The 112901-nt window shown below is 62.8% G+C and carries 108 protein-coding genes and 2 pseudogenes (2 of these 110 cut by a window edge); 71 read left to right on the forward strand and 39 right to left on the reverse strand.

Translation table 11 applies throughout. The features are described 5' to 3' along the window. The 6 genes from MTAI_RS05300 to MTAI_RS05325 all read left to right on the forward strand — a co-directional run. A protein-coding gene (locus MTAI_RS05300) for a c-type cytochrome (protein ID WP_027887351.1) crosses the window boundary here: on the forward strand, nt 1-160 show its 3' end. Its footprint begins 293 nt before the window's first position; 160 of the gene's 453 nt are visible here — the last part of the coding sequence; the start codon falls outside the window, past its left edge; its stop codon occupies nt 158-160. 33 nt (nt 161-193) lie between these two features. Beyond that, on the forward strand, nt 194-634 hold the full coding sequence (locus MTAI_RS05305) for a c-type cytochrome (protein WP_027887352.1): 441 nt from the start codon (nt 194-196) through the stop codon (nt 632-634). Nucleotides 635-716: 82 nt separating this feature from the next. Further along, nucleotides 717-1265: a PadR family transcriptional regulator gene (locus MTAI_RS05310; protein ID WP_027887353.1), complete on the forward strand. Its 549-nt coding sequence runs from the start codon at nt 717-719 to the stop codon at nt 1263-1265. 44 nt (nt 1266-1309) lie between these two features. After that, entirely contained in the window at nt 1310-2164 is an 855-nt protein-coding gene (modA, locus tag MTAI_RS05315; RefSeq protein WP_027887354.1) for a molybdate ABC transporter substrate-binding protein, read from the forward strand. Further along, the gene (modB, locus tag MTAI_RS05320) at nt 2161-2841 is read left to right on the forward strand and encodes a molybdate ABC transporter permease subunit (RefSeq protein ID WP_027887355.1); all 681 of its coding nucleotides are present in this window, start codon (nt 2161-2163) and stop codon (nt 2839-2841) included. Before modA ends, modB begins: the two co-directional genes overlap by 4 nt. Beyond that, nucleotides 2808-3824 carry an ABC transporter ATP-binding protein gene (locus tag MTAI_RS05325; RefSeq protein WP_027887356.1) on the forward strand — a complete coding sequence of 339 codons (1017 nt, stop codon included), beginning with the start codon at nt 2808-2810 and terminating at the stop codon, nt 3822-3824. Before modB ends, MTAI_RS05325 begins: the two co-directional genes overlap by 34 nt. On the opposite strand, the gene MTAI_RS05330 is transcribed toward MTAI_RS05325, so the two are convergent. From MTAI_RS05330 to MTAI_RS05340, 3 genes and pseudogenes are all read right to left on the reverse strand, one after another. Then, entirely contained in the window at nt 3821-4000 is a 180-nt protein-coding gene (locus MTAI_RS05330; RefSeq protein WP_027887357.1) for a twin-arginine translocase TatA/TatE family subunit, read from the reverse strand. The genes MTAI_RS05325 and MTAI_RS05330 overlap by 4 nt on opposite strands. An 83-nt stretch (nt 4001-4083) precedes the next feature. Next, on the reverse strand, nt 4084-5166 hold the full coding sequence (gene rodA, locus MTAI_RS05335) for a rod shape-determining protein RodA (RefSeq protein WP_027887358.1): 1083 nt from the start codon (nt 5164-5166) through the stop codon (nt 4084-4086). Nucleotides 5167-5175: 9 nt separating this feature from the next. Next, a pseudogene (locus tag MTAI_RS05340) lies at nt 5176-6269 on the reverse strand (integrase core domain-containing protein). Nucleotides 6270-6677: 408 nt separating this feature from the next. Between MTAI_RS05340 and MTAI_RS05345 the strand changes: the two are divergent. Beyond that, nucleotides 6678-7871, forward strand: coding sequence for a thiolase family protein (locus MTAI_RS05345; RefSeq protein WP_027888949.1), 1194 nt, complete (start codon nt 6678-6680; stop codon nt 7869-7871). A gap of 87 nt (nt 7872-7958) precedes the next feature. Here MTAI_RS05345 and MTAI_RS05350 read toward each other — a convergent pair whose 3' ends face one another. From MTAI_RS05350 to MTAI_RS05370, 5 genes are read right to left on the reverse strand one after another with little or no spacing between them, the layout of a single operon-like run. Next, nucleotides 7959-8282: a DUF503 domain-containing protein gene (locus MTAI_RS05350; RefSeq protein ID WP_027888948.1), complete on the reverse strand. Its 324-nt coding sequence runs from the start codon at nt 8280-8282 to the stop codon at nt 7959-7961. A gap of 23 nt (nt 8283-8305) precedes the next feature. Beyond that, nucleotides 8306-9178 (reverse strand): formate dehydrogenase accessory sulfurtransferase FdhD, encoded by an 873-nt coding sequence (gene fdhD, locus MTAI_RS05355; protein WP_027888947.1) that lies wholly within the window; start codon nt 9176-9178, stop codon nt 8306-8308. Next, the gene (locus MTAI_RS05360) at nt 9114-11363 is read right to left on the reverse strand and encodes an FdhF/YdeP family oxidoreductase (RefSeq protein ID WP_223299633.1); all 2250 of its coding nucleotides are present in this window, start codon (nt 11361-11363) and stop codon (nt 9114-9116) included. The genes fdhD and MTAI_RS05360 overlap by 65 nt, the downstream gene beginning before the upstream one ends. 37 nt (nt 11364-11400) lie before the next feature. Further along, entirely contained in the window at nt 11401-12084 is a 684-nt protein-coding gene (locus MTAI_RS05365) for a GNAT family N-acetyltransferase (RefSeq protein WP_187388608.1), read from the reverse strand. 40 nt (nt 12085-12124) lie between these two features. Then, nucleotides 12125-13189: an alpha/beta hydrolase gene (locus tag MTAI_RS05370; protein ID WP_027888965.1), complete on the reverse strand. Its 1065-nt coding sequence runs from the start codon at nt 13187-13189 to the stop codon at nt 12125-12127. A gap of 101 nt (nt 13190-13290) precedes the next feature. Between MTAI_RS05370 and MTAI_RS05375 the strand changes: the two genes are divergently transcribed. From MTAI_RS05375 to cimA, 10 genes and pseudogenes are all read left to right on the forward strand, one after another. After that, a complete protein-coding gene (locus MTAI_RS05375; protein ID WP_027888966.1) occupies nt 13291-14274 on the forward strand; it encodes a YpdA family putative bacillithiol disulfide reductase in 984 nt (327 codons plus the stop codon). Between the two features lie 81 nt (nt 14275-14355). Beyond that, a pseudogene (locus tag MTAI_RS05380) lies at nt 14356-15449 on the forward strand (integrase core domain-containing protein). A 156-nt stretch (nt 15450-15605) separates the two neighbouring features. After that, entirely contained in the window at nt 15606-17291 is a 1686-nt protein-coding gene (gene ilvB / locus MTAI_RS05385) for a biosynthetic-type acetolactate synthase large subunit (protein ID WP_027888809.1), read from the forward strand. Nucleotides 17292-17311: 20 nt separating this feature from the next. Then, a complete protein-coding gene (gene ilvN, locus MTAI_RS05390; RefSeq protein WP_027888808.1) occupies nt 17312-17821 on the forward strand; it encodes an acetolactate synthase small subunit in 510 nt (169 codons plus the stop codon). 78 nt (nt 17822-17899) lie between these two features. Beyond that, nucleotides 17900-18919 carry a ketol-acid reductoisomerase gene (gene ilvC, locus MTAI_RS05395; protein WP_027888807.1) on the forward strand — a complete coding sequence of 340 codons (1020 nt, stop codon included), beginning with the start codon at nt 17900-17902 and terminating at the stop codon, nt 18917-18919. Nucleotides 18920-18945: 26 nt separating this feature from the next. Beyond that, nucleotides 18946-20505: a 2-isopropylmalate synthase gene (locus MTAI_RS05400; RefSeq protein WP_027888806.1), complete on the forward strand. Its 1560-nt coding sequence runs from the start codon at nt 18946-18948 to the stop codon at nt 20503-20505. A gap of 11 nt (nt 20506-20516) precedes the next feature. Next, nucleotides 20517-20642: a hypothetical protein gene (locus MTAI_RS15575; protein ID WP_280938741.1), complete on the forward strand. Its 126-nt coding sequence runs from the start codon at nt 20517-20519 to the stop codon at nt 20640-20642. Nucleotides 20643-20658: 16 nt separating this feature from the next. Beyond that, a complete protein-coding gene (locus MTAI_RS05405) occupies nt 20659-21192 on the forward strand; it encodes a GNAT family N-acetyltransferase (protein ID WP_036197500.1) in 534 nt (177 codons plus the stop codon). A gap of 151 nt (nt 21193-21343) precedes the next feature. Then, nucleotides 21344-21787 carry a DUF6036 family nucleotidyltransferase gene (locus tag MTAI_RS05410; protein WP_198525956.1) on the forward strand — a complete coding sequence of 148 codons (444 nt, stop codon included), beginning with the start codon at nt 21344-21346 and terminating at the stop codon, nt 21785-21787. 2 nt (nt 21788-21789) lie between these two features. Continuing rightward, nucleotides 21790-23376: a citramalate synthase gene (gene cimA / locus MTAI_RS05415; RefSeq protein WP_027888803.1), complete on the forward strand. Its 1587-nt coding sequence runs from the start codon at nt 21790-21792 to the stop codon at nt 23374-23376. An 88-nt stretch (nt 23377-23464) separates the two neighbouring features. Here the strand turns inward: cimA and MTAI_RS05420 are convergent, their stop codons facing one another. From MTAI_RS05420 to MTAI_RS15230, 7 genes are all read right to left on the reverse strand, one after another. Continuing rightward, on the reverse strand, nt 23465-24016 hold the full coding sequence (locus tag MTAI_RS05420) for an isoprenylcysteine carboxyl methyltransferase family protein (protein ID WP_043982669.1): 552 nt from the start codon (nt 24014-24016) through the stop codon (nt 23465-23467). After that, nucleotides 24010-25062: a type III polyketide synthase gene (locus MTAI_RS05425; protein WP_027888802.1), complete on the reverse strand. Its 1053-nt coding sequence runs from the start codon at nt 25060-25062 to the stop codon at nt 24010-24012. Before MTAI_RS05425 ends, MTAI_RS05420 begins: the two co-directional genes overlap by 7 nt. Before the next feature lie 3 nt (nt 25063-25065). After that, nucleotides 25066-25851 (reverse strand): nitroreductase family protein, encoded by a 786-nt coding sequence (locus MTAI_RS05430; protein WP_027888801.1) that lies wholly within the window; start codon nt 25849-25851, stop codon nt 25066-25068. A 1-nt stretch (nt 25852) separates the two neighbouring features. After that, on the reverse strand, nt 25853-26134 hold the full coding sequence (locus MTAI_RS05435) for a hypothetical protein (protein ID WP_027888800.1): 282 nt from the start codon (nt 26132-26134) through the stop codon (nt 25853-25855). Between the two features lie 89 nt (nt 26135-26223). After that, a complete protein-coding gene (locus MTAI_RS05440) occupies nt 26224-26796 on the reverse strand; it encodes a hypothetical protein (RefSeq protein ID WP_043982668.1) in 573 nt (190 codons plus the stop codon). Nucleotides 26797-26860: 64 nt separating this feature from the next. After that, nucleotides 26861-28282: a phosphohexomutase domain-containing protein gene (locus tag MTAI_RS05445; RefSeq protein WP_036197497.1), complete on the reverse strand. Its 1422-nt coding sequence runs from the start codon at nt 28280-28282 to the stop codon at nt 26861-26863. 43 nt (nt 28283-28325) lie between these two features. Then, nucleotides 28326-28532, reverse strand: coding sequence for a hypothetical protein (locus tag MTAI_RS15230; RefSeq protein WP_223299631.1), 207 nt, complete (start codon nt 28530-28532; stop codon nt 28326-28328). 63 nt (nt 28533-28595) lie between these two features. Here MTAI_RS15230 and MTAI_RS05455 point away from each other — a divergent pair, with 63 nt between their 5' ends. Genes MTAI_RS05455 through MTAI_RS05470 form a run of 4 tightly spaced genes read left to right on the forward strand, consistent with a single transcriptional unit; the run spans nt 28596 to nt 31707 of the window. After that, the gene (locus tag MTAI_RS05455; protein ID WP_027888797.1) at nt 28596-29723 is read left to right on the forward strand and encodes a Re/Si-specific NAD(P)(+) transhydrogenase subunit alpha; all 1128 of its coding nucleotides are present in this window, start codon (nt 28596-28598) and stop codon (nt 29721-29723) included. Then, the gene (locus MTAI_RS05460) at nt 29723-30016 is read left to right on the forward strand and encodes an NAD(P) transhydrogenase subunit alpha part 2 (RefSeq protein ID WP_027888796.1); all 294 of its coding nucleotides are present in this window, start codon (nt 29723-29725) and stop codon (nt 30014-30016) included. The genes MTAI_RS05455 and MTAI_RS05460 overlap by 1 nt, the downstream gene beginning before the upstream one ends. Before the next feature lie 54 nt (nt 30017-30070). Continuing rightward, entirely contained in the window at nt 30071-31429 is a 1359-nt protein-coding gene (locus MTAI_RS05465) for an NAD(P)(+) transhydrogenase (Re/Si-specific) subunit beta (protein ID WP_027888795.1), read from the forward strand. Between the two features lie 11 nt (nt 31430-31440). Further along, a complete protein-coding gene (locus MTAI_RS05470) occupies nt 31441-31707 on the forward strand; it encodes a hypothetical protein (RefSeq protein ID WP_027888794.1) in 267 nt (88 codons plus the stop codon). 201 nt (nt 31708-31908) lie between these two features. Here MTAI_RS05470 and lon read toward each other — a convergent pair whose 3' ends face one another. From lon to MTAI_RS05485, 3 genes are all read right to left on the reverse strand, one after another. Continuing rightward, complete coding sequence (lon, locus tag MTAI_RS05475) at nt 31909-34290, reverse strand: endopeptidase La (RefSeq protein WP_027888822.1); 2382 nt, start codon at nt 34288-34290, stop codon at nt 31909-31911. A 186-nt stretch (nt 34291-34476) separates the two neighbouring features. Continuing rightward, nucleotides 34477-34692: a hypothetical protein gene (locus MTAI_RS05480; RefSeq protein ID WP_027888821.1), complete on the reverse strand. Its 216-nt coding sequence runs from the start codon at nt 34690-34692 to the stop codon at nt 34477-34479. A 177-nt stretch (nt 34693-34869) separates the two neighbouring features. Continuing rightward, nucleotides 34870-35109, reverse strand: a complete 240-nt coding sequence (locus MTAI_RS05485; RefSeq protein ID WP_131455725.1) for a hypothetical protein — start codon at nt 35107-35109, stop codon at nt 34870-34872. A gap of 169 nt (nt 35110-35278) precedes the next feature. On the opposite strand from MTAI_RS05485, the gene MTAI_RS05490 reads away from it, so the two are divergent. From MTAI_RS05490 to MTAI_RS05630, 30 genes are all read left to right on the forward strand, one after another. Beyond that, nucleotides 35279-36604, forward strand: a complete 1326-nt coding sequence (locus MTAI_RS05490) for an NAD(P)-dependent oxidoreductase (protein ID WP_223299630.1) — start codon at nt 35279-35281, stop codon at nt 36602-36604. Nucleotides 36605-36620: 16 nt separating this feature from the next. Then, nucleotides 36621-38006: an NAD-dependent dihydropyrimidine dehydrogenase subunit PreA gene (gene preA / locus MTAI_RS05495; protein WP_027888819.1), complete on the forward strand. Its 1386-nt coding sequence runs from the start codon at nt 36621-36623 to the stop codon at nt 38004-38006. 68 nt (nt 38007-38074) lie between these two features. Then, a complete protein-coding gene (locus MTAI_RS15700) occupies nt 38075-38491 on the forward strand; it encodes a CC0125/CC1285 family lipoprotein (protein ID WP_155915765.1) in 417 nt (138 codons plus the stop codon). 17 nt (nt 38492-38508) lie between these two features. Then, nucleotides 38509-39888 (forward strand): dihydropyrimidinase, encoded by a 1380-nt coding sequence (gene hydA, locus MTAI_RS05500; protein ID WP_027888818.1) that lies wholly within the window; start codon nt 38509-38511, stop codon nt 39886-39888. Continuing rightward, a complete protein-coding gene (locus MTAI_RS05505; RefSeq protein ID WP_169729927.1) occupies nt 39889-40041 on the forward strand; it encodes a hypothetical protein in 153 nt (50 codons plus the stop codon). Nucleotides 40042-40090: 49 nt separating this feature from the next. Beyond that, a complete protein-coding gene (locus MTAI_RS05510; protein ID WP_027888817.1) occupies nt 40091-40915 on the forward strand; it encodes an ABC transporter ATP-binding protein in 825 nt (274 codons plus the stop codon). Then, complete coding sequence (locus MTAI_RS05515; protein WP_027888816.1) at nt 40915-41832, forward strand: ABC transporter permease; 918 nt, start codon at nt 40915-40917, stop codon at nt 41830-41832. The genes MTAI_RS05510 and MTAI_RS05515 overlap by 1 nt, the downstream gene beginning before the upstream one ends. Nucleotides 41833-41834: 2 nt before the next feature. After that, nucleotides 41835-42803 carry an ABC transporter permease gene (locus MTAI_RS05520; RefSeq protein WP_036197512.1) on the forward strand — a complete coding sequence of 323 codons (969 nt, stop codon included), beginning with the start codon at nt 41835-41837 and terminating at the stop codon, nt 42801-42803. Nucleotides 42804-42964: 161 nt separating this feature from the next. Further along, nucleotides 42965-44050, forward strand: coding sequence for an ABC transporter substrate-binding protein (locus tag MTAI_RS05525; RefSeq protein ID WP_027888814.1), 1086 nt, complete (start codon nt 42965-42967; stop codon nt 44048-44050). Nucleotides 44051-44142: 92 nt separating this feature from the next. Further along, nucleotides 44143-45381, forward strand: coding sequence for a Zn-dependent hydrolase (locus MTAI_RS05530; RefSeq protein WP_027888813.1), 1239 nt, complete (start codon nt 44143-44145; stop codon nt 45379-45381). Nucleotides 45382-45384: 3 nt separating this feature from the next. Next, nucleotides 45385-46092, forward strand: a complete 708-nt coding sequence (locus tag MTAI_RS05535; protein WP_027888812.1) for a PucR family transcriptional regulator — start codon at nt 45385-45387, stop codon at nt 46090-46092. Nucleotides 46093-46251: 159 nt separating this feature from the next. Then, nucleotides 46252-46557 (forward strand): TFIIB-type zinc ribbon-containing protein, encoded by a 306-nt coding sequence (locus MTAI_RS05540; protein ID WP_027888811.1) that lies wholly within the window; start codon nt 46252-46254, stop codon nt 46555-46557. A gap of 65 nt (nt 46558-46622) precedes the next feature. After that, complete coding sequence (locus MTAI_RS05545) at nt 46623-47807, forward strand: imm11 family protein (protein WP_187388609.1); 1185 nt, start codon at nt 46623-46625, stop codon at nt 47805-47807. Nucleotides 47808-47834: 27 nt separating this feature from the next. Then, nucleotides 47835-48182 (forward strand): hypothetical protein, encoded by a 348-nt coding sequence (locus MTAI_RS05550; RefSeq protein ID WP_043983444.1) that lies wholly within the window; start codon nt 47835-47837, stop codon nt 48180-48182. A 109-nt stretch (nt 48183-48291) separates the two neighbouring features. Then, a complete protein-coding gene (locus MTAI_RS05555) occupies nt 48292-48780 on the forward strand; it encodes a hypothetical protein (RefSeq protein ID WP_187388610.1) in 489 nt (162 codons plus the stop codon). 193 nt (nt 48781-48973) lie between these two features. Continuing rightward, nucleotides 48974-50113, forward strand: coding sequence for a phenylacetate--CoA ligase family protein (locus MTAI_RS05560; RefSeq protein WP_187388611.1), 1140 nt, complete (start codon nt 48974-48976; stop codon nt 50111-50113). A gap of 255 nt (nt 50114-50368) precedes the next feature. Continuing rightward, nucleotides 50369-50728: an NADH-quinone oxidoreductase subunit A gene (locus MTAI_RS05565; protein ID WP_013014133.1), complete on the forward strand. Its 360-nt coding sequence runs from the start codon at nt 50369-50371 to the stop codon at nt 50726-50728. Between the two features lie 32 nt (nt 50729-50760). Continuing rightward, entirely contained in the window at nt 50761-51300 is a 540-nt protein-coding gene (locus MTAI_RS05570; protein WP_027887658.1) for a NuoB/complex I 20 kDa subunit family protein, read from the forward strand. Between the two features lie 15 nt (nt 51301-51315). Continuing rightward, nucleotides 51316-51939 (forward strand): NADH-quinone oxidoreductase subunit C, encoded by a 624-nt coding sequence (locus MTAI_RS05575; RefSeq protein ID WP_027887657.1) that lies wholly within the window; start codon nt 51316-51318, stop codon nt 51937-51939. Beyond that, nucleotides 51939-53186, forward strand: a complete 1248-nt coding sequence (gene nuoD, locus MTAI_RS05580; protein ID WP_043983442.1) for an NADH dehydrogenase (quinone) subunit D — start codon at nt 51939-51941, stop codon at nt 53184-53186. Before MTAI_RS05575 ends, nuoD begins: the two co-directional genes overlap by 1 nt. A 50-nt stretch (nt 53187-53236) precedes the next feature. Then, on the forward strand, nt 53237-53788 hold the full coding sequence (locus MTAI_RS05585; RefSeq protein ID WP_027887655.1) for an NADH-quinone oxidoreductase subunit NuoE family protein: 552 nt from the start codon (nt 53237-53239) through the stop codon (nt 53786-53788). Then, nucleotides 53785-55101 (forward strand): NADH-quinone oxidoreductase subunit NuoF, encoded by a 1317-nt coding sequence (gene nuoF, locus MTAI_RS05590; RefSeq protein ID WP_027887654.1) that lies wholly within the window; start codon nt 53785-53787, stop codon nt 55099-55101. The genes MTAI_RS05585 and nuoF overlap by 4 nt, the downstream gene beginning before the upstream one ends. A gap of 8 nt (nt 55102-55109) precedes the next feature. Next, complete coding sequence (locus MTAI_RS05595; RefSeq protein WP_027887653.1) at nt 55110-57476, forward strand: molybdopterin-dependent oxidoreductase; 2367 nt, start codon at nt 55110-55112, stop codon at nt 57474-57476. A gap of 122 nt (nt 57477-57598) precedes the next feature. Then, a complete protein-coding gene (gene nuoH, locus MTAI_RS05600; RefSeq protein WP_027887652.1) occupies nt 57599-58711 on the forward strand; it encodes an NADH-quinone oxidoreductase subunit NuoH in 1113 nt (370 codons plus the stop codon). Between the two features lie 14 nt (nt 58712-58725). Next, entirely contained in the window at nt 58726-59259 is a 534-nt protein-coding gene (nuoI, locus tag MTAI_RS05605) for an NADH-quinone oxidoreductase subunit NuoI (protein WP_027887651.1), read from the forward strand. A 123-nt stretch (nt 59260-59382) separates the two neighbouring features. Continuing rightward, on the forward strand, nt 59383-59982 hold the full coding sequence (locus tag MTAI_RS05610) for an NADH-quinone oxidoreductase subunit J family protein (protein ID WP_027887650.1): 600 nt from the start codon (nt 59383-59385) through the stop codon (nt 59980-59982). Then, nucleotides 59979-60269 carry an NADH-quinone oxidoreductase subunit NuoK gene (gene nuoK, locus MTAI_RS05615; RefSeq protein ID WP_027887649.1) on the forward strand — a complete coding sequence of 97 codons (291 nt, stop codon included), beginning with the start codon at nt 59979-59981 and terminating at the stop codon, nt 60267-60269. The genes MTAI_RS05610 and nuoK overlap by 4 nt, the downstream gene beginning before the upstream one ends. A gap of 3 nt (nt 60270-60272) precedes the next feature. After that, nucleotides 60273-62105 (forward strand): NADH-quinone oxidoreductase subunit L, encoded by a 1833-nt coding sequence (gene nuoL / locus MTAI_RS05620; RefSeq protein ID WP_027887648.1) that lies wholly within the window; start codon nt 60273-60275, stop codon nt 62103-62105. Next, nucleotides 62102-63523 carry a complex I subunit 4 family protein gene (locus MTAI_RS05625; RefSeq protein WP_027887647.1) on the forward strand — a complete coding sequence of 474 codons (1422 nt, stop codon included), beginning with the start codon at nt 62102-62104 and terminating at the stop codon, nt 63521-63523. The genes nuoL and MTAI_RS05625 overlap by 4 nt, the downstream gene beginning before the upstream one ends. Nucleotides 63524-63575: 52 nt before the next feature. Next, a complete protein-coding gene (locus tag MTAI_RS05630) occupies nt 63576-65162 on the forward strand; it encodes an NADH-quinone oxidoreductase subunit N (protein ID WP_223299682.1) in 1587 nt (528 codons plus the stop codon). A 411-nt stretch (nt 65163-65573) separates the two neighbouring features. Here MTAI_RS05630 and MTAI_RS05635 read toward each other — a convergent pair whose 3' ends face one another. After that, nucleotides 65574-67358 (reverse strand): RCC1 domain-containing protein, encoded by a 1785-nt coding sequence (locus MTAI_RS05635; RefSeq protein ID WP_027887646.1) that lies wholly within the window; start codon nt 67356-67358, stop codon nt 65574-65576. A gap of 393 nt (nt 67359-67751) precedes the next feature. Beyond that, the gene (locus tag MTAI_RS05640; RefSeq protein ID WP_027887645.1) at nt 67752-69278 is read right to left on the reverse strand and encodes a glycine--tRNA ligase; all 1527 of its coding nucleotides are present in this window, start codon (nt 69276-69278) and stop codon (nt 67752-67754) included. A gap of 355 nt (nt 69279-69633) precedes the next feature. On the opposite strand from MTAI_RS05640, the gene MTAI_RS05645 reads away from it, so the two are divergent. From MTAI_RS05645 to MTAI_RS05655, 3 genes are all read left to right on the forward strand, one after another. Then, nucleotides 69634-70233 carry a Uma2 family endonuclease gene (locus tag MTAI_RS05645; RefSeq protein ID WP_043982785.1) on the forward strand — a complete coding sequence of 200 codons (600 nt, stop codon included), beginning with the start codon at nt 69634-69636 and terminating at the stop codon, nt 70231-70233. Between the two features lie 215 nt (nt 70234-70448). Then, nucleotides 70449-72659, forward strand: a complete 2211-nt coding sequence (locus MTAI_RS05650; protein WP_027887644.1) for an ATP-dependent Clp protease ATP-binding subunit — start codon at nt 70449-70451, stop codon at nt 72657-72659. A 70-nt stretch (nt 72660-72729) separates the two neighbouring features. Then, entirely contained in the window at nt 72730-73491 is a 762-nt protein-coding gene (locus tag MTAI_RS05655) for a GPP34 family phosphoprotein (protein WP_027887643.1), read from the forward strand. A gap of 33 nt (nt 73492-73524) precedes the next feature. Here MTAI_RS05655 and MTAI_RS05660 read toward each other — a convergent pair whose 3' ends face one another. From MTAI_RS05660 to MTAI_RS05680, 5 genes are all read right to left on the reverse strand, one after another. Further along, nucleotides 73525-74013, reverse strand: a complete 489-nt coding sequence (locus MTAI_RS05660; protein ID WP_027887642.1) for a dihydrofolate reductase — start codon at nt 74011-74013, stop codon at nt 73525-73527. Between the two features lies 1 nt (nt 74014). Beyond that, on the reverse strand, nt 74015-74809 hold the full coding sequence (locus MTAI_RS05665) for a thymidylate synthase (protein WP_027887641.1): 795 nt from the start codon (nt 74807-74809) through the stop codon (nt 74015-74017). 13 nt (nt 74810-74822) lie between these two features. Next, nucleotides 74823-75713 carry an FAD-dependent oxidoreductase gene (locus MTAI_RS05670; protein ID WP_027887640.1) on the reverse strand — a complete coding sequence of 297 codons (891 nt, stop codon included), beginning with the start codon at nt 75711-75713 and terminating at the stop codon, nt 74823-74825. Then, nucleotides 75710-77032: a tRNA (N6-isopentenyl adenosine(37)-C2)-methylthiotransferase MiaB gene (gene miaB / locus MTAI_RS05675; RefSeq protein ID WP_027887639.1), complete on the reverse strand. Its 1323-nt coding sequence runs from the start codon at nt 77030-77032 to the stop codon at nt 75710-75712. Before miaB ends, MTAI_RS05670 begins: the two co-directional genes overlap by 4 nt. A gap of 105 nt (nt 77033-77137) precedes the next feature. Beyond that, the gene (locus MTAI_RS05680) at nt 77138-77941 is read right to left on the reverse strand and encodes a phosphotransferase family protein (RefSeq protein ID WP_027887638.1); all 804 of its coding nucleotides are present in this window, start codon (nt 77939-77941) and stop codon (nt 77138-77140) included. A 260-nt stretch (nt 77942-78201) separates the two neighbouring features. Here MTAI_RS05680 and leuC point away from each other — a divergent pair, with 260 nt between their 5' ends. From leuC to MTAI_RS05725, 9 genes are all read left to right on the forward strand, one after another. After that, on the forward strand, nt 78202-79626 hold the full coding sequence (leuC, locus tag MTAI_RS05685; protein WP_027887637.1) for a 3-isopropylmalate dehydratase large subunit: 1425 nt from the start codon (nt 78202-78204) through the stop codon (nt 79624-79626). A gap of 50 nt (nt 79627-79676) precedes the next feature. Continuing rightward, nucleotides 79677-80243, forward strand: a complete 567-nt coding sequence (locus MTAI_RS05690; RefSeq protein ID WP_027887636.1) for a Uma2 family endonuclease — start codon at nt 79677-79679, stop codon at nt 80241-80243. Nucleotides 80244-80258: 15 nt separating this feature from the next. Next, complete coding sequence (locus MTAI_RS05695; RefSeq protein WP_013014104.1) at nt 80259-80471, forward strand: hypothetical protein; 213 nt, start codon at nt 80259-80261, stop codon at nt 80469-80471. Continuing rightward, the gene (leuD, locus tag MTAI_RS05700) at nt 80472-81077 is read left to right on the forward strand and encodes a 3-isopropylmalate dehydratase small subunit (RefSeq protein ID WP_013014103.1); all 606 of its coding nucleotides are present in this window, start codon (nt 80472-80474) and stop codon (nt 81075-81077) included. Between the two features lie 13 nt (nt 81078-81090). After that, on the forward strand, nt 81091-82143 hold the full coding sequence (gene leuB, locus MTAI_RS05705; RefSeq protein WP_013014102.1) for a 3-isopropylmalate dehydrogenase: 1053 nt from the start codon (nt 81091-81093) through the stop codon (nt 82141-82143). A gap of 90 nt (nt 82144-82233) precedes the next feature. Next, nucleotides 82234-82983 carry an SDR family NAD(P)-dependent oxidoreductase gene (locus MTAI_RS05710; RefSeq protein WP_013014101.1) on the forward strand — a complete coding sequence of 250 codons (750 nt, stop codon included), beginning with the start codon at nt 82234-82236 and terminating at the stop codon, nt 82981-82983. 42 nt (nt 82984-83025) lie between these two features. Then, complete coding sequence (gene ilvD, locus MTAI_RS05715; RefSeq protein WP_187388612.1) at nt 83026-84690, forward strand: dihydroxy-acid dehydratase; 1665 nt, start codon at nt 83026-83028, stop codon at nt 84688-84690. A gap of 65 nt (nt 84691-84755) precedes the next feature. Continuing rightward, nucleotides 84756-85529 (forward strand): RNA methyltransferase, encoded by a 774-nt coding sequence (locus MTAI_RS05720; RefSeq protein ID WP_027887635.1) that lies wholly within the window; start codon nt 84756-84758, stop codon nt 85527-85529. Between the two features lie 48 nt (nt 85530-85577). Next, a complete protein-coding gene (locus MTAI_RS05725) occupies nt 85578-87167 on the forward strand; it encodes a sensor histidine kinase (RefSeq protein ID WP_187388613.1) in 1590 nt (529 codons plus the stop codon). A 2-nt stretch (nt 87168-87169) separates the two neighbouring features. Here MTAI_RS05725 and MTAI_RS05730 read toward each other — a convergent pair whose 3' ends face one another. Then, complete coding sequence (locus MTAI_RS05730) at nt 87170-89155, reverse strand: COG1470 family protein (RefSeq protein ID WP_245453135.1); 1986 nt, start codon at nt 89153-89155, stop codon at nt 87170-87172. Nucleotides 89156-90068: 913 nt separating this feature from the next. Here MTAI_RS05730 and MTAI_RS05735 point away from each other — a divergent pair. The 3 genes from MTAI_RS05735 (at nt 90069) to pelF (ending at nt 95023) form a co-directional block, all read left to right on the forward strand. Further along, entirely contained in the window at nt 90069-90890 is an 822-nt protein-coding gene (locus MTAI_RS05735) for an endo alpha-1,4 polygalactosaminidase (RefSeq protein ID WP_223299694.1), read from the forward strand. 578 nt (nt 90891-91468) lie between these two features. Beyond that, nucleotides 91469-93511 carry an Agd3-related carbohydrate-binding protein gene (locus tag MTAI_RS05740; protein ID WP_223299693.1) on the forward strand — a complete coding sequence of 681 codons (2043 nt, stop codon included), beginning with the start codon at nt 91469-91471 and terminating at the stop codon, nt 93509-93511. Between the two features lie 21 nt (nt 93512-93532). Continuing rightward, complete coding sequence (gene pelF, locus MTAI_RS05745; protein ID WP_043982716.1) at nt 93533-95023, forward strand: GT4 family glycosyltransferase PelF; 1491 nt, start codon at nt 93533-93535, stop codon at nt 95021-95023. A gap of 116 nt (nt 95024-95139) precedes the next feature. Here pelF and MTAI_RS05750 read toward each other — a convergent pair whose 3' ends face one another. Beyond that, entirely contained in the window at nt 95140-96210 is a 1071-nt protein-coding gene (locus MTAI_RS05750; protein ID WP_043982714.1) for an RNA-guided endonuclease InsQ/TnpB family protein, read from the reverse strand. Nucleotides 96211-96482: 272 nt separating this feature from the next. Between MTAI_RS05750 and MTAI_RS15235 the strand changes: the two genes are divergently transcribed. The 3 genes from MTAI_RS15235 to MTAI_RS05760 are packed head-to-tail and all read left to right on the forward strand — an operon-like array spanning nt 96483 to nt 98623. Continuing rightward, complete coding sequence (locus MTAI_RS15235; protein ID WP_245453136.1) at nt 96483-97232, forward strand: hypothetical protein; 750 nt, start codon at nt 96483-96485, stop codon at nt 97230-97232. Then, complete coding sequence (locus tag MTAI_RS15240; protein WP_245453137.1) at nt 97229-97912, forward strand: hypothetical protein; 684 nt, start codon at nt 97229-97231, stop codon at nt 97910-97912. The genes MTAI_RS15235 and MTAI_RS15240 overlap by 4 nt, the downstream gene beginning before the upstream one ends. Before the next feature lie 24 nt (nt 97913-97936). Next, nucleotides 97937-98623, forward strand: coding sequence for an endo alpha-1,4 polygalactosaminidase (locus tag MTAI_RS05760; RefSeq protein ID WP_027887628.1), 687 nt, complete (start codon nt 97937-97939; stop codon nt 98621-98623). A 1-nt stretch (nt 98624) separates the two neighbouring features. Here the strand turns inward: MTAI_RS05760 and cdd are convergent, their stop codons facing one another. The 7 genes from cdd to MTAI_RS05795 all read right to left on the reverse strand — a co-directional run bounded on the left by cdd (nt 98625) and on the right by MTAI_RS05795 (nt 105286). Beyond that, the gene (gene cdd, locus MTAI_RS05765; RefSeq protein WP_027887627.1) at nt 98625-99038 is read right to left on the reverse strand and encodes a cytidine deaminase; all 414 of its coding nucleotides are present in this window, start codon (nt 99036-99038) and stop codon (nt 98625-98627) included. Nucleotides 99039-99056: 18 nt separating this feature from the next. Further along, a complete protein-coding gene (locus tag MTAI_RS05770; protein ID WP_027887626.1) occupies nt 99057-100433 on the reverse strand; it encodes a hemolysin family protein in 1377 nt (458 codons plus the stop codon). A gap of 106 nt (nt 100434-100539) precedes the next feature. Continuing rightward, a complete protein-coding gene (locus tag MTAI_RS05775) occupies nt 100540-100944 on the reverse strand; it encodes a diacylglycerol kinase (protein ID WP_027887625.1) in 405 nt (134 codons plus the stop codon). Nucleotides 100945-100947: 3 nt separating this feature from the next. Next, complete coding sequence (ybeY, locus tag MTAI_RS05780; RefSeq protein WP_027887624.1) at nt 100948-101373, reverse strand: rRNA maturation RNase YbeY; 426 nt, start codon at nt 101371-101373, stop codon at nt 100948-100950. 2 nt (nt 101374-101375) lie between these two features. Beyond that, nucleotides 101376-102347, reverse strand: coding sequence for a PhoH family protein (locus MTAI_RS05785; RefSeq protein WP_027887623.1), 972 nt, complete (start codon nt 102345-102347; stop codon nt 101376-101378). Between the two features lie 503 nt (nt 102348-102850). Further along, on the reverse strand, nt 102851-103840 hold the full coding sequence (gene floA, locus MTAI_RS05790) for a flotillin-like protein FloA (protein WP_027887621.1): 990 nt from the start codon (nt 103838-103840) through the stop codon (nt 102851-102853). A 171-nt stretch (nt 103841-104011) separates the two neighbouring features. After that, a complete protein-coding gene (locus MTAI_RS05795) occupies nt 104012-105286 on the reverse strand; it encodes an NfeD family protein (protein WP_027887620.1) in 1275 nt (424 codons plus the stop codon). 119 nt (nt 105287-105405) lie between these two features. Between MTAI_RS05795 and MTAI_RS05800 the strand changes: the two genes are divergently transcribed. Together MTAI_RS05800 and MTAI_RS05805 are read left to right on the forward strand one after the other, a co-directional pair. After that, complete coding sequence (locus tag MTAI_RS05800) at nt 105406-106221, forward strand: shikimate dehydrogenase (protein ID WP_027887619.1); 816 nt, start codon at nt 105406-105408, stop codon at nt 106219-106221. Continuing rightward, nucleotides 106218-106814, forward strand: coding sequence for an IMPACT family protein (locus tag MTAI_RS05805; RefSeq protein ID WP_027887618.1), 597 nt, complete (start codon nt 106218-106220; stop codon nt 106812-106814). The genes MTAI_RS05800 and MTAI_RS05805 overlap by 4 nt, the downstream gene beginning before the upstream one ends. Nucleotides 106815-106833: 19 nt before the next feature. On the opposite strand, the gene MTAI_RS05810 is transcribed toward MTAI_RS05805, so the two are convergent. From MTAI_RS05810 to MTAI_RS05830, 5 genes are all read right to left on the reverse strand, one after another. Further along, nucleotides 106834-108564 carry a ribonuclease J gene (locus MTAI_RS05810; RefSeq protein WP_027887617.1) on the reverse strand — a complete coding sequence of 577 codons (1731 nt, stop codon included), beginning with the start codon at nt 108562-108564 and terminating at the stop codon, nt 106834-106836. 78 nt (nt 108565-108642) lie between these two features. Next, the gene (gene pnp / locus MTAI_RS05815) at nt 108643-110787 is read right to left on the reverse strand and encodes a polyribonucleotide nucleotidyltransferase (protein ID WP_027887616.1); all 2145 of its coding nucleotides are present in this window, start codon (nt 110785-110787) and stop codon (nt 108643-108645) included. Nucleotides 110788-111172: 385 nt separating this feature from the next. Further along, nucleotides 111173-111442: a 30S ribosomal protein S15 gene (gene rpsO / locus MTAI_RS05820; RefSeq protein ID WP_027887615.1), complete on the reverse strand. Its 270-nt coding sequence runs from the start codon at nt 111440-111442 to the stop codon at nt 111173-111175. Between the two features lie 68 nt (nt 111443-111510). Next, nucleotides 111511-112668 carry an MFS transporter gene (locus MTAI_RS05825; protein WP_027887614.1) on the reverse strand — a complete coding sequence of 386 codons (1158 nt, stop codon included), beginning with the start codon at nt 112666-112668 and terminating at the stop codon, nt 111511-111513. A gap of 82 nt (nt 112669-112750) precedes the next feature. Beyond that, on the reverse strand, nt 112751-112901 hold the 3' end of the coding sequence (locus MTAI_RS05830; protein ID WP_027887613.1) for a cbb3-type cytochrome c oxidase subunit I. It continues 1532 nt past the right edge of the window; only the last 151 of its 1683 coding nucleotides appear in the window; the start codon falls outside the window, past its right edge — the gene reads right to left on this strand; the stop codon is at nt 112751-112753.

Below are 112901 nucleotides of genomic sequence, written 5' to 3' on the forward strand. Positions count from 1 at the left end.
CCTACTCAACTACATTCTGAACGCCTGGGGCAACGATAAGCTACTGCCGCGCGATCACCGCCCTATCACGGCAGCAGAGGTGCGCAGCGCCCGTAATGTGACCAACCGCCCAACCCCTCAACAAATAGGTGATCTGCGCTCGCGGATCAATGTGCCGTAAAAGGGCTCGAGGCCTGGGCTGAGGAGGTGCCGAATGCCACGATTGCTAGCTGTGTTGATGCTGATGCTGGTTCCGGTTTTTGCGCAAAATGGCGCTGCTTTGTACCAGCAGTGCCAGGGCTGCCACCAGCCCAACGGCGCGGGCATCCCCGGGGTGTTTCCCCCGCTGGCCGGGCATGTTCCGGAGATTTTAGCGGCCAAAGGGGGTCGAACCTGGCTTATTCAGCTCTTGCTCTGGGGTATGAGCGGTGAGATTAGCGTAAAAGGGCGCAACTACAACGGGGTTATGCCAGGGTATCGACAGCTAAGTGACGCCGAGCTAGCAGCCCTGCTCAACCATATATCCACCCAGTGGGGCAACAGACTGCCGCCGGGCCAGAAGCCGTTCACCGCCGACGAAGTGAAGGCCCAGCGGGCCAAAACCCTGACCTCGGCCCAGGTTAACCAAGCCCGCAAGGCCCTGGGCTTACGATGACCTGATGGGGCTGTCTCGCACTCATTCCTTGGCAGGTATCTGGGTTTGACAGCCCTGGTATGGCCTTGCGTAGGCTGTAGGGGTGAGTGCAGCAGCAATCCACAAGCTCTCAACCTCCGACTGGGCGGTTTTGGCCGCTTTACTGGAGCAGCCGGCACACGGGTTCCGCATTGCGGCGCTGTTTGCTCCCAACGGGGAACTGGGGGACATCTGGCGTATCCAGCGCACGCAGGTTTACAGGGCTTTGGCGCACCTCGAGGCCCGCGGGCTGATTGAAGCCATCCGACAGGAGGAGGGTGAGGCCGGCCCACCCCGAACGCTCTACAGGGCCACGCCTACCGGCCAGGAAGCGGCCTTTGGGTGGCTGCACACCCCTGTAACGCGCCTGCGCCATGGCCGCTCAGATCTGCGGCTAAAGATCGCTTTTTTACTGCGCTTGAAGCACGACCTCGAGCCGCTGTTGAAGGCCCAGGAAGGGGTTTTTGAAGCCATCCTCGAGGATTTGCAGCAGCGCTTCCAAACGGCAAAACGCATTCAACTGGTCGCCATCCTGTGGCGCATGGAGATGGCCAAGGCCAGCCTGGGGTTTATCCAGCAACTCCTAGCACGAAGGGAGGACTTGTCTAAATAGGTTGGGGCCCATATAGTTACACTGTAACTAATAAGGAGGCCCAGATGATTCGTTGGCTGTGCTTGGGGTTGTGGTTGCTGGGGCTTGGCCTGGCACAAAACACGGTACGGGTGGTGGCGGCCGCCGACCTACAGTATGCCTTGAGCGAGATCGCGCAGCGCTTTGAACTCAGGAACCCGGGTATGCGGGTCGAGCTTACCTTTGGTTCCTCGGGCAAGCTCTACACCCAATTGATGCAGGGGCTGCCGGCCGATATGTTTTTCTCGGCGGATGAAGCCTACCCGATGCAACTACAGCAGGCCGGGCGTGTCGAGCCGGGCACTTTGCGCCTGTACGCGGTGGGCCGTCTGGTTATCTGGGCCTCCAATGGTCTGGTTCAACAAGGGCTGGATCCTCGGCAGCTTGGGCCGCGTATACTGCTCGACCCGCGGATTACCCAGCTGGCTATAGCAAACCCCATGCACGCCCCTTATGGCCGCGCTGGGGTGACGTTTCTGGAGCACTTTGGTTTTTTGCGCCCGACCCGTTCGGTAAGGTGGGAAGAGATGACTGGAGGCATTGCGGCCTACTTTGACCTGAGCTTTTTGCGGCGGGGCAAGACCGGTTTTGAGTTTGTTTACGGTGAGAACATCTCCCAGACCGCCCAGTTGGCCCTGACCAGCACCAATATTGGTTTGCTGGCCCTTTCCCTTGCCAAGAGCGAGGTTATGCAGAAGGCCGGGGTGTACTGGCTGGCCCCCTTGAGCAGCCATCTACGCCTTAACCAGACTTACGTAATTCTGCGCGGCCAGAACCGCCCGGAGGTGCGGCGCTTTTATGAGTACATAGACACCGCTGAGGCCCATGAGGTATTGCGTAAATACGGGTTTTTGCTGCCGGGAGAGAAACCCGCCCCATGAGCGACCCTGTGTTCTGGCAGACCCTGCGCCTGACCCTCGAGGTCGGACTGGTCAGCACCTTGATTCTGCTTTTGCTAGGGCTGCCGCTGGGCTGGGTGCTGGCCCACAAGCGCTTCTGGGGCAAGCGGGTGCTGGAATCGGTGGTGCTGCTGCCCCTCACCCTACCGCCCACGGTGCTGGGGTTTTACCTGCTCTTGCTCCTGGGGCAGAACGGCCCTCTGGCGCAGTTTTTGGGTGTGACCTGGGCTTTTCGCTTCGAGGGGCTGGTGGTGGGGTCGGTGCTGTTTAGCCTGCCGTTTGCCCTGAACGGCTACCGCGAGGCCTTTCGCAGCCTGGATCTGGATCTGATTCAGACCGCGCGAACGCTGGGTGCGGGCTCTCGGCGGGTCTGGCTCGAGGTCATCCTGCCCATCACCTGGCCGGGGATTCTGTCGGGCTCCATTCTGGCCTTTGCCCACATTCTGGGCGAGTTTGGGGTGGTGCTGATGGTGGGGGGTAGCCTGCCCGGCAAAACCCAGATGGTCAGCATCTACATCTACGATCAGGTGCAGGCCTTGCAGTTTGGGCGGGCGGCCGAGGCCTCGGGGGTCTTGCTTGTGGTGAGCTTTGCCCTGGTCTACCTGGTGCGCACCCTGGAGGATGCGTGGAGATTGCGTATGCCCTCGAGCACCCGGTAAAGCTCGAGCTCAGCCTGCAGGTGCGGGGTTTTACGGTACTGCTGGGCGAGAGCGGGGTGGGAAAAACCAGCCTGCTCAAGGCCATCGCCGGCCTGATTCCGGCCAGGGGCCAGCCCTTTGCTGGGCTGCGGGCCGAGGCGCGGCCGGTGGGCTACCTGCCCCAGCACTTTGCCCTCTTCCCCCACCTGCGGGCCTGGCAGAACGTGGCCTTTCCGCTGGCCCACCTGCCCCTCCAGGCCCGTAGGCAAAAGGCCCTGGCCTACCTCGAGCTGATGGGGATGGCCGAACTGGCTGAACGCTACCCCCGCCAGATGTCCGGGGGGCAGCAGCAGCGGGTGGCCCTGGCCCGGGCCCTGGCCCGGGAACCCCAGATTTTACTGCTGGACGAGCCCACCAGCGCCCTGGATGTGGCTACCCGGGAGGAGGTTTTTGCGGGGGTGCTGGAGCGCCTTCGATCGCTGCAGATACCCACCCTGGCGGCCACGCACGACCAGTGGCTGGCCCAGCGGGCCGACTGGGTGGCCGTGTTGACCAAAGCGGGGCTGGCCCAACAGGGAAGCTCCGAGGAGGTATTTACCCGCCCCGCGAGCCTCGAGGTGGCCCGGCTGGTGGGCTTTCGCAACCTTCTGGAGGCCACGGTTCTGGCCGTGGATGGGGTGTGGGTGCAGGTGCAAACCCCCCTGGGCATCCTCAAAGCCCCCTACCGAAACGGCATTTCGGTTGGGCAGCGGGTGATGCTGGGCGTTCGCCCGGAGGAGGTTTTTACCCAGGAGGGCCCCGAGAACCGCATCCGGGGCCAGGTGCGGAACCTGCGCGTGCAGGGCCTGCGGCTACGGGGGGAGTTGGGGGTGGGCTCTGTCGGCCTGGCCTTCTTTCTACCGCGCTACAAACAGGCCCAGCTCGAGCTTGCCGAAGGCCAGTGGCTCGAGGTTGCCCTCGAGCCCCGCTTTTTGCACCTGATACCGGGGTCTGGCACAATCTAAGACTGTTTTTGCTCGGGTTTGCTTTCTTCGGGTTTTTTCTCGTCCTCGTTCAACCCTTTGCGGAACTCCCGGGCCGACTGGCCCAGACCTCGAGCCAGCTCGGGCAGCTTGCGAGCGCCAAACAACAAAACCACAATCAGCAGGATGATGATGAGTTCGGTGGGGCCTAAAGGCATGGTCTTCCTCCTTGGTTCCAGTATACGCCGAGCGTTATAAACCCAACTGTAAAGCCATAAGGTAACAGGAATGTGAAAACCGCTCATACCTCGCTGTAGCGGTCGCGGTGGATGAGCAGGGCCAGCCCCAGCCCCAGATACACCATAATCAGGCTGCTGCCGCCTTTGGAAACCAGGGGCAGGGTCAGGCCGGTTACCGGGGCCAGGCCCAGCGTGACGGCAATGTTGACCACGACCTGAAAGGCCAGCATCGAGAGCACCCCCACGATGATGAGGCGATCCTCGAGGCGCACGCATTCCAGCGCCATGCGGCCTAGCCGGAAAAAGAGCAAAGCGTACAGCACCATGAGGGTGGAGGCGCCCACAAAGCCCCACTCTTCGGCCAGCACCGCATAGATGAAGTCGGTCTGGCGCTCGGGCACGAACCCCAACTGGGTCTGGGTGCCGGCCCCGAAGCCCTTGCCCATCAGGCCGCCCGAGCCGATGGCGATGGTGGACTGGATCTGCTGGAAACCCTTGCCCTTGGGGTCTTTGGACAGGTCGAACAGAATTTCCACCCGATCCCGCTGGTACTGGCTCAGGTTGGGCCAGACCACCGTGGGCACCAGCACCAGCACCGCCAGGAGCCCTACCACGATATGAATGGTGGGCATGCCCCGCACAAACAGCATCCCCAGCAGCCCCGCGATAAGCACCAGGGTGCCCCCCAGGTCGGGCTGGATAAGCACCAGGCCCAGGACAGGGGCTGCCAGCAAAACCGGCAGCGCATAATCCAGCCAGCGCTCCAGCGGACGGGCCGCCAGCACTTTGGCCAGCACCAGGATGAGGCCGATTTTAGCCAGCTCGAGCGGTTGAAAGCTCAAGGGGCCCAGGTTGAACCAGGCCTTGGCCCCGTTAATCTCGCGCCCAACCAGCAAAACCAGCACCAACAAAACCAGCGAGACCGCATACAGTGGAAAGGCCCAGGAAAGCACCTGACGGCGGGAGAACAACTGCACCAGCAGGCCCACCGACAAAGCGATGGGGAAGGCCAGCATCTGCTGTAGCCAGACCCCCTGGCTGGGCGCTGCGCTGTAGAGGGTGACCAGGCCGATCAGATTAATCAGCAACACCAGGCCAACCAGCACCCAGTCGTAGGCAAAAACCGGCACCCTGCGCAGCGTCACCCCAACAGTCTATAAAGCCAGGGTGAGATTTGTCAGTCTCATGTAATCGGTCAATACATTTGAGACTCCAGGGGAACCGACACCTCCTGTAGCTTAGCCAGGTACTCCACCGGCGCCAACCCCCCCAGGGCCATGTGCGGCCGGTGCAGGTTGTAGTGCTCCAGATAACCCTCCAGCTCCCCTTGAATAGCCTCTATCCCCAGCGGTAAAGCCCGCGTGTAAAACTCATCCCGAAACGTCCGCTGCAGCCGCTCTACCATCCCGTTCAGCTTCGGACTCCTCGGCGGCAAAACAAAAAGCTCTATCCCCAATACCCGACAACCCTCCTCAAACTCCGCCATGAACTCGCTGCCCCCATCCACCTGGATCGCACGGATGACACAAGGACATCGCCGCACCAGCTGCTGCAGAAAATCCAGCGCCGTCTTAGCACTCGCCCGGCTGTACACCCCCGCCGTCCCCCAGCGGCTTACCGTGTCCACCGCCGTAAACTGCCGCAGACCCGTCCCGTCCCCCAGATCCACCCACAGCGTATCCACCTGTACCAGATCCCCAGGCCGCAGCGCCGTGTACTCCGCGGGCTTCCTCCGGGCATAGGGCCGCTGGCTCTTCCTGCGCAAACGGGCCTTACGGTTTCTGGCCAGGAAAGCGCTCACCGGCTCCACCCGGCCGCTTCGCTCCAGGTAGCTCAGGATGCGTCCTACCGTGCGTTCGCTTAGGGTGTAGCCCTCTCTGTGCAGTCTCTGCCCGATGCGCCAGCGGCCCCAGGTGGGGTTTTGTTTGCGCAGCCGCTCTATGCGTATGAGGACATCGGGTTTCCAGTGTACCTTCCGGCGCAGCTTCCTGGGTTTGCGGCTTTTGGGTTTGAGGCCGGCAAGGTCTTGTTCTTCGAGTCTTTTTTTCCAGCGGTGGTAGGTGGCCTTGCTGATGCCTACCAGCTTTTGGACTTCGTCCCAGGGAACTTTCTTTTTTCTGAGGGTCTCTACCAGTTTGAGCTTCCGCAGGCGCTCGGCCACGACGGGGTCGCCGGCGCCTGCTTGTTCGAGCTGGCTGGCTTGGTTGGCGGCTTTGAGCAGGGGTTTTCCAACTGTAGTAAGCTGCATCTGGGGGAACCTCCTTTCCAGAGTCGGTTCCCCCTATTCTCTTTCGCTCAGAGTCTCACATGTATCCGGCCGAGCACATCTCAGATGTCCACAAGCCGTGCTAAACTTCGTAACGGAGGATATTGAACCATGGACGAGATCATCACTGTGGGTGCGGCTGTGGTTATCGTGCTGCTGCTCTTGATGTTCATATTTTTGGTCAAAGACAAGGGGCTACCCAACAAAGACCACTAGGTCGAGGGTGCTTTGCAAGGCCACCCCGGTGGGGGTGGTTTATGTTTGTAGCGGGCTGGCGCCATACCGCCGGCCGGTCGCCGGAGGTGGTTTGGGCCCGGATCGCAGCGGCCAATACCTTACGGATTTACGTTAGCAGGTCAAAATGGCGTAATATATCGGCAGGAGGCAGTTATGCGTGAGGTATGGGTGGTTTCGGCGGTGCGCACCCCGATTGGGCGGTTTGGCGGCGCGCTCAAGGACTTTTCACCGGTAGACCTGGGGGCGCATGTGATGAAGGCGGCGCTCGAGCAGGCCGGGTTGAGCGGGGCCGAGCTCGACCTATTTGTCTTCGGGCAGGTGTTGCGGGCCGGACACGGCCAGCTACCGCCCCGGCAGGCGGCTTTTAAGGCGGGGATTCCCAACAGCGTGGACGGCTACGCGGTGGACATGGTGTGCGCTTCGGGGATGCAGGCCGTGGCCAACGCTGCGCTGGCCATTAAAAATGGCGATGCCGAGCTGGTGCTGGCCGGTGGGATGGAGTCCATGACCCAGACCGGTTTTTACCTTTCTCACCGGGCCCGCTGGGGCTACAAGTACCTGGCCGGTGCGCCCGAGCAACTGCAGGACATTTTGCAGCGCGACGGGCTCTCCGACCCCTTTACGGGCGAGGCCATGGGCGACCAGACCGAGCGCCTGGCGGCGGAGTTTGGGGTGACCCGGGCCGAGCTGGACGAGGTGGCCCTGGAGTCGCACCGGCGGGCCGCCAGGGCCCAGGAGGCCTGCTACTTTAGCCGGGAGATGGTGCCCCTCGAGGTCAAGACCCGCAAGGGGGTGGAAAAAGTCGAAAAAGACGAGGGGGTGCGGCCCGAGACCACCCTCGAGTCGCTGGCGGCCCTGCGCCCGGCCTTCAAAAAAGACGGGGTGCTGACCGCGGGCAACTCCTCGCAAATTTCCGACGGGGCCTCGGCGCTGCTTTTGGCCAGCCCCGAAGCTGTGCAGAAGTACGGCCTAAAGCCTATTGCCCGCATCCTGGGCAGCAGTTGGGCGGCGGGCGAGCCCTGGCGCTTCCCCGAAGCCCCGGTTCCGGCGGTCAAAAAACTGCTGGAGAAGCTTCATATGGGTATTGCCGACTTCCACCTGTTCGAAAACAACGAGGCCTTTGCCCTCAACAACCTGCTCTTCAGTCGCCTGCTGGGGGTGCCCATGGATCGCCTGAACGTGCACGGCGGGGCCATCGCCCTGGGCCACCCCATCGGGGCCTCGGGGGCGCGCATCCTGACCACCCTGGTTCACGCCCTGCACACCCACCGCCAGGAGCGCGGCCTGGCGGCCATCTGCCACGGCACCGGCGGTTCCACGGCCATGGCGGTGGAGGCCGTCGGGTAGGTCTGGGTTCGCAGCTCGACGGCTGTGGGATACCGCTGGGTTCAGGGCCAAGGATCGAGCCGGCCCAGAAGCGAGGGTAAAAGCCGTTCAGGCCCAGGCCGGGAGCAGATCTTCTAAGCTTACCTCTTCGATGCTCCAGCTAGCTTCGGTCACCCTATACTCGGCCTGGGCCTCGATGAACTCGGCGGCCTGGCGCAGCACGGTCTCGACCCAGACGCTGTCGTAGCCGATCAGGCTGAAGCCCACCACCTCCCAGCCGTGCTCGTCCTGCCCGGCCAGCCGGGCCGCCGAGACCGGAAAGCGCGCCCGCAGCCGCTCGATGGTGGGCTTGACCAGGGCCCGCTTTTCCTTGAGGCTTCTCACCCAGGGCATCTCCAGGCGGGCGGTGTAGAGGCCCAGGTAGGCTTTCATACCCCAGATTCTGCCACACCTCGCTAAGTCTGTGCCGGGGCCTCGAGCCGCAGGCGCTCTGCGCCGCTGTACACGTTGAAGCTGCCCCGCAAAAAACCGATCAGGGTGAGGTTAAAGGCCCGGGCCAGCTCCACCGCCAGGCTGCTGGGGGCGGAGATGGCACAGAGCACCGGGGCCCCTGCGGCCAGGGTTTTCTGCGCCAGTTCGTAGCTGGCCCGCCCGCTGACCAGCACGATCTGCTCGGAAAGGGGCAGGCGGTTTTCCAGCAGGGCCCAGCCCAGCAGCTTGTCTAGGGCGTTGTGGCGGCCCACGTCCTCGCGCAGGGCCAGGAGGCGGCCCTCTCGGTCGAACAAAGCGGCGGCGTGCAGCCCCCCGGTCTGGGCGAAAAGGGTTTGCTGGGCGTAAAGCCGGTGGGGAAGTTGGGCGATGACCCGGCTCGAGACCTTCCAGCTTGTGTCCAATGGCGCATAGCGGCGCCGCAGGTTTTCCAGGCCGGCCTTGCCGCACACCCCGCAGGCCGAGGTGGTGAAGAAGTGCCGCTCCAGCGGGGCCAGCTCGGGCAGGATGGCGGTGTTTAGCTCGACGTTCACGATGTTGTACTGCTGGGGCTCGTCGGGGTCGGTGCAGTAGGCGATGCGCCGGATCTCTTCCCGGCGGCTTACCAGACCCTCGGCGAGCAGGAACCCCGCGGCCAGCTCGAAGTCGTGTCCGGGGGTGCGCATGGTGACGGCCAGGGTTTTGCGCTCTGTTGGGCTGCCCGAGGCCAGCAGCCGAATTTCCAGCGGCTCCTCGGTGGCGAGCTGGTCAAGCCTGGCCGCGGCCTGGCCCTGCTCAATCCGCAGCAGCCGGGTCCGGGTGCGGGCTTTGGGGCGGTGGTTGGGTGTGGATGTAGACATACGCCTCTTTGTAGGCCGGTATCTTGGCCTGGCTCGAGCGCAGCTTAGGGTCGATCAGGGCGTTGCCCTCGGGCCAGTGCACCTGGAGGCTGCCGGGCCGCACCTCGGCGGCAAAGACCCGGCCCGCCAGGGTGCCGAAAGGGTTGTGCAGCCAGACCGGCTGGCCGGGCTTTAGGCCCAGCTTTTCTATGTCCTTTGGGTTCATCAAAACGGCGTCGCGGGGGGCGCCGTTGATGGGGTCGGTGGCCTCCTGCACCATGCTGTTGAACTGCTTGCCGCGCCGGGTGACCAGCCGGAAAGCGCCCTCGGGCACAGGTCTTTGCGGCAGCGCGACCGGCAGAAAACGGGCCCGCCCGCTGGGGGTGGGGCAGACCCCGCCGGGGCAGAGGTGGGGCCCCCCGTACTGGAAGGCCTCGCCTTTGGCCTTGAGGTGCTGGATGCCCTCGTAGAAGGGAACCACCCGGGCGATCTCGGCCCGCACCGCGGCGGTGTCGGCAAAGCGCACCTTTTCGGCCAGCTCGGGCGGGCCTATGCGGGCGATCACATCCTGGAAGACCTGGCCTTCCCAGCGGGCCTCGGGGATGCGGGGGCCGGGGATCTCGGGGCTGAAGACCACCCGGCGCTCGGTGGTGGTCTCGGTGCAGCCGCCCGGGATCTCGTAGCGGGTGGTGGCGGGAAGCAGGATCACCTCTTCGGCGGGCTCGACCAGCATCTGCGAGGAGAGCACGATGTCCTGGTGCACCCGCAGCGGCACCCGGGCCAGCTGGGCCTCGGCCTGGCTTGGGCTGGGCAGGGTCTCGAGGAAGTTGCCCCCTATGCTCCACAGCACCTCGAGGCCCCCCTCCAGCATCTCCGTTACGGTCAGGCCCGGCCGGCTGGGCACGGCAAAGCCCCACTGCTTTTCCAGCTCCCTAGCCGTCTGGGGGTTGATGGGAAGCCCCCCGGGGAACACCGTGGCGTAGGCCCCCATCTCGGCCCCGCCCTGCACGCCCGAATGCCCGCGGATGGGCATCAGGCCGCAGCCCTCGCGCCCCAGGTAGCCCCGCGCCAGGCCCAGGTTGATGATGCTCTGCACACTCTCCTCGCCCCAGGGGTGCTGGGTGATGCCCATGCTCCAGACCAGCACGGCCCTGTCGGCCTTGGAAAGCAGCAGGGCGAACTCGAGCATCTCGGCTTTGGAGAGGCCGCTCAGGCGCTCGAGGGTCTCCCAGGGGGTTTGTTGGATCTGCTCGGCCAGCGCCTCAAAGCCCTCGGTGTGCTCGGCGATAAAGGCCTGGTTGAGCCAGCCCTGCTCGATGAGGTGCTTGAGGGTTCCGGTGATAAAGGCGTTGTCGCCCCCCGGCTGAACCTGGAAGAAGCGGTCGGTGATCTTGGTGCCAAAGAGGGCGCTCTCGGGGTCGGAGGGCACCCAGTAGTGCCGCATGGCCGGCTCCAGGTAGGGGTTGACGCAGACCACCTGGGTGCCGGCTTTTTTGGCGTAGTAGAGGTACTTCATCATCACCGGCTGGTTGACCGCCGGGTTGGAACCGAAAAACACCACCAGGTCGGTGCCGATCAGGTCTCGGTAGCTGCAGGTGGTGGCGGCCACCCCCAGCGCGGCTTTGAGGGCTACGGTGCTGGGGCTGTGGCAGATGCGGGCGGCGTTGTCGATGTTGTTGCTGCCCAGGGCCCGCACCGCTTTTTGCACCATGTAGTAGGTCTCGTTGGGAATGCCCCGGCTGGTCAGGTAAAAGCCCATCTTTTCGGGAGGGGTTTTGCTGAGCCTCCAGGCGATGCGGTCGAGGGCCTCGTCCCAGCTGATGCGGGTGAACCCCGGTTCCCCCCGGCGGCGGCGCATGGGGTAGGGCAGGCGGCCCAGCGCCCGCAGCTCGGCGGAGCTTTTGGACTTAAGCTTTTCAACATCCCGCAAAACTTCCGCGTTCAGGGGCTCCATGGTGTTGAGCCGCAAGAGCCGCAGCCGGACGTTGCAAAGGTGGATGCCCTCAATCGTCCAGTCCCTAAGGCCATAGGTGCCCAGGGCGCAGCCGTCGCAGACCCCATCGCGCAGGATGCGCCAGGCGTACTCGAGGTTGTCGGCGTTCTCGAAGAAGGCCCGGAAGACCTCGAGGAAGTTGTTGGGCTTCTGCAGCCCCAGCCCAAAGGGCCGCAGGCTCACCCAGGTCTCGGGGCTCCACCCTTTTTTCACAGGCTTGAGTGCCACTTCCTGCCTCCGCTGAACACCCCTATTCTAAGGCCAGACCGGGGGAAGGGGGTGTGAGCGCGGGGTTGTCCTCAAACTTGAGCCAGTTGCCCTGCCAGTCGAAATACTTCAGCGCCCCCAGCCGCTTTTTGTAGTCGTACTCGGAGGGTTCCAGGTAGGCGTAGCCGGGGTAGTAGTAGGCCTTGCCCCAGGCCCGCGAGAGCAGGATCGAGTGAAGGATCATCAGAATGCCCAGGCTGCGCCTGGAGAGATCGGGGTCGAAGCACTGGTAGACGCTCGAGGTGGCCTGCGCTCCTTCGTCCAGATAGCTGATGCCCACCAGGCGGCCCTGGTGGTGCAGGGTCAGGCTGTGGCAGCGGCAGGGGATATGGGCCGGGTGCCGCGAGATGAAGGTGTAGATGCTTTTGGGAATGCTGTGGGAAAAGCGGGTTTTGTGCCGGGCAAAAAGCGCCTCCACCTGGGCGTTCACGAAGGCCGGCTGTAGCTTTACCTGGATGTCCTGGTTCTTCCTGAGCACCCGCTGCTGGCTCCGGCTCAAGGCAAACTGGGCCAGGTGCACCCGCAGGGGCAGCACGGTTTGGCTTCCAGCCTGACTGTACCTAAAAAAGTACGCGCCAAAGTGGCGCCAGCCCTCGGCCCAGAGCCGATCCATGTCCGCTGGTTCTACCCGAGCGGCCAGAAAATACTCATTCAGATAGGGCCTCATCGCTGGATGAGCCTACCATTCAGGTACCTGAGCGATGGCCTTACACCGACCTGAGGTGGGCATGAAACAGCGGGTCGAAGATCTGGGGCTTTTCCATGTGGGGCGAGTGGCCGCTGTCCGGGATCACCTCTTCGCGGAAAGAGCCGCCGTTGGCAGCGTACTGCTCGAGCACATAACGGGTCTGCCCCACCATCGGCTGCGGCGGGTGCACCTCGTCGCCCGGCCAGCCGGGCACCACCCCCAGCTTGCCCAGGGTGCCCATATCAAAGAGGCTCATATCCCCCACGATCTGGTCGTCGGAACCGCGCACCCAGAGGATGGGGGGCTTAATAGGTGCCGAAAGCATTTTCTCCACGCTATCCCCCACGTACTTGGGCGAGATGGCGTTGGCCGGCCCCCACTTTCCAGGGGCCACCCCCGGCCAGTGCGGCGAAGGCACGGCGTCGCCGGGATACTTGTCGGGCCCAATTTTCTCCGAGAGCACGCCCGAGAGCAGGGCCTCCTCGCGGGGGTGGCGGAAGGGCGGCTTCCAGTAGAAGCTGTTCATAACGTTGCGGGGGGCGGCCTGGAACTCACTGCCCCGGTAGCCTTCGGCAATGAGCCGGGCAAACTCGGGATTCACGAGGCCGGCCCCCGAGCCGGCAAAATCGGGGGCGCAGGGGGTGCCCCGGATATCCTTGGTGCCGCCAAAGCCAAAAGGGGAGCCCGGTGCGATGACGGTAGCGGTGTAGATGCGCTCGGGGGCCGCTGCCAGCAGGGCCCAGACCACGCTGCCGCCCAGCGAGTGCCCAGCCACGTGAAAGCGGGCATAGCCCATCGAGTCCATTAAGCCCAAGAGGTCGTCTACCCAGTCCATGCAGCCGCGGGTGGCATCAATCAGCTTATCCTCGGTGTCGCCGTAGCCGCGCAGGTCGGGTGCGATGGCGCAAAAGCCTTCCGGCAGGGCCAGCATGGTTTCTTCCCAAAAAGTGCTGCTGCTGGCGTTGCCGTGAATCAGGAGCACCGGTACACCGTCGGAAGGGCCCCGCAGCAGCACGTGCATCTTGAGACGAGGGGTCTCGATCATGGTGGAAACCAGGCCTGACAAGTTTGGGATGGAACCCATAGCACGCTCCTTCTTTAGATACGCTGCTATGTTACCCAGTAGTTGTTACAAACCTGTTACCGGAACAATCGAGTCCAGCCAGGCTGGGTATTCTTTGGCGTATGTGGGATCTGGTGATTGTGGGGGCTGGGCCAGTGGGGCTGGCCGCTGCCATTGAGGCCAAGCGGGCTGGCTTGCGGGCGGTGGTGCTGGAGAAGGGCACCATCGTGCATACCCTGTACCGCTGGCCTAAGGAGACGGTTTTCTTCAGCGAGGCCAGGAACATCGAGATCGGGGGGCACCCTTTCCCTTCACTCTCGGCCAAGCCCACCCGCCGCGAGGCCTTGCAGTACTACCGCCGGGTGGCCGAGAACGAAGGCCTGGAGATCCGCACCTACACCGAGGTGACCGGGATCCACCCCGAGGTGGGGCATTTCAGGGTTGTCTACCGGAACCGCGATGGGGAGGGGGAGTTCAAGAGCCGCTTTGTGCTGGTGGCGACGGGCTACTACGACAACCCCAACCGCCTGGGGGTGCCGGGGGAGGATCTACCCCACGTGCGCTACGGCCTGGACGAGACCCTGCCCTACTGGAACCAGCGGGTGGTGGTGGTAGGGGGATCCAACAGCGCGGTGGAGGCGGCCCTCGAGCTCTACCGCGGGGGGGCCAGGGTTACGGTGGTTCACCACGGGCCGGAGATTCGGCCCAGTGTCAAGTACTGGCTCAAACCCGACTTCGAGAACCGGGTGAAGGAGGGTTCTATTGAGCTTTTGCTGAATGCCAGGGTGCGGGAGATTACCCCGCGCGAGGTGGTGGTGGAGACCGAGCAGGGCTTCCAGAGCATCCCCTGTGATTTTGTGCTCATCCACATCGGTTACAGAGCCGTAGATGGGCTATTGCGCCGGGCCGGGGTGGCCTACCAAGGTGATGCACCGGTGCTCAGCGAGGCCTACGAGACCAGCCTCGAGGGCCTCTTTGTGGCCGGGAGTGCGGGGTACGGGGCCGATACCCGCACGGTGTTTATCGAGAACGGTCGGGAGCATGCCAGAAAAGCTGTGCAGGAAATGGTCGCGCGCATGCAGAGAGCGAGCGGCGTAATTGTGTGAGCCTGTGCTCGGCCGGATACATGTGAGACTCTGAGCGAAAGAGAATAGGGGGAACCGACTCTGGAAAGGAGGTTCCCCCAGATGCAGCTTACTACAGTTGGAAAACCCCTGCTCAAAGCCGCCAACCAAGCCAGCCAGCTCGAACAAGCAGGCGCCGGCGACCCCGTCGTGGCCGAGCGCCTGCGGAAGCTCAAACTGGTAGAGACCCTCAGAAAAAAGAAAGTTCCCTGGGACGAAGTCCAAAAGCTGGTAGGCATCAGCAAGGCCACCTACCACCGCTGGAAAAAAAGACTCGAAGAACAAGACCTTGCCGGCCTCAAACCCAAAAGCCGCAAACCCAGGAAGCTGCGCCGGAAGGTACACTGGAAACCCGATGTCCTCATACGCATAGAGCGGCTGCGCAAACAAAACCCCACCTGGGGCCGCTGGCGCATCGGGCAGAGACTGCACAGAGAGGGCTACACCCTAAGCGAACGCACGGTAGGACGCATCCTGAGCTACCTGGAGCGAAGCGGCCGGGTGGAGCCGGTGAGCGCTTTCCTGGCCAGAAACCGTAAGGCCCGTTTGCGCAGGAAGAGCCAGCGGCCCTATGCCCGGAGGAAGCCCGCGGAGTACACGGCGCTGCGGCCTGGGGATCTGGTACAGGTGGATACGCTGTGGGTGGATCTGGGGGACGGGACGGGTCTGCGGCAGTTTACGGCGGTGGACACGGTAAGCCGCTGGGGGACGGCGGGGGTGTACAGCCGGGCGAGTGCTAAGACGGCGCTGGATTTTCTGCAGCAGCTGGTGCGGCGATGTCCTTGTGTCATCCGTGCGATCCAGGTGGATGGGGGCAGCGAGTTCATGGCGGAGTTTGAGGAGGGTTGTCGGGTATTGGGGATAGAGCTTTTTGTTTTGCCGCCGAGGAGTCCGAAGCTGAACGGGATGGTAGAGCGGCTGCAGCGGACGTTTCGGGATGAGTTTTACACGCGGGCTTTACCGCTGGGGATAGAGGCTATTCAAGGGGAGCTGGAGGGTTATCTGGAGCACTACAACCTGCACCGGCCGCACATGGCCCTGGGGGGGTTGGCGCCGGTGGAGTACCTGGCTAAGCTACAGGAGGTGTCGGTTCCCCTGGAGTCTCAAATGTATTGACCGATTACAGAGCCTTGACACGGTATACCAAACACCCGTAAACTCTTTCACAAGATGCTTCTGCCGAGCAGCCTAATCCTAACCGTAGTAGGCCTAGTAATTACCGGGCCTGGGGGGGATTTGGTCTAGCGAAGAGCTTAGAAGCGCATCCTAAAGCCCCCCGAAGCATCGGGGGGCGGTTCTTTGAGGAGAGAGGTATGAACGGAGCCGCCGCCATCCTGAAAGCCCTGGAGATGCAGGGAGTGGATACCATTTTTGGGCACCCAGGGGGCACCATTATGCCCACCTACGACGCCCTCTACGACTCACCCATCCGGCACATCCTGGTGCGACACGAGCAGGCCGGTGTGCATGCGGCCACCGCCTATGCCCGGGCCTCGGGCCGGGTGGGGGTGTGCATGGCCACCTCGGGGCCGGGGGCTTTGAACCTGGTCACGGGGCTACAGGACGCCCTGATGGACTCCACACCGGTGGTGGCCCTGACCGGCAACGTGCCCCAGCACCTGATCGGCACCGACGCCTTCCAGGAGGCCGACGTGGTGGGCATTACCCAGCCGGTCACCAAGCACAACTTCCAGGTGCGCAACGTCAACGACATTCCGCGGATAATTGCCGAGGCTTTCTACATCGCTTCTACCGGGCGGCCCGGCCCTGTCTTGATCGATTTTCCCAAGGACGTGCAGCAGGCCGAGTTTACCGGTAGCTTCGATGTGGAGATTAACCTGCCGGGCTACAAGCCCACCTACAAGGGCCATCCCCGGCAGATTGAGCGGGCCCTGGAGGCCCTGCAAAAAGCCGAAAGGCCCGTGCTGATGGTGGGCGGTGGGGCGCTCAATGCGGCGCCGGAAATCGTGGCCCTGGCCGAGAAAACCGGCATGCCGGTGATCCCGACCCTGATGGGTCTGGGGGTGTTCCCCGGAACCCACCCGCAGTGCCTGGGGATGCCGGGGATGCACGGCTCGGTGGCAGCCAACCGGGCCATCCACCACGCCGATACCATTCTGGCCATTGGCCTGCGCTTCGACGACCGGGTAACCGGCAAGGTCTCGCGCTTTGCCCCCCACGCGCACACCGTTATTCATGTGGACATTGACCCTGCCGAGATCGGCAAGCTGGTCAAGACCACCATTCCGGTGGTGGGGGATGCCAAATGGGTGGCGGCGGAGCTGGTCAAGGGGGCCAAAAAGCTTCAACTGAGCAAGTGGTGGGCGCAGCTCGAGGACTGGAAGACCAAATACCCCTTTGCCTGGAAGCCCAAGCCCCACCTGCAAAGCCAGGAGGTGATCCAGGCCTTCTGGGAGGCCACCAGGGGCAAAGCCGTGGTGACCGCGGGGGTGGGCCAGCACCAGATGTTTACCGCGCAGTTTTTTAAGTTCGATTCGCCGCGCTCCTGGATCAACTCTGGGGGCCTGGGCACCATGGGGGTGGGCCTGCCCTTTGCCATCGGGGCGGCCCTGGCCCGGCCCGGCGAGCTGGTGATCGACTTCGACGGCGACGGCAGCTTCCAGATGACCCTGCAGGAGCTGGCCACCCTCAAGAAGCTCAACCTGAACGTTAAAATTGTGATTCTCAACAACGGCTTTCTGGGCATGGTGCGGCAGTGGCAGGATCTGTTCCACGCCAAGCGCTACAGCGAGGTCTATCTGGCCGACTCCAACCCCGACTTCGCCAAGCTGGCCGAGGCCTACGGCATTCCAGGAATTACCCTGACCGACAAGGCCAAGCTGCACGAGACCGTCAGGGAGGTGCTGGCGCACCCCGGCCCGGTGCTGCTGGAGGCCCGGGTCTACCACGAGGAAGGGGTCTTCCCCATGATTCCCTCGGGTGGTGCGGCCGAGGACATGATCATCGAGAACCCGCGGGAGACGGTGGCGGGCGACTAAACCCCGAATGGAGACTGTTCATGAGGCACTTGGTTTCGGTACTGGTACAGGACAATCCCGGCGTTCTGCAACGCGTCGCGGGCTTGATTGCCCGGCGGGGCTTTAACATCGAGTCGCTGGCGGTAGGGCGCACCCACCAGCCCGGCCTTTCGCGCATCTCGCTGGTGGTCTCGGGCGACGATGCGGTCTTGGAGCAGGTGGAGAAGCAGCTCAACCGGCTGATCGAGGTGATCAAGGTCACAGATCATTCCGAGCCCCATGTGGAGCGCGAGCTGGCGCTGGTCAAGGTCAGCATCGCCGGCATGGAGGAGCGCCTCGAGGTCAAGGACATCGCCGACGCCTTCCGGGCCCGCATCGTGGATGTGGCCAAAAAGTCCATCATCTTCGAGCTCACCGGCGACTCCACCAAGGTCAACAACTTTGTGGAAGCCATGCGGCCCTACGGGCTCTTGGAGGTCATGCGCACCGGTGCGGTGGGGATGTCCCGCGGCGAGCAGGTGCTCAAAGTACGCGAGAAGAAGGCGGTCTAGGATGGGCCAAGGCCCATCTTTTGTTTTGTGTGAAGACGTTGAAGGGGCGGCCCTTCGACCTTCGATGAGGAGAAAAGAATGAAGATTTACTACGACCAGGACGCAGACATCGGTTTTATCAAAGACAAGACGGTGGCCATTCTGGGCTTTGGCTCGCAGGGGCATGCCCACGCCCTGAACCTGCGGGACTCCGGCATTAAGGTGGTGGTGGGGCTGCGCCCCGGTAGCCAGAGCGAGGAGAAGGCCCGCAAGGCGGGGCTCGAGGTATTTCCGGTAGGGGAGGCGGTGCGCCGGGCCGATGTGGTGATGATCCTGCTCCCCGACGAGACCCAGGGGGCCGTCTACAAGGCCGAGGTGGAGCCCAACCTGAAGGAAGGGGCCGCCATTGCCTTCGCCCACGGCTTCAACATCCACTTTGGGCAGATCAAGCCGCGTCGCGACCTGGACGTCTGGATGGTGGCCCCCAAAGGCCCCGGCCACCTGGTGCGCTCGGAGTACGAGAAAGGCTCGGGCGTGCCCTCGCTGGTGGCGGTCTACCAGGATGCCTCCGGCTCGGCTTTCCCCACCGCCCTGGCCTACGCCAAGGCCAACGGCGGCACCCGCGCAGGGGTCATCGCCACCACCTTCAAGGACGAGACCGAGACCGACCTCTTCGGCGAGCAGACCGTGCTGTGTGGTGGCCTGACCCAGCTCATCGCCGCTGGCTTCGAGACCCTGGTGGAGGCCGGCTATCCCCCCGAGATGGCCTACTTCGAGTGCCTGCACGAGGTAAAGCTGATCGTGGATCTGATCTACGAGTCGGGCTTCGCCGGGATGCGCTACTCCATCTCCAACACCGCCGAGTACGGCGACTATACCCGCGGCCCCATGGTCATCAACCGCGAGGAGACCAAGGCCCGCATGCGCGAGGTGCTGCGCCAGATTCAGCAGGGCGAGTTTGCCCGTGAGTGGATGCTGGAAAACGTGGTGGGCCAGCCCACCCTGAACGCCAACCGCAACTACTGGAAAGACCACCCCATCGAGCAGGTGGGCCCCAAGCTGCGGGCCATGATGCCCTTCCTCAAATCCAGGTTCTCGAAGGAAGAGGTTGGTAGCTGACCCATGTCGGCAGAACGGGAGGTTGTATGCGGCACATCCGAATTTTCGATACCACCCTGCGGGACGGCGAGCAGAGCCCTGGTGTAGCCCTTTCACTCCAGCAGAAGCTGGAAATTGCCCACGGCCTGGCCCGGCTTAACGTGGACATCATCGAGGCGGGCTTCCCGGTGAATGGGGCCAGCGAGTTCGAGTGTGTCTCGCGCATCGCCGCCGAGGTCAAGGGGCCGGTGATCTGCGCCCTGGCCCGCACCCACAAGCTCGATATCGAGCGGGCCGCGGCGGCCCTGGAGAAGGCCGAGAAAAAGCGCATCCACGTCTTTACCAGCGCCTCCCGGGTGCACCTGGAGTACATGCTGCGCAAGACCCCGGAGGAGATCCTGGAGATCTCCGACGCCATGGTGCGCTACGCCCGGCAGTTCACCGACGACGTGGAGTTCAGCGCCCAGGACGTGATGCGGGCCGACTTCGACTTCGTCCTGAAGCTTTACGATACCGCCATCAACGCCGGGGCCACCACCATCAACATCCCCGATACCACCGGCTACGGCACCCCACAGGAGTACGGAGCCCTTATCAAGCGCATCTACGACGAGGTGGTGCGGGGCCGCCCGGTGCACATCTCGGCCCACTGCCACGACGACCTGGGCCTGGCTACCGCCAACAGCCTGGCGGCGGTGGAGAATGGGGCCACCCAGATCGAGTGCACCATCAACGGCATCGGCGAGCGGGCCGGCAACACCGCTCTGGAAGAGGTGGTGATGGCCTTGTACGTGCGCCGCGACCACTACCAGGCCCATACCCAGATCAACACCCGGGAGCTGTACCGCATGAGCCGGATGGTGGAGCGCTACACCGGCATGGTGGTGCAGCCCAACAAGGCCATCGTGGGGGACAACGCCTTCGCCCACGAGTCGGGCATCCACCAGGACGGGGTGATCAAGAACAAAGAGACCTACGAGATCATGAACGCCGAGCTGGTCGGCCGCCAGGCCGCGGTGCTGGTGCTGGGCAAGCACTCCGGGCGGGCCGCGGTCAAGAAGGCCCTGGCCGACCTGGGCTACAAGCTCGACGACACCCAGATTGGCGCTATTTTTGCCCGCTTCCGCGAGATTGTGGAGCGCAAAGGCCCCATCGAGACTGAGGAGCTGCGGGCCCTGGTGGAGAGCGAGTCCGTCTCGACCCCGCACCTGTTCCGCCTCGAGAAGCTCCAGTTCTTCTCCGGCTACGGCATGCTGCCCACCGCTACGATAAGCCTCGAGACCCCAAAAGGCGTGGTCACCACCACCGCGATTGGCGATGGGCCGGTGGACGCGGTGTATAAGGCCCTGTCGGAGGCCATCGGGTTCAAGCCCGAGCTCGAGCTCTACCGGGTGGAGTCGATCACCGGGAGCACCGAGGCCCTGGGCGAGGTGACGGTCAAGCTCAAGCTGGGCGAGGTGATGGCCACCGGGCACGGAATTTCGCCGGACATCATCGAGGCTTCGGCGCGGGCCTACCTGGATGCGGCCAACAAGCTGGCCGCGGGGCAGTCGGCGCGGCACCCCAGGTCGCTGGAAGAGGTACAGCGCTCGGGTCTGGGGAAGTAGGAGGTAGGGGCGTGGTTTCGCTGGAGGGGAGGCTGGCCGCCGTAGAGGAGCCACGGGTCAAAGAACTCATGGCCGCTTGCCGGGAATTGGTCTCCCTTTTCGAGCGCGACAACTCCTCTCGAGGGGCGGGGCGCTGATACTGGTGCAGTAGGTATGGAAGGGGAGAACGTGATCCGCCCCGCCACCCCCGCCGACGCCCCCGGGGTGGCCCGGGTTCACGTGGACTCCTGGCGCGAGACCTACCGTGGCATCGTTCCAGAAGACTTTCTCAACAGCCTCTCCTACGGGCGCCGCGAGCAGATGTGGCGCGGCGGCCTGGAAAACCCCAACTGGCAGGGCGTGCTGTTCGTGGCCGAAGACCTCTTGGAGGGCGTGGTTGGCTTCGTGGCCGGTGGCCCGCCGCAGGAGCCGCTGGGCGGGTTCACCAGCGAACTCTGGGCGATTTACCTGCTTCAGAAGCATCAGGGCAAAGGTCTTGGCCGTGGGTTGTTTCTCAAGTTCGCCGGGGAAATGGCGGCCAGGGGCCACGCCTCGATGTTCCTGTGGGTGCTGGCCGAGAACCCCGCCACGGGCTTTTACGAGCGCATGGGCGGGGTGAGGGTGCGCGAGCGGGAGATCGAGGTAGGCGGGAAGAAGCTCCTGGAGTATGCCTACGGCTGGCGCGACCTGGGGATGAGGGGGTGGTAGAATTGGGCCATGCCACGGCGAATTGCGGCGGTTGTGTTCAAGGGCAGGATGGGCGAAGAGCCCTCCGACGCGGCCTACTGGAGGACACGGCCCATGGAGGAGCGCCTCGAGGCCCTGGAGTCCATCCGTGCCGAATATCATGAGTGGAAATATGGCACTGCTCAGCCGCGACTTCAGCGAGTTCTTAGAGTGCTTAAACCAACACCAGTTTAGGTATCTGTTAACAGGCGGCTATGCTGTGGGTTTGCACGGCTATCCCTGCTACACCAAAGATCTCGACATCTGGATTGAAATCTCGCCGGAAAATGCCGAGAGAGTTGTCAAGGCTATTGAGAGCTTTGGTTTCGGCTCGTTGGGGCTGAAAGCTGAGGATTTTCTCGAAGCCGGAACAATTGCCCAGATCGGATACCCGCCCATACGGATAGATCTGTTGAACAAACCCTCCGGCGTGGAGTTCGCGGAGTGTTATGAAAACCGCCAGGAGTTCGAGGTGGATGGGGTTAGGGTTCCCCTCATCAGCCTCGAGGATCTGCGCAAGAACAAACGGGCTTCGGGCAGAAGTCAGGATTTGGCTGACCTGGAGAGGCTGGAGTAGATATGATTGAAATCCTCGACACCACCCTGCGCGACGGCACCCAAGGCGAAGCAGTCAACCTGTCCTCCGACGACAAGATCGCCATTGCCAGGCGCCTGGCGGCTTTCGGGGTTCCCCTCATCGAGGGGGGCTGGCCGGGCAGCAACCCCAAGGATGCCGAGTTCTTCGCCCGTATGAAGGGGGTAGACCTGGGGAATAGCCAGCTCTGCGCCTTTGGCTCCACCCGGCGCAAGGGGGTGCGGCCCGAGGACGACCCCTCGGTGCAGGCCATGCTGGCGGCGGCCACCCCGGTGGTGACGGTGGTAGCCAAAAGCTGGGACTTCCACGTGACCCACGCCCTCGAGGTCTCCCTGGAAGAAAACCTGCGCATGATCGAGGAAACCTACCGCTACCTGGTCTCCCAGGGCCGGCGGGTGATCCACGATGCCGAGCACTTCTTCGACGGCTTCAAGGCCAACCGGGGCTATGCCCTGGCCACCCTCGAGGCCGCCGTGCGGGGCGGGGCCGACACCCTGTGCCTGTGCGATACCAACGGGGGCAGCCTGCCCGAAGAGGTCTTCGAGATCACCCAGGCCGTGCGCCAGGCTTTTCCCGGCCTGACCATCGGGATCCACCCCCATAACGACGCGGAGCTGGCGGTGGCCAATGCCTTGGCCGCGGTGCGGGCCGGGGCCACCCACGTGCAGGGCACCATCAACGGCTACGGCGAGCGCTGCGGCAACCTGAACCTGACCAGCGCCATCCCCAACCTGATGTTGAAGTACGGCCTGCAGCTCCAGGGGCTCACCCCGGAAAAACTCGCCGAGCTGCGCGAGGTCTCGCACTTTGTGGACGAGCGGGCCAACCTGGCCCCCAACATCCGCGCGCCCTACGTAGGGGATGCAGCCTTTGCCCACAAGGGGGGCATCCACGTCTCGGCGGTGCTCAAAGACCCCCGCACCTACGAGCACGTGCCGCCCGAGATGGTGGGCAACAGCCGCCGGGTGCTGGTCTCCGACCTCTCGGGCCGAAGCAACCTGCTGGCCAAGCTGGCCGAGTCCGGGGTTAATGTGCCCAAGGAGATGGCCGGGGCCTTGCTGGAGGAGGTCAAGCAGCTCGAGCACGCCGGCTACTCGTTTGAAGGGGCCGAGGCCAGCTTCTACCTGCTGGCCCACCGGCTGCGGGGCGGACAGATGCCCTTTAGCGTGGAGGGCTTCACGGTGTTCGTGCACGCTGGCGGTGCCAACCCCGAGACCCCTACCTGGGCCGAGGCCACGGTGCGGGTCAGGGTGGGCGAGACCCTCCAGCACACCGCTGCCGAAAGCCAGCACGGGCCGGTCTCGGCGCTGGACAAGGCCTTCCGCAAGGCCATTGAGCCCTTCTACCCCGAGATCGCCGAGATTGAGCTGTGCGATTACAAGGTGCGCATCCTCTCGGGCCAGGAGGCCGGTACGGCCTCGGGGGTGCGGGTCATGATCGAGATGCACCGCGCCGGGGAGCGCTGGAGCACGGTAGGGGCCAGCAAGAACAACCTCGAGGCCAGCCTCAAGGCCCTCACCGACGGCTATGCCTACGTGCTGGTGAAGCATCAGCCCATACCTCAGGACTAGAGCGCTTCCTCCCGGAGGCCAAAAGATAATCATCCTGATCGAGAGGCTATCTTGTTGAGCCTGGCAAAGAAAGGGCATCCCTCCGGCACTAGCTGTTAATCTTGCCACCTGGGTCGGGGGCTTTGGCCTCGTTCAGATCATAGGCCGCGAGGGCTTTCTCCTCGGCGGGGATGCGCACGCACAGCAGCAGCAGGGCGTTGAGGATGGTGGCTGTCAGCGCGGTAATCCAGGCGTTGAAGATGAGGGGCAAGGACCATAGCTCCAGGGCCACCGCCAGATAGTTGGGGTGGCGCAGGTAGCGGTAGGGCCCCCTGGTGATTCTTTGGCCCCCAGGAACCACCAGAATCCGGGTATTCCAGTACCGGCCCAGGCTGCCGATGGCCCAGTAGCGCAGACCCTGGGCCAGCAAGAACACCAGCAGCCAGAATCCCCAGATGGGGGAGGGCTGGTTGCGCGCCAGCCCTTCCAGCAGCCAGCCCAGCATCCAGCCGATGTGCAGCAGAAAAAACAGCGGGTAGTGTTCTCGTCCGTACTCTTTGGCCCCCTGCGCCAAAGCCCAGCGCAGGTTGGCCTGGGCCAGGCCCAGCTCCAACAGCCGCTGGAGTACCACCCAGACCAGCGCTACCCAGAGCCCTACCACTGCAAGACCACCCCTTCGGCGGCAAAGCCAGGCCCCAGGGCCAGCAAAACCCCTGGACTGCCGGGTGCGGGCTGCTCGAGCTGGTACATCTGCCGCTCCAGCACAAAGAGTACGGTGGGGCTCGACATATTGCCATACTTTTTGAGCACGCAGAAGGCCGCCTCGAGGCTCTTCTCGTCCACCCCCAGGCCGCTGCGGTAGGCGGCCAGCACCTTGGCCCCACCGGGGTGGAGCGTCCAGGTCTCAATATCCCGGCTCGACAGCCCGTATTCGGCCAGGCCGTCCTGGATCAGAGGCCCCAGCGCCCCCTCGACCAGGGCCGGGATGCTCTGAGCAAAGCGCACCTGCAAGCCCTCGAGGCCCAGATCCCAGCCCATCACCTCGTAGCTGTCGGGCAACAACCGGCTGAAGCCGCCCCGCACGGCCGGGCTGCCAGAACCCTGCCCCAGCACCGCTGCGGCCACGCCATCGGCAAACAGGCTGGTAGCCACCAGGTTGCTCTTGCTTTTGTCGCCCTGTACAAAAGTAAGGCTGCAAAGCTCAACCGCTACCAGAAGAACGTAGCGCCCGGGGTGTTGCTGGGCCAGTTCGGCGGCCCGGGCCAGGCCGGCGGCCCCGCCGGCGCAACCCAGGCCCCATAGGGGCAGGCGGAGCACCGAGAGCGGAAGTCCCAGGCGCTGGGCCAGGTAGGCCTCGAGGCTGGGGGTTGCAAGGCCGGTGCTGGTCACCAGCACCACCGCTCCAATCTGCTGGGGCTCCAGGCCGGCCCGGCCCAGGGCTTTGCGGCTGGCCTGCTCACAAAGCTCCAGGGCTGTGTTGAACCAGCGCTGGTTTTTCTCGCTGAAACTATGCGGCGCTGCGAACCAATCGAGCGGCGCGGATAGATAACGCGACTCAATGCCGGTGTTCTTAAAGATGTTTAGCAGGCGTTCCAGGCCTGCCATACCCTCGAACAAAACCTCTGCCAGCGCACGGGCCTCTGGCTGGCTTACTTGATAGGGCGGGTGGGCGGTGGCGACGCTTAGAACCCTGGCTTGCACGTTCATACCTCAGGTATCGCTTTCGGGGGTGGCGCAGGTTTCGCGAAACACAAACTGCGAGATGCGTTTGCGCTGGTCGGACTTCCAGTCGATGCGCGGTCGGGGGTTATCGGGGGGCAGGTAGCCCAGCCGGTAGATGGCCATGAGCTCCAGGTGCTCCGGCACTTCCAGCAGCCTCTTGATCTCCTCCCAGGCCTCGGGAATTTCCATGGGTGTGGAGACAAACTGAATGCCCATGCCCAGCTCCACTGTGGTGAGCCAGATGTTCTCAATAGCCATGCCCAACCCGAGCACGCTGTAAAATCCCGAGAGTTCCCCCGGACGGTACTCCTGCTTATCCAGCAGCGCCGCCAGCAACAAGGGCGATCCGGCAACCAGCCTGCGGTTGTCCTCACCCAGAATTTGGGGCACCCGCAAGGCCCGCAAAAGCTTCAGGGCCGAGGGGCTCATGACCTGGCGGGTAAAGGGGCGCAAGGGTACCGGCAGCTGGTCGATTAGAATTCCGTCGCGCCGCTCGGCCATCTCCTTTTCGCTGAAGCGAAAGTAGGGGCGGTAGCGCTCAAAAAACCGGCCATCGGCGATGAGCTGTTGCATGGTTCGCCCCCCAATCTCGGCGATTTTCTCCCGCTTGTTCCTGTCTTCAATCAAGATAAAGCGCCAGGGCTGGGAATTGAAGTGGCTGGGGGCCCGGCTGGCCGCTTCCATCAGCAGGTGCTGGTGTTCTTTGGATACGGGCTTGTCCAGAAAAGGGCCGTTGGTGGTTTTGCGCTTTCGGATTACCTCTAGAAATTCCACATCAACCCCCGATCGACAACAAGTATCCCACCAGCCCCACCGCACCCAGTGTGGGATGAGGCCAGGTGTGGGGACGGGCCTTGGGGAAGAGGGCCAGACAGGCGATGGTTAGCAGCAACCACCCCTCGCGCGTGAACACCAAGGCCAGCACCGCACTAACCAGCACCACCAGATAAAGCGCGTGATGCCACAGGCCGAAGTGGGCCAGCCGCAGTTGTGCAGCCAGGCCTACCAGCAAATTAAGCACGTACAAACCTAGACCCACTGCCAGGAATGGAGACATCCAAACTTAACATACGGTCTGGGTCTATAAATGGTTTGTGGGCCTGGCACCCCAGGCCCTGTCCAACTAGGACAAGGGGCGGGCTTCTTTCATCTTTTTTCGCAGCTCGAGCCCGTCCAGCGCCCCCCCCGTGCCTGGCATTCGCGCCGCAGGTTTTCCTCAGGGGCCCGCAACACCACCAGCACCAGACCGGCTGGGTAACCCCCGGCGCCGGCCCCCAGGCCCATGTGGAGCCGGGTTATAACAAAGCGCTCGCGGGTGCTGGGCACCTGGGTGCTCACATAGCCCTGCCCGTCCCAGGTGTAAACCACGCTCTTGATGATGCGGCTGCTGGGGCGGTAAGGTGGGTTCACCTGTAACTCAACCTCAATGGGCCTGAGAAAGCTGGTTGTGCCCGAGGAAAACCGGTAGATGCCCACCACCTCGCGCTCGGGTAGGGTCTGAATAAAAAAAACCTCGTTTTGGGGTGGGGAAGTGGGGACGGCCTGGAGGCGCTCGAGGCGAAAGCGCACCGAGGTGACCAGGGCCCCTGGTGGAATCGACACCTGAATGCCTGGCAACGTCAAAGCTCCTCCGCGTGCATCCACACGGCGCTCGACCACCTGGGCGCCCTGCCCCCATCCCCCCGCAACCACCAGGCATAACAGCAGCAGCCGAAGCATAACCACCTTTACTCCCACCCCAGGCTAACCCATCTGCGTCTGAGAAAACCCAGTGCCCATCGGGCTACAAACCCAGTAGCTTTTGGGCCTCCGATAGAATCGCCCCAACGGTTTTTTCGTCCTGGGCCTCGCAGTAAACGCGCAGCACGGGTTCGGTGCCGGAGGCTCTAAACAACAGCCATCCGCTATCAGCAAAAATCCACTTGATGCCGTCCAGGGTCTCAACGCCGCTCACCTGCTGACCGGCAATGGGTTTTGGGGTTTGCACTTTTGCCATGGCTTCCTCGAGGTGCCCCATCGAGGGCAGGTGTAAATCGATGCGGTTGTAGGTGTGTTTGAAGCCCAGCTCGGCCTCAATTTCGGCAAACTGTTCTCCCAGACTTTTGCCGCTGTACACCACCGATTCCAGCAGCAACAAGGCGTTCAGGAGGCCGTCGCGTTCGGGAAGATGCCCGGCCACCCCAATGCCGCCCGACTCCTCGCCCCCAATCAGCACATCGCCCTTCAGCATCTCATCGGTGATGTATTTGAAGCCGATGGGTGTGACCAGCAGGGGCAGGCCCAGCCGCTGAGCGAGCTTATCTATCACCTTGGAGGTCGAGAAGGTTTTGACCACCCGACCGGTGCGCCCTTTGCGGTGCAGGTGTTTGAGCAAGACCGCAAAGATCTGATGGCTGTTGAAGTGGATGCCGCCCGCCAGCACCGCCCCGATCCGGTCGGCGTCCCCGTCGTTGACCACGGCAAAGACCGGGTCTTGCTCGGCCTTGAGCACGGTCATGACGGTGAACTGGTTCTGGGGGACGGGCTCGGGGTTTACACCGTAGAACATGGGGTCGGGCACGGCGTGCAGCTCACGCAGCTCGAGCTTTAACCCCGCGTGCTTGACGAAACCTGCCAGCCAGCCGGCCCCGGCCCCGCCCAGGCTATCGTGGTAGATCACCCCGGTGTAGCTACGCAGGGCCTCCAGGTCGAGCTGTTGGGCGATGAAGTCGTAGTAAGCTTTACGCACATCCAGGCTGTGCACGGTCGCACTCGCTGTCCTGGGTGGGGGGCCCAGGCGCTTTTCCACCTCGCTCACCAAGGCGGGGGTCGCCGACCCACCGTAGCTGCCCTTGATTTTGAATCCCAGGTATTCGGGCGGGTTGTGGCTTGCGGTAATCATGACCCCGCCATCGGCCTCTAGATGCTTGACCGCGAACGAGAGCACCGGGGTGGGGAGGTACGACTTGCAAAGGTAGACCTCGAGCCCGTTGGCAGCCAGCACCCCGGCCACCTTTTGCGCAAACCGAGGGGCCATAAAGCGGGTATCGTAGCCTACCACCACTTTCTTGCCCTGCTGCTCCAGTAGGTATTCGGCGTAGGCCTGGGCCACACGGGCCACGTTGTCGAAGGTGAACTGATCGCCAATAACCGCCCGCCAGCCGTCGGTGCCGAACTTGATGCTGGTTTTTGATGGGCTGCTGACGGCTTGCATCGCCTCTTCCATACCTCCACACTATACAGGAGGGCGCAAAGACCTGAGGGTGGCCTCAAATTTGCATCTTCATCCAGGGGGCTGTGTTGTGAAAGTTAGCCACGGCGCTGCCGGGCGGAACCAACCCATCGCAGGCAATTCGGATGTCCTCTGGGAGTGGCATGTCCAGTACCGGCAGCAGGTGCCGGGCGGGGTCGTGGCCGGCAAAGCGATGGCACTGGGTTGGATGGCCGGGGTCAATGTTTGGGCGAAGGCGCCCCACACTGGTATACTTCCCTGCGTAGATGGTATACCAAGCTGCAGCAGGTTGCTTACGGGAGGTTTAATGGTCTTAGTCGCAGTGCCCAAAGAGACTGCTTCGGGAGAGCGTCGGGTGGCGCTCACACCGGAGGTGGTTGGTCGTCTGGTTAAGGAGGGCTGGGGTGTGCGCCTCGAGGCTGGCGCTGGGGCCCAGGCCTACTTTAGCGATGAAGCGTACCGCAACGCGGGGGCCGAGGTGGTGCCGCGCGACCAGCTTTTCCAGGGGGCGCAGGTGGTGTTTACGGTACAGCCCCTGGAAGCGGTTGACTTAGAGAGGCTCGAGCCCGGCACGGTTGTGGCCGGCCTGATGTACCCCCACCGCAACCCGGCGCGGGTGCAGGCCATGGCCTCGCGGCAGCTTTCCGCCCTGGCCATGGAGCTGATACCCCGCATCACCCGGGCCCAGAGCATGGACGTGCTCTCGTCCCAGGCCACCGTGGCCGGGTATGTGGCGGCCCTGATCGCGGCCCGCGAGAGCAGCCGCTTCTTCCCCATGCTGACCACCGCCGCCGGCACCATCCGCCCGGCCAAGGTGATGGTGATGGGGGTGGGGGTGGCGGGCCTGCAGGCCATCGCCACGGCGCGCCGCCTGGGGGCCAATGTCTGGGCCTACGACGTGCGCAAGGCCGCGGCCGAGCAGGCCTTGTCGCTGGGGGCCAAGGTCATTGAGCTGCCCATCAGCGCTGAGGGGGAAGGGGGCTATGCCCGCGAGCTTACCGAAGAGGAGAAGAAAATCCAGCACGAGGCCCTGGCCAAAGAGGTCGGTGGCATGGACGCGGTCATCACCACCGCCCAGATTCCGGGCCGCAAGGCGCCCATCCTGATTACCCAGGACATGGTGGCGCGCATGAGCCCTGGGGCCGTGATCGTGGATCTGGCCGCCGAGTCGGGGGGCAACTGCGAGCTGACAAAGCCCGGCGAGACCCTCGAGCTGAACGGCGTGAAGATTGTGGGGCCCCTGAACCTGCCCAGCGCGCTCTCGCTGCACGCCAGCGAGATGTACGCCAAAAACCTCTACAACCTTTCCAAGCTCCTCATCAAAGACGGGCAGCTCGCGCCCGACTGGAGCGACGAAATTCTGGCTGGGGCCCTGCTGACCCATCAGGGCGAGATTACCCATGCGCCCACCCGGGCGCTCGTAGGAGGTGCGTGATGGACTCTACCTGGGCTGCGCTGTACATCTTCTTGTTGGCGGCTTTTACCGGATACGAAGTGATTAGCCGGGTGCCGGTGATTCTGCACACCCCCCTGATGTCCGGCTCCAACTTCATCCACGGGATTGTGGTGGTGGGGGCCATGGTGGTGCTGGGCCACGCCGAGACCCCTTTGGAACAGGCCATCGGCTTTTTCGGGGTGGTTCTGGGCGCGGCCAACGCCGCCGGCGGCTACGCCGTAACCGAGCGGATGCTGGAGATGTTTGAGCGGAAGCCGAAGGGAGGTCAGTAGCTTTTTAGCCGATAGCTCTGGGGTTGCCCGGCTATCAGCTTGCGCGACGCAGTTATGGAAAACTTCGTTCAGCTCATCTACTTCGTTACGGCCTTCCTTTTCATCCTGGGCCTGAAGCGCATGTCCTCGCCCAACACCGCCCGCAGCGGGGTGGTCTGGGCCGGGGTGGCCATGGTGGCGGCCACCTTGGTCACTTTTTTGGTGCCCGGCCTGCACAACCAGGGCCTGATGATTCTGGCGGTCATCATCGGTACGGTGGTGGCCTGGATTGCCGCCAAGCGGGTGCAGATGACCGATATGCCGCAGATGGTGGCCATCTACAACGGCATGGGGGGTGGGGCGGCCGGGGCCATCGCGGCGGTCGAGCTTTTGCGGGGGGAGTTCGGCGAGGCCCAGGGGCTCAAACTCCTGGCCATCCTGGGGGCTCTGATCGGCTCGGTTTCCTTTACCGGTAGCCTGATTGCCTTCGCCAAGCTCCAGGGCCTGATGTCGAGCCGACCCATCCAGTTCCCGGCGCAAAAGCTGGTCAATGCGGCAGTGGGGGTGGGGGCCTTGCTGCTGGCCCTGCTGGTGCTCTTCACCCAGTCGGGGCCGCTCATTCTGGTCTTCTTCCTGCTGGCCCTGGGCTTTGGGGTGCTGATGACCCTGCCCATCGGGGGTGGGGATATGCCGGTGGTGATCTCCCTCTACAACGCCTTCACCGGCCTGGCGGTGGGCTTCGAGGGCTTCGCCATTGGCAACGCTGCGCTGATTGTGGCCGGTACGGTGGTGGGGGCCGCCGGCACCCTGCTCACCCTTTTGATGGCCAAGGCCATGAACCGCAGCCTGTGGAGCGTGCTGATGGGCGGCTTTGGCGTGGAGCAGGACAGCGGCGAGGTCAAGGGCAGCCTCAAGCCGATTGACCTCGAGGATGCCGCGGTGATGCTGGCCTACGCTTCCAGGGTCATCTTCGTGCCCGGCTACGGGATGGCGGTGGCCCAGGCCCAGCACAAACTGCGCGAGCTGGCGGACGTGCTCGAGTCCAAGGGCATCGAGGTCAAGTTTGCCATCCACCCGGTGGCGGGCCGCATGCCCGGCCACATGAACGTGCTGCTGGCCGAGGCCGGGGTGGCCTACGAGAAGCTCTACGACCTGGAAGACATCAACCCCGAGTTCCCCCAGGCCGATGTGGCGGTGGTGATTGGGGCCAACGACGTGGTCAACCCGGCTGCTCGGCGCAAGGGCTCGCCCCTGTACGGCATGCCGATCCTGGAGGTAGATAAGGCCAAGAATGCCATTGTCATCAAGCGGGGCCAGGGCAAGGGTTTTGCTGGGGTTGAAAACGAGCTGTTCTACGCCGACAATACCCGGATGCTTTACGGTGATGCCCAGCAGGTGCTGGGGCATCTGGTGCAGTCCCTCAAGAAGCTGTAGGAGCCAGGGCTGTGGAGCCGCGGCTGGATCAGGTGCTGGCCTGGCTCGAGCAGGGCCGGGCGGTGGTGCAGGTGGAGTACTTCGACGCCCTGGGCAAACTACGGCGCCAGACGTTTCACCGCCCTACACGTGATGTAGGGCGGGCCCTGGAGGAGGTGGCCCAGCTGCTGGCTGGAGAGGGTATAAAGGGGCGGCCTCGAGTGCGTCTTAAGCAGGGCAGCGCGCTGCGTGTGGAACCCGGGTTGCAGCAGCGCTTCTGGAAGGCCCTGGGCTCTTGATACTGGATTCAAAAAGATAATCTCCAAACACAAAAACATTAAGAGGCTATCTTTTTGAATCCTAGAGCACTCCCTTCGGTCGGGTTAGTTCGCCACCATTCGGTGACGAACTAACCGAATCTGGTATGAGGCGATGCTGTGCTTTCTGGCTGGAGGAATCTAAAGAAGCCCCCGCTAGGGGGCTTCTTCGCTAAAGATGCTTTATGCCCCAGCGCCAGGCTGCTGGCGGTTGTCGCTGGGTTGTACCACGGGGGGCATGGTGGGTTCGGGTAGCAGCAGGTATTCCAGCACCTCTCCCACATCCTCGACCAGCTTGATCTCCAGCCCCTCCAACACCTCTTTGGGCAGCTCCTCGAGCTGGGCCTCGTTGTCCTTGGGCAGCACAATCTTGTGAATCCCGGCCTGGTGGGCGGCCAGTAGTTTTTCCTTGACCCCGCCAATGGGCATCACCTTGCCGCGCAGGCTGACCTCGCCGGTCATGGCGATGTCCATGCGGGCCGGGCGGCGGCTCAGGGCGCTGGCAATGGCCGTGGCCATGGTGATACCGGCGCTGGGGCCGTCCTTGGGGGTGGCCCCGTCGGGCACGTGGACGTGCAGGTCTACTTTGTTATAGAAATCCTCCGGAAGGCCATAATCCTGGGTATGGGCGCGCAGGTAGGTGAGGGCGGCCTGGGCCGACTCCTTCATCACCTCGCCAAGCTGGCCGGTGAGCGATAGCTTCCCACTACCGGGAACCGCGGCCACTTCGATGGTGAGCAGTGTTCCACCAACAGGTGTCCAGGCCAGCCCCTGGGCGGTGCCGACCTGGGGTTCGGTCTCGGCCTTGTCGGGGCGGTAGCGGGGGATACCCAGATAAGTGGGTATGTCTGAAGCATCGATGGTGCGCAGCCCCTCCCAGGCCCCCTCGAGCCAGAACTTGGCCCCCTTGCGGGCAATTTTGCCCAGCTCGCGCTCGAGGCCCCGCACCCCGGCCTCGCGGGTGTACTCGGAGATCACCCGCAAAATGGCGGCGTCGGTCACCTCGATCCGGCCTTCCATACCCGATTCCCTGACCTGCTTGGGCCAGAGGTACTGGCGGGCAATGGCCTGCTTTTCCATGTTGGTGTAGCCCGGTATCTCGATGACCTCCATGCGGTCGAGCAAGGGTCGGGGAATGGTTTGCAGGGTGTTGGCGGTGGTGATGAAGAAGACCTTTGAGAGGTCGTAGGGCACATCGAGGTAGTGGTCGGTGAAGGTGTTGTTTTGTTCGGGGTCGAGCACCTCGAGCATGGCGCTGGCCGGGTCGCCACGCCAGTCCGAGCTCATCTTGTCGATCTCGTCCAGCAGGATGACGGGGTTGATCACGCCCACCTGTTTCATGGCGTGGATCAGCTTGCCGGGCATGGCCCCAATGTAGGTACGGCGGTGGCCGCGAATCTCGGCCTCGTCGCGCACCCCACCCAGCGAGATGCGGTGGAACTTGCGGTTCATGCTGCGGGCGATGGAGCGGCCCAGCGAGGTCTTGCCCACCCCCGGCGGCCCCACCAGCACCAGAATGGGGGCTTTATTGCGTACATCCAGCCCCTGGGTAAGCTGCCGCACCGCCAGGTATTCCAGGATGCGTTCCTTGACGTCCTTGAGACCGTAGTGATCCTCGTCCAGAACCTGCCGGGTGTGGTTGATGTCCAGCACCTCGGGGTCGGCTTTGCTCCAGGGCACCTCGGTCAGCCAGTCCAGGTAGGTGCGGGCCACCGTGGCCTCGGGGCTGCCCTGCTGCATGCGCTCGAGCCGGTCGAGCTCCTTGAGGGCTTTGGTCTTGACCGCCTCGGGCATCCCCACTTCTTCGATCTTTTTGCGCAGGGCCTCGAGGTCGCTGAGCCCATCCTCGCCACCCAGCTCTTTCTGGATGGCCTTCATCTGTTCGCGCAGGTAGTACTCGCGCTGGTTGGTGTCCATCTGTTCTTTGACCCGCTGGGCGACCCTTTTATCAAGCTCGAAGCGCTCGAGGTCGCGGCTCAAGAGCCCCAGCACCTTTTTGAGGCGCGCCTCCAGGTCGGTGAGCTCGAGGATCTCCTGCTTCTCAGCCACCGTCCAGGTGGCGTGATAGGCAATGGTATCGGCCAGCATGGCCGGGTCGCTGGTACCTTTGACGGCCTCAAGCTGATAGCGGTCAAGCCGTAGCGACTTGTGGTTGGCTACGTATTTTTCGAAAGCCTCCTTGAGTTCTTCAACCAGTACCCGCACCACCGCTTCATCAATGGGGAAAATTTCGCTGAAAACCTCGCCGCGGGCTCGTAGATAGGGCCCGGGAATGTAGTCGGTGACCTGGGCCCGGGCCCGGGCTTCCACCATGACCTGCAGGGTGCCGTCGGGCAGGCGCATGGCCTGCTTGACCACCGCCTGTACACCCCAGGTATAAAGATCGTCGGGGGCGGGGTCGTCGACCTCCGGATCGCGCTGTGCCACCAGAAAGATCAACCGGTCGGCCCCCATGGCTTCTTCAACCGCACGCTTGCTCTTGGCGCGGCCCACGTCCACCGGGGTGGTGGTGTGGGGAAGGATAACCGTGTTGCGCAGTGGAATAACCGGCAGTTCTAAACGCATATCGTATCTATCTCCTATGTTCCGCCTATGATTCGTCGCTCTCGCGGCGGTATGGGAGCGATATATACCTCAGATTCTAAACGGTGATGGTTCACCGATAGGGTCAAATCTTACACTTAGCGAACTTGAGTAAATCTCACTCAAGTTTGGCCCGCCACCCCAGGTTATACCCGGCCTCCAGGGCTGTCATGGGTCTGCGATGCGCTGCACATTATGCACATTGCCTAAGATGAGCTCAATGCGCAGGTGTTCTCCAGTGGTTGGCCCCGGGTGTAAAAAGGTGTCCTGAAAGCGCAAACGACGTACGGCTTGGGGGGTTTGTAAAACCACTTCATAGAAAACAGCTCCATGGATGCTGATGGCCTGCACCTGTAACACCGAGCCCTCAAGCGTCTCATACATACTGAAATTCTAATGCTGACCAGCGCTTTCATACCGGATTCAGAAAATAGCAAAGACCTCCAGAGGCTATCTTTTGGCATCCTAGCGCACACCCCTTGCTACGTTCGGCGCAGAAAGCGCATTCCTTCGGTCGAGTTGGTTTGCTGTCTTCCGGTGGCGAACCAATCGGATCTGGTATCAAAAGGTCGGCACCAAGCAAATGAACAGCACCAGCAGCAGGGCCGCAGCAACCCCGGTTGCAATGTCCAGCAGCAGTTCCTTGGCCAGGCGATTTTTAGGCGAAGTTCGCTTTAGGGACATGCGATATGTATATAGCATATCGTTGTTTAAGTCAATACATAACGTAAAGGCTTGGTTTAACCATAAACACAATTGGGGCAACAAGGCTTTTTTCGGCCCAAATTCCAAGTCCACCACAGATATAACTATGCCTTGACAACACACCGCCCCAACCCGTATATTCGCACTTAACAAGCCAAGCTCCAGGTTAAATCGGCTCCCGCGAGGGCTCGAACCTTCTTAGTGAATATTTCACCGAGAAGGTTCTTGGCTTTTTAAGGCCAGAAGGGCAAAGGAGGCAGGGTAGATGATGATCAAACCGGAGGAAGTGTTGAGTGAGTACCATCCGCCCCTCACCGACCACGAAGCATTTGTAGAGGCCAACCGCTGCCTCTACTGCTACGACGCCCCCTGCACCCACGCGTGCCCAACCCACATCGACATCCCCAAGTTCATCAAAAAAATTGCAACCGGTAACCTGGTGGGCTCGGCCCGTACCATTCTCGAGTCCAACCTGATGGGGGCGACCTGTGCCCGGGTCTGCCCTGTGGAGGAGCTATGTGAAGGTGCCTGTGTGCTGGGGGCGGAGCACAAGCCCATCATGATTGGCCGGCTTCAACGCTACGCCACCGACTACGTTTATGAGCGGGGCATTGATGTGTTCAAGCCCGGTGCGCCCACCGGCAAAAAAGTAGCGGTCATCGGGGCCGGGCCGGCGGGCCTTACCTGTGCGGGCGAGCTGGCCAAGCTGGGCCACAGCGTGACCGTGTTCGAGAAGCGGGCGCTGCCCAACGGTTTATCCACCTACGGCATCATCGTGCTGCGCGAGCCGGTGGAGGTGGCCCTGGCCGAGGCCGAGATGATTAAGCGGCTGGGGGTCGAGATAAAAACCCAGATGGAGCTGGGGCGGAACCTGAGCTGGGAGGAGGTGCGCAACAACTTCGATGCGGTCTTCCTGAGCGTGGGGCTGGGCTCGGTGCCCCAACTGGGCATACCGGGCGAGGAGCTAATTGTTGACGGCCTCAGCTATATCGAGACCTCCAAGATGAACCCTTCGGCCCTTCAGGTGGGCCGGGAGGTGGTGGTGATCGGCGCGGGCAACACCGCGGTGGACTGTGCCACCATCGCCAAGCGGCTGGGGGCCGAGCGGGTGACCATGGTTTACCGTCGCACCGACAAGGAAATGACGGCCTACCCCCACGAGTACGAGTTTGCCAAAAAGGAGGGCATCGAGTTTCGCTTCCTCACCCAGCCGGTGGAAGTACTCCACGCAGGGGGGAGGATTACGGGGTTGAAGTGTGTGCGGATGCAGCTCGGAGCACCGGATGCCAGCGGACGGCCGGCACCGCAGCCGGTGCCGGGCTCGGAGTTCGTGCTGCCCTGCGACCAGGTGGTCAAGGCCATCGGGCAGGAGAAACCGGCTGTGGCGAAGCTACTGGGCCTCGAGACCGAGAAAGGCTTCATCAAGGTCAACGACGACCTCGAGACCAGCCTGCCGGGGGTGTATGCGGGCGGCGACTGCATCCGGGCGAAGGGCTCGGCCTCTACGGTGATGGCCGTGCAGGACGGCAAGCTGGCGGCTTTTGCCATTCATCGGCGGCTGGTTGCTGGCCTCGAGGCTGCCGCTGATTAGGTGAAAGGAGACGTAGATGGCAGACTTAAGCATCAACTTTGCCGGTATTAAATCGCCCAACCCCTTCTGGCTGGCCTCGGCACCCCCCACCAACTCGGGGGCCCAGATCCACCGGGCCTTTGAGTACGGCTGGGGTGGGGCGGTCTGGAAGACCATCGGCGCGCCGGTGCTGAACGTGTCCAACCGCTACGGGGCCTGGCACTACGGGGGCCAGAAGATGCTGGCCATCAACAACGTGGAGCTGATCTCCGACCGGCCCCTGGAGGTCAACCTGCGCGAGATCCGCGACGTAAAGCGCCACTGGCCCGACCGCGCGGTGATCGTCTCGGCCATGGTGGAGTCCACGCCCGAGGCCTGGCGGGACATCATCCTCAAAATCGAGGACACCGGGGCCGACGGCATCGAGCTCAACTACGGCTGCCCGCACGGTATGAGCGAGCGGGGGATGGGCAGTGCGGTGGGGCAGGTGCCCGAGTACTGCCAGCAGATCACCCAGTGGGTGATGGATGTGGCCAAAATTCCCGTCATCGTCAAGCTCACGCCCAACGTGGCCTCGGTGGTGCCCCCGGCGCGGGCGGCTTTGGCGGCCGGGGCCAACGCCCTGAGCCTCATCAACACCATCAACTCCATTATTGGGGTGGATCTGGATACTCTGGAAATTATCCCCAATATCGGCGGTAAAGGTGGGCACGGGGGCTACGCCGGGCCGGCGGTCAAGCCCATCGCCCTCAACCTGCTGTCTTCGCTGGGCGTGGATCCGGTGGTGAAGCAGTCTGGGGTGCCCATCAGCGGCATGGGCGGCATCTCGACCTGGCGGGATGCGGCGGAGTTTTTGCTGCTGGGTGCAAGCAGCTTGCAGGTTTGCACCGCGGTCATGCACTACGGTTACCGGATCATCGAAGACCTCGTTGATGGCCTCAACGCCTGGATGGATGCCAAGGGCTTCAAGACCATCGCCGAGGTGGTGGGCAAGAGCCTTCCCCGCATCTCCGACTTCAAGGACTTCGACCTCTCCTTCCGGGCGGTGGCCCGCATCAACCCCGACAAGTGCATCCGCTGCAACCTTTGTTACGTGGCCTGCAACGACACCGCCCATCAGTGCATTGACTTAGTGGATGCGGCGGGTAACCTTGTCCAGCCCTACAACTACGATGTGCGCTCCAACGGGAAGCACGAAGCCGTGAGCACCCGCCCGCAGCCCGTGGTGCGCGAGGAAGACTGCGTGGGTTGCCGTTTGTGCCACAACGTCTGCCCGGTGGAAGGCTGCATCGAGATGGTCGAACTGCCCTCGGGTCGGCCCTCCATCACCTGGGACGAGCTGACCAAGGTTCGCCCCGAGGTGGGCACCAGTTGGGAGGCCATGGAGCGGTACCGAGATGAAGTAGGCATCGAGATTCACTGATCTTCGGCTATAAAATTTGGCTACCTAAGAGTATAGGGTGGCTTCACGGGGACTGGAGGAATCTCACGATGAAACAGACACGGAATTTAGCCTATGCCTTGCTAGTTTTGTTGTTGGTTTCATGTGCCACTATGTACCAACCTGAGACCTTTACTGGAGGATACTCTGAAACAAGGATTGGAGAAAATATATGGCGCGTTTTCTTCAGGGGAAACGGCTTTACAAGTCCCGAGCGTGCAATCGACTTCGCTTTGTTGCGAAGCGCCGAAGTTTGCCTTGGGTCAGGCTATCGGTATTTTATACTTGCAGAGTCTGTTAATGAAAGAAACATTTCCATCGGTGCCACCAGCACAACCATTTACACAATAGCAAGACCCAGTTCGACAAATACGGTGGTTTGTTTTGTTGAACGACCAACAGGATACGCTGTTGTGTATGATGCCAGATTCGTTGCTGATTCCATAAGAAGAAAGTACGGCTTGTAAACATAAGGGAGAAACGTATGCCTTTACTGATCAAGAACGGCGAAATCATCACCGCGGACAGCCGGTACAAGGCCGACATCTACGCCGAGGGCGAGACCATCACCCGCATCGGGCAGAACCTCGAGGCCCCGCCCGGCACCGAGGTGATAGATGCCACCGGCAAGTACGTGTTTCCCGGCTTCATAGACCCCCACGTGCACATCTACCTGCCCTTCATGGCCACCTTCGCCAAGGACACCCACGAGACCGGCTCCAAGGCGGCCTTGATGGGGGGCACCACCACCTACATCGAGATGTGCTGCCCCAGCCGCAACGACGATGCCCTCGAGGGCTACCAGCTCTGGAAGAGCAAGGCCGAGGGCAACAGCTACTGCGATTACACCTTCCACATGGCCGTCTCCAAGTTCGACGAAAAAACCGAGGGGCAGCTCCGGGAGATTGTGGCCGACGGCATTAGCTCCTTCAAAATTTTTCTCTCCTACAAAAACTTCTTTGGCGTGGACGACGGGGAGATGTACCAGACCCTGCGCCTGGCCAAGGAGCTGGGGGTGATCGTGACCGCCCACTGTGAGAACGCCGAGCTGGTGGGGCGGTTGCAGCAGAAGCTACTGTCCGAGGGCAAGACCGGCCCCGAGTGGCACGAGCCCAGCCGCCCCGAGGCGGTGGAGGCCGAAGGCACCGCGCGGTTTGCCACCTTCCTCGAGACCACCGGGGCCACCGGCTACGTGGTGCACCTCTCCTGCAAACCGGCCCTGGATGCGGCCATGGCCGCTAAAGCGAGGGGCGTGCCCATCTATATCGAATCGGTCATCCCCCACTTCCTGCTCGATAAAACCTACGCCGAGCGGGGCGGGGTGGAGGCCATGAAGTACATCATGTCGCCGCCGTTGCGCGATAAGCGCAACCAGAAAGTCCTGTGGGATGCCCTGGCCCAGGGCTTCATCGACACCGTGGGCACCGACCACTGCCCCTTCGACACCGAGCAGAAGCTGCTGGGCAAGGAGGCCTTCACCGCTATTCCCAACGGCATCCCGGCCATCGAAGACCGGGTCAACCTGCTCTACACCTACGGGGTGAGCCGCGGCCGCCTCGATATTCACCGCTTTGTGGACGCGGCCAGCACCAAGGCCGCCAAGCTGTTTGGACTGTTCCCCCGCAAGGGCACCATCGCGGTGGGCAGCGACGCCGACCTGGTGGTCTACGACCCCCAGTACCGGGGCACCATCTCGGTCAAGACCCAGCACGTCAACAACGACTACAACGGCTTCGAGGGCTTTGAGATTGACGGCCGGCCCAGCGTGGTGACGGTGCGGGGTAAGGTGGCGGTGCGGGACGGGCAGTTTGTGGGCGAGAAGGGGTGGGGTAAGCTCCTGCGGCGCGAGCCCATGTACTTCTAAATGAAGCCGAGATGGGTTTTGAATTTGCTGGGTGGGATCTGCCTGTGGATAGCGGTGGTGCTGGTGCTGGGGGGTAGTTCGGCCTGGGCGCTTTTTGCGGTAGTCGGCGGACTCCTGTTGGTGCTGGCCCAAAGAGGCTTCAAGCGGAGATAGATGGTAGGTGAATAATCCTGACGGGCAGCCGCCATAAATAGGGAAGACCATGATGCAAGCCAATACCTCTCCAGAGCTATCCGCCAAAGGTTCGAACGCAGCCGCCATCGTTTCGGTTCAGGGTGTTTCGATGGTGTTTCCCAACGGAACCGTGGCCCTCAAAGACGCCAACCTCGAGATCGCCCAGGGGGAGTTCATCAGCCTGATTGGGCCCTCGGGTTGCGGCAAAACCACCCTGCTGCGCCTGCTGGCCGACCTGATCCAGCCCTCTTCGGGCACCATCCGCATCGGGGGTAAAAGCCCCGAGGAGGCCCGCAAGGCCCGTGCCTACGGCTACGTCTTCCAGGCCCCCACCCTGATGGAGTGGCGCAACGTGCTCTCCAACGTGATGCTGCCCTTGGAGGTGATGAACTTTCCCGTGCAGGAGCGCAGGGCCCGGGCCGAGCGGATGCTGGCCCTGGTGGGGCTGGAGAAGTTTGCCAGGCACTACCCCTGGCAGCTTTCGGGCGGGATGCAGCAGCGGGTGAGCATCGCCCGGGCCCTGGCCTTCGACCCGCAGCTTTTGTTCATGGACGAGCCCTTTGGCGCCCTGGACGAGATTACCCGCGAGAACCTGAACCTGGAGCTTCTGCGGCTGTGGCGCGAGACCGGTAAAACCATCATCTTTGTCACCCACTCCATCCCCGAGGCGGTCTTCCTGTCCACCCGGATCGTGGTGATGACCCCGCGCCCAGGTAAAATCGAGACCGTCATACCGGTAGACCTGCCCCAGCCCCGCACCTTCGAGACCCGCGAGACCACCCGCTTTTTCGAGCTGGCGACCGCGGTGCGCGAGGCCCTGCGCAAAGGCCACGGCTACGAGGTGACCGAGTGATGCGAATCTCGCCCAATCTGGTGCCCATGCTGGTGGTGGCCCTGGCGGTGCTGGCGCTGTACTGGCCGCTGATGTACCTGGTGAACATCCCGGTAGCGCAGCGGGCCTTGGATACGGGCGCGGCCCTACCCTGCCAGACTGCTTTTGAGTGTGCGACCCAGCTCAGGAGCCCGGTGCTGCCTTCGCCCCAGCAGCTTTGGAACGGCTTTGGCAACCTGATGTTGCCCCTCAACTCACCCAACGCCATTCCCATCAACGCCGCTGTTACGGCCTTCGAGACGGTGGTGGGTTTGCTGCTGGCAGGGGTGGTGGGCTTCTTTTTTGCGATTGGGATGGTGGCCTCGAGGGCCTTTGAACGGGCTTTGCTGCCCTGGATTGTGGCCTCCCAGACCGTCCCCATCATCGCCATTGCGCCCATGCTGGTGGTACTGCTGGGGCAGTACGGGGTGCAGGGCTGGTTTCCCAAGGCCATCATTGCGGCCTATATCGCCTTTTTCCCCATCACCATCGGGGTGGCCAAGGGCCTCAAAAGCCCCGACCCCATGGCCCTCGACCTGATGAAAACCTACAACGCCAGCCCCTGGCAAACCTACCTCAAGCTGCGCTTCCCGGCCTCGGTGCCCTATTTGTTCACGGCCTTCAAGGTCGCCATGACGGCGGCCCTGATTGGGGCTATTGTGGCCGAGATCTCTACCATCAGCTTTCAGGGCATCGGCAAGATGCTGGCGGAGAACTCGAGGGCCTCGGATGTGGTGGCGATGTGGGTGATCATGCTCTCCTCGGCGGTACTGGGAATCCTGCTGGTGGCCCTGGTGAACTGGCTCGAGCGCCTGCTCACACCCTGGCGGCGCGCCGCTGGAGGGGCAGCGGTACCTGCTAAACAGGCCCGGCTGTCCAGGCAGGAGGGGGTGGGTTGAAGATGACCCCTGTGTACCGGGCCGTCTTTGGTGGCTACTGGCTGGGGTGGCTTTTGCTGGGGCTGGGGTTTGGGCTATTGCTGTGGTTTATCGCGGCCTGGTGGGATCAGTCCGAGCCGGCTTCCAGTGCCCAGAAACTGCTGATTGGTCTGGGCTTTTTGGGGGTGGTGTGGGGCCTTGCCAGGGTGGCCCAGCAGTTTGTGGACACCCCCAATCCGCTAATCGGCTTCACGCCCGCGGCCCTCACCCTGCTGGCCTTGTTGGTGACCGCCGAGGCCCTGCTGCGGGCCTACCAGGTACCCCCCGGCCTGATTCCGACCCCCAGCCGGGTGCTTTCAACCTTGCTGGAAGTGCGGGATGTGCTATTGCGGGATGCCTTCCAAACCGTGGTGCTGGAGGCCCTGGTGGGCTATCTGGTCGGCTGTAGCCTGGGCCTGCTCACCGCTTTGCTGATAAGCCGGTATGTTTTCCTCGAGCGGGGGCTGCTGCCCTACGCCGCGCTTTTCAGCAGCATCCCGATTGTGGCTTTGGCCCCGGTGCTGGTCAAGATGATTGGCATCGACTGGCCCTCCAAGGCGGTTATTGTGGCGATTACGGTGTTTTTCCCTATGGTGGTGAACACTTTCCGGGGCCTGACCGAGATCAGTCCGCTCTCGCTCGACCTGATGCGTTCGTACGCAGCCAATGAGGCACAGCAGTACCGCTGGCTGCGCCTGCCCAACGCCCTGCCCTTTATCTTCAACGCCCTCAAGCTGGGTACGACCCTGGCCATGATCGGGGCCATTGTGGGTGAGTTCTTTGGGGCCAACGGGCAGGGCCTGGGTTTTCGTATCCAGATCGAGGCTGGACGTTTTGGCTTCGATATCGTCTGGTCGGCCATTATTGTGGCCTCGGTGATCGGCATTGCCTGGTACAACCTGGTGGGGTGGCTCGAGCGGAGGTTAACAGGGTGGCACGTATCGTATCGCTAACGGCCCTTACGCCAGGCTCGCACCTTCGGTCTCGAGCGGGGGTTGACGGACGGCACGTATCCTTTAGCCAGTGAGGAGGTGAGAAGAGCGCGCTTGACAATGGGGTTGTAGAGTGCAGTAGGCTACCATCTGAAGTCGTTCTGGCACAAAAGGAGGCAAGGATGAAGAAGTGGTCGGTCGTTTGGGTACTGGCAGTCTTCATGCTGGTGTCGCTGGCGAGCGCACAGCAGAACCTGGTCAAGGTCAACTTGCAGCTCAAGTGGTTTCCGCAGGCCCAGTTTGCCGGTTTCTTTGTGGCCAAGGAACGGGGCTTTTACCGGGCGCAGGGGCTGGATGTAACCCTGCTGCCCGCCGGTGACCAATCCCCCATTCAGGTGGTGCAGTCTGGGGCTGCCGACTTCGGCACCACCTGGATTGCCGACCTGCTCACCGCGCGGGAGCGCGGTATTCCGGTGGTGCACCTGGCCCAGATTTTCCAGCGCTCGGGCTTTACGCTGGTGGCGTTGAAGTCCACCGGCATCCGGGATCTGTGCAAAGACCTGAAGGGTAAGAGCGTGGGGGTCTGGCCCTCCGGCAACGAGTACCCGGCGGTGGCTTTGTTCCGCAAGTGCGGCCTGACCAGCTCGCTGGATCCCAGGGTGACCAACCCCGATGTCACCGCAGTAAGCTACCCCTTCGACCCGGCTTTGGTTTTCCCCGACAAGGTGCAGCTGGTCTCGGCCATGACCTACAACGAGGTCAACCAGATCGCCGGGCTGGGCTACGACGAGACCAAGGTGGATGTGTTCAAGCTGGCCGATCTGGGCATCAACCTGCTTGAAGACCTGATCTTTACCACCGAACGGGTCTTGAACGAGCGCAACTTTAAGGGTTCGGGCCTGACGGGCCGCCAGGTGGCCGCGCGCCTGATCCGGGCCTCCATCCAGGGCTGGAACTGGGCGGTGGCCAACCAGGCCGAGACCGTGGAAAAATACGTGCTGCCCTTCTGCGGCAACACCTGCAAAGGCTCCGGCACCCGCGCCGATGCCAAGGGCCACCAGACCTGGCAGATGGCCGAGATCGCCAAGCTCTACAACGCCGGGGCCACCACCAAAGGCTGGCCGGGCTTCCTGGTGCCTGCCGACTACCAGGCCTCGGTGCGTCTGCTGCGCGAGCAGGGCATCCTGACCAAAGACCCCCCGGCGGCCACCGTGGACTACGGCCCCTGGGAGGCCGCCACCGGTAAGCGGGCTCGAGACTGGAAATAACCTGGGCTTGGGCAGGAAGTGATTGTGCCAGGGGGGGCGGCCGGTGTGTCGCCCCCTATTTCACCCCAGGGCTGGGCTTTTTGGAGATAACCATGCTAAACCCCAAACGAACTGTTGCAGAACTCAAGGAACTGCGTGACCTGACCGCCGACGAAAACGGCGCGTGGCGGGTGGCTTGGACCGATACCTGGCTCAAAGCGCGCGAATGGTTCAACCGCAAGCTGGAGGGCCTACCGGTAGAGCAACACTACGATGCCGCCGGCAACAACTGGGTGACGCTCAAGGGCCAAAGCGAGAAAGCCCTGCTGATTGGGGGCCACCTGGACTCGGTGCCGGGCGGGGGCTGGCTGGATGGCTGCCTTAACGTGCTGGCGGGCCTCGAGGTTCTGCGCCGCATCGCCGAGGAGTACCAGGGAAACCCCCCGGTCACGGTGCGGCTGGTGGACTGGGCCGACGAGGAGGGGGCCCGCTTTGGCCGGAGCCTCCTGGGTTCCTCGGCCTTCTCGGGCACCCTCGAGCCCGAGCTGGAAAAAGACCGCACCGACAAGGACGGCATCCGCCTGGAGGAGGCCCTGCGGCGCTGCGGGGTGGAGTTGAGCAGGATGCTCGAGGCCCAGGCCGAGCAGAAAAACGCCGCGGCCTACCTCGAGCTCCACATCGAACAGGGCCCGGTGCTTCTGGATATGGGCCTGCCCCTGGGGGTGGTGCTGGGCACCTTTGGGGTCGAGCGCCACGCCATTACCTTTAGGGGCCAGGCCGCCCACTCCGGCTCCACGCCCATGCACAAGCGCAAGGATGCCTTTCTGGCTGCGGCCAAGATGGCCTCCGAGATCTACAACATCACCGACCGCAACGGGGGGGTCAGCACCATCGGAAGCTGCATCACCAAACCGGGGATTGTGACCAGCGTGGTGGCCGAGTGCACCATCACCCTCGACCAGCGCCACCTCGACGCCGAGGCCCTGGCCCGGCTCAGGTTCGAGGCCGAAAAAGCCAGCCAGCGCTTCGCCCGCGAGGGGGGGCTGCCGGAGCCGGAGTGGAGCACCATCTGGCGGATTCACCCCATCCTGTTCCACCCCGAGCTGATCGAGCTTTGCGACCAGGCCATCCGCGAGGTGGCCGGGGTCTCGCACCGCCTGCCCTCGGGGCCCCTGCACGACGCCGCCGAGGTGGCCCGCGCCGGCATTCCCACGGTGATGATGTTCGTGCAGAGCCTGCACGGTATCAGCCACAACAAGATCGAGGATACCAAGGAAGAACACCTCGAGCTTGCGGTGCAGGCCCTGGATCGGCTGGCCGAGAAGACCATGCACTGGATTGCCAGGCAGTAGGGTATGCACCTGCCCACCCTGCGCGAGATTCTCGAGCTTCCCGCCTTTGCCGGGGCGGAACTGCTCTCGGGGCAGGGTCGGCTCGAGGCCCCCATCACCTGGGTGCACGTGGCCGAGGTGCTGGACGTGGCCCGGCTGCTCTCGGGGGGCGAGCTGGTGCTTTCCACCGGCCTCGAGCTCGCCCGCAGCACGCCCGAGGCCCAGGTGGCCTATGTGCGTTCGCTGGCCGAGGCCGGGGTGGGGGGGCTGGGCCTTGAGCTGGTGCAGTGGTTGCGTGAAGTGCCACCCGAGATGCTGCAAACCGCTCGTATGCTGCAATTTCCCCTTCTGGTTTTTCGCACCGAGGTGCGCTTTACCGACCTGACCCGTGCGGCCCACGAGCGCATTCTGCGCCCGGCCGTGGATCGAGAAGAGCCGCTGCTGGACTCGCTGCTCGAGGCCCTAATCGAGACCGGCCGCGACCGCAGCTTTCTGCAGCGCCAGCTAGGGGCCATTCTGAACCTGCCCAGTCGGCCCCGCAGCACCCTGCTGGCCACCCTGGAAGCCCTGCTGGCCTCGCAGTTCAACATCGCCGAGACCGCCCGCCGGCTGGGGGTGCGCCGGCAGAGCATCTACTACCGCCTCGAGCAGCTCAGGGGCATGCTGGGCGACCTCGAGAGCCCCGAGCGGCGGCTGGGGCTGTGGGTGGCGCTGGAACTGCTCAAGCGCTGAGCCGCGCAAAAACCAAAAACAGGCCCGGCAGCATGAGTTTTGTGAGCGCAAAAACGAGCGTTTTTACTTCACCACTGTAGGGTAAAATCCGCCGCTTGAATAGCGGCCCCACCCCCATCGTTGGGCGCAATTTCTGGCAGGCTGGGGATGGAGGAACTTATGCCCCTGCTCATCTGTCCGAACTGCCAAACCGGAATGAACGAGGTTCAGCGCAACGGCGTGCTTATAGACATCTGCCCCAAGTGCCGGGGTGTTTGGCTCGATGGCGGTGAGATGGAAAAGCTGCTGGGCCAGGTGCGCCAGTACGAGCAGGAATACGAGGCCGAGCTCGAGCGCTACCGCAAGCAGTACGCCCCCCCGCCCACCCACCACCGCAACCCCTACGACACCGACGACGACGAGTACTACAAGCGCCACGGTAAGAAGAAAAGCAAGCTGGGCCGGCTTTTCGACCTGTTCGACTAAACCCGCCCGTTGCTTTCGGCTCGAGCCCACTCCCTTACTCAGGAAACACGCTCAGAGATGCCGCTATGCGGGTTTACGCGCTGAAACCCTTCCACGACGAGGACACGGGGTGTGCGCGCTGGCCCTGGCTCTCCATGCCCGACCGCGAGGCGCAAGAGGAGTTCTGTACTGCAATCCATCGGTCAATAATCGCAAGCCGCCCCCCCCAGCTGCACCCCTGGCGGCCGCTGCCGGTGGTGGTCGTCCGCCAGGGCAGCCTGCACCCCCACGAACCCCCCGCCGACCTCTCGACCCTTGGGCTTGAAAGGCTGTACACCCCCCTCACCCTGAGCCAGCGGGCGGTGGAGGCCCTGGGCGACCTGCTGGCCCCGGACGCCGAGCTGCTGCCGCTGGACTGCCAGGAGGGCCGCTACTACCTGCTCAACGTCACCCGGTTGCTGCGCCCCCTCGACCTGCCCAACTCCCTGGTGAAGTGGGAGGAGGGCCCCTTCGGCCCGAAGCTGTCGTCGGCCTACATCCTCAGCTTCCGGGAGGACCTGCTGCAGGGGGTAAACATCTTTGCCATGCCCGAGTACCCTATGGGCGGCTACTACATCACCGATGCCCTCAAGGAGCGGATCGAGGCGGCGGGTCTGCGCAGCAACCTGCAGCCCTTGCTGGTCTGGGACAGCCAGGACCCCGAGTACTTCGACGAGCGCTACCGGCACAACCCCGCCCAGTGGCAGCGCTTCCGGCAGATGCTGCTGGTGCAGCAGGGGCTGGCCGAACCACCCCCACCCCCGCCGCCCCCCCCGCCCAGGGAGGTGGTGGAGGAGCCCCTGAGCCAGGAGGATCGGCAGAGCATCCTGAACATCCTGCAGGCAGCGGTGAAGTTCATCAACCGGGCGGAGCGCCTGAAGCTGCAACTGAGCAGCGAGCCCAAGCTTCTGGTGCAGCAGGTCTTCTTCCAGTGCGAGAAGCTGCGCAGGCGGCGCGATCTTTCGCAGGATGAGCGGGAGAACCGGGCCATTGAGCTGGGGCTGCTGTGGGGCGAGCAGGTCTGCCGGGCCTATGGCTGGGAGTGGGTCAAGCTGGACGGCGATCATGTGGTGGTGGCCCCGGACCGCTCGGCCTACGTCTCGCCGGTGGTGTACATGTACGGGTTCTTCTACGACCCCGAGCGGGAGAACAACACCCTGCTTTTGTTCAACATGATCGGGGCCAAGGGCAAGATACCGGCGAAGCCGGGGGATTATTTGAACATTGGTTGAGGCTTCGTTCGCAGCTAGGCTTTGGACATGGCGACCATCTGTTTGTACGAAACCCCTGGTACTGGTAAAGACTGGTTCGGTGCTGGTGGCATATACGACGTGATCTGCGAGTATGCCCTGGCCCACCCCAGCGTGCAGGCCCTGCCCGAGTTCGCCAAGGCCATCGAAGACTCGCTGTGGTATAGAGGCCTTGAATTGTACGAACACGACCAGGCGGCCATCAAGGCCTTCACCGAGGCGGTGGGCGACCTGCTGCGCTACATTGCCTCCCCGGAGGGCAAGGCCCGTTGGGGTGAGTATCATCCGGTCATTCTGGAGGCGGTTCAAATTCTCTACGACCTGCTCCTCGACTACGATCCCGAGCGGTACAAGTGAGGCGGGCGGGGTGTCGCGGGGCACAAGGGCCGAAACCAGACCAGGTCGGGCGGGATCCCACCCTGCGCGCCGGTGACGTGAACACAGCGTTTCCTATACTGGACTAGAGATGAAATACCGCTTCTTCTGCGAAAAAAATCCAGTAACCGGCGATTTTTACTGCGACGTGGAACTGGCGGAGCCGATACCCCCAGACAGCCCGCCTTGGCATCTGTTGGTTTTCTTAAAAGCCGAGGTCCGCGCAGGCCTGGAGTACTACAACCGCCGTCGAAGTGACAAGGAGTTGGCAGAACGAATCGGCGAATGGGATGGTGACTGGACCGACTTCATCTACGAGGTGATCAAGAACCCCCAACGCAAGCTGGAAACGGATGTGGGCAACGCCTACATGCTGAGCAACGATGGTCTCACGATACTGGTAACGTGCTACTATGAGGACCCGGAGAACAACACCCAGCGCTTCAAGGCTTGGGAGCTGCTGCGAGCCATTTTCGCCTGGAAGGAGTACCGTTGGGCGGTGCGTTGCGGCCGCAGGGAGCCCTTCGAGATCGAGATCGAGGACGAAGGCTGGGAGAGCCGTCCGGATTTGGGCTATTGAGCAGCGGCTGGGTGGGGGATGAGTGTCACCATCAAGGGCTAACCGAGCGCTTTTGCACTGAACGGCCAGAGCCTGCAGGATCTGGGCGGCGCGGGTGGTGCGCTGGGAGCGGTTTGGGGGTTTTGGTTTGAAGAGGTGCAGCTCTTTGTGCAGAGAACCGTATAATCGGCGTGTAGAGAAAAGGAGCCCTGCTATGGATCGAGTCCAACGCCTTCGCACCGTGGTGGCCGCTGCGCAAAAGCACCCCGTTTACGCCCAAAAGCTCAGCAACGTAGATGTCCAGAGCCTGACCCCTGAGAACATCTCCAGCCTGCCCCTCACCACCCGGCAGGAGTGGCTGGCCTATATCCAGTCGAACCCCCAGCCCCCCAAAGGCGCGGCCCTGATGCACCTGACCCCGAGCCCGGCCATCGGCTGGATGCCCGAGTACCTCTCCGCCGAGGACGTGGAGTACCAGGCCCAGGCCCTTTCGGCCCAGATGCAGCGGCTGGGGGTGGCCGGAAAGAAAGCCCTGGTGGCTTTTGGCTACCACATTTTTGCTGGTGGTTGGCTGTTTCACGAGGCCCTGCAACGGGCTGGGGCCATGGTGTTGCCGCATGGCCCCGGCGAGGCCGAGCGCATTGTGCAGTTGCAGCAGCAGTACGGCTTCGAGATTCTGGTCTCTAACCCCAGCTTTGCCATGAAAATCGCCCAGGCCGGGGGCCGGTTTGAGCTCTTGATGGCCGGCGGCGAACCCTTTACCTCGGTGCCGGGTTACCGGGAGCGGCTCGAGCAGGCCCTCGGCGGGGTGGCGGTGGATGCTTATGGCACCTCGGAGCTGGGGGTGGTGGCCGGGGAGGGCTTGGAGAAAAACGGGCTGTGGGAAATCCCCGAGATGGCCATTATCGAGGTGCTCGACCCCGAGACCTTGGAGCCCACCCCGGAGGGCGAAAAAGGGGAGATGGTGGTGACCTCGCTCTCGCGCACCCTGATGCCCATGATCCGCTTCCGCACCGGCGATCTGGCGGTGGTATTGCGCCCTGAGGGGCGGCTCTGCCTGCCCAGGGGGGTGATTGGGCGCACCGACCTGATGGTCAAGGTGAAGGGGGTCAAGCTCTACCCCACCGAACTGGCCCCCCTGCTGATGGCCTTTGGCATCGATCCCCGCGGCGGTGCCCAGCTGGTGGTGGAAACCAAAGAAGGGGGTACCGACAAGCTCACCCTGCGCATCAAGGCCGAGGCAGTACCGCCCCAGCTCGGCCCGGCCTTGCAGCAGGCCACCGGCATCCGCCTCGACGATATCCAGGCCGACCCAGCCCTGGAAGGGCCCCCATTGGTGGATAAGCGCTACTAAAAACCTCATCCTGAAAACCCTTCCCGGCGCAATGGGTCTGGGAGGGCAGTACACCGGGCCGTTGGCTGGTAGGGTCACGGTAGGTTTTTCTACAATGTTGGCCCGTATTCCAAACTATTCTCATTAGTAACAATCTGGTTGCGTCGGGAAGGTGGAAGTGTAAGATGTTGGCGACAGTCGGTCGGGCGGTGTGGGCTTTAACACGCCTCGTGAAGATAGGCACAAGCTCGACCACCCTAGTAACAGAGGAGGCGCATGTCACCGATAAGTGAGTATCAGGCTTTACTGGTGTACCTGGCTGTTGCGGTCGGCATTGCCGTGCTGGCAACCGTGGTGGGGGCCTTGCTGGGCCCCAAAAAGGGTGGGCGTTTCAAGCTGATGCCCTATGAGTCGGGCAACGACCCCGCCGGGGAGGTCAAGCGCTTCCCGGTGCACTTCTACGCGGTGGCGATGCTGTTCATCATCTTCGACGTGGAGGTGGCCTTTTTGTGGCCTTATGCGGTGAGCGCTGGCACCGTGGGCGTGGTGGGCTTTTTTGGCCTGCTGGCCTTCACGCTGTTGTTGTTTGTGGGGTTTTTGTACGAGTGGTACAAGGGCGTGATGAAATGGCACTAGTGCGCCCAGCCCAAAGGCAAAGGGGGTTTTGAATGGCAACCATTGCAGACCTATTCACAAAAGATGTGCAGGAGCTGGAAAACGAGGGGGTTTTGTTCACTACCCTCGAGAAACTCATCGCCTGGGGGCGCTCGAACAGCCTGTGGCCGGCGACCTTTGGCCTGGCCTGCTGCGCCATCGAGATGATGGCCTCGACCAACGCCCGCAACGACCTATCTCGCTTTGGCTCCGAGGTCTTCCGGGCCTCGCCCCGCCAGGCCGATGTGATGATTGTGGCCGGGCGGCTCTCCAAAAAGATGGCCCCGGTGATGCGCCGGGTCTACGACCAGATGCCCGACCCCAAATGGGTCATCTCGATGGGGGCCTGCGCCTCCTCGGGGGGGATGTTCAACAACTACGCCATCGTGCAGAACGTGGATAGCGTGGTGCCGGTGGACGTGTTTGTGCCGGGCTGCCCGCCCCGGCCCGAGGCCCTCATCTACGCGGTGATGCAGCTTCAGAAAAAGATCCAGGGCAAGGCCCGTGACGACCAGGGGCGCAAGCTGCCCAAGGTGGAGGCCTGGAAGCGCTAGGGGCTCGAGGTGGACATGCAAAAGCTGACCGAGCTAAAAAAGCAAGCTCACGCCAGGGGTTGGGCCATCGAGGAGGCCCACGGCAATACCTGGGTGGTGGTGCCCCGCAGCGAGTTCAAGGCCCTGCTGGCCCAGCTCAAAAGCCAGGGCTGGAACTACCTGGCCGATGTGGTGGGCATCGACTACCTGAAATACCCCCAGCCCAAACCCGAGCGTTTTTGCGTGGTCTACGAGCTGGTCTCGCTGCCGGGCTACCAGGGGGGGGATGGCAGCCGGGTCTTCATCCGGGTGTATGTGCCCGAGGCCAACCCCAGCCTGCCCAGCCTGACCGACCTGTGGATGGGGGCCGACTACCTCGAGCGCGAGGTCTTCGACCTGCTGGGCATCCGCTTCGAGGGCCACCCCGACCTGCGCAAAATCCTGACCCCCGAAGACCTGGAAGGCCACCCCTTGCGCAAGGACTTCCCCCTGGGCGAGACCCCTACGCTGTTCAAGGAGGGCCGCTTTATCGACCCCGATGCTTTTAGGGCTGGCCTGTCCGGTGATAAAGCCGGCATGACCGGCTGGCGGGGTGGTACCCGCAAGGGCTACCAGGACGTGGCCGCTGAGGTGCAGAAGGTTGTGAAGGGAGGCAACTGATGGTGCGCGACCCGCAAAAGCTACACAGCCCCTCGGTGGAGGCCTACGAGATTGCCGATGCGCCGGAGCTGAAGTCCGAGGTCATGACCCTCAACGTGGGGCCCCAGCACCCCTCGACCCACGGGGTGCTGCGGGTGGTGGTGGATCTGTCGGGGGAGCAGATTCTGCGCCTGACCCCCCACATCGGCTACCTCCACACCGGCTTCGAGAAGAACATGGAGCACCGCACCTACACCCAGTGCCTCACCTACACCCCCCGCATGGACTACCTGCACAGCTTCAGCCACGACCTGGCCTACGCGCTAAGTGTGGAGAAGCTGGTGGGGGCGCAGGTGCCCCCCAGGGCCCAGGCCATCCGGGTGATGCTCAACGAGCTTTCCCGCATTGCCTCGCACCTGGTCTTCCTGGGGACAGGTCTGCTGGACTTTGGCGCGCTAACCCCGTTCTTCTACGCCTTCCGCGAGCGCGAGGCGGTGCTCGACCTTTTTGAGTGGGTCTCGGGGCAGCGCTTCCACCACAACTACATCCGGATTGGCGGCCTCAAGGAAGACCTGCCGCCGGAGTTTCTGGGCGAGGTGAAGAAGTTCATCGCCCAGATGCCGGCCCGCATCGACGAGTACGAGGCTTTGTTCCGGGAAAGCCCCATCTTCTACGAGCGCGCCCGGGGTGTGGCGGTGATACCCCCCGAGGTGGCCATCAACCTTTCCCTCACCGGGGGCAGCCTGCGGGCCTCGGGGGTGGGCTACGACGTGCGCAAGGCCTACCCCTACGCGGGCTACGAGACCTACGACTTCGATGTACCGGTGCTGACGGGCGGCGATGTCTTCGACCGGATGGTGATCCGCATCCTGGAGATGCGCGAGTCGGTCAAGATCATCCGGCAGGCCGTGGAGCGGCTCGAGGCCATTGGGCCGGGCCCCATCCGCGACCCCAACCCGCAGATCTCGCTGCCGCCGCGCCACCTGCTGGAAACCTCGATGGAGGCGGTCATCTACCACTTCAAACTGGTTACCGAGGGCTTCCACCCGGCCCTGGGTGAGGTGTACGTGCCCACCGAGAGCGCGCGGGGCGAGCTGGGTTACTACATCGTTTCCGACGGGGGTTCCATGCCCTACCGGGTCAAGGTACGCGCACCCAGCTTTGTGAACCTGCAAAGCCTGCCTTATGCTTGCAAGGGCGTGCAGATGGCCGATATGGTGGTGGTGATCGCATCTTTGGACCCGGTGATGGGGGATGTGGATCGGTGAGTTTTTCACGGGGGTCTGGCGCGTCCAGGCCCCCGATGATGCGGAGGCGTATGGGATTTTTCGACGATAAGCAAGACTGGTTAAACGAGGTATTTGCGCAGTACCCCGAGCGGCGGGCGGCCATAATGCCCATGCTGCGGCGGGTGCAACAGGACGAGGGCTGGATCTCCCCCGAACGCCAGGAGGAGATCGCCCAAATCCTAGGTACCACCGCGACCGAGGTGGCGGGGGTGATGAGCTTTTACAGCTACTACCAGGCCCTGCCCACCGGCAAGTACCACCTGCAGGTGTGCGCCACCCTGAGCTGTGCCATTGGCGGAGCCGACGAGCTGTGGGACGAGCTGGTCGAGACGCTGGGCATCCTGCGCGGCGAGGTGACCCCCGATGGGCTCTTCAGCATCCAGAAGGTGGAGTGCCTGGGCTCCTGCCACACCGCGCCGGTGATTCAGGTTAACGACGAGCCCTACGTGGAGTGCGTGACCAAGGCCCGGCTGCACGCGCTCTTGCAGGGCTTGCGGGAAGGGAAGAAGCTCGAGGAGATCGCCCTGCCCGGCAAGGTGGGGCACGAGGTGCACGTGCGCGGGGAGGAGGTGGGTGCATGACTGGCCCCATCGTGAGCGGGAAAGACCCCCGCTTCGAGAAAACCCTCTACAAGCATGTGGGCCAGCCCAACTCCTGGACGCTCAGCTATTACCTGGCCCACGGCGGCTATCAGGCCATCCGCAAGGCTATCGCCCAGGGCCAGGACTGGGTGATTGAGGAGGTCAAGAAATCCGGCCTGCGCGGGCGCGGCGGGGCGGGCTTCCCCACCGGGCTCAAGTGGAGCTTCATGCCCAGAAACACCGGCAAGCAGCACTACATCGTCTGCAATGCCGACGAGTCGGAGCCGGGCTCCTTCAAAGACCGCTACCTGATGGAAGACGACCCCCACCAGCTCATCGAGGGCATGATGATTGCGGGGGTGGCGATCCAGGCCAGCAAGGGCTACATCTACATCCGCGGCGAATACCGCCGGGCCTACGACCGGCTCATCGCGGCGATTCGCGAGGCCTATGCAGCGGGCTACCTGGGCCAGAACGTGCTGGGCACCGGCTTTAGCTTCGACCTGTATGTGCACCGGGGGGCCGGGGCCTACATCTGCGGCGAGGAGACCGCCCTGATGAACTCCCTCGAGGGTCTGCGGGCCAACCCCCGCATGAAGCCCCCCTTCCCGGCCCAGGCCGGCCTGTGGGGAATGCCCACCACCATCAACAACGTGGAGTCGCTCTGTTCGGTAGTACACATCATCCAGCGCGGGGCCGACTGGTTCGCCAGCATGGGCACCGAAAAATCCAAGGGCCACAAGCTCTTCCAGGTCTCGGGCCCCTTCAAGCGCCCCGGGGTCTACGAGCTGCCCCTGGGCACCACCTTCCGCGAGCTGCTCTTCGACTGGGCCGGGGGCCCCACCGAGCCCATCCAGGCCATTATCCCGGGGGGCTCTTCCTGCCCGCCCTTGCCCTGGAACGACGAGATCCTGGATACCCCCATGGACTACGAGTCCATCAGCGCCAAGGGCTCGCTCTTAGGCACCGGGGGGGTGATCGGCATCCCGGCCAGCATGAGCATGGTGGATGCCATGTGGAACGTGACCCGCTTCTACGGCCACGAGTCCTGCGGCAAATGCACCCCCTGCCGCGAGGGGGTCTCGGGCTGGATGGTGAGCCTGTTCGAAAAGATAGGAACCGGGCAGGGCCAGAAAGGCGATGTGGAGCTTTTGGAAAGCATGCTCAACCAGATCGAGGGCCGCAGCTTCTGTGCCCTGGCCGATGCGGCCTGCTGGCCGGTGCGCGGCAGCCTCAAGCACTTCCGCCATCAGTTCGTGGAGGCTGTGGAACAGGGCAAACCGGTCGAGCGCCTGGGGAGCCGCTGGGGGTGAGGTAGGGAATGGCTAAGGTAACCATTAACGACAGAACCATTGAGGTACCAAACGGCACCTCGGTGATGGATGCCATCTTCCACGCCGGCTACGACGTGCCGCTGTTCTGTGCCGAAAAGCACCTATCGCCCATCGGGGCCTGCCGGATGTGCCTGGTCAGAACCGGCAGCCCGCGCAAAGGGCCGGACGGCAACTTCATCATGGAGGATGGGCAGCCCAAGATTTTCTGGATGCCCAAGCTGGCGGCGGCCTGCATCACCGCGGTAGCCGACGGGATGGTGGTGGACACCCTTTCCGACGAGGTGAAGCACGCCCAGTCGGGGATGGTGGAGCTGACCCTGCTCAACCACCCGCTCGACTGCCCCACCTGCGACAAGGGCGGGGCCTGCGAGCTGCAGGATCGCAGCTACGAGTACGGCCTGGTGGAGAAGTTCTACCAGCCCGACCCCATGGAGCTGCCCATGTACACCCGCTTCGAGATGACCCGGCGGCACGTAGACAAGCACCATCCGCTCTCGCCCTTCATCGTGCTGGATCGCGAGCGCTGCATCCACTGCAAGCGCTGCGTGCGCTACTTCGAAGAGATTCCGGGCGACGAGGTGCTCGACTTTATCGAGCGAGGGGTGCACACCTTTATCAACAGCGAGGACGACGGCCTGCCTTCCAACTTCACCGGCAACATCGTGGACATCTGCCCGGTGGGGGCCCTGCTCGACCGAACCGCACGCTTCCGGGCCCGCAACTGGGAGTACGACGCCACCGAGACCACCTCGATGGACGATGCCTGTGGGGCGGCCATCACCGTGGACACCCGCAGCGGGCTGCTCGAGCGCATCCGGGCTGCCGAGCGCCGCGAGGTGAACGAGGTCTGGATCTCCGACGCGGCCCGCTTCGGCCACGAATGGGTGAACGAGAACCGGGTGCGCTCACCGCTGGTTCGCAAGGACGGGAAGCTGGTAGAGACCACCTGGGAGGAGGCCCTGAAGGCCATCCGCGAGGGCTTGAGCGGTGTGGCCCGATCGGAGATCGGCGTGTATCTGGCGGGCAACAGCACCCTCGAGGAAGGGCTGGCGGCCCTCGAGCTGACCCAGGCCCTGGGCACACCGCACCGCGACTTCCAGGGCCGCACCGCCTACCCGGTGACCGGCTTTACCCCGGCCAGCTTCGATGAGCTGCTGGACGCCGAGTTTGTGCTGATCCTGGGCGAGCCCACCGAGGAGGCCCCCACCCTGCACCTCCGGCTTTCGGAGTACAGCCGCGGCCTCAAACCGGCGGCCCGGCTCAACCACGGCACCCCCTTTGCCGACCTCAACATCAAGGAGCGGATGCCCCGCCTGACCCACAAGCTGGCCCTCTTCAGCGCCTACCCCAGCAACACCGCCAAGTGGGCCGGGGCCAGCGGGGTGCATGCCCCGGGGGCCGAGGCGGCCCTGCTGGCAGCCCTGCTGGGTGAGGGCGAGGCCCCGGCCGGTCTGGCCGAGGCGGTGGCCTGGGTCAAGGAGCGCCTGGCGGCAAGCCAGCGGGTGGTGCTGGTGCTGGGGGCCGGGGTGCTCAACCGGCCCGGGGCGGCCATCAAGGCCAGGCAGCTCGCCGAGCGCACCGGCGCCCGGGTGATGTGCATGACCCCGGCGGCCAACGCGCGGGGCCTGGAGGCCCTGGGCTTCTTCCCCGGCAAGGGGGGTGCGGGCTGGACCGAGGCCGGCCCCAAGGCGGTCTACTACGCCTACCTGCCCACCGAGGCCCAGCTCCGGGCGGCTTCTTTCCGCGTCCTGCACCTCACGCACCGGCACCCCTTGGCGGAAAAATACGCCGATGTGATCCTGCCCAACCAGACCCCATACGAAAAGCGCGGCCATACCCTGAACCTCGAGGGCCGGGTGCTGCCTTTGGAACCCGCGGCCATCAACAACGGCGAGGCCGACGGGGCGGTGGCGGCACTGGCGGTGCTGGCCGAGGCCCTGGGGATCCAGACCCCGGTGCGGCTGGTGCGCCAGGCCACCCGCCTGCTCACCGAAAAGCACAAGCTGCCGGCGGCGCTCGAGCGCTGGCTGCCCAAGGGTAGTGGCTGGGCGGCCTCGGAGTCCGATGCCACCCAGGGAACCCTCTACCTGCGCCCGACCATGTGGCGGCGGGAGCAGGTGGTGGGGGCGGTGGCCCAGGTGGTTGAACTCAAGCTGGAGATGAGCCCGGCCACGGCCCGTGCCCAGGGCCTGGCCGACGGGTATCAGGTAGAGCTCGAGCTGCCCGGTGGACGGGAGCGCCTCGAGGTCAAGACCGTGGCGGGGCTGCCCGACGGCGTGATGTACGCGCCGGCCCTGGGGGCCTGGGCGGGCCGCAGCGTGGAGGCCAAAATTCTGGTAGGAGGTGCTGCATGAACCAGACTCGACAGAAGCACCTGCGCGGGGGCCTGGCTTTGGGCGCGCCGCTGCTGGCTGGCCTGGCGCTGGCCGCCGAGGCCACCCCCGCGGCCAGCTCGAGCGCCACCGACCCTTTGTGGATGGTGGGGATCAAGGCCTTTCTGGTCATCTTTGGCCTGCTGACCGCCTTTGCCTACATGACCCTGATTGAGCGGCGCCTCCTGGCCCGCATCCAGGTGCGCCAGGGGCCCAACCGGGTGGGGCCGGGTGGCCTGTTGCAACCCCTGGCCGACGCCATCAAGTCCATCTTCAAGGAAGACCTGGTGGTGGCCAGGGCCGACAAGGTGGTCTTTGTGCTGGCCCCCATGATCTCCGTCACCTTTGCGGTGCTCACCTTCGGCCTGATACCCTTTGGCCCCAAGGATGCCTTCTTTGGCTACGACCCCTGGGTGATCGACCTGGATGTGGGCATTCTGTACGTGTTTGCAGTTTCGGAGATCGCCATCTACGGCATCTTTTTGGCGGGCTGGGCCTCCAACTCCAAGTACTCCCTGCTGGGTTCGCTGCGCTCCTCGGCCTCGCTCATCTCCTACGAGCTGGCCCTGGGCATCAGCCTCCTGGCCCCGGTCTTGCTGGTAGGCTCTTTGAACCTGCGGGAAATCGTTGAGTGGCAGCACCAGAACGGCTGGCTGATTCTCTACATGCTCCCGGCTTTTGCCATCTTCCTCCTGACCAGCATGGCCGAGGCGGCCCGCACCCCCTTCGACCTGCCTGAGGCCGAGCAGGAGCTGGTGGGGGGCTACAACACCGAGTACAGCTCCATCAAGTGGGCCCTGTTCCAGATGGCCGAGTACATCCACCTGATTACCGCCTCGGCCCTGATCCCCACGCTCTTTCTGGGCGGCTGGCGGATGCCCGGCTTCATGGAGCAGATTCCCCTCATTGGCGGCCTGTTCGCCCTGCCCTACCTCTGGATGTTCGTCAAAATCGCGCTGTTTTTGTTCTTCTTCATCTGGGTGCGGGGTACGCTCTTCCGCCTGCGCTACGACCAGCTCATGGTCTTTAGCTGGGGCCGCCTCTTCCCGCTGGCCCTGGCCTGGTTCCTGATCTCGGCCATGGTGGTGGCCTTCAAGTGGCCGGTGGCGGTGCTGGGCTGGCTCTCCTTGCTCAGCCTGGTGGTCTTCCTGGTCTATGCAATTCTCACGGCCAGGCCCAAGCCAAGGCCCCTGCCGCGCATGGGCGCGGGCGACTAGAAAGGAGTGAATCTGTGAGCATTGCTGCACTGGCGCAAAGCATGGGCATCACCCTGAAGGCGCTGTTTTCCAAACCTGTAACCATTCCTTACCCGGATGCCCCGGTGCCCCTGAAACCCCGTTTCCACGGGCGGCACGTGCTGACCCGGCATCCCAACGGCCTCGAGAAGTGCATCGGCTGTTCGCTCTGTGCGGCGGCCTGCCCGGCCTACGCCATCTACGTAGAAGCCGCCGAGAACGACCCCCAGAACCCCGTGAGCGCAGGGGAGCGGTACGCCCGGGTCTACGAGATCAACATGCTGCGCTGCATCTTCTGTGGGATGTGCGAGGAGGCCTGCCCTACCGGTGCGGTGGTGATGGGCTACGACTTTGAGATGGCCGACTACCGCTACTCCGACTTCGTCTACAGCAAGGAGGACATGCTGGTCGAGGTGGAGGGTACCAAGCCCCAGCGCCGCGAGGCGGCCTACACCGGCAAGCCGGTCAAGCGGGGTTACAGCCTGCCCTATGTGCGGCCCGAACTCGAGGGTTTCAAGCCGCCCAAGTAGGGCAGACCGGAGGCTCGAGGTTCCGGGCAGGTGTTCCCCAACGCACATTGTTGGGGGTAAAATCGCTCGGATTATGTGCGACCCTAAAAGCTCGAGCCCACCCCTGGCTCTCTGGAGGAATCAATGAGTATCGGATTCTGGGAAGTTCTTGCGCTGCTTGTGCTGGTTGGTACCGGCCTGGCCGTGGTGCGGCTGCAAAACGCCGTCCACGCCGCCCTGGCGCTCATCGCCAATTTCCTGGTGGTGGCGGGTGTGTATGTGGCGCTCGAGGCCCGCTTTGTGGCTATGATCCAGATCATCGTCTACGCCGGGGCCATCGTGGTGCTGTTTTTGTTCGTCATCATGCTGCTTTCGGCGGCCAACGCCAACGTGGGCCAGGATCTACTGCCCCGGCTCCCCTGGGTGGCTGCACTGGGTGCCCTTGGTCTGGCCGGCGTACTGATCTACGCCGTAACCCGCTTTCAGCCGCCTGCCAACGCACCGGCCCTGGGGGGTGGCTTACCCCAGGCCCTGGGGCCCTTGCTCTACGATCCCGAGAAATGGCTCTATGCTCTACTGGTGGTGGGTTTCTTGCTGCTGGTAGCTACGGTGGCGGCGGTGGTGCTGATCGAACCCGAGCGGATTATCGCGGCCACCAGCCACCCGGCCCACCCCCGGCAGGATCAAAAGCCCAGCCCTTCCACCGGGCAACAAAAAGATGAAAGGGCGGTGGTCAAGCCATGATCTGGCTGGTAGCCTCCGCGCTTCTATTTTCGATTGGGGCTTATGGGGCGCTGACCCGGCGCACCGCCATCCTGATGTTTTTGTCCATCGAACTGATGCTAAACGCCGCCGCGCTCTCGCTCGTAAGCTTCTCCAAGCTCACCGGGAGCCTCGAGGCCCAGGTGGTGGTGCTTTTCATCATCGCCATTGCCGCCGCCGAGGTGGCGGTGGGCCTCGGTCTGATCGTGGCCATCTTCCGCCGCCGCGAGACCACCGGCGTAGACGAGCTCAGGCAACTGAGGGGGTAAACTGTGCAAGAGACCTTTCTTCTACCCCTGATTATCGCACTGCCCCTCTTGGGGTTCGTGCTGCTGGGACTCTTTGGTAAGCGATTGGGCGAGCCGGCAGCGGGCTGGCTGGCCTCGCTTTTGGTACTGGGCAGCTTCCTTTTGGGCCTGGTCTTGCTGCTGCAGGGGGGGGCGCGCTGGGCGCTCCCGGACTGGCTGCCGGGCATCCCCTTCAGCCTCCACCTCGACAACCTCTCGGGCGTGATGCTGATGGTGGTGACCGGGGTGGGTTTCCTAATCCACGTCTGGGCCATCGGCTACATGCACGGCGACCCCGGCTACAGCCGCTTCTTCAGCTACTTCAACCTGTTCATCGCGGCCATGCTGGTGCTCATCCTGGGCGACAGCCTGCCGGTGGTCTTCATCGGCTGGGAGGGGGTGGGGCTGGCCTCCTACCTGCTGATTGGCTTCTGGTACCACGAACGGATCAACGTCGACTCGGCCCGCAAGGCCTTCATCGTCAACCGCATCGGCGACCTGGGCTTTTTGCTGGCCATGGGCCTGCTCTGGAGCATGTTCGGCACCCTCTCCATTAGCGAGCTGGTCGAGAAGGTGGAGGCCGGGGGGTATAGCTTTACCACCCTCACGCTGGCCGGTTTCTTCCTGCTGGTAGGGGCCATGGGCAAGAGCGCCCAGGTGCCTCTGATGGTCTGGCTGCCCGATGCCATGGCCGGCCCCACCCCGGTCTCGGCCCTGATCCACGCGGCCACCATGGTCACGGCAGGGGTTTACCTGCTGGTTCGGCACGCCTTCATGCTGCACGATGATGCTTACCTGTCGGGCCTGATCGTGCTCATCGGTCTCCTGACGGCCTTTTACGGGGCGCTGTGCTCGCTGGGTCAGTGGGACATTAAGCGCATCGTGGCCTACACAACCCTTTCCCAGCTCGGCTTCATGTTCGTGGCGGTGGGGGTGGGGGCCTACTGGGTGGCCATCTTCCACATCGTGACCCACGCCTTCTTCAAAGCCCTGATGTTCATGACCTCGGGCTCGGTGATACACGCCCTGGGGGGTGAGCAGGACGTACGCAAGATGGGCGGTATGCGCAAGTACCTGCCCGCCACCCACCTGCACGGCCTGATCGCCACCTTCGCCTCGGGCGGTTTGGTGCCGCTGGCGGGGTTCTGGTCGAAGGACGCCATCCTGGCTTACTCCTTCGAGTATGGCCCCTGGCTGTGGTTCCTGATGCTTTTGGCCTCGGTGCTGGCCGCCCTATACTCCATTCGCTGGTATGTGCTGGTCTTCTGGGGTGAGTACCGGGGCAAGGAACACCCCCACGAGAGCCCGGCGGTGATGCTCTGGCCCAACCACATCCTGATGGTCGGGGCCATTGGTGTGGGCTTTATGGGGTTGCCGTACGTGATCGATTACAAGAACTTTATCGAACCTTTCCTAACCAAAGCCATCGGGGAGTTTCCCCACGAAAAACTGCCGGTGTTCACCGAGTGGGTGCTCATCCTCACCTCGGCGCTGGTGGCCATCGCTGCTTTGTGGTGGGGCTTCCGCTTCTTCCAGCAGAAGATGCCGGCCTGGTACGAGCGCTTCCAGGCGGCGGCCTTGCAAGGGTTCTATGTGGATGCCCTATACAATGCCCTGCTGGTGAACCCGGCCAAAGGGCTGGCCGAACTTCTATTCGGGGGTGATAAGGGTATTCTGGCGGGTTTTGCTGGCCTGGGCAACCTGATGGGGGGGTTGGGTAGTCTGCTGGCAAGGCTCGAGACCGGAGCTTTGCGCTTTTACTTAGCAGGGTTCGTGCTCGCCCTGGTACTCCTGGTGGGCTGGGGGGTGTTGCGATGATTCATCTGGGACTGTGGTTACCCCTCCTGGCGGGTTTGTTGCTCTTTATCGTGCCAAGCCTGGGCCGCACCTTCGCCATCGTCTCGGCGGCGGTGAGCCTGGCGATTGCGGTGGTGCTGTTTGCCGGCTACGGGGGCCAGGGGGTGGCCTACGCCAGCCAGACCCCCTTCCTGCCCGAGGTGGGCGTCTACTATGCGGTGGGGCTGGATGGGGTCGGTTTGCTTTTGTGGATGGCGGTGAGCCTGGTGGTGCTCCTGGGCGTCTGGGTTGCCGAGGTGCCGGTGCGCTTCCTGGCCCTGGCCCTGATGATGCAGACCGGTCTATTGGGCATTTTTGCGGCCCAGGATCTGGTGTTCTTCTACGCTTTCTTCGAGGCCACCCTGATCCCCGCGCTCTTGATGCTGTGGTTTTACGGAGGCCCCGAGCGCTTGCGGGCCATCTACATCTTTGCCCTGTTTACGCTGGTGGGCTCGCTGCCCATGCTGGCCTCCATCTTCGCGGTGCGCTACCTGGGCGGGGCTGAAAGCTTCCTCTACACCGACCTGGTGGCCCATCCCCTGAGCGGGCAGGCGGCGGCCCTGGCCTTCCTGGGCTTTTTGGTGGCCCTGGCCGTCAAAACCCCGCTCTTCCCGCTGCACGCCTGGCTGCCTAGCTTCCACCAACAAAACCACCCCTCGGGCCTGGCCGATGCCATGGGCACCCTGTACAAGGTGGGCGTCTTTGCCCTGTTCAAGTGGGCCATTCCCCTGATGCCCGAGGGTTTCAAGGAGTGGCAGGGCCTGCTGCTCTTCCTGGCTGCCTTTGGGGCTTTGTACGCCGCCTGGCTGGCCTTCAGCGCGCCCGACTGGAAGACCCTCTTGGCCTACGCCGGGGTTTCGCACATGGGCGTTGCGGCCCTGGGGCTCTTTAGCGGCAACATGGAAGGCACGGTGGGGGCGCTGTACCTGCTGGGGGCCTCGATGGTGTATGGCTCGGCCATGTTCCTGTTTGTGGGCCTGGTCTACAAGCGCACCGGCAGCCTGGACGTCCTTCCTGCGCGCGGCCTGGCCAGGCACACCCCGGCGCTTTATGTGCTGGGGATGTTCTTGCTGATGGCCATGATCGGGCTACCGGGGCTTTCGGGCTTCCCCGGTGAGCTGATGGCGTTGCTGGGGGCCTACCAGGTCTCGCCCTGGCTGACCTTCCTGGCCTTCCTGGCGGTGATTGCCGCGGCGGCCTACGCGCTCACGGCCTTTCAGAAGCTCTTCCAGGAAACCCCGCAGGCCCAGGCCGTGCCGGACATGGATAGGCGGGAGTGGGGTTTTGCGGCGGTTACGGTGGGGGTGCTGCTATTGATGGGGCTGTACCCCAAGCTGTTCACGGTCTACCTCGAGCCCCTCGGCAAGGCCCTTGCAGCGCTTTTTGGAGGTGCTTCATGACCGACCGCAAGCGCCGGGTTTTTAGCTCTTTTGCGCGGATGGGAGGTGCGCGATGCTAACTTTGTACTTGCTGGCAGGCTTTGCCACCGTGCTGTCGCTGCTGGCCTTCCTGATCTCCCGCGAGGCCAACCGCATCGTGACCGTGGCGGCGCTGCTGCTGGCGGGTTTGTTCTCTCTGGTCGGTTGGGGCCAGACCGTGGAGGCCTTTGGGGGTCTTTACCGCTTCGATACCCTGGCCCGGGGCCTGACCCTGGTGGCCATTCTGGGTGGCCTGTGGGCGTTGTTGCTGGGGCCGGCCAAGAAGTTCGAGTTCCCGCTGCTGGTGCTGTTCGCGGTGACCGGTATGCACGTTATGGCCAGCAGCCCCAACCTGGTGGTGCTGCTGATTGCCCTCGAGGTCTTCTCGCTGCCCCTGTACGTGCTGGCGACCTGGCAGCGGGACGAACAGGGCTTTGAGGCGGGACTGAAATACTTCCTGCTGGGGGCGCTGGGGGCGGCCATCTTTCTCTATGGCATCGCCCTGTACTTTGGGGCAACCGGCAGCTTTATGGTGGGTGCGACGGGCTCGGGGCCGCTTTACATTGCGGGGCTGTTCCTGATTATGGCGGCCTTTGCCTTCAAGACCGCCATGGTGCCCTTCCAATGGTGGTCGCCGGATGTCTACCAGGGCAGCCCCACGGTGGTCACCCTCTTCATGGCTACGGCGGTCAAGGCGGCGGCCTTTGCGGCCATGCTGCGCATCTTCACCCCCGAAGGCCTGGAAGCCTGGGGTATCGGTATGGCTGCGCTGGTTGCCCTCAGCACCCTCTTTGGCAACCTTGGGGCTTTAGCCCAGACCGAGGCCAAGCGGCTTTTTGCTTACTCCTCCATTGCCAATGCCGGCTACATCGGCCTGGGGCTCTTTGGCCCCACCGGGCAGGCCACCATCCCGTTCTATCTACTGACCTACGCTCTAGCTACCGGTCTGATCTTTGCGGTGCTCTCGATGCTTTCGAATCAAGAAGTGCCGCTCGAGCGCCTGCGCGGCCTGTGGTACCGCAAGCCCCTGCTGGGTGGGGCCTTAGGGCTGGGCATTCTTTCGCTGCTAGGGCTGCCCCCGCTGGCCGGGTTCTGGGCCAAGTACCTGGTCTTCCAGGAGGCAGCCCGGGCCGGCTTCTACGGACTGGTGGTGCTGGCCCTGGTCACCTCGGCCATTGGTGCGTACTACTACCTCAAAACCTTCTTCCTGATTTTCAGCCAGCCCACGCCTGCCCAGGAAACTGAAGATCGTGAAGCCGAGGCGGCCCTGGCCCAGTATGGCAGCTCGGAAGCGCCGGGGGTTCCGGTGACGGCAGCCCCCATGGGCCTCACCCAGGCCCTGATGGCCCCTGCGGCCCAGACGGGCCTGCCTGCGCTGGGGATGCTGGTGGGGGCGATGGCCCTGCTGGGCCTGCTCTCGCTTCTGCCTGGGCTGGGCTTGCGAGCCTTCAGCGCGGGCCTGCCCCCGGCGGCAGCGGCTGTAACCATCACCGCACCGGTGGATGGTTCGACCCTGGCAGTGGGCAGCCATACCCTGCAGGGGACGGGCCGGCCGGGGGAGACCCTCGAGCTCTTCGACAACGGCGTGCCCCTTGGCGCTGTAACGGTGGGCCAACAGTAGGCGAGACTACACCTCGTTCCAGGCACGATAGTCCCAATATGCATCCGAGACCCGGCCTTGGGGGCCGGGCTTTTTTCTTCTTTGCTGTGTTGGAAGAAACAAAAGCCCTTGAACCATCGGCCCAAGTTGGTTTAGATGTACCCTAATACCGGATTCAAAAAGATAGTCATCCAAAGCAAAGACCTCCAGAGGCTATCTTTTTGAATCCTAGAGCGCTCCCTTCGGTCGGGTTAGTTCGCCGCCTTCCGGCGCCGAACTAACCGAATAACATAGAGCATTCCCCACGAATACCCAGTACAGCGCATTTTGCTGTACCGGGCAAATTGCCTACCGCCGCGGGGCAGATAATTGTGGGAAACACGATAAAAAGCGCCCTGCCTGCTGCAGCAGGCAGGGCATTCGCCATCCAGGCTAGGGTGCGGAGGCGTGGGGCACCTGAACACCGGTAATTGACACCGGCTTGGCTGCATCGGAGGAGTTGTTGGTGCCATCACCCAACTGACCTTGGATATTGCTGCCCCAGGCCACCACCGAACCGTTCTCCAGCAGGGCCAGGGCGTGAAAGATGCCTGCTGCCAGACCCCGCACACTCTGGCCTGTGGGTATGCCCTGAACATCTACCGGGGTTGTCTGGTCACCCGCAGCAGCGCCGTTGCCAAGCTGGAAGCTGTCGTCGTGCCCCCAGGCCTTGACCGAGCCATTGCTCAGAACGGCCAGGGTGAACTCGTAGCCCGCTGCAATGCCTACCACGTTCGTTAAGCCCGTGACCGTAACCGGCGTGTTACTGTTCGTAGTGGTACCGTTGCCAAGCTGGCCGTGGTTGTTATAGCCCCAGGTACGCACCGTGCCGTCCTCCAGCAACGCAACCGAGTGGTTGCCCCCAGCGGCAATGGCCCTTACACCCGCTAGGTTCGGTACAGCAGTCGGTGTGTTGTAGCGCGTGTTGTCTCCGGTTCCCAGCTCGCCGTTGGGGTTGTCGCCCCAGGCCCAAACACTGCCGTCGGCTTTGAGGGCCAGGGTGTGGTCGTCACCGGCAGCCAGGGCAATTACGTCGTTAAGATCGGAAATAGGGGCGGGCGATTCCTGTGGAGTGGGAGTGGTGTTACCAAGGCCAAGCTGGCCCACATCGTTGCGCCCCCAGGCGTATACGGTGCCTTGGGAGGTCAAGGCCAGGGAGTGGTAGCGACCGGCCTGAACAGCTACGGCTTTGACCCCTGCAGGCAGGATATTTTCACGCACGTTGGGAGCGGTGTTGGAGCTGTTCGGGTCTCCCGGCCCATCCCCCAACTGCCCATACTCGTCCCGTCCCACCGTAATCACCCGTCCATCACTGGTGAGGGCGATGAGGTGGAACTCACCCAGGGATATCGAGACCACGCCGTTGATGGACGGAACCTGGGCAGGGGTGTTATCGGTGGTGCTGGTGGTTGACCGACCCAGCTGGCCGTAGGTGTTGTCGCCCCATGACCAGACCTCACCGTTGGTTTTAACAGCTGCGCTGAAGTAGCCTCCCGCAGCCAGGGTGTTGGCCCGCAGCACCCGCAGGGTAAGAGGAGCGGTGCGGATCAGGTTCCCGCTGTTGGCCTGTACGGTGAGGTTGTAAACCCCCTCCGGAACGGTGCGGTCTACCGAAAGCGTTACAGGGCCGGAGTCGCTCAGGCTGGCCGGGCTGATGCTGATGCCGCTGTGGGGCGATTGCAGGCTCAGGCTCACCGAACCGCTAAACCCGGCCTCAGGTGTGAGGACAAGGTTGAAGTCGGAAAAGCTCTGGCCCTGGGCTCGCAGGGTGCTCGAGCGGGTTAGTGCAATGTTGAACGAGGTTACAGTTAGTCCAAAGCTGGCGGTTTTGCTGAGGCTGCCCTGGGTGGCAACCAGCGTAAGGGTGTTGGAGCCGGTGGGGGTACTAGAAGTGGTGTTGAAGGTGATGGTGAAGCTCTGTGGGTTTGTTCCGTTTACGTTGATGACATCGGGTGAGACTGTAACGCCTTCAGGTGGGTTCTGTAGGCTCAGGTTTACTGTACCGCTAAAGCCGTTTTGGGGCGTGAGGGTGAGGGTGGTGGAGACCGACTGGCCGGGGCCAACCGAAGCATTGTTAGGGTTGAGGGATATTGTGAAGTTAGGCTGAGACTGCGATTGCGTGCCACAACCGATCAACACCAGACCCGCCACTGTGAGGGGTAAGAGAAGTTTCTTCACAGTACCTCCTTGCTAAATTTTGACTGTCATCATAGAGCTTCGGCAATTTGAAGCCTGTGATAAATGTGGCACTGGATTTGCAGCTATCTGATTGAAGCCACCCGTCTCAGCCACTCTAAAAAGCTGGAAAATCTTCCGCATTTTCCAGTCACTTGTTCTCTACTGTCAACGCGAAGCCCTGTTCACAAAGCGACATACACGATACAAAATCCACCCCATACCGGATTCAAAAAGATAGTCATCCAAGGCAAAGACCTCCAGAGGCTATCTTTGAGCACACCCCTTGCTACCCTCGGCGAAGAAAGCGTATCCCTTCGGTCGGGTTGGTGCGCCGCTGGAGGGTGCCAAACTAACCGAATCTGGTATGACAGCCGCTACAGGCAGCCTGGCGCATCAGCTTTTCAGGCGCTCGAGCAGGTACTGGGGTAGTTCCTTTACTGCTACCCGCTCCTGCTGCATGGTGTCGCGGTCGCGCACCGTCACGGTGTCCTGCAGGGTGGTGCTGCCGTCCTGGCTTTTGCCGATGGTGTCGTAGTCCACCGTAACGCAAAAGGGCGTGCCCACCTCGTCGTGGCGGCGGTAGGCCTTGCCGATGTTACCGGTGTCCTCGTAGAGCACACGGCCAAAGCCCAGGGCCTGCAAATCGGCCTTGAGGCGGCGGGCGTAGCTGGTAATCTCCTCTTTGTTTTTAGCCAGCGGAATGACCGCTACCTTGATGGGGGCCAGGTGCGGCTTGAGCTTGAGCACGATGCGCTCCTCGCCGTTCTCCAGCTTTTCCTTGGTGTAGGCCTGCGACAGCACCGCCAGCACCGCCCGATCTACACCGGCCGAGGGCTCGATCACAAAGGGCACGAACCACTCCTTGGTCTCGGGGTCTTGCACCGCCAGCTTGGCGGTGGAGTGGTGGTTTTCCAGCACCCGGGCCTGAATCTTCAGCTCGGCCTGGCCCTTGGTGTGGCTGCCTAGGTCGTAGTCGCTGCGGTTGGCGATACCCTCGATCTCCTCGAAGCCCAGGGTGGGGAAGTTGTACATCAGGTCGAAGGTGCGCTTGGAATAGTGCGAGAGGTCTTCCTTGGGAACGTCCAGTACCCGGATTTGCTCGCGGGGGATGCCCTGGGCCTCCCACCAGGCCAGGCGGGTCTCGAGCCAGCGCTGGTGCCATTCCTCGTCGGTGCCGGGCTTCACAAAGTACTCGATCTCCATCTGCTCGAACTCCCGCACCCGGAAGATGAAGTTGCGCGGGGTAATCTCGTTGCGGAAGGCCTTGCCGATCTGGGCGATGCCAAAAGGCAGGCGGCGGCTGGTGGCATCGAGCACGTTTTTGAAGTTGATAAAGATGCCCTGGGCCGTTTCGGGGCGTAGGTAGCCGTAGGAGTCTTCGTCGGCCACGGGGCCAATCTGGGTTTTGAACATCATGTTGAAGGGCCGTGGGGGCGTCCAGTCACCGGGCGCGCCGTCGGCAGGGTCGATGACCTGGGCGGTGCTCATGGCCAGGGCGGCCTTCTCGGGCTCGGCCAGCAGGCGCGAGACCAGGGCCGCCAGGCTCTCCTCCTGGTGCAATCCCATGGCTTGCGATAAAGCCTGTAGCACGCTGGGTTTTTGTTCCTTGAGGAGGTGATCTAGGCGGTAGCGTTTCTTGGAGATGCGGTTGTCTACCAGGGGGTCTGAGAAGGTGGCCTCGTGGCCCGAGTAGAAAAGCACCAGCCGGTGGGTCAGGATGCTGGCATCCAGGCCTTCTATATCATCGCGCTCGTAGACGTTGGCCCGCCACCAGGCGGCCTTGAGGTTGTTCTTGAGCTCGACCCCCAGGGGGCCGTAGTCGTAGGTTCCCTGCAAACCACCATAGATATCCGACCCGGGGAAGATAAACCCCCGGCGCTTGCACAGGCTTACCAGTTCTTCCATCGTTTCAGCAGGCATAGGTTGCTCCTTTGGGGCTGGTTTAGGGTTAGAGGTTGTGTGCACCAGAACAGCCAGCTACCCCTTGCCAGCCTGTGCCGGAAAAAAGAAATCCCCGGCACGCATGCCTGGGGACGAATACGCGCCGGAAAAGGCGCGAACATCCGCGGTTCCACCCCAGTTCCTCGAGCTTGCTCGAGGCCCTTTGAGTTGCGTTGAGGTTGGCTCCGCCGCCCTTCACCCGGTTCTTGGCTGCCCGGCTCACACCCTCCCAGGCTCGCTGTAGCGGAACGCCGGGTTACTCCTGCGGTTCAACGCAAGCTACAAGGTAACACAGCGGCCCTTTCCCATCAAGGATTTTGCTATCCTGTAGGCAATGCCCAGGCCGAAACCCCCTGTCAAAACCGAGGTGTCGGTAGAGGAGTTTCTGGACTTTGAGGCCACCTCCTCTGAGCGGCACGAGTATGCCCATGGACAGGTTTTTGCCATGGCCGGTAACAGCGAACGCCACAACCGCCTGGCCTTTGAGCTAGCCATGGCTATCGCTCAGAACAGCAGGGACACTGGCTGTCGGGTTTTGATGAGCGATGTCAAGGTTCAGACGCCCACGGGTGCTGTCTACTATCCCGACGTCATGGTGGTATGCGATACCTCCGACGACCATCCATACATCAAGCGCTCACCCTCTCTGATTGTGGAAGTTTTGTCAGATAGCACACTCGACATCGATCGGGGCGAAAAGTGGCTCAACTACCAGACCCTACCCAGCCTGCAAACGTACGTTTTGCTCGAGCAAAACACCATGCGGGCCGAGGTGTTCCGGCGGGCGGAGGGGGGCTGGTTCTACGAGCGCATCGAAAGCGGCCCGCTCAAGCTACCCTGCGTAAACCTGGAGATCGCGCTCGAGGACATCTACGCCCGACTGGGACAGCTCGAGCCAGAAGATACAACGCCAGATGGGAGTAAAGCCCGCTAACCGCACTTCTCATGTGCATGGTGCATGAATTCAACATAGCAAAAATCGCTGTGATGTTTGTTTCTCCAAGCGAGATAATTCTTTCTTCATAAAACTCTGGAAACGCTTCGTAACGTGTGGCGCAAACACCAAGCAAGAGCTGGTCATACTGTAATATTGAGGTAGGAAGAAAGCGGCGCTATGAATACTTGTACGACATACCAGGAGGTTCGCGCTTGAACAGGTACGACGATCGCGCCAGGTTGGTTTTTCATTACGCCAGGGAGGAAGGGAGCCGACTGGGCCATAGCATGATCGGGCCCGAGCACCTGCTACTGGGCCTGATGCGCGAAGGGGGTACAGCCGCGCGCATCCTGATGGAGTACGGGGCCAGCTTGGAGGCCATGCGCCGGATGGTGGAGGAGCTGGTCGGGCGGGGCGAGGGCAGCCGCACCGGTGAGCCACCGGCCATCACCCCGCGCGCCCGGCGGGTGATGGAGCTGGCCGGGGCCGAGGCCCGCAACATGTCGAGCCAGGTCATCGGCACCGAGCACATCCTGCTGGGCATCATCCGCGAGGGCGACGGCATCGCCTACCGCATCATGACCCATTACGCCAAGGATGTGGACACCATCCGCTGGCGGGTGCTCTCGCAGGCCGGCGAACAAACCAAGGAAAAAGCCGTGGCCACCCCATTCCTGGACGAGTATGGCCGCGACCTCACCCGCGAGGCCCGCGAGGGCAAGCTCGATCCCGTAATTGGCCGTACCGAAGAGATTAACCGGGTCATCCAGATTCTGGCCCGCCGCACCAAGAACAACCCCGTGCTGGTGGGCGATCCCGGCGTGGGCAAGACCGCCATTGTGGAGGGGCTGGCCCAGGCCATCGTGGAAGGCCGGGTGCCGCCGGTGCTGCGCGGGGCCCGCATCGTCTCGATAGACCTGGCCGGGGTGGTGGCCGGCACCAAGTACCGGGGCGAGTTTGAGGAGCGCCTGCGCCAGATTATCGAGGAGCTCAAGAACGCCAAGGTGGTAGCCTTTATCGACGAGCTGCACACCCTGATTGGGGCGGGCGGGGCCGAGGGCACCCTGGACGCCGCCAACATCCTCAAGCCCCCTCTGAGCCGGGGCGAGATCCAGGTCATCGGGGCTACCACCACCGGCGAGTACCACCGCTACATCGAGAAAGACGCGGCCCTGGAGCGCCGCTTCCAGCCGGTAATTGTGCTCGAGCCCACCCCCGAGGAGACCCTGGAGATCCTTAAAGGGCTGCGTCCTAGGTACGAGGCCCACCACGGGGTGGTCATTCCCGATGAGATTCTGGGCCTCTCGGTCAAGATTGGCATCCGCAGCCTGCCGGGGCGCAACTTCCCCGACAAGGCCATCGACCTGATTGACGAAGCCGCCAGCCGGGTTCGCCTCAACGACTCGCTGGGCCTGCCGGTGGCGGTGGACGAAGATGGCACCCCGCTGGTGGCCCGCGAGGACATCGAGAGCGTGGTGGACTCCTGGGGCGGTATCTACGTAGACGACAAAGACGACAGCAAGCTCTTTGGCCTCGAGGAAGAACTCAACAAACGGGTAATTGGCCAGAAGGAAGCCGTCGAGGCCCTGGCCGCCGCGCTGCGCCGCAGCCGGGTGGGCTTGGGCGGGCGGACGCGGGTCTCGGCCAGCTTCCTGTTCGTGGGCTCGTCGGGTGTGGGCAAAACCCACCTGGCCAAGGCCCTGGCCGAGGTGCTCTTTGGCTCGGAACGGGCCCTCATCCGCTTCGACATGAGCGAGTTCCAGGAGCCGCACTCCATCTCCAAGCTGATTGGGGCCCCGCCGGGCTACGTGGGCTACGAGCAGGGGGGCCGCCTGACCGAGGCGGTACGCCGCCAGCCCTTCAGCGTGGTGCTTTTAGACGAGATCGAGAAAGCCCACCCCGATATTTACAACACCTTCTTGCAGGTGCTGGACGAAGGCCGCCTGACCGACGGCTTAGGCCGCACCGTCGACTTCCGCCGGGTCATCCTGATCATGACCTCCAACACCGGCTTCAACGTGGGCCCGGCCATCGGCTTCACCAACCGCGAGGTGGACACCGAGAGCCCCCTCAAGGCCATCTTTACCCCCGAGTTCCTCGACCGCCTGGACGAGGTGATCCGCTTCCGCAACCTGAGCGAGCCCGAGCTGGTGCAGGTCGCGCAGATTATGCTCGAGGACATCGCCAAAGAGCTGGAATCCCGCGAGAGGGTGGTGCGCTTCGACCCCTCGCTGGCCTCCTGGCTCGTCAGCCAGGCCCCCAAACAGGGCAGCACCCGCATCCTGCGCAACCTGATCCGGGAGAAGATAGAAGACCCGCTCTCCCTCGAGCTCCTCTCCCGCCCGGGCCGCACCCTCTTTGTGACCCTCAAAGACGGCGCGGTTGCCATCGAGGAAGAGGCGCTGAGCCTGGGTTTGGCCTAGCAAAACCCCTCCCCGTCCGCGGGAAGGTTTTTCTGAATGTGCGCTGACATTCGAGCCTTACCATAAAGGCGTGCCAGTACAAGCTAAAGAAGTTCTCCTGCAAGAGCTGAGCGCGCCTGAAATTCTGGTGCTGCTCGAGCGCGATGCGGCCGCCAGTGAGGTGCTGAAGGTCGCGCTCAAGGAGCTGATTGCCAGGGGGCTGCTGCGGGTGGACAGCGCCGCTCCCAGCGGCCAGCCGCAATTCGTCCTTGACCCTGACAACCCGCCGCAAAACCCGGTCTTGCAAAGTTTGTGGGCCCATCTTCAGAGTGCCAGCCGGCAAGGGCTCGAGATCAACCAGGTTTTGCAGCACCTGCAAAGGGAGTACGGCCCGGGGTACGGCGGCTTTAAGGGTAAAACCGTCCTCCCCAGCCTGGTAGAGCGGGGGCTTCTTCTTGAGCAATCTGGCAAATTTCTAGGCCTGGTTCCCTATACCTACTACCGACCCACCCCAGACGGAGTCAGCTTGAAGAGCCGCTTGAAGGAGCGCCTGCTGGAAGCCCGCCGCCTGGTGCCCTCGCTGGCCGATGGGAAAGCCGAGGCGGTCGCCCTGCTGGGGGGCCTGGGGGCCGGCCTCTTGTTGCTTCCGGGGCTCGAGGCGCAGCTACAGCAGCTCAGAAACCTCATGGGCGGCAACGCCTCGGACGGTTATGTGCCCTTCCCGCTGTGGGAGGGCGAGTTCGAGCACCACGACCTCGAGCGTGCCTTTCATCAGGTCAGCGTAGCCCTCGACGGCCTCTCGGCGGATGCCGGGGATGGAGGGGGCGACGGTGGGGGTGGGGGCGGCGAGTAACCCGGAGCAAACGCCCCATCACCAGACCTCGCTTCACCCGGTGCGCTCCAGGTCAAGGTAGGTGAAGGCCCAGGGGTGACGTTCGTCGGCGGGGTGGTGCTCCCGGTAGGTCTCGCGCCACCCGGCCGGGTTCCAGGGGGGAAAGAAGGTATCGGCCCCGGGGATGAGCGTCTCGACCAGGGTCAGGTGCAGGTGGGTGGCCAGGGGTAGGAACAGGGTGTAAATCTCGCCCCCCCCAATCACCATCAGCTCGTCGTCCAGCTGCAGGGCCTCCTCGAGGGTGTGCGCCACCTCCACGCCCTCGGCGGCAAAGGCCGGGTCGCGGGTAAGCACCACATTGCGCCGTCTGGGGAGGGGCCGCCCGATGCTCTCAAAGGTCTTGCGGCCCATCAGCACGGTCTTGCCCAGGGTCAGCGCGCGGAAGCGCTTGAGGTCGTCGGGCAGGTGCCAGGGTAACGTGCCAGCCCGGCCAATGGCCCGGTTCTGGTCCATCGCCACCACAAAAGCAATCTTGCGGGCCATGCTACACCGCTACCGGCGCAGGAATGCGGGGGTGGGGGTGGTAGTTCAGCAGCTCGATGTCGTGGTAGGTGAAGGCGAAGAGATCCCTCACCTCGGGGTTGAGCCGCAGCGTGGGCAGGGGACGTGGCTCGCGGGAAAGCTGCAGGCGGGCCTGCTCGAAGTGGTTGCGGTAGAGGTGGGCATCACCCAGGGTGTGAATGAACTCGCCCGGCTGCAGGCCCGTGACCTGGGCCACCATGTGGGTCAGCAGGGCGTAGGAAGCAATGTTGAAGGGAACCCCCAGGAAAATATCCGCACTGCGCTGGTAGAGCTGGCAGGAGAGGCGCCCTTCGGCCACGTAGAACTGAAAGAGCACGTGGCAGGGGGCCAGGGCCATGCGGGGCAGGTCGGCCACGTTCCAGGCGCTCACCAATAGGCGGCGGGAGTCGGGGTTGCGTTTGATCTCCTCCACCACCCAGGCCAGCTGGTCGATGGTCTGGCCGTCCGGCCCGGCCCAGCTCCGCCACTGCTTGCCGTACACCGGCCCCAGCTCGCCCGCCTCGTCGGCCCACTCGTCCCAGATGGTGACCCCGTTTTCCCGCAAGAAGCCGATGTTGGTATCGCCCCGCAAGAACCACAACAGCTCGTAGACCACGCTTTTCCAGTGGACTTTCTTGGTGGTTACCAGGGGAAAGCCCTGGCCGAGGTCGAAGCGCATCTGGTAGCCAAAGATCGAGCGGGTGCCCACGCCGGTGCGGTCGGACTTATCTACCCCGTGCTCGAGCACATAGCGCATCAGGTCGTGGTACTGCTGCATGACGCACAGTCTATCAGGAGTGGCCGGTGAGACGTTTGAGGAGGCGCCGGGCGTATAAAGGGGCGTAAAAATAGGCCGCCGAGCCAAAGCCGGTAAGGGCGAAGCCGCCGGGAATGGGCTTGAGATAATCCTTGTCCAGCCGGTAGCGCACCCCAGCCCAGGACGAGCTCCACCCAGGCCGGTAGCCCAGCAGCCTCTCCGCTTCCGAGAGCAGCCACTCCACCTCGTGGGGCTGGGTCTGGTGGGGTGAATACCTGTCCTGGTGGGGTAGATAACTCCCCCCCAGGCTGTGCCCGGCCACATACACCCCATACGAGCGGGCCTGCTTGAAATGCTGCTGGGTTAGCAGCACCGAGCCGGGGGTGAAGCGCCCGCCCAGCCCAAGCAGGTGTGCCCCGCTGGCTCCTCCGGCGTAGACCAGCACCCTGCCCGATACCCTGCGTCCGTCCTCGAGCCAAAGCGTGCTGGCCTCGAGCCGCTCTACATTCGCGTACAGGATGTTCAGGCCCTCGGCTAAGCGGTGCAGCAGGGGGGTGGTCTCTAGCCACCCCGCGTTTTCCAGGTACAAACCTTCCTCGAGCCACAGGTGCGGAACCCGGCGGCCCTGTAGCTTTTGCCGCCAGACCGCCCTATCGCTTTCGGGCACGGGCCGCAGGATGCCCTGGCGCACTGGAGTAAAACGCGGATAGAAGTCCCAGAGGGCTTCCAGGGCCTCCTCGGCCTCGAGCGCCACCGTCCCGCGCTTGCCCCGCACCGGGTTCAAGAGGGCATCCGGCACCCGGCTGGCCTCGCCGAGTTCGCGGGCCACCACCAGCACCTCCCTGCCGGCCTCGTGCAGCAGCCTGGCCGCACACAACCCGGCGATGCCGGCCCCAAGCACCACGATTTCAGCCTGGGTTTTCACGCCATCACTAGCGGAATCGTGGCCGGCTCCTGCGCCCCCACCACCTCACCTAGCAGCATGTGGGGGGTGGCCTGCTGGATGAGCACCTGGTACAAGCCCGGGCGCGGGGCCTGGGCCGCGGGGATCAGGGTGGGGTGGTTGCCGCGGGTGTGGCCCTCCACAAAGCTGTCGTCCTTGGCAGCGCCGCGCACCAGCACCTCCACGGTCTGGCCCACCCAGCGCTGGTTTTGCCGGTAGCTCCACTCTTTTTGCTTCTCAATCAGGCGCTGGAGGCGCTCGACCTTGACCTCGCGCGGCAGATCCTGAAAGTGCTTGTAGCTGGGGGTGCCGGGGCGCGGGGAGTAGATGAACATGTAGGCGCTGTCGTAGCCCACCTCGTCGTAGAGCGAAAGGGTCTCTTGGAAGTCCTCCTCGGTCTCGCCGGGGAAGCCCACGATGATGTCGGTGGAGAGCACCACATCCGGCATGGCCTGGCGGATGGCCCGGGTGCGATCCAAATACCATTCCCGCCGGTACTCCCGCCCCATGCGGCGCAGCACCCGGTTGGAGCCGGACTGCACCGGCAGGTGGATGTAGCGGCAGACCTGGGGGGTCTCGGCCATGGCGGCAATTACGTCGTCGGTGAAGTTGACCGGGTGGCTGGTGGTGAACTTGATGCGGGGGATGCCCACCTGGGCCACCATCCGCAATAGCTCGGCGAAGCTGGGGAAGCCCGGCTGGTCTTTGCCGTAGGAGTTGACGTTCTGGCCCAGCAGGGTGACCTCCACCACCCCCGCGGCCCTGAGCTGCTCCACCTCGCGCAGGATCAGGTCGGGGTGGCGGCTTACCTCGGGGCCACGGGTGGTGGGCACGATGCAGTAGGTGCAGTGGTGGTTGCAGCCCCGGATGATGCTCACAAAGGCCGAGAGGGCCCCCTGGGGCGCGGGGGGCAGGTGGTGGGTGAGCTCTTCGCGGAAGCTCAGATCCCAGAAGCGGCTTTTGGCCTCGAGGGCCTTACCAATCTCGGTGAGCGCCCCCGGCCCCAGGAGCACATCCACCTCGAACTTACGGGCTATCTGCTGGCCCTCCTCGAGCTGGGCCAGGCAGCCCATCATGCCCACCAGCAGGGGGCGTTTTTCTTTTTCCTTGCGCAGCTCACCCAGAAGCGAGCGCACCTTCTCCACGGGCTTGCCCCGCACCGCGCAGGTGTTGACCAGCACGAAGTCGGCTTCCCGCCAGTTGTCCACGAACTCTGCACCAAGCGAGACCAGCTCGCTACGCACGAGGTGGGTGTCGTACTCGTTCATCTGGCAGCCATAGGTGATGATGTTTGTTTTCATGTAAACCTCTGGGCCTACCGGAGGGATTCCGGGGCCGCACAGATTCTAAGTGTAGCAAAATGGAGGGGTGTCTACGAAATGTCCGGTGGGTGGTTGCGGCCAGGTTCAGGCCGAGGCGCCGTATTCCCGTAAGCCTTCCTGGATGAGCTGCATCAACCTGGGTTCCTCGCCGGGGATATTTTCCCGCAGGCGGGCCGCAGCCACAATGGGCATCCAGGCTTGGAGCTGGGCCATATCCAGGCTCGAGAAGCTCTGGTAGTGCTCGAGGTAGGTTTGGTAAAACGTTCGGCGCTGGCGCAAAATTTCCTCACGTGCGGGCAGGTCTTGGGGAAACACGCTGTGCAACATCAGCAAGGTGGTGCGGGCGATATCGGCCAGGGGGTTGCCCCGTGTGGCATTGGGCCAGTCCACCACATACGGGCCCTTTTCACTCATCAGCACATTCTCGGGGTGAAAATCGCCGTGGCAAAGGGCGGTTCCATCGGGTAGGCGCTCGAGGTGTTGCAGCAATGCCGCTCGCTCGGCTTCTGAAAGCCGGCAGGCCTGGATGCGCTGGATGAGGTGTTCTCGCTGGGATGGTAGGTGCCCGGCGGCTTTTTGATGAAGCTGGCGGTGCAAGGCCCCCAGCGTCTGGGCGGCGAAACCCAAACGTTCGGGGTTGGACTGGATGTAGTCGGTAAGCGGCACGCCCCGAATCCACTCGAGCACCAGCCCCCAGCGCCCCTCAACCTCGAGCACGTCCTCCACCCTGGGCGAGGGCACCCCCAGCAGCCAGACCTGCTGGGTGAGCTGGGCCTCGAGCTCAGCGTCGGCCTGGGAAAACTCCGGCCAGAGCAGCTTGAGCACGTAGCCGTCGGCCCAGGCGAACACCTCAGCCTCGCGCCCCTGTCCCAGCCGTGCGAGCGACATACATCCACTAGCATAGCGGTTTGGCGATTGCGTACACAAAAAACATCCATCGGTGCCCTTTGTTCCAAGGGCGTGGCTTTCAACGGGCGTTTGCCTGAATGGCTTGACGCTTTGGTATACCAAACTTTATACTTTACCTGATGCCGACTTGGGTGAAGCAGCCCCTACTAAGCCCCGCTCGAGGGGTCTAGCTGCTTTGCGCGCGACCCCAGGGCCCTACGCCGCTGGGGTTTTTGAGGTTGTCAAAGGGGTGAACTTTCATGGGTAAAAGTTTGTACGAGAAAGTCTGGGAGAGCCACGCCATCCGAACCCTGCCCAACGGGCAGACCCAGTTGTTCATTGATACCCACCTGATCCACGAGGTTACCAGCCCACAAGCCTTCGGCATGCTGCGCGACCTGGGCCTCAAGGTGCGCTTTCCCGAACGCACCTTTGCCACCGTAGACCACATCGTGCCCACCCACTCCCTTTTAGAGCCCTTCGAAGACCCCCAGGCCGACGAGATGATCCGGCAGCTGCGCAAGAACGTGCAGGACTTCGGGATTACCTTCTTCGACGTGACCTCGGGGCTGCAGGGCATCGTGCACGTGATCGGCCCCGAGAACGGCATCACCCAGCCCGGCATGACCATCGCCTGCGGCGACTCCCACACCTCGACCCACGGGGCCTTTGGGGCCATTGCCTTCGGGATTGGCACCACCCAGGTGCGCGATGTGCTGGCCACCCAGACCATGGCCGTCAGCAAGCTCAAGGTGCGGCGCATCAACGTAGAGGGCAGGTTGCAGCCGGGGGTCTACGCCAAGGACGTGATTCTGCACATCATCAAGGTGCTGGGGGTCAACGGCGGCATCGGCTACGCCTACGAGTACGGCGGCAGCGTCTTCGACAACTTCAGCATGGAGGAGCGCATGACCGTCTGCAACATGAGCATCGAGGGCGGGGCCCGCATCGGCTACGTCAACCCCGACCAGACCACCTTCGACTACCTCAAGGGCCGCCCCTACGCCCCCAAGGGCGAGGAGTGGGAAAAAGCCGTGGCCCGCTGGAAGGCCCTGGCCTCCGACCCCGACGCCCACTACGACGACGTGGTGAACATCCGGGCCGAGGACATCGCCCCCACCGTGACCTGGGGCATCAACCCCGGCCAGGGCTGCGCCATCACCGACCGGGTGCCCGACCCGGCCCAGTATCCCGAGTCCGAGCGGCCTGCGCTGGAAGAGGCCCTCCGGCACATGAAGCTGAAGCCCGGCCAGCCCATCAAGGGCGTCAAGGTGGATGTGGCCTTTCTGGGAAGCTGCACCAACGGGCGCATCTCCGACTTCCGCGAGGCCGCCAAGTACCTCAAGGGCCGCAAGGTGGCCCCGGGGGTGCGGGCCATTGCGGTGCCGGGCTCGCAGCAGGTGGCTAAGCAGTGCGAGGAGGAGGGCATTGCCGAGATCTTCCGCGAGGCTGGGTTTGAGTGGCGCGGGGCGGGCTGCTCGATGTGCCTGGCCATGAACCCCGACAAGCTGGTGGGGGATGAACTGTGCGCCAGCAGCTCCAACCGCAACTTCAAGGGCCGCCAGGGCAGCGCCACCGGCCGCACCGTGCTGATGTCGCCGGTGATGGTGGTGGCGGCGGCGGTGACGGGCCGGATAAGCGACGCGCGGGAAGTGTTTGGGGTTGAGACCCTGGTGGGGGCGTAGCTCGAGCGGGCTTGGCGCGCCCGGGTTGGTTCGGTGCTAGGCTGTTGCGTATGATCACCGACCGCAGCACCAAGAAGTGGAACCTGCAGGAATACCACCGGCTGGGCGAGGCGGGGCTGTTGCAGGATGGGCGTTACGAGCTTTTGAACGGAGAGATCGTTGAGATGAGTCCGGTGGGCATTCGCCACAAAGATTGCGTGAGCAGGCTGGTGCGGCTTCTGGGCCCACGAACGGCTGGGATCGCCCAGCTCGAGAGCCAGCAGCCGCTGGTGGTGGGGGGCGATGAGCCGGTACCGGACGTTTTCCTGCTACGACCATCGCCGGACTTCTACGAGGGCCGCCATTTCAGCGCGGGCGATGTGCTCTTGCTCATCGAGGTGGCCGAGTCCACCCTCAAGACCGATCAGGAAGTCAAAGTGCCCAAGTATGCCCAGCAGGGCGTACCGGAGGTTTGGGTGGTGGATCTTGGCGGCGACCGCGTCTGGGTGTACCGCCATCCCCAGGGCGGGGTTTATACGCAGATACAGGCCTACGGGCGCGGGGATGTTATCAAGCTTGCGGGCCTCGAGGGCCTCGAGCTCGAGGTGGATGAAATTCTGGGAAAGACCTGGTTTTGATGGTGAGGTTGAGCTTTGGCGACCAAGAATCTGATCCGCGGGGTGACGCTGGTAGCGGCCTCGGTGCTGCTCTCGCTGGCCACCCTGGGGCTGTGGCTGGGCAACCTGGAGACCAACCCGCTTTTCAGTTGGATAGTGTTTGGGGTGGGCTTTGCCCTTTGCGCTGCGGCGGCCATCGTCGGGATTTGGAGCATTATGGGCTTTTTTAGAGACAAGGAGGGTAAGTAAATGGCTTTAGAACCAATCAAGCAGGTGCAGGGCCGGGCTGTGCACGTTCCCGGCAACGACATTGATACCGACCGCATCACGCCGGCGCGCTACCTGAAGGTGGTCACCTTTGACGGGCTGGGCGAGGCCCTTTTCTACGACGAGCGCTTCAACCCCGACGGCTCTGAAAAGCCGCACCCCCTGAACGATCCCCGCTTCAAAGGGGCCAGCATTATGCTGGTAGGGGCCAATTTCGGCTGTGGCAGCAGCCGCGAGCACTCGCCCCAGGCCATCTACCGCGCCGGTTTCCGGGCGCTGGTGGGGGAGAGTTTTGCCGAGATTTTCTTTGGCAACGCCACCGCCCTCTCCATGCCCTGCGTGACCGCTTCCAAGGCCGATATCGAGCGGCTGGCCCAGGCCATTGAGCAAGACCCCAGCCTGCTGGTGACGGTGGATGTGGAAAGGCTCGAGGTACGCTACGCAGACACCGCTTTTAAGGTAAACCTGCCCGCCACCGCGCAAAAAGCCCTGGTGGAAGGCCGCTGGGATCCCATTGCCGACTTACTGGAAGCGGGCGAGCTGATCGAGCAGGCCGCGGCCCGGCTGCCCAAGGCCACCCGCCAGTAGAGAAAGGAACCCCATGCCCAAAATCGCACTGCTTCCCGGTGACGGCATTGGCCCCGAAGTAACCTATGCGGCGGTGGAGGTGCTCAAAGCCGCCGATCAGGTGTATGGTCTGAACCTCGAGTTCGAGGCTTTTCCCTTTGGCGGCAACGCCATAGACGCCCACGGCGAGCCCTTCCCCGAGATCACCCAGAAGGGCTGTCTGGAGGCCGACGCCATCCTGCTGGGGGCCATCGGCGGGCCCAAGTGGGATGGCGTGCCCCGCCACCTGCGGGCCGAGACTGGCCTGCTGGCTTTGCGCAAGGCCCACGGTCTGTATGCCAACCTGCGCCCGGCCAAGGTGCTGCCGGGGCTGGAAGGCCTCTCGCCCCTCAAGCCCGAGATCGCTCGAGGGGTGGATGTGCTGGTCATCCGTGAGCTGACCGGCGGCATCTACTTCGGCGAGCCGCGCGGCATGAGCGAGGCCGAGGGCTGGAACACCGAGCGCTACAGCAAGCCCGAGGTGGAGCGCATCGCCCGGGTGGCCTTCGAGGCGGCCCGCAAGCGGCGCAACCAGGTGTGCAGCGTGGACAAAGCCAACGTGCTCGAGGTTGGCGAGTTCTGGCGTAAGACCGTGGACGAGGTGCACCAGCACTACCCCGAGGTGGCCCTCGAGCACCAGTACGTGGACGCCATGGCCATGCACCTGGTCACCCGGCCCAGCCGGTTTGACGTGGTGGTGACCGGCAACATTTTTGGCGACATTTTGTCCGACCTGGCCAGCGTGCTGCCCGGCTCCCTGGGCCTCCTGCCCTCGGCCAGCCTGGGCGAAAAAACCCCCCTGTTCGAGCCCGTGCATGGTTCCGCGCCCGATATTGCCGGCAAGGGCATCGCCAACCCCACCGCGGCCATCCTTTCGGCGGCCATGCTGCTCACCCATGCGCTGAACCGGCCCGAGGTGGCCCGGCAGATCGAGGGGGCGGTGGCCGCGGCCCTGACCACCAACCCCACCCCCGATCTGGGCGGCCAGGCCAGCACCCAGTCCTTTACCCAGCAGGTGATTGCGGCCTTGCACAGAGTGGCCGCCTGACTGCCAACCTGGGCAACCCCTCTACCGTGGCCGGGTGAACCGGTCGGATACCCCCTGGCCTTTTGCAACAATAGGTCGTATACAAAGAGCATGAAACTGAAAGGACAGACCTTCATCGTCACCGGGGCCAGTCGGGGCATTGGCGAGGCCCTGGCCCTGGAACTGGCCCGCGCCGGGGCCCACCTGGTGATCGGGGCCCGCAACCAGAAGGCCCTCGAGTTCGTGCGCGACGAGGTGCAGGGCCTGGGCGTGCGCTGCTTGGTGGTGGCCGGTAGCGTAGCCAGCGCCGCGGTGGCCGAGGCGATGGTCAAGGCCGCGCTCGAGATCGGAAACTTTGTGGGCTTTATCCACAACGCCGGTGTGCTCAACGCTGGCCCGCTGGCCTACGAACTGATCGAGGCCCAGTACGACGAGATCATGGACTCCAACGTTAAGGGCGGCTACCAGCTAGCCCGCTTTGCCTACCCCCATCTGATCCGCCAGCCGGGCAGCGTGGCGGTGTTTCTGGGCTCGGGGGTGGCCGAGCACAACATCCCTGGCATGGGCATCTATGCCATCGCCAAGGCGGCAGAAGAGCACCTGGTGCGGCAGCTTGCGGTGGAGGCCCCCGAGGTTACCTGCTTCACCTTCCGACCGGGCATCGTGGAGACTGAGATGCAGCGCCAGCTACGGGAGGCCCAGGGGAGCGCCAGTGAGACCCTGCGGCCCCTGTTCCGGGGCTACCAGAGCCAGGGTCGGGTGCTCACCCCCGAGCAGTCGGCCAGGGCCCTGGTGCGCCTCCTCGAGGGCGATCCCCGGCGTTTCCACGGTAAGATAGCAACGGTTGCAGACGGCTCATAACAAATAAACCCTTTCATCACCGGCTGCTGGCGAGGTTTTTCTATGCGTTCGGACATCATCAAAAAAGGCCCTCAACAAGCCCCCGCCCGGGCTATGCTGCGCGCGGTGGGCATCGGCGACGAAGAGTTCAAGATTCCCTGGGTGGGCATCGTGAACACCTGGACCGAGGGGATGCCCTGCAACTTTCACCTGCGCGACCTGGCCGCCGACCTGAAGATTGGGGCCAGGGAGGCTGGCTTCCAGACCTTTGAGTTTGGGGCCCCGGCCATCTCCGACGGCATCAGCATGGGCACGGTGGGTATGCGGGCCTCGCTGGTGAGCCGCGAGGTGATCGCCGACTCGATTGAACTGATTGCCCAGGGCTACCTCTACGACGGCATGGTGGCCCTGGTGGCCTGCGACAAGACCAACCCTGGGGCCATGATGGGGGTGATCCGGGCCAACGTGCCCAGCCTGGTGCTGTACGGCGGCTCCATTGCCCCCGGCCTCCTGCGCGGCAAAAAGCAGACCGTGGTCTCGGTCTTCGAGGCGGTGGGGCAGTATGCCGCCGGCCAGATCAGCGAGGAGGAGCTGGCCGAGGTGGAGCGCACCGCCATCCCCGGCCCCGGCGCCTGCGGTGGGCAGTACACCGCCAACACCATGGCCATGATCCTCGAGGTGATGGGCTTCTCACCCATCGGCTACAACGCCATCCCGGCCATCGCCCCCGAGAAAAAAGAGGCCGGGCGGCGGGCTATGCGCATCCTGGCCGAGGCCATCCGGGAAAACCGCACGCCCAAGAGCTTCCTGACCAAAAAGAGCTTCACCAACGCCATTGCCGCAGTAGCGGCCACCGGCGGCTCCACCAACGCGGTGCTGCACCTGCTGGCCGTGGCCAAAGAGGCCGGCATCAAGCTCACCCTCGAGGAGTTCGATAAAATCTCGCGCAAAACCCCGGTGATTGCCGATATGCGCCCCTGGGGCCAGTACACCGCCTGGGAGCTGTGGGAGGCCGGGGGCATTCCGCTGGTGATCCGCCGTTTGATTGAAGGCGGCCTGATCGACGGCGACCAGATGACCGTGAGCGGGAAGACCCTCTGGCAGGAGGTCAAAAACGCCAAAGAAACCAAAGGCCAGCAGGTGGTAACCACCGTTGAAAAACCCTTCAAACCCGAGGGGGGCCTGCGGGTGCTCAAGGGTTCGCTGGCCCCGGAAGGCGCGGTGCTCAAGCTGGCCGGCACCGAGACCAAGGTACACCGGGGGCCGGCCCGGGTTTTCGACGGCGAACAGAGCGCCATGAAGGCCGTCCTCAAAAAACAGATCAAGCCCGGTGATGTGGTGGTGATCCGCTACGAAGGCCCCAAGGGGGCCCCCGGGATGCCCGAGATGCTCTCGGTGACCTCGGCCCTGGTGGGCGAGGGACTGGGGCCGTATGTGGCCCTGGTGACCGATGGGCGTTTCAGCGGTGGCACCAAGGGCCTGATGATCGGGCATGTGGCCCCTGAGGCCCAGGTGGGCGGGCCCATCGCGCTGGTCGAGGAGGGCGACATCATCTCGATTGACTGCGACCGGGGTATCCTGAACCTGGAGGTCTCGGAAAAGGAGCTGGCCCGGCGGGCCAAAGCCTGGAAGCCCCCCAAGCCCCACTACAAAAGCGGGCTGTTTGCGCGCTACGCAGCGCTGGTGAGCAGTGCACGGGAGGGGGCGGTCTTATTGAAGCCCGAGTAATTGGGATGGGCACCCAGTCTATTCATGCCTCGACGCATCCGGCCCAAGCCCTTAGGCTATAGCCGATGGATTGGTTCGAGAACATCCGCATCGTGCTGGTAGGCAGCCAGGAACCTATGAACATCGGGGCTGCAGCCCGCGCCATGCAGAACTTTGGCATTTCAGATCTGTGGCTGGTGGCGCCCGAGCCGCGGGTGCGCGAGGACTTGGCCCGGCACCCTGGGGGTTCGCTGGCCTACCGCCTGGCGGTGCACGCTGAGGACGTGCTGGACAGGATGAGGGTGGTGGACACCCTGCCCGAGGCCGTGGCCGATGCCCGGCTGGTGGTGGGCACCACGGTGCGCGAGCGGGAGATTTACACCGGGCCGGTGGTGGGGCCCCGGCCGATGGCCCTGCGGGTTGCCCAGGTGGCCCCACGGGGCCGGGTGGCGCTGGTGTTTGGGCGCGAGACCTCGGGCCTGACCACCGACGAAATTGACCTCTCCCAGCTTATTGTGCGCATCCCCACCTCGCCCAGGCAGCCCAGCCTGAACCTGGCCCAGGCGGTGCTGCTCCTGTGCTACGAAATTTTCGGGGTCGCCCAGGCCCCCCCTCCACCCGAACCGCTTCAGCTTGCCAGCCAGGCGGCCTTGCAGCAACTTTTTGACGATCTGAAGGAGTACATCCTACGCATCGGCTTCACCGACGAAAAACGGTTGCCTTATGCCGTTCGGCGCTTTAGGCGGCTCTTGCACAAGGCCCGTCTGACCCCCGGCGAGGTGCAGCTTTTGCGGGGTTTCCTGCACCAAAGCCGCTGGTATGCCCAGCACGGCAGGCGCAAGACCGACCCACAGGAATAGGGCGAATAGGGCCATCCGCCCCTTGAAGCCGCTCTATAATCGTTTGGCGTGGAGCCTGTTCCCAGCCTATACCGCCTGATCCGGCTGTACCGGCTGGTTCTGCCGCTGGCGATTGTGCTGGTGGTGGTGCTGTTTGAGATTTCCCTCGAGCCCTACCAGGGGCAGCCGGTGGCCTTCTGGCTGCGCCTGGGCTTTTACGGCCTGGTAGGGTCCCTGGTCACCTGGATGACCCTGGAGTGGATCGCCCAGCAGGTGCAAGACCGCGAGCGGGCCCAGCGCGCGCTGGAAGTAGCCAACCAGCGGTTGGAGGCCGTGGGCAAGATGCTTAAGCGGGCCTCGGCTGCCGACAACCTCGAGCAGGCCCTGGCCGCGGTGGTGCAGGAGGTAGCCAAAGCGCTGGGTATGGGGGCCGCCCTGACCCTCGAGGGGGTGCGGGCCACCTCACCCGGTTTTGAGCCGGGCTCGGACGCGCTCTACACCTTGCCGTTACCGGGCCTGGAAGGGAAGCTCGAGGTGGCCCCGCCCCGCCCCCTCTCAAACGAGGAGCGGGCCTTTCTGGAGGTGTTGGCGGCTGAGGTGGCTGGGGCGCTGGAGTCGGCGCGAGCCCGCAGCCGCGATCTGCTCACCCTTTACGAGGTAGACCAGGCTCTGCGGGCCGAGGCCAACCTGGGCCGGTTGCTCGAGCGCCTAATGGATCGCATCCTGGCCTGGGCGGGGGCCACCGGGGGCGGGGTGCTTTTGCTGGACGAGGAAAACTTTTTGCAACCCCAGGTGTTGCGCAACCTCGAGCTACCCCCCCACGCCTTCATGCCCGATCACCGCTGGAAGGAGGCCCTGGAATCGCCGGTGTTTGTGCGCGAGAACCTGCTGGCCGTACCCCTGCGCGAGCAGTCGGCCATCGGGCTGTTGCTGGTGCAGGGCGAGGCCGAAAACCTGCGCCAGCGCCTGCCCTTCTTACGCTTCCTGGCCGCGCAGGTTACCCTGGCGGTGCGCAATGCCCAGGCTTATCTGCGGGCCGAGGAGCTGGCCCTCACCGAGGAGCGCAACCGCATCGCCCGCGAAATCCACGATGGCATCGCCCAGGCCCTGGCCTTCATGGCCCTCAAGCTCGACCTCTCCGAGCGCCTGCTACAAACCGACCCTGAACGGGCTCTGGAGGAGTTGCACCAGGTCAAAGAGACCTTGCGCGCCCAGATTCGCGAGGTGCGCCGCAGCATTTTTGCCCTGCGGCCCATCGACCTCGAGCGCTACGGCTTTCTGGAATCGGTGCGGCGCTACGCCACCGCCTTTGCCGAGCAGGCAGGTTTCCGGGTGCGCCTCAGCCTGCCCGAAAAAATCGAACTCTCCCAGGCTTCCGAGCTGGTTTTTTTCCGGGTGCTGCAGGAAGCCCTCACCAACGCGGCCAAGCACGCCCGGCCCGGTTTGGTGCAGGTCAAGCTCACCCCGCTGGGCGAACGGGGCGGCGTGCTGGAGATCAGCGACAACGGGCGGGGGTTCAAAGCTGGCACCTCAGCGAACGGCCTGGGTGGGTTTGGCCTGACCCAGATGCGCGAGCGGGTGGAGGCCCGGGGCGGGCGCTTTGAGGTGGTCTCGGTTCAGGGCCAGGGCACCAGCGTGCGGGCCGAGCTGCCGTTTTGACCTCAGCGGGGTGAAAGCCAGAAGGGCAGTAAGCGCGGCCCCTTAGCTTGCGCCTGGCGCTGCGCTGAGAGGCTGCTGACGTTGTAAATGCCCCCGGCGCTGGCAGCGTCAAAGCTGAAGCCATCCAGGTTGTGGCCGGCGGGTGGGAGGGTGCTCTGGGCCAGGGGCAGCCAGTCGGCCAGAGGAAGGCTCACCTGCACCGCACTAAACGACCAGTCGAGCTCGAGGTTATCGCGCAAACTCCAGGTGCTCTGCCAGCCGTTGGCGGGGGTGTTGGAAGGGGCAGGGGCGCAGGGGGACTGACCGGCCGCACAGCTGTGGGCAAGGTTGGGAATGGGGTAGCTGGTGATGCCTCCCACCCAGCGGCGTGAGAGGTGGAGGTGCCAGGCCAGGTTGGTGTTGGGGGCCACCGCCAGCTGCTCGAGCTGCAGGCTGAATAGTTGGCTGCCGCTGCCTGACCACGAATATGGGCTCCATGAGGCCTGGAAGCGGTTGTTTTCTAGTCTCAGACGGGCTTCTGGCAGGCTTAGGAAGCTGGCGCTCAGGTCTTGTGGACTCGCTATAGCGCGCAACACCTGCCGGGAACGCAGGCTCAGGTTGCTGAAGGTGGTCTCGCGGGCATTGAAAACATAGAACTCGTTGGGCTTGCGTCTATTGTCGGGGATGGCCCGGTAGGTCAGGTTGGCGGCGTCTTGCTGGCTGTCGGCCAGATAAAGGGTCTGGGTGGTGGGGGTCAGGTAGGCCAGGTAGCTCAGCCCCTGGGCCGAGGGGTCGGGGTTGGTGAGGGTGGCTTTGTAGGTGCCCTCGAGCGCGAAGGAGGCAGAGCCTTGCATATCCAGATCGAGGGTCTGCCGACCGCTCAGGGTGAAGTTGCGCTGGAACAGGGCCCGGTCGGCCTGGAAGTGGGTTCCTGGTGGGGTGGGCGGCAGGTAGCGCACGGCCATCAGGTCGGCGGTGCCGTGGCGCGCACCTTGCAGCAGGTAGCCGGGGTAGGCCGGGGTGGGGGGGAAGCTGCCTGTTCGGGCTGGATCCACAAAGTCGCTGGCCGTGCCAAAGGCCACCTGGGCATAATGGCCGCCCAGGTTGTTGAGCTGTCCACTGAGGTCTGAGAAGGCGTCGCTGCTGGTGCTTGGGGGGCAGGACAGATCCAGCCTGCGCACCTCGCTTAAGGTGAGCTGGTAGACGTTCACCTGATGGGTGGTGAGGCCGGCCTCGGTCTTGCTGCACACCACCGCCCAGCCATAGCGCTCCGCCGCATTGCCAATGCGAAGGTGGTAGCTGCCAGCGGTGGGTGGTACTACCTGCCAGGCTCCGCTATCGCCCTGGGCCGCAACCCAGACGGCTCCGTTAGCGGTAAGCCCGGCCTGATCAAACACATTTAGCAGTACCAGAGCGGTGCGCTCTAGCGCGCCTTGCACACCCCGTACCCGTAGCACATAGTCCCCCAGGGGCACATCTGGGGCAGCAGAGATGGTGAGGGTGGAAAGGGTGCCTTCTGTTTCTGCCGGTGCAAAGGTTGCCCTGATGCCTGTGGGTAGAGGGGTGCCGTCGAAGCGCTCGAGGCTCAGGGCGATGGGGCCGGATAAATTGATACGAGTAATTGCGATGCTCTCGCTGCTGGTCGTGCCCCGCTGAAGGCTGAGATGCTGGGTTAGATTGAGCTGGAAGTCGGGTTCTGGCAAGGCTTCCAGGACTGTAAGGGGGAAGTCCAGGGTGCGCTCGAGGCTTCCCAAAGTGGCCTTGATGCGCAGGGGGTAGGGGCCGGTGCTTGCCGTGGAGGCCACCGAAATCCGCAGGATGGAAACGGTGCTGTTGGGCAGGGTGGGACTGAAAGTCGCACTAAGGCCACTGGGCAAGGGGGCGCCGTTCTGCTGCTCGAGGGCCAGTACCACCGTGCCCTCGAGGTTGATGCGCCGCACGTCAACTAAAAGGTCTGCATACTGCCCCTGGCGGATGGAGGGGGTGGGGTTGTTCAGGCTTAACTGCAAGTCGGGTTGTTGGCTAGGTTCTATCTGTAAGGGTAGCTCGCTGGTGACGCTTATGGATCCCTGGACAGCCTGCACCCGCAAGTTAAAGCTACCCACGGTTGCGTGGCTCGAGGCCTGAATCCGTAGGGTGGCGGTGTTGCCGGTTGTGCTGGAAGGCGTAATAGAGGCGGTTATGCCTTCTGGTAAAGGGTTGATCAAACGCAGCTCTGCCAGCCCGGGCAGATTCTGACGTACAAGGGTGATATTAACCTCTCCAGCCCCGCCGAGTACAAGGCGCAGGTGGTCTGGGGAAAAGTTGATCTGCAAGGTGGGTTCCGGCGCGGGGCGGGTGCAGCCTGCCAGCACCAGTAAAAGTAAAGTGGACAGGTGAGGCCAAAATCTAAACAATCCCTGCAATGAGTGCATAATCCACCCTCATGCTTTTGAGGCTAGCATTCCTGAAAAAGCTGTCAAGCAACGGAGCGTTACGTGGTGAGGTAGGAGGGGTTAGAAAAAAAGAGGGGGTGTGGGGGAGCTATAATCCCCCGGACTTTCAGTTCGTGGGATACATGGACTCCCCCACGTGCCCCGTAGGGGCACATAGCATGGTGGGCGGCGAATGTGGGGTATCATCCTCTTGGGGACAGGTTCCCATGCACCTTGAAACTTGGAGTAGGGGGTTCCATTGGGTAGTCCGATGGGTAAAACTCCAAACGAACACCCGTGGCAGAGCTGGAAGCATTGCGCTCGCCTGCCGATACGGAGTCAAGGTTTTCTGGGCTTGGACGGAGCCTTCGGGCATGGTATATCTGTGGTTCCCGAGAAGCCTCAGACTTCCAGTCTGAGGAGTTGTCACGATATGAGAAGTTGCTCAAGGGGGGTCAATCCACTCCCCATGAACGCCTGACGCAGTGGGTTTGTAATGCAGCTACGTATGCTTCGCTATCTATGGGTGCTGGCTGTCGCGGTGACAGCCTGTGGTGGCACTCTTGAGCTCAACACCCCAAGTCCCACCCCACCCTCCAACCCCGCCCCGGGTGGGTGGTGGAAGCCTGGGGTGGATACCACCTGGCACATCCAATACACCGGTACGCTTGATAAAACCCGCCAAGTAACGGCCTACAACCTGGATTTGTTCGATACCCCGGCCAGTGTGGTACAGGAACTGGCGGCGCGTGGGGTAAAGGCTGTCTGCTACCTGAGTGCGGGTTCCTGGGAAAACTGGCGGCCTGACAGGAACCTGTTTCCTCCTGAGGTGCTGGGTCGCAACTACGACGGCTGGGCTGGGGAGCGCTGGCTGGATATCCGACAGATCGATAAACTGGCCCCCATCCTGCGGGCCCGGCTCGACCTCTGTAAGCAAAAGGGATTTGTGGGTGTAGACCCTGACAACGTGAACGGTTACCAGAACAACACAGGTTTTCCCCTCACGGCCCAGGATCAGCTTCGCTTCAACCGTTGGTTGGCCAGTGAGGCCCACCAGCGCGGCCTGGCTATCGGACTCAAAAACACCACCGAACTGCTCCCACAGCTCATCAACGACTTCGATTTTCTTGTCACCGAGGAATGTTTTGCCCAGGGCTGGTGTGACCAGACCCGGCCCATGGTGCAGGCCGGCAAGCCGGTGCTGAACATCGAATATACCGACACCCGCATCAAGAGTGCTTCTCAGTTTTGTGCTAGCAGCATTAGTATGGGTATTTTCTCCATTTTGAAGCGGCGTGAACTGGATGGCTGGGTAGAGGAGTGCAGGTAATACCAGATTCGGTTAGTTACTAACCTGACCGAAGGGTGTGCTCGAGGATTCAAAAAGATAGCTTCTGCAGGCTTTGGATGGCTATCTTTTGGCATCCGGTGTAACTCCCCCGTTTAGTCGAAATAAAAAGACGCCAATTTGGGAAAAGACTTGACACCCAGTAGCAAATAGTGGTTTCTGCGAAATGGGGTGTTTAATGTAACGTGCAGTAACACAAGGAATCTACTACTGTGTTTGACCTTCTTCTTCTACCCTTAGACTTGGGAAGGCGGCCGCGGGAGTTTAAGTCCGTCTCATTTTAGATTAAGGGTTCACTAGAGATGAACACAACACACATTGCGCCTCTTTTAGCCCTGCTTGTACTGTTGCTATCCGGATGCAGCCCGCAGAAAAACAATTCGGGCCAGATATCCGATGGCTGGATCCAAACACCTTCTATGCCCCGTTTTGAGGGGGCTCCGGTTGCCCTGCCACTTCAGCAACCAGATGCCAACCGTCCGCTGCCCAGGGTGCAGATTCCTGGCTCGAGCCAGCTTCGGCCAGGGAGCGTGCAGACGCAGGGGTTGCCGGCAAACCGTGTGGCTCTGCGCATCTTGGTAATCGGCCCAACCCCCGAAGACCCCGGCCTACAAGCCTGGCGGGCATTGCTCGACCAACTGGGGGCCAATTATGAGGTGCTGTACGCGGCGACGCAGGAGCTCACGCCTGGCTTCCTGGAGGACGCTAACGGTGGGCGCTTCCAGGCCATCTTGCTGTCCAGCAACAACCTGCCATACGAAGTCTCGCCGGGGCGGTTTGAGAGTGCATTTAGTGGGGATGAGTGGCGTCTGTTGTGGGACTACCAGCGCCGCTACGCGGTGCGCTCAGTCTCGCTGTATACCTTTCCGGGGCCTGGCACCCCCAACACATGGGAGGCCGATCCTGAGGATTATCCCGAGGATTATTGCATTCGGTCGGTTCGGCCCGCTGGCTATGAAGGGGTGCCCACCGATAATCGGGCCACCAATCCGCCGGGCGACCCGCCCGATAACCCTCCTGTTTGGATGACCCTTACCCCTGAGGGGCGGGGGGTGTTTAGCTACCTCAATCCAAACGCGGAGATCCCCATTCAGAACGCCTATCTTTACCCGGCTCGTCTGGCCACAGCCCAGGAATCGCCCGGTTGTCTGGTTCAGCCGCTTTTGCAGGATACCGAGGGCAATGTGCTGGGGGTGTTGAGCAGGTCTTCCGATGGGCGCGAGCGCATCGCCCTGACCTTTGCCAGCAACCCCTACCTGCTGCACACCCAGTTGCTGGGCTACGGCCTGATTCGCTGGGCTACGCGGGGCCTGTTCATCGGGGAGCGGCGGCATATTCTGGCTGTTGACGTGGATGACTGGGGCCTCGAGTCCGACTGGTGGGACGATGCCCTCCAGCCCGGTGATCCGCTACGCTACCGACCCCAAACCTTCAGGCTTTCGGCGCAGGATGCGTGGTCGCTGTACCAGCAGCAGCGCCAGCTTAATGCCAGCTATCCGCTCAGCAACGGCTTCATGCTGAACCTGGCTTTCAACGGGCGTGGGGTGAACCTCGGTGCGGCGGCCAGTTGCAACCCAGGGGTGTCCAGTAGCGACCCCCTGTCCAGCCTGACCAAGTGCCTGGCCAGCCGGATGCGCTGGGTTAACCATACCCGCGACCACCCCTCCATGGACAACATTACCGACCCAGCAGCGTTGCGTTTTCAGATTGCCGAGAACACCCGCCTGGCCAACCAGATGGGTCTTTGGTACAGCCCCAAAACCCTGAAAACCGGGGAACTCTCGGGCCTGGGCTGGTACCGCAGCCCTGCCCCAGCGCCGGTGATCCCCCCAGCTTTGCCTTCGGAGTGCCCTGCGGTGTCGGGGCCTACCGGCCCTGGAGCGGATGAGCCCCGCAAGGATTTTGGCTTAATTTGTGCCAACCAGTCCATGCTGGATCGTGCGGTTGAGCTGGGCATTCGCTACATTCACGGCAATTACTCGGTGAAAAGCCACCAACCCCCCTGCCCCATCTGTGGGGTGGTGCTGCGCCCAGGCTTGCTGATGATTCCGGTCTGGCCCACCAACATCGCCTACACCGTGACCACCCCGGCTGAGGCCACCTCGTTCTACAACTACATCTACGCACCGGGAGGGCGCTTCCCTTACTGGCCTAGGGCGCTCACTTACGAGGAAATTCTCGATCAGGAGACCAACCTGGCCCTCTACCACCTGCAGGTTAGCGCCAGCTCGCACTACTTCCACCAGGCCAACCTGCGTGAGTATGCACCTGGCCGCAGCCTGGTTTTCGATTACCTTAACCGCCTGATGCAGAAATACACCAGCTACTACAGCATCCCGGTGCTCAACCCCTCCTGGGACGAAATTGGCGCGTATGTGGCTGAGCGTACTCAACACACTGCTTTGCTCCAGGCTGGCATCACCGCTTTTTGGGATCGCAGCCAGAATTTGGTCACAATCTCTGCGCCTGCCGGAATTTCCGGTGTACTGTTTTTTACAGGGACTGCGCAGGGGATGAGCTGGGTGTACGGTGGGGATACCGTCTCAAAAGTGAGCCTGTCGGCCGGGCAGGAACTGCGCTTTTCCTACCACCCTGGGGAGTAGGGGAGGTCTTGAACAGATTTTATGAGAATTGCCCTGATTACCGAAGGAACCTATCCCTTTGTGGAAGGAGGGGTAAGCGTCTGGTGTGACCAGCTAATTCGTGGGCTCCAGGAAATGGAATTTGAAGTAATTGCCCTCACCGGCAACGGCCTGGAAAAAGCTGTTTACCCTCCCCCCGCCAACCTAAAAGGCGTGGTGAATTTCCCTTTATGGAGCTCGGTTCGCAGAGGCCGCTCCAGGAACCGCACCTCCCGCTGGTTTAACCAGGTTCATCAAAGTTTTGTGAATGCTTTGGTAAGGCCTAACTGGGGCACCACCTATTTTCTTTGGGCCCTAAGGGCGATGGCTGGTTACGCCCAGCAGGCTGATCTGGGAGAGGCCTTACTAAGCGAAGGCTCGATCGGGCGTTTGATTAAGGCTTGGAAGGAGTGCCAGTCCCAGGCTGTTTCAGGCACCGAGCTACCGGAATTAACCCTGCAGGATGCCTTGCAGGCTACGGACTTGATCGAGCACCTGCTCCGTCCTTTACTGCTCATACCACCCAAGGCCCAGATCTATCATGCCGTTTCTAATGGGCCTGCCGCCTTGGTTGGAATGATGGGCAAATGGTACCACCAGGCCCCTTTTGTGCTTACCGAGCATGGGGTGTACCTCCGGGAGCGCTATCTAAGCTACCTTCAGGCTCCCTATAGACCTTCGGTGCGAATCTTGATCCTAAACTTTTTCCGCTTGCTCTCGAGTGCAGCCTACCGCATGGCTGATTTAATTGTGCCAGTTTCGGAGTACAACCGCCGCTGGGAAGAGCGCAACGGGGCTTTTCCTGCCTCCATTCGCCCAATTCACAACGGCATCGATCCGACGCAGTTTCCCCCGCCCGCAGTAGAACCCGATCTGCCAACGCTCGTTTTTGTGGGCCGCATTGACCCCCTTAAAGACCTACACACCTTAATTGAGGCGTTTGCCTACACCAAAGAGCAGGTTCCCAATGCGCGCTTGCGCATTTTTGGCCCTACCCCAAAGGGCAACGAGCGTTATCGGATAAGCTGTGAAGAGCTTATCGTTAGGCTGGGACTGCAGGGGGCAGCGAGTTTTGAAGGCCGTGTTTCACCGGTCGCAAAGGGCTACCAGGCCGGCCATGTGGTGGTGTTGAGCAGCATTTCAGAGAGCTTTCCTTATGCGGTGATCGAGGCTATGTCGTGTGAGCGGGCCACAGTTTCAACCGATGTGGGGGGGGTGGCCGAGGCGGTAGGGGATGCAGGTATTTTGGTGCCGGCCCGCGACCCTGTAGCCATGGGTAAGGCATGCGTCGAGCTTCTGCTCGATGATGAACGCCGAATTGCCTTGGGTAAAGCGGCACGGGCCCGCGTGCTCAAATACTTTACCCTCGAGCGCTTTTTGAACGACTACCGAAAAATGTACCAGGACGTGGTTTTGGCGGGGGCCTCTGTCCAAGAAGAGGTAAAGGATAGGGCCGATCTGGTGCTGGCTGGCAGCGATGAGGCTGGTATATGAGATTCCTTGCCCCCGATAGGGTCTGCTACCATGCATAGTATGGCGGCGGGGTATCGTCAACTACCTCCGGCTAAAGCCAGGGGCTTGCAGGTGGAACGATAGCCATGAATAGCGTCTCATACCCCCGCGTTCGGCTGGTTGACAGCAGCCCGGCTTGCGATATTGCAAGCCGCGAAGTAGTCCGCAGGCCCAGAGCACCCGCAGACTACGCAACGAAACAGCGCCTGTGTTGGACGGTTGGCCTTCTCGGTATGTCCGCAGGCTGGACATTGCCGGGAAGTGTTCGCCGGGTCAACCCAAACCAAAGCTACACCGCTCCGTTCAGCTTTGTACCGCAGTTTCTGACCCAGGTCATGGAACGCCCAGCGATGCAGCGTAGCCCTCTGGGGCTTGCGAAGCCGTACCCGTTCGCGGATACCCCGGAGGTCTTCCAGGGCGATGCCGCGCCCGGTGCGTTGAGCCTTGGCTACGATGCGTTTGCTGACCGTGTGGTTGGTATGGTTGGCAAAGCGTTTCTCTTTGCCCGAGAGTTCTTTCAAAAGACGCCTGGCCGACTTGGTGCCCTTCTTTTGCAGCTTCCTTCTCAACCTCCTATGCCGGTGGCGCACCGAGTTCAGGTGCCTGCCGGAGTAGGTCTCGCCATCCGAGTCGGTGGCGATGTTGACGATACCCAGGTCTATTCCCAGAAAACCGTCAGGGTTGACGGTAGGTGGGTCGTCGTACTCGCACCACAGGTGGATGTACCAGGAATCCCGTCCTCTGACCAACTGGCCGCCCTGGATGCTTTTGGCGGTTCGCAGGAGGTGGCGTTGATACCCGGCGATGCGCATGGGCACTTTTACCCGTCCATCTACGGTGCTGAGGCTGACCACCTCCTTTTCCAGGTTGACCGAAAGAATGCGCTGGTCGTAGTCCACCGAGGTGGCCTTGAAACCGCCCGCCCTGTGCCCCTTGCGCTTTCCCACGCGGGCAATGGCACGTATGGCAAGATTGGCGGTCAGACCGAAGCGTTCCCGAAGCTCCTGGTAGACCGCCCGCTGGAGGGCAAACTTGTTCCAAACGTTGTCCCTACGGGCTATCTGAAGGGCATAGTTGCAGGCGTTGGCAAACTGATTCACCGTGCGAGAAAGCTTTTCGGCTGTACTCGCATCGGGTATCAGCTTGCATTTCACGGACAGGAGGGACATGCTTGTATGGAGTATATCGCCAGGTTGGCGACCCCGCACCGAGCTTCGCTCGGCTTTCGTTTCCTCCCCGCATTGAAATGCAGGGCATCCACGAAAGGAGTTTTGTGAAGCGGCATTAAGTATTCTGTTTTACAAAGAAGTACGCTCAGTAGAAAGGTGGGCACAGCAATGTATGGTGGGGTGCATCTTCCTATCACAACCTCGCAGGGGCGTATGCAAATTTAAACCGTTGGCGGAAGGCCGGTGGGACACCTCAAGGAGTGGCAGTCGGCATGAGCCAACGTACAGAGTTTTATAGCGAGCGGGGAGTGGCTGTTTTAGCCAGCTACACCCGAGCTGGGTACCCGGTGGGTGCCCCGGATCGCCTGGCAGCCCTGCTGCAGCACCTTGGGCCGTTGATTGAAACCGCAGTGGATGCCCAGCAGGTAGCTGCGGTGCTCGAGGCTCACGGCTACAACGACCGAATGGTGATGGAACGCTACGGATACCCCAACGTGTTTGAGTTGGCGGAAGCGCTCTATCGTATAGCGCCGCGTAGGGCGGCCGCTTCCCGACGTAAAGCCAATCGCCTACCCGAAACTTTACGCGAGCTTTCGCATGGGCTTTTTTACGGGATGCCCGGCCTGTTTTTCCCGGCGATTTTTGCCTGGGTGGGTGCTCGGGAAGCCACCCTCGGCCTGATTTTATCGGCGATTCTGGGCTGGGCTTGGAGCCAGGGCATGATTCGCCTGGCCTATGTGCTGATGGGCCGAGGGTTTGCTGCTGAGGCCCGTAGGCTCTTGCAAACCATGTTTTTTCTAGGCCTGGGGCCGGCTTTACTTGTTTCGCTGCTTCTACAGGCCGACCTGGCCCTCTCGGTCTTGGTGGTTTTACAGACGGCTTATCATATGGCCTCGAGCATCCTGCTTTTGTATAAGCGTGAACTTTGGCTGTTGCTGGCGGCTTTGCCGGCGGCACTGGTGGGGGTTTTGTTTTGTGGTTTCCTGACCTACTGGGTGCTGCTAACACAGTTGTGGTTATGATGATTTCTGTTCTGCTAAGTGTGGCCGCCGCCCTTCTCGACCTGCGAACCAAAGTGGGACACTCGCCCTGGAAGGTGCTGCAGAAAGCCGACTGGCTGGATGCGATACCACTGGTGCTATATGGATTTTTTAGCGCGGTTTTTGTTTTCATCAATCCCTTCTGGCACTGGGTTACCGGTACATCCATTGTGCTGGGGCTGGCGGTGGTACCGCTGGTGCTGAGCATGGGCGGGTTGGAATGGCAGTTGCGGGTTTTTCTGGAGCGGGTGAGCGTGTTGCTGGCCAGCACCAGCGACTTGAGGGTGTTTGCCCGCAACATCAACCGTATTTTTCTATCCGCGCTGGCTTCATATGCTGGGTTGTTGCTGGCGATAAGCCTGTTGGCCAAAGTTTTTTTCAACCTCAACAGCCCGGAGTCGGAAGTCTTTTTAGTTGCGAACTTCCTGTTAGGTATTGGATTTTTTGTGGCCTTTACCCTCACTTCTATGAACCGCACCCTGAGGGTTTTGCTGGGTATGATGCTGGCCTTGCTGGTGTACGCCGTGGTGTTTGCTCTGTCCATCCAGGGTGTACTTCCTCTGGACGAGTCGGTGAGCTACTTGCTTGGGTGTGGGGTTTTTACCAGTTACTTGTTGCTGGTGGCTTTGCCGGTCTTACGTGAGTTGCGCAACTACCAGTGAGTTGAAGATGCACCTCAAGCGCCGATGCGAGCCTTGGCTTTTTATTACGGTAAAGGGCGCCTGCAACAACTGCGCCGCTATGCTCAGGTGGTGTTGCAAACCTGGGCCTATACCCCTATAGAGCTTCAGTGGCTGCGCAGCCAAGACACCCGGCCGCTGGCCTATCTGAGCCTGGGCGAGGATCAGCCCATCCCGGCGCCGTGGCACCGCAATGCTCGCAACCTGGACTGGAACACGGTTTATGTGGACCCGGCCCACCCCGATTGGATTAAGAATCGACTGAATGAGGCCCAGAAGGCCATTGATATGGGATTTGAGGGTTTGTTTTTGGATACCCTAGACGCCGCAACCCTCAACCCCCAGGATCGGGGTGCCATGCTCCAGCTCATAGCTCGGTTGCGCGCGCTGGTTGGCCCCAGGCGGCTATACGCCAACCGTGGGTTTCATCTTCTGCCCGAGCTGTCGAGCCTGGTTGACGGGGTGGTTCTGGAGTCGTTTTCCACCACCTGGACGCCCGGGGGCTACCGGGTGCTGCCCACCTACGAGCTCGAGTACAACCTGAGCTGCCTATTTCGCTTGCAGGGGTTTGGCCTCGAGCTCTATGCACTGGACTACGCCGATCGTTTTTGGCTCGAGGGCTTTGCCCGACTCCGGGCGATGTACTATGGGCTACCAACCTTTGTCAGCAACCGCGACCTAACCCGGTTATAGATTAATCCGGGTCTGGCTGGAGGTACTGCTTGTTAAAGGCGTGGGGTAGCAGCGCACCCACGGTGGTGTGCAGCTCGGGGCCGTTGAGACTCAGGCAGTGCACGGGCACGCTGGGAAGAGCGAACTCGCTCAACACCTGCCGGCAGCCGCCGCAAGGGGTGGCCGGTTGTGATCCTCGGCTGAGCACCCAGACCTCGGCGATCTCGCGCTCTCCAGCCGAAACCATCTGCAAAGTGGCCGATTGTTCGGCGCAGCGTGAGAGGGGGTAGGCGGCGTTTTCGACATTAACCCCTCCGTACAGCCGGCCCGACCCCGACTTGATCACCGCCGCCACGGCGAAGCCTGAGTAGGGCGAGTAGGAGCGTTCTAGGAGCTGGTGGAGCAGTTCTAATATCTCTTTGGGTGTTTCGGACACGGCCCTAGCATACCGTACCTAGGCTTCTTCTGAAGTCACCGATTCGCTAAGGGTTTCGTCGTCGGTGGGTGTGGGGGCCCGCTTTTGGGCCCGCACGCGCTCGATGCCCCGGGGGTCGGCGGTTTCGACGATGAACTCATAACCACCGTACTCGAGCTTTTCCCCTGCCTCCGGAATGTGTCCAAACTCATTCATCAGGAAGCCCGAGAGGGTATCGTACTCGCCTTCGGGCAGTTCGATGCCCAGCTTTTTAGAGGCCTCTTCGAGCGGAACCGAGGCATCGAGCAGGTACACCCCCTCGGCAATCTGCTGCACCGGGGCCACCTCTTCCTCGTCCGACTCGTCGTAGATTTCACCGATAATTTCCTCGATGATGTCCTCGAGGGTGACCAGGCCCGCGGTGCCTTTGAACTCGTCCACCACGATGGCCATATGGGTTTTGCGACGGCGCATCTCGCGCAACAGCTCCCGGGCGCCCATGGTCTCGGGAACAAAATAGGCTGGGTGGCAGATGCTACCCACCTTGATGCTGTCCAGCTCCGGGCCGCTGTACTCCAGCAGGTCTTTGATATAGGCCACCCCGATGATGTTGTCGATGGTTTCCTGGTATACCGGAACCCGGGAGTAGCGGTGCTCGCGGGCCATGGCCCAAAAGTCGCGCAGGCTGGCCTCGGCGGATATGGTGACCATCTCTACCCTTGGCACCATGATCGAGCGCACCAGGGTTTCCTCGAGGTCGAGGATCTGGCTGATAATCTCCCCCTCGCTCTCGTCCAGTACACCTTCTTTAGATGAAGCCTCCACGATGAGCTTGAGCTCTTCGGCACTGCCGACCATGGAGTGCGAGGGTGCCTCCTTGAGGCCCATCAGCCTGAGGAAAAAATTGCCGCTGCGGTTGAACAACCAGACCAGCGGTGTGGTGAGCCGCTGGAAAATATTGAGCGGCAGAATGGTGAAGACTGCAACCTGCTCGGTGCGCTGCAGGGCGATGCCTTTAGGAATAAGCTCACCAAAGAGCACCGTAACGAAGGTGATGAAAACCACCGAAAGCACAAAGCTAATGCTGGAAAGCAGGCTGCTTTCGGCCGCAGCAGCGGCCTGGGGCTGGCCGAACAGCGCCCCGATACCAGTCACAATCAGCCGGGTGACGTATGGTTCCCCAAAAGCCCCCAGCACCAGATTGGTGGCGGTGATGCCCAGCTGGGTGGTGGCAATGTAGGCGTCAAGCCGGGCCATGGCATCTTTGAGCAGCCGGCCCTGCCAGGAACCGCTTTCAGCCAGGTACTCGACCCGGCTGCGCCGGATGGCTACCAGGGAGAATTCAGCCGTAACGAAAAAAGCGTTGACCAGGATGAGCAAAGCGATGATGCCAAGACTACCAGGGATACTTTCCATAGGGTTCGCGTCAGGCCCAACCAAAAGCTAACCTGCCCCGGAGTGTCCCAGGGCAAGGCCAGGACCAGGCTTTGGGTGGGGAGTCCATACGCTACTAGCCGAGAGTTTACCACAGCCCCAGCCGGCTCACAAGCGGCGGGAAAAACAGCAAAAAACCGATCAGAGCAGCAATTGTGCTCACTATCAGTACGCTGGCCGCGGCGATGTCTTTGGCGGCTTTGGCAAGTGGGTGGTAGTTGGGGGAGACCAGATCTACCACGGCCTCGAGGGCGGTGTTGATGAGCTCGAGGCCCAAGACCAGGGCTATCAACAGAAGCACCGGCACCGGGTTGACCTTCAGCCACCAGGCCAGGCCCAGGGCCAGAGCGGCCACATAAACCTCGAGGCGGAAGTTGCGCTGGCTTTTCCAGGCATAACGCACCCCGGCCCAGGCATAGCCAAACGAAGCCCGAAGGCCGCGCAGCGGTAGGGGATCGGTTCCAGGTTTGGGTGGCGGGGGGCGGGTTGGCATGGTTCAGAGCTCGAGGATGCGGGCCTGCACCCGCCTGAACCCCTCCCATTCGGCCTCGGAGCGGTGGTCGTGCCCCAGCAGGTGCCAAAGAGAATGGGCGGCCAGCACTTTAACCTCGTGCTGAAGACTGTGCCCAAACTGCTCGGCCTGGCGGCGGGCAGTATCCAGGCTGATCACGATGTCGCCCAGGTGCGGCGGGATGAAGGGGTCGCCCGGTTCATAGGTGGGAAACGATAAAACATCGGTAGGGGCATCCTCGCCCCAGTGCTGTTGCTTGAGGGCCCGTATCTCGTCGTCGTTGGTAAGGATCAGGGTTAGAGACTTGTCCTCATGCCCCAGCTCCGCCAGTAGAAGCCCGAGCGCCCTGCGCACCGCAGGGCCCAGACCTCGAGGTACTCGGGTGTGTGCAACCAGATCTACCGCTCCCATGGTCAGCTCTCGTGCTCATGGGCTTCGTAGGCTTTGATGATGCGGGCTACCAGGGGGTGGCGCACCACATCGGACTCCAAAAAGCGTTGCTGGGCAATGCCCTGGATGCCCTTTAGAATGCGCAGGGCCTCTACCAGGCCGCTTTTTTGCGCCTTGGGTAGGTCGATCTGGGTAATGTCGCCGGTGATGACCACCCGGCTATTAAAGCCCATGCGGGTCAGGAACATTTTCATCTGCTCGGGGGTGGTGTTCTGGGCCTCGTCCAGGATGATGAAGGCGTCGTTCAGGGTGCGGCCCCGCATGAAGGCCAGAGGGGCCACCTCGATCACCCCCGACTGGATGTACTGTTCAAAGCGCTCGGCATCAATCATGTCGAACAGGGCATCGTAGAGCGGACGCAGATAGGGGTCGATTTTGGCCTGGAGATCCCCCGGTAAAAAGCCCAGTCGCTCCCCAGCTTCCACGGCCGGACGGGTCAGGATGATGCGCTTGATTTTCTTGGCTTTGAGAAAAGCCACCGCCATGGCGACGGCCAGGTAGGTTTTACCAGTGCCAGCCGGGCCGATGCCAAAGGTGATGTCGTGGGTGCTGATGGCCTCCACGTACTGCCGCTGGCCCGGGGTTTTGGGCTTCAACCGGCCCGGCAGGGTAATCTCGCCGCCGAGGGCGGGTATGGTGGTTTCGACCGGGAGCGACTGGCCGCCCTCCGCCACCAGGATGACCTGCTCGAGGGTGCCCGCGTCAATTTCCGCACCTTGGCGCACCAGGGTGACCAGGTCGCGGATGACCCGCTCGGCCAGCCACACCGCTTCCGGATCGCCTGAGATCTGCACCTCCTGCCCGCGCACCACGAGCTGGGCCGGCAACAACTTGCGAAGGGTTTTTAGATGCTTATCCCCATGGCCCAGCAAGGACAGGGCTTCTTGCGGCGAACGAAGGGGAATTACCGTTTTGCTTTGCGTACTCTTCTCCAATATTGGCTCCTGGGTTCGGCCAGTATCTGGTGCCAAACCACACCGTTCAGAATAGCACGGGTCGAGGTGGAAAACGCCCACTGATCGGTGGTTTTCTTGCTCTTGGGTAGCGGCTTACTGGAGGATTTGTGCGGGGGTTCGGAAGGGGGGCGTGGGCTGGGGCTGGGGCGGCCCTGACGCTCACGCTCGACCTGCTCGAGGCGCCGGGGTGGCCTGGGCGGGGGTGGGCTGGTTTGTGCTTTGGGGGACGGAGCCGGCTGTTTTACCGGGGGCTGGGCGGGTGGGCTGCTGGGTGCTGGGGTGCTCGAGGCTGGGCGGCGTTCCTCGCCGGGTAAGAGGATCTCATCGGGTTCGAAATCGGGGGGAACCTGCTGGCCCCGCCGAAGCAACCCCTGTAAGGCTGGCAGCACGATGAAAAAAAACAAGAACAACAAGCCGAGAAGATCGTCTAAGCCCATGGGGCCCTCCAGGTGGGGGTGAGCGATGTGCTACCTGTGCAGTCCTTAGCGCTGTGAGCCATCATCGGAGGTGTTGCTGCTGCTGGCTTTGCTGATAGAATCGCGCATCTCGGTATCGGCCTCAATGTTTTTGAGCTGGTAGTAGTCCATCACCCCCATACGGCCGCTGCGCAGGGCCTCGGCCAGGGCCAGAGGTACGGCCGCCTGGGCCTCAACCAGCTTGGCCCGCATGGCTTCGACCAGGGCTGCGTTTTCTTGCTCCAGGGCCACTGCCATCGCGCGGCGCTCCTCGGCCTTGGCCTGGGCAATTTTCTTGTCGGCCTCGGCCTGGTCGGTGCGAAGCTGGGCCCCGATGTTTTTACCCACGTCCACCTCGGCGATGTCCACCGATAGGATTTCAAAAGCAGTGCCGGCATCCAGGCCTTTGGCCAGCACGGTTTTGGAGATGCGATCGGGTTGCTCGAGCACCATTTTGTGATCCTCCGACTGGCCGATGGAGGCCACGATGCCCTCGCCCACCCGGGCCACGATGGTTTCTTCACCGGCCCCACCCACCAGGCGGTCGATGTTGGCCCGCACGGTGATGCGGGCGGTGGCCAGCAGCTGGATGCCGTCTTTAGCCATACCTGCCACCATGGGGCTGGTAATCACTTTTGGATTTACCGAGAGTCGTACAGCCTCGAGCACATCCCGCCCGGCCAGGTCAATGGCGGCGGCACGGTCGAAGTTCAGCTTGATACCGGCCTTATCAGCGGCGATGAGGGCATCGACCACCCGGTCTACGTTGCCCCCGGCCAGGTACTGGGCCTCGAGCTTGGCGGTCTCTACCGGAATGCCTGCTTTAAAGGCCTTGATCATGGGGTTCACAATTTTCGCCGGTGGGATTCGTCGGAAACGCATGCCAACCAGGGAGGTCAGCGGTACGTTTACACCCGAAAACAAGGCCGTAATCCAGAGGGGAACCGGTACTAGGTAAAAGAACAGGAAAACGGCCAATAAAACGATGCCAGCGATGATTAACACTCCAAGCTCCATGTGATCCTCCTCGAGATCAAACCGCCTTTTTACAGGCGTTGCTACCTATCCAGCTTAGGTGGTTTAGATCGGATGCCGGACAAGGCCGGGCGCTTCCTAAGGGTACATCATGGGCAGCAAGATGGGTATGGGCGGGCTTCAGTACGGGGTTTCCCAGACCGCATGGCCGGGCTAGCTTTCCACCCTCCGCACCACCACCCGGGGGCCTTCCACCTGGATCACCTGCACGGCCTGGCCCCGGTCAATGAACTCGCCCATGGTGACCACATCCACCCGCCGGTCGCCAAACTGGGCTGTGCCCGCAGGGCGCAGGTCGGTGATGGCTTTGCCGATGGCCCCTAGCAGCGATTCCAGTTCGTTTTTGGGCGGTGCTACCTCTTCAACTGCGCTGCTCAGTACAAAAGGACGGGCCACCCGTCCTTTCGGTAGGTAGCGGAATATAAAAAACAGCCCCAAGGCCAGCCCGATAATGGCGAAAGAACCGACCTGCAGGGCCTCATCCCCAAAGGTGAAGTAGATTGAAGCCCCGATCAGACCCAGGCCTACCAGACCGGGAATGCCGAAACCGGGGGTTACAAACAGCTCGAACACCACCAGCAACAGGCCCCCAAAGAGCAGGATGATGGACAGGGCACTGGAAAGGCCCGCCAGGTAGCCCCCCAGGAAAAACAAACCCAGCGAGGTCAGGCCGATGATGGCGGGGATAAAGGTGCCTGGGGTGAAAAACTCCAAAATGAGCCCCAGCACCCCCACCGCCAGCAGAATGGCCGCGATGGTGGGGTCGGTCAGGAAACGGGCCACCCGCACCTGGGGGCCTGGTTGCAGTTCCTGGGTATCGGCGCTGAAACCAGCTTTCTCGAGGGCCGCTCGCAGACTGGCCACCTCGGCATCGGCCACCCTAAGCTCCACAGCCCGCCTGGCTGAGAGGGTGAGGGGCTCGCCTTTGGTGGTGATGCCGCGCACCTCGACCTCGGGGTCGACCATGGCTTCGGCAAGGTTGGCGGGGCGGCCTCGGGCCTCGGCGACAGCCCGGAACTTGCCTTTCAGGGCCGATATAACCTTGCGGTCGGCGGCATTGGTGTTGCCTACGATGGGGGTGATGGTAACCGGCAGGGCCGCTCCGATGTTGGAGCCGGGCAGCATCATGATCTGCTGAGCTGCCAGTGAGATGAGGGCCCCAGCCGAGAAGGCGTTTTCCACCACGGCCAGGGTCGGTACGGTGGAGGACAGGATGCGATCGGTGATGCGGATGGCTGCATCCACCCGGCCCCCAGGGGTGTTCACCCGGAACACCACCCCGCTGGCCCCCTCGCGTTCGGCCTGGTTGAGGGACTGTTCGACGAAGGTGGCTAAAGGCCCGTCGATGGTTCCTTCAATGGGGATGATGTAGGTTCTGGCCTGCGCAAAAGAGGCCACCAACAGTAAAACAACCAGTAGCTTTCTCACCAAGATTATCTTAGCAAGCTGGGCTGGCGGGAGTGTAATGCCGGGGTCTCAAAGTGCCTGAGGGTGGGGTTTTCTCTTCCACCATCGCAAACCGCCGCGCAAAAGCGTAAAATCCAGGCGTGCAACTGGGTTTGATAGGATTTCCGGTCGGACACTCGCTCTCCCCGGCCATGCATCAGGCGGCGCTGAGGGCGGCGGGGCTCGAGGGCTCCTACCGGGCCTTGGAAACACCTCCCCCGCTCCTGCAGGCCCGGCTGGAGGAGGTTCGGCGGGCCTTTGCCGGGGTCAACGTCACCATCCCGCACAAAGAAAGCGTACTGGAATACCTGGACGAGCTAAGCCCTGAGGCGGCGGCCATTGGCGCGGTTAACACCATTGTTTGCCAGCAGGGCCGGCTGATTGGCTACAACACCGACGCCTTGGGTTTTATCTCGGGGCTGGAGGAGGCCGGCATCGCTTACCGCAACAAGAAGGCTTTGGTGCTGGGGGCGGGGGGGGCTGCCCGGGCCGTGGCGTATGCCTTGAAGCAAGAGGGTGTGCATGTGGCGGTATACAACCGCACCACCGAGCGAGCCAGGGCCCTGTGCGCGGCCATGGGGCTGCACCTGGTGACGGAGCCGCTCTTGGAAACGGCCGTGCGAAGCTGTGACCTGCTGGTCAATACCACCAGCGTTGGGCTCAACGACCCCACCCGCTCACCCCTGCCGCCGGGGCTGCTGCCTCGAGCGGGGGTGGTGGTGGATATCATCTATCATCCCCAGACCACCCGTCTGTTGCTCGAGGCCCAGCAGGCCGGGCTGGTCACCCTGGGCGGGCTTCCCATGCTGGTCTGGCAGGGAGCGCGGGCTTTTGAGCTCTGGACGGGTGTAAAGCCGGATGTCCGGGTGATGTATGCTGCGGCCCAGGCTGGGCTTGGACACACCCCTTCCGCATGATCTCCTGTACCCTGCAAGCACCCCATCGCTACGAGCTCGAGGTCAAACGCTCGCGCTTTGTAGCCCACGCGCTGCCGCTACCGAGCCCCGAGGCCGCACCCCTTTTTTTGCAGGCCGTTCAGGACTTGCAGGCCACCCACAACTGCTGGGCTTACAAGGTAGGTGCGCAGTACCGCTTTTCCGATGACGGTGAACCTGCGGGCACGGCGGGCCGTCCCATCCTAAGCGCCATTGAGGCGCAACACCTGGATAGGGTGATGGTGGTGGTAACCCGCTACTTTGGCGGGATCAAGCTGGGTGTGGGCGGTCTGGTGCGGGCCTACGGGGGGGTGGCCTCGGAATGTCTGCGGCAGGCCCCTAAGCGAGCCATCGTGCCCCGGGTGCGTTGTGAACTCCAGGCCCCGTACGAGTTTGGCAGTGCTTTGTATCGCCTGCTGGAAGGCCTCGAGCGTGAAAGCGAAACCTACCACGCCGCCGGGGTGCGCTGGTTGTTCAGCCTGGAGGAAGCGCGGCTGCCCCAGTTTCAAGAGCGGGTGCGCGACCTGACTCGAGGCCGCGCACACCTGCGGGTAATAGAGCGCTTCGAAGCCTAGGGGGTGGTGCTAAAGGGCATCAACCTTCAATCACGATCGGGAGAATAACCGGGTTGCGCCCGGTGTTCTTGGCTATGAACTTCTTGACGGGGTAGTAGATGTCGTCGCGGATCTCCTCGAGGCGCCGCTTTTCCCGGATCCCCTTATAAAGCGCGTCCATGGCCATCTTGCGCACCTCGCCCAGCAGGCGCTCGCCGGCCTTGACAAAGCCCTTGGAGATCACCTCCACCAGCGGGTCGCGGCTGACCAGGGCGGTGATGACCACCACCCCCTCGGCGGCCATGTGGTGGCGATCCTCCAGGATTTCGTCGGTGATATCGCCCACCCCCAGACCGTCCACATAAAGCTGGCCGTGGGGTACAGTTCCGTTGAACTCGATGTTGTTGGCAGTGAGCCGGATCAAACGCCCGTTCTCGGGTATCAGGATCTTTTCCGGTGGGTGTGGGATGCTCTGGGCCAGCCACTTAAAGTTGACCTGGTGGCGGATCTCCCCGTGCCAGGGCAACAGGAATTTGGGGCGGGCCAGGTTGAGCACGGTCTTGAGCTCCTCGTGGCTGGCGTGGCCGGAGGCGTGTACGCGGTAGCGGGGCGGATAAAACACATAGGCCCCCAGGGCGTATAGCTGATTGATGACGGTGTTCACCGCCTCCTCGTTGCCGGGAATGGGGCTGCTGCTGAGGATGACGGTATCGCCCTCCTTGATGGACATCTTGTTGTGGGTTCCCGCGGCCAGGCGCGCCAGGACGGCCTCGGGCTGCCCCTGTGAGCCGGTGGTAATCACCAGCACCTGCTCGTCGGGTAGGTCTTTGACTTCGTCCAGGGTGTAGAAGCGGTCTTTTTGCTTGAAGTAGCCGAGCTCGAGGGCAATTCGGGCATACTTGAGCATCGAACGCCCTTCCACAGCGATTTTGCGCCCGTACTTTTCACCGGCGGTGACCACCGACTGGATGCGGTGGATGTGCGAGGCGAAGGTGGTGACGAAAATACGTCCCTTGGCCGCACCAATCACCTTATCGAGCTCTTCGGCCACCTCGCTTTCGCTGGGCGTGACCCCAGGGCGCTCGCCGTTGGTGGAATCGGCAATCAGGCAGAGCACCCCCTCGGCCCCGGCCTGGGCGATTTTTTCCAGGTGGGAGGTCTGGCCGTCTATGGGGCGTTCGTCGAGCTTGAAGTCGCCGGTGTGTACGATTCTGCCGATGGGCGTGTGAATAATCATCCCGAAGTTATCGGGGATGGAATGGGTCATGCGGAAGAGGTCGAGCTGGAAGTAGCGCCCAATGGAGATACGGTCGTCGGGGGAGACCTCTTTGAAGTTGTAATCCCCCACGGCCAGTCCGAACTCCTCGAGCTTGCCCCTGACCAGGCCCAGGGTTAGCTTGGCCCCATACACCGGAACCCGTGGCAGTTGCGGGAAAAGGTAGGGCAGGGCCCCGATGTGATCCTCGTGGCCGTGGGTCAGCACCCAGCCCCGGATGATCTCTTTGTTCTGAACGAGATAATCGATGCGCGGAATCACAATATCCACGCCAAGCATCCTGGCGTCTGGAAAGGCCAGGCCGCCGTCAATGATAAACATCTCGTCTTCATAGCGGATGGCGGTGATGTTCTTGCCAATTTCGCCGGTTCCGCCCAGGAACACAATTTCGACGGCGCCATCGGGCTTGCCCAGCAGGATGGGCCCCCTGGGTTTGGGACGTTCCTGCCGTCGCCGGGGGGCCCTGGGACGGCTAAATGGTGGGTTGTTGTTCATGTTGACTCCAAAGCAGCGCCGTGGGATGGGAAGAAGGGCTTGGCCTTACCCCTGACCCATGCCCTACACGGCTACGATTTACCGTCGAACAGGGGGTTTGCGCGGGGCAATCAGGCCCTCGAGTTCCGGGCGGATCAGATCCACCCGGCCCTGCTCGTCGATGCTGTTGACCTTGACCTTAATTTTTTGTCCTAGCGAAAGCACATCCTCGACCTTTTCCACGCGCCCTTTGGCGAGCTGGCTGATGTGCAGCAGGCCGTCTTTGCCCGGCAGAATTTCAATGAAAGCCCCAAAGTTGGTAATCCGGGTGACCGTGCCCTCGTAGATCTCGCCCACCTTGGCCTCGGCCGTCTGGCCCAGAATGCGGGCCTTGGCTTCCTCGGCGGCGGCTGCGCTGGCGCTGTAGAGCCGGATGGTGCCGTCCTGCTCGATATCAATTTCCACCCCCAGCTCCTCGAGCTGGCGGATGTTTTTGCCGCCGGGCCCGATAATGCCCCCGATTTTTTCGGGATTGACCTTGAGGGTGAGGATGCGGGGTACGTGGGGCTTCATCTCGGCGCGGTGGGTGGGTACGGCGCGTTCCATCAGACCCAGGATGTGCAGACGGGCCTCGCGGGCCTGGTAGAGCGCCGCCCGCATAATCTCGGGGGTCAGGCCCTTAATCTTGATGTCCATCTGGAGCGCGGTCACACCATCGCGGGTGCCCGTGACCTTGAAATCCATGTCGCCCAGGGCGTCTTCCAGCCCCAGGATGTCGGTGAGCACCACCGCCTGTTCACCCTCCTTAACTAAGCCCATGGCCACGCCCGCCACATGCTTCTTGAGGGGAACCCCGGCGTCCAAAAGGGCCAGGCAGCCCGCGCACACCGTGGCCATGCTGGAGGAGCCGTTGGACTCCAGCACGTCGCCCACCACCCGGATGGTGTAAGGGAACTCCTCCCTGGAAGGCAGCACGGCCCGCAAGCCGCGCTTGGCCAGGTTGCCATGCCCCACCTCGCGGCGGCTCACCCCGCGCAGGCGCCTGACCTCGCCGGTGGAGTAGGGGGGGAAGTTGTAGTGCACCAAAAAGGGGTCTTCGGTCTCGATTCCGAGGTCGTCTACGAGCTGGGCATCGCGCCCGGTGCCCAGCGTGACCACGCCCAGCACCTGGGTCTCGCCCCGGCTGAAGATGGCCGAGCCATGCGTTTTAGGCAGCACGTTGCTCTCAATCCAGATGGGGCGCACCTGCTCCGGGGTGCGGCCATCGGCCCGCTTGTTCTCCTGCAAGATGAGCCGGCGCAGCTCCTGCTTGACCACCTCATCAAAACCCTCGGCCACCAGCTTGCGCCGCTCCTGGTCTACCGTGCCGTCTTCGGCAGGGGGCACGAACTCTTCCAGCAGGGCTTGCCGGAAAGCCTCGAGGGCCGCCGAACGCTCGCCTTTGGAGGCGGTTTGCAGGACGCCGGAAAGACCTTTTTCCATAGCCCTTTGGTACAGGGCGGCCTGGGTATCGGCGTCCAGCTTGGCCGGGGGCTCATAGGCAAACTTGGGCTTGCCCAGCTCGGCGCGCATCTGCTCTTGCAGCGCCAGGATGGGTTGCATGGCCTGGTGGGCGAACTCGAGGGCCTCCACCAGACGATCCTCCGAGACCTCCTGCGCCCCGGCCTCCACCATGATGATGGCCTCTTTGGAACCGGCTACCACCAGGTCGAGCTGGCTATCTTCCTGGGCTACCGGGTTCAAGACCAGGCGCCCGTTTTGTAGCCCTACCCGCACCGAGGCGATGGGGCCCTCCCAGGGAATGTCTGAGATCATTAAGGCTGCGCTGGCTGCGATGGGCCCCAGGATGTCCGGCGTGTTTTCCTGGTCGGCAGAAAGCACTGTAAGCAGCACCTGCACCTCGTGCCGAAAGCCCTTGGGGAAGAGGGGCCGGATGGGCCGGTCGGTCAGGCGGGCCGAGAGGATGGCTTTTTCGCCCGGTCGCCCCTCCCGCCGCATAAAGCTACCCGGGATGCGCCCGACGGCATAGTGCCGCTCTTCAAACTCCACCGTCAGGGGCAGGAAATCGGCCTGAATGGGTGCGTCGGAGGCCTGGGCGGTCGCCATCACCACGGTTTCACCGTAGGTTACCCAGACTGAACCGGACACGTGTTTGGCGTATTTGCCGGTCTCGATGGTGAGTGTGCGCCCCCCGACGTCTACACTGTAGCGTCGTGCCTGGGGTATGGGGTTTTCCTCGTTCATATCTGCTCCCTAAAAACCCAGTTATAGCGCTGGGTGCGCTCAGAGACAGTTTCAACCCGCACCACTACGGTCTGCGAAAAAGGCAAATAACCGTTGAGGGGTATGCCGGGGAATGTACTCAACACACCCTGCAAACCTTCTTGCTAGACCGAGAACCGCACCCATGGTTGGAGTACTCTGCCGCAAGAAAGGGGTGGGGTACCGCATGGTTGGGGGATGGCTTCGGCAGGGTATGGGTTGGGACATACACGGAGCATTGGGCGGGCAATTGTGCACAAAATAGAGCACACCTTAAGGTTTTGGCGGAGCCAAACCCCGGCCCCGCCTACCGAGTCATGCCTATTGTACACGATAGAGAATGTCCGGGGTTGCCCCCGGAGTTTTTTTATTTGCGCAATCCAAGCTTTTCAATCAGGGCCTTGTAGCGGGCCTCATCTTTATTTTCCAGGTAGCTCAAGAGCCGCTTACGCTGACCTACCAAGCCCAGCAGGCCCCGTTTGGCCGCCATGTCCTTCTTGTTGGCCGTAAGATGGGCTGACAGGCGGTTGATACGTTCGGTGAGCAGGGCCACCTGCACCTCGGTTGAACCGGTATCACCGGGCTTGTGGGCATGCTTTTCGATAACGCTCGCTTTTTCTTCTCTCGTAAATGGCATCTGTATCTCCTCGTCGGGTGAGCCGCAGTCGGTTGACCGGGGCTTCCTCATGGCCCATGAGAGGCCAGCTAAGAAGTATAACGGTGCCTGGACGTGGGGTCAAGCCAAAACAGAACCAGGGCGATGGCGGAGAGGGTGGCCGCGGTACAAAAAGCCACACTGGAACCGAAATGCTGCCACAAAGCACCAAACAGGGCGCTGGCCGGCAACAGGAGCAGACCTACCAGGGTGTGATAAAGCCCAATGGCGCTGGCTTTTTCGGTGGCAGGGATAATCTGGGCCAGATAAGCCCGGCTGCTGCCTTCAAAGGCCGCACTGTACAGGGCATAAAGCAAGAACAAAACAATGCCCTGCCAGCCAGCACTGCAAAGCCCGAACCCCAGGTACACCAGGGCGTAGGTGACAAATCCCAGCATTACCAGGGTTTTAGCCCCTACCCGGTCGGCCAGTGAGCCTAAGGGATAGGCCATTAGGGCATAGAGCAGGTTATAGGTGGTGTAGACCAGGGTGGCCTGGGCTGCGCTCAGCCCCAGGTCGCTCAGGCGCAGAATCAAGAACGCATTGGATGACAGCCCCAGTGTAGCCACGCCGGTTACCAGCAAGAACCAGCGATATTGAAGGGAAAAAGCCGATAGTCGAAGGGGCGGAAGGGGCCGGGCCGGGCCTCGCTTCTCTCGCAAAAAAAGCAGAATGACCAGGGTGGCCAAAAGAGCCGGGATGGCCGATACCCAGAAAACCCCCCTGAAGTCGAGCAATGGTAGAAGCAAAAAGGCCAGCAGCGGCCCAATGGTGGCCCCCAGGCTGTCCATGGCACGGTGAAAGCCGTAGGCCCGCCCATAGCTGTCCTGGCCTACCGCTTCTGCGATCAGGGCATCTCTGGGGGCCGTGCGAAGCCCTTTGCCCACCCGATCCAAAAAGCGGTAAGCCAGCACCTGCCAGGGCGCTGCTGCCAGGGCCAGTATGGGCCGCAGCAGGGCCGGGAAGCCGTAGCCCAAAAGAATAAGTGGCTTCCTGGCAGCCATGCGGTCGGAGATGCGCCCCCCTACCACCTTGAACAGGCTGGCCGTGGCTTCGGCGATGCCCTCCACCAACCCCACCACCGTGGTGGAGGCCCCCAGCGCCCCGGTCAGAAACAGCGGGAGCAGCGGGTAAACCATCTCGGAGGCGATGTCCGTAAAAAAACTTACAGCACCCAGAACATATATAGCCGGGGGTAGCTTCTTCATCAGTTCCACTCTATGCCCAACTCGCAGATAACCGAAGAATGCCCCTGGGCTTGTCCAGGGGCATTCTTCTGAAGGGGGGAAGCTACCAGAGCCGCTGACCTGGAACGGGATTCATGTTGCTGAACATCTGGAAGAGCACCGGGCCATAGGCCAGCACCACCAACACCACTGCGATACCGAACCAGAACCAGACCCGCTCGGTGAGCTGGGCCAGCCTGCTGCCCTGGGGCTTG

It is taken from the genome of Meiothermus taiwanensis WR-220, from assembly GCF_003568585.1.
GTDB lineage: Bacteria > Deinococcota > Deinococci > Deinococcales > Thermaceae > Meiothermus > Meiothermus taiwanensis.

What these genes read in the sequence shown, in the direction of transcription:
- MTAI_RS05305 (WP_027887352.1), top strand. Translation starts at nt 194, where the DNA reads ATGCCACGATTGCTAGCTGTGTTGATGCTGATGCTGGTTCCGGTTTTT.
- modA (WP_027887354.1), top strand. Translation starts at nt 1,310, where the DNA reads ATGATTCGTTGGCTGTGCTTGGGGTTGTGGTTGCTGGGGCTTGGCCTG.
- modB (WP_027887355.1), top strand. Translation starts at nt 2,161, where the DNA reads ATGAGCGACCCTGTGTTCTGGCAGACCCTGCGCCTGACCCTCGAGGTC.
- MTAI_RS05330 (WP_027887357.1), bottom strand. Translation starts at nt 4,000, where the DNA reads ATGCCTTTAGGCCCCACCGAACTCATCATCATCCTGCTGATTGTGGTT.
- MTAI_RS05345 (WP_027888949.1), top strand. Translation starts at nt 6,678, where the DNA reads ATGCGTGAGGTATGGGTGGTTTCGGCGGTGCGCACCCCGATTGGGCGG.
- MTAI_RS05350 (WP_027888948.1), bottom strand. Translation starts at nt 8,282, where the DNA reads ATGAAAGCCTACCTGGGCCTCTACACCGCCCGCCTGGAGATGCCCTGG.
- fdhD (WP_027888947.1), bottom strand. Translation starts at nt 9,178, where the DNA reads ATGTCTACATCCACACCCAACCACCGCCCCAAAGCCCGCACCCGGACC.
- MTAI_RS05365 (WP_187388608.1), bottom strand. Translation starts at nt 12,084, where the DNA reads ATGAGGCCCTATCTGAATGAGTATTTTCTGGCCGCTCGGGTAGAACCA.
- MTAI_RS05370 (WP_027888965.1), bottom strand. Translation starts at nt 13,189, where the DNA reads ATGGGTTCCATCCCAAACTTGTCAGGCCTGGTTTCCACCATGATCGAG.
- MTAI_RS05375 (WP_027888966.1), top strand. Translation starts at nt 13,291, where the DNA reads ATGTGGGATCTGGTGATTGTGGGGGCTGGGCCAGTGGGGCTGGCCGCT.
- ilvB (WP_027888809.1), top strand. Translation starts at nt 15,606, where the DNA reads ATGAACGGAGCCGCCGCCATCCTGAAAGCCCTGGAGATGCAGGGAGTG.
- ilvN (WP_027888808.1), top strand. Translation starts at nt 17,312, where the DNA reads ATGAGGCACTTGGTTTCGGTACTGGTACAGGACAATCCCGGCGTTCTG.
- ilvC (WP_027888807.1), top strand. Translation starts at nt 17,900, where the DNA reads ATGAAGATTTACTACGACCAGGACGCAGACATCGGTTTTATCAAAGAC.
- MTAI_RS05400 (WP_027888806.1), top strand. Translation starts at nt 18,946, where the DNA reads ATGCGGCACATCCGAATTTTCGATACCACCCTGCGGGACGGCGAGCAG.
- MTAI_RS05405 (WP_036197500.1), top strand. Translation starts at nt 20,659, where the DNA reads ATGGAAGGGGAGAACGTGATCCGCCCCGCCACCCCCGCCGACGCCCCC.
- MTAI_RS05410 (WP_198525956.1), top strand. Translation starts at nt 21,344, where the DNA reads ATGGCACTGCTCAGCCGCGACTTCAGCGAGTTCTTAGAGTGCTTAAAC.
- cimA (WP_027888803.1), top strand. Translation starts at nt 21,790, where the DNA reads ATGATTGAAATCCTCGACACCACCCTGCGCGACGGCACCCAAGGCGAA.
- MTAI_RS05425 (WP_027888802.1), bottom strand. Translation starts at nt 25,062, where the DNA reads ATGAACGTGCAAGCCAGGGTTCTAAGCGTCGCCACCGCCCACCCGCCC.
- MTAI_RS05435 (WP_027888800.1), bottom strand. Translation starts at nt 26,134, where the DNA reads ATGTCTCCATTCCTGGCAGTGGGTCTAGGTTTGTACGTGCTTAATTTG.
- MTAI_RS05440 (WP_043982668.1), bottom strand. Translation starts at nt 26,796, where the DNA reads ATGCTTCGGCTGCTGCTGTTATGCCTGGTGGTTGCGGGGGGATGGGGG.
- MTAI_RS05445 (WP_036197497.1), bottom strand. Translation starts at nt 28,282, where the DNA reads ATGGAAGAGGCGATGCAAGCCGTCAGCAGCCCATCAAAAACCAGCATC.
- MTAI_RS05455 (WP_027888797.1), top strand. Translation starts at nt 28,596, where the DNA reads ATGGTCTTAGTCGCAGTGCCCAAAGAGACTGCTTCGGGAGAGCGTCGG.
- MTAI_RS05460 (WP_027888796.1), top strand. Translation starts at nt 29,723, where the DNA reads ATGGACTCTACCTGGGCTGCGCTGTACATCTTCTTGTTGGCGGCTTTT.
- MTAI_RS05465 (WP_027888795.1), top strand. Translation starts at nt 30,071, where the DNA reads ATGGAAAACTTCGTTCAGCTCATCTACTTCGTTACGGCCTTCCTTTTC.
- lon (WP_027888822.1), bottom strand. Translation starts at nt 34,290, where the DNA reads ATGCGTTTAGAACTGCCGGTTATTCCACTGCGCAACACGGTTATCCTT.
- MTAI_RS05480 (WP_027888821.1), bottom strand. Translation starts at nt 34,692, where the DNA reads ATGTATGAGACGCTTGAGGGCTCGGTGTTACAGGTGCAGGCCATCAGC.
- MTAI_RS05490 (WP_223299630.1), top strand. Translation starts at nt 35,279, where the DNA reads ATGATGATCAAACCGGAGGAAGTGTTGAGTGAGTACCATCCGCCCCTC.
- preA (WP_027888819.1), top strand. Translation starts at nt 36,621, where the DNA reads ATGGCAGACTTAAGCATCAACTTTGCCGGTATTAAATCGCCCAACCCC.
- MTAI_RS15700 (WP_155915765.1), top strand. Translation starts at nt 38,075, where the DNA reads ATGAAACAGACACGGAATTTAGCCTATGCCTTGCTAGTTTTGTTGTTG.
- hydA (WP_027888818.1), top strand. Translation starts at nt 38,509, where the DNA reads ATGCCTTTACTGATCAAGAACGGCGAAATCATCACCGCGGACAGCCGG.
- MTAI_RS05505 (WP_169729927.1), top strand. Translation starts at nt 39,889, where the DNA reads ATGAAGCCGAGATGGGTTTTGAATTTGCTGGGTGGGATCTGCCTGTGG.
- MTAI_RS05510 (WP_027888817.1), top strand. Translation starts at nt 40,091, where the DNA reads ATGATGCAAGCCAATACCTCTCCAGAGCTATCCGCCAAAGGTTCGAAC.
- MTAI_RS05515 (WP_027888816.1), top strand. Translation starts at nt 40,915, where the DNA reads ATGCGAATCTCGCCCAATCTGGTGCCCATGCTGGTGGTGGCCCTGGCG.
- MTAI_RS05520 (WP_036197512.1), top strand. Translation starts at nt 41,835, where the DNA reads ATGACCCCTGTGTACCGGGCCGTCTTTGGTGGCTACTGGCTGGGGTGG.
- MTAI_RS05525 (WP_027888814.1), top strand. Translation starts at nt 42,965, where the DNA reads ATGAAGAAGTGGTCGGTCGTTTGGGTACTGGCAGTCTTCATGCTGGTG.
- MTAI_RS05530 (WP_027888813.1), top strand. Translation starts at nt 44,143, where the DNA reads ATGCTAAACCCCAAACGAACTGTTGCAGAACTCAAGGAACTGCGTGAC.
- MTAI_RS05535 (WP_027888812.1), top strand. Translation starts at nt 45,385, where the DNA reads ATGCACCTGCCCACCCTGCGCGAGATTCTCGAGCTTCCCGCCTTTGCC.
- MTAI_RS05540 (WP_027888811.1), top strand. Translation starts at nt 46,252, where the DNA reads ATGCCCCTGCTCATCTGTCCGAACTGCCAAACCGGAATGAACGAGGTT.
- MTAI_RS05545 (WP_187388609.1), top strand. Translation starts at nt 46,623, where the DNA reads ATGCGGGTTTACGCGCTGAAACCCTTCCACGACGAGGACACGGGGTGT.
- MTAI_RS05550 (WP_043983444.1), top strand. Translation starts at nt 47,835, where the DNA reads ATGGCGACCATCTGTTTGTACGAAACCCCTGGTACTGGTAAAGACTGG.
- MTAI_RS05555 (WP_187388610.1), top strand. Translation starts at nt 48,292, where the DNA reads ATGAAATACCGCTTCTTCTGCGAAAAAAATCCAGTAACCGGCGATTTT.
- MTAI_RS05560 (WP_187388611.1), top strand. Translation starts at nt 48,974, where the DNA reads ATGGATCGAGTCCAACGCCTTCGCACCGTGGTGGCCGCTGCGCAAAAG.
- MTAI_RS05565 (WP_013014133.1), top strand. Translation starts at nt 50,369, where the DNA reads ATGTCACCGATAAGTGAGTATCAGGCTTTACTGGTGTACCTGGCTGTT.
- MTAI_RS05570 (WP_027887658.1), top strand. Translation starts at nt 50,761, where the DNA reads ATGGCAACCATTGCAGACCTATTCACAAAAGATGTGCAGGAGCTGGAA.
- MTAI_RS05575 (WP_027887657.1), top strand. Translation starts at nt 51,316, where the DNA reads ATGCAAAAGCTGACCGAGCTAAAAAAGCAAGCTCACGCCAGGGGTTGG.
- nuoD (WP_043983442.1), top strand. Translation starts at nt 51,939, where the DNA reads ATGGTGCGCGACCCGCAAAAGCTACACAGCCCCTCGGTGGAGGCCTAC.
- MTAI_RS05585 (WP_027887655.1), top strand. Translation starts at nt 53,237, where the DNA reads ATGGGATTTTTCGACGATAAGCAAGACTGGTTAAACGAGGTATTTGCG.
- nuoF (WP_027887654.1), top strand. Translation starts at nt 53,785, where the DNA reads ATGACTGGCCCCATCGTGAGCGGGAAAGACCCCCGCTTCGAGAAAACC.
- MTAI_RS05595 (WP_027887653.1), top strand. Translation starts at nt 55,110, where the DNA reads ATGGCTAAGGTAACCATTAACGACAGAACCATTGAGGTACCAAACGGC.
- nuoH (WP_027887652.1), top strand. Translation starts at nt 57,599, where the DNA reads ATGGTGGGGATCAAGGCCTTTCTGGTCATCTTTGGCCTGCTGACCGCC.
- MTAI_RS05610 (WP_027887650.1), top strand. Translation starts at nt 59,383, where the DNA reads ATGAGTATCGGATTCTGGGAAGTTCTTGCGCTGCTTGTGCTGGTTGGT.
- nuoK (WP_027887649.1), top strand. Translation starts at nt 59,979, where the DNA reads ATGATCTGGCTGGTAGCCTCCGCGCTTCTATTTTCGATTGGGGCTTAT.
- MTAI_RS05625 (WP_027887647.1), top strand. Translation starts at nt 62,102, where the DNA reads ATGATTCATCTGGGACTGTGGTTACCCCTCCTGGCGGGTTTGTTGCTC.
- MTAI_RS05630 (WP_223299682.1), top strand. Translation starts at nt 63,576, where the DNA reads ATGCTAACTTTGTACTTGCTGGCAGGCTTTGCCACCGTGCTGTCGCTG.
- MTAI_RS05640 (WP_027887645.1), bottom strand. Translation starts at nt 69,278, where the DNA reads ATGCCTGCTGAAACGATGGAAGAACTGGTAAGCCTGTGCAAGCGCCGG.
- MTAI_RS05645 (WP_043982785.1), top strand. Translation starts at nt 69,634, where the DNA reads ATGCCCAGGCCGAAACCCCCTGTCAAAACCGAGGTGTCGGTAGAGGAG.
- MTAI_RS05660 (WP_027887642.1), bottom strand. Translation starts at nt 74,013, where the DNA reads ATGGCCCGCAAGATTGCTTTTGTGGTGGCGATGGACCAGAACCGGGCC.
- MTAI_RS05665 (WP_027887641.1), bottom strand. Translation starts at nt 74,809, where the DNA reads ATGCAGCAGTACCACGACCTGATGCGCTATGTGCTCGAGCACGGGGTA.
- miaB (WP_027887639.1), bottom strand. Translation starts at nt 77,032, where the DNA reads ATGAAAACAAACATCATCACCTATGGCTGCCAGATGAACGAGTACGAC.
- MTAI_RS05680 (WP_027887638.1), bottom strand. Translation starts at nt 77,941, where the DNA reads ATGTCGCTCGCACGGCTGGGACAGGGGCGCGAGGCTGAGGTGTTCGCC.
- leuC (WP_027887637.1), top strand. Translation starts at nt 78,202, where the DNA reads ATGGGTAAAAGTTTGTACGAGAAAGTCTGGGAGAGCCACGCCATCCGA.
- MTAI_RS05690 (WP_027887636.1), top strand. Translation starts at nt 79,677, where the DNA reads ATGATCACCGACCGCAGCACCAAGAAGTGGAACCTGCAGGAATACCAC.
- leuD (WP_013014103.1), top strand. Translation starts at nt 80,472, where the DNA reads ATGGCTTTAGAACCAATCAAGCAGGTGCAGGGCCGGGCTGTGCACGTT.
- leuB (WP_013014102.1), top strand. Translation starts at nt 81,091, where the DNA reads ATGCCCAAAATCGCACTGCTTCCCGGTGACGGCATTGGCCCCGAAGTA.
- MTAI_RS05710 (WP_013014101.1), top strand. Translation starts at nt 82,234, where the DNA reads ATGAAACTGAAAGGACAGACCTTCATCGTCACCGGGGCCAGTCGGGGC.
- ilvD (WP_187388612.1), top strand. Translation starts at nt 83,026, where the DNA reads ATGCGTTCGGACATCATCAAAAAAGGCCCTCAACAAGCCCCCGCCCGG.
- MTAI_RS05720 (WP_027887635.1), top strand. Translation starts at nt 84,756, where the DNA reads ATGGATTGGTTCGAGAACATCCGCATCGTGCTGGTAGGCAGCCAGGAA.
- MTAI_RS05735 (WP_223299694.1), top strand. Translation starts at nt 90,069, where the DNA reads ATGCTTCGCTATCTATGGGTGCTGGCTGTCGCGGTGACAGCCTGTGGT.
- pelF (WP_043982716.1), top strand. Translation starts at nt 93,533, where the DNA reads ATGAGAATTGCCCTGATTACCGAAGGAACCTATCCCTTTGTGGAAGGA.
- MTAI_RS05750 (WP_043982714.1), bottom strand. Translation starts at nt 96,210, where the DNA reads ATGTCCCTCCTGTCCGTGAAATGCAAGCTGATACCCGATGCGAGTACA.
- MTAI_RS15235 (WP_245453136.1), top strand. Translation starts at nt 96,483, where the DNA reads ATGAGCCAACGTACAGAGTTTTATAGCGAGCGGGGAGTGGCTGTTTTA.
- MTAI_RS15240 (WP_245453137.1), top strand. Translation starts at nt 97,229, where the DNA reads ATGATGATTTCTGTTCTGCTAAGTGTGGCCGCCGCCCTTCTCGACCTG.
- MTAI_RS05760 (WP_027887628.1), top strand. Translation starts at nt 97,937, where the DNA reads ATGCGAGCCTTGGCTTTTTATTACGGTAAAGGGCGCCTGCAACAACTG.
- MTAI_RS05770 (WP_027887626.1), bottom strand. Translation starts at nt 100,433, where the DNA reads ATGGAAAGTATCCCTGGTAGTCTTGGCATCATCGCTTTGCTCATCCTG.
- MTAI_RS05775 (WP_027887625.1), bottom strand. Translation starts at nt 100,944, where the DNA reads ATGCCAACCCGCCCCCCGCCACCCAAACCTGGAACCGATCCCCTACCG.
- ybeY (WP_027887624.1), bottom strand. Translation starts at nt 101,373, where the DNA reads ATGGGAGCGGTAGATCTGGTTGCACACACCCGAGTACCTCGAGGTCTG.
- floA (WP_027887621.1), bottom strand. Translation starts at nt 103,840, where the DNA reads ATGGAGCTTGGAGTGTTAATCATCGCTGGCATCGTTTTATTGGCCGTT.
- MTAI_RS05805 (WP_027887618.1), top strand. Translation starts at nt 106,218, where the DNA reads ATGATCTCCTGTACCCTGCAAGCACCCCATCGCTACGAGCTCGAGGTC.
- MTAI_RS05810 (WP_027887617.1), bottom strand. Translation starts at nt 108,564, where the DNA reads ATGAACAACAACCCACCATTTAGCCGTCCCAGGGCCCCCCGGCGACGG.
- pnp (WP_027887616.1), bottom strand. Translation starts at nt 110,787, where the DNA reads ATGAACGAGGAAAACCCCATACCCCAGGCACGACGCTACAGTGTAGAC.
- rpsO (WP_027887615.1), bottom strand. Translation starts at nt 111,442, where the DNA reads ATGCCATTTACGAGAGAAGAAAAAGCGAGCGTTATCGAAAAGCATGCC.
- MTAI_RS05825 (WP_027887614.1), bottom strand. Translation starts at nt 112,668, where the DNA reads ATGAAGAAGCTACCCCCGGCTATATATGTTCTGGGTGCTGTAAGTTTT.